This is a genomic window from Burkholderia sp. MR1-5-21 (assembly GCF_053427715.1).
In genome coordinates, this window is the sequence record NZ_JBSAXD010000015.1 from 57,549 (window position 1) to 172,891 (window position 115,343).

The 115,343-nt window shown below is 64.1% G+C and carries 103 protein-coding genes (2 of these 103 cut by a window edge); 47 read left to right on the plus strand and 56 right to left on the minus strand.

Annotation, left to right across the window (positions count from 1 at the left end; all coding sequences use genetic code 11):
• Together ACV229_RS20935 and ACV229_RS20940 are read left to right on the plus strand one after the other, a co-directional pair.
• Window positions 1-1,722, plus strand: the 3' portion of a protein-coding gene (locus ACV229_RS20935) for an amidohydrolase (protein ID WP_448085009.1). The gene continues 132 nt to the left of window position 1, outside the view; only the last 1,722 of its 1,854 coding nucleotides appear in the window; the start codon falls outside the window, past its left edge; its stop codon occupies window positions 1,720-1,722.
• A 98-nt stretch (window positions 1,723-1,820) separates the two neighbouring features.
• Window positions 1,821-2,495: a phosphohydrolase gene (locus ACV229_RS20940; protein WP_448085010.1), complete on the plus strand. Its 675-nt coding sequence runs from the start codon at window positions 1,821-1,823 to the stop codon at window positions 2,493-2,495.
• A gap of 212 nt (window positions 2,496-2,707) precedes the next feature.
• Here ACV229_RS20940 and ACV229_RS20945 read toward each other — a convergent pair whose 3' ends face one another.
• The 7 genes from ACV229_RS20945 to tssC form a co-directional block, all read right to left on the minus strand.
• Window positions 2,708-3,820, minus strand: coding sequence for an alkene reductase (locus ACV229_RS20945; RefSeq protein WP_448085011.1), 1,113 nt, complete (start codon window positions 3,818-3,820; stop codon window positions 2,708-2,710).
• A 197-nt stretch (window positions 3,821-4,017) separates the two neighbouring features.
• Window positions 4,018-5,238 carry an MFS transporter gene (locus tag ACV229_RS20950; protein WP_448085012.1) on the minus strand — a complete coding sequence of 407 codons (1,221 nt, stop codon included), beginning with the start codon at window positions 5,236-5,238 and terminating at the stop codon, window positions 4,018-4,020.
• Window positions 5,239-6,023: 785 nt separating this feature from the next.
• On the minus strand, window positions 6,024-6,341 hold the full coding sequence (locus ACV229_RS20955) for a PAAR domain-containing protein (RefSeq protein ID WP_448085013.1): 318 nt from the start codon (window positions 6,339-6,341) through the stop codon (window positions 6,024-6,026).
• A gap of 12 nt (window positions 6,342-6,353) precedes the next feature.
• Window positions 6,354-6,785, minus strand: coding sequence for a type VI secretion system baseplate subunit TssE (gene tssE / locus ACV229_RS20960; RefSeq protein WP_448085014.1), 432 nt, complete (start codon window positions 6,783-6,785; stop codon window positions 6,354-6,356).
• 12 nt (window positions 6,786-6,797) lie between these two features.
• Entirely contained in the window at window positions 6,798-7,460 is a 663-nt protein-coding gene (locus tag ACV229_RS20965; RefSeq protein ID WP_448085015.1) for a DotU/TssL family secretion system protein, read from the minus strand.
• On the minus strand, window positions 7,457-8,803 hold the full coding sequence (tssK, locus tag ACV229_RS20970; protein WP_448085016.1) for a type VI secretion system baseplate subunit TssK: 1,347 nt from the start codon (window positions 8,801-8,803) through the stop codon (window positions 7,457-7,459). Before tssK ends, ACV229_RS20965 begins: the two co-directional genes overlap by 4 nt.
• 57 nt (window positions 8,804-8,860) lie before the next feature.
• Window positions 8,861-10,249, minus strand: a complete 1,389-nt coding sequence (gene tssC, locus ACV229_RS20975) for a type VI secretion system contractile sheath large subunit (RefSeq protein WP_448085017.1) — start codon at window positions 10,247-10,249, stop codon at window positions 8,861-8,863.
• Window positions 10,250-10,510: 261 nt separating this feature from the next.
• Here tssC and ACV229_RS20980 point away from each other — a divergent pair, with 261 nt between their 5' ends.
• From ACV229_RS20980 to ACV229_RS21000, 5 genes are all read left to right on the plus strand, one after another.
• Window positions 10,511-12,994 carry a type VI secretion system Vgr family protein gene (locus ACV229_RS20980; protein ID WP_448085018.1) on the plus strand — a complete coding sequence of 828 codons (2,484 nt, stop codon included), beginning with the start codon at window positions 10,511-10,513 and terminating at the stop codon, window positions 12,992-12,994.
• Window positions 12,987-13,544 carry a hypothetical protein gene (locus tag ACV229_RS20985; RefSeq protein ID WP_448085019.1) on the plus strand — a complete coding sequence of 186 codons (558 nt, stop codon included), beginning with the start codon at window positions 12,987-12,989 and terminating at the stop codon, window positions 13,542-13,544. The genes ACV229_RS20980 and ACV229_RS20985 overlap by 8 nt, the downstream gene beginning before the upstream one ends.
• A gap of 55 nt (window positions 13,545-13,599) precedes the next feature.
• Window positions 13,600-14,550, plus strand: coding sequence for a hypothetical protein (locus ACV229_RS20990; protein WP_448085020.1), 951 nt, complete (start codon window positions 13,600-13,602; stop codon window positions 14,548-14,550).
• A gap of 231 nt (window positions 14,551-14,781) precedes the next feature.
• Complete coding sequence (locus ACV229_RS20995) at window positions 14,782-15,492, plus strand: T6SS immunity protein Tli3 family protein (protein ID WP_448085021.1); 711 nt, start codon at window positions 14,782-14,784, stop codon at window positions 15,490-15,492.
• Window positions 15,493-15,516: 24 nt separating this feature from the next.
• On the plus strand, window positions 15,517-17,493 hold the full coding sequence (locus ACV229_RS21000; RefSeq protein WP_448085022.1) for a T6SS effector phospholipase Tle3 domain-containing protein: 1,977 nt from the start codon (window positions 15,517-15,519) through the stop codon (window positions 17,491-17,493).
• 78 nt (window positions 17,494-17,571) lie between these two features.
• Here ACV229_RS21000 and ACV229_RS21005 read toward each other — a convergent pair whose 3' ends face one another.
• Window positions 17,572-17,880: a hypothetical protein gene (locus ACV229_RS21005; RefSeq protein WP_448085023.1), complete on the minus strand. Its 309-nt coding sequence runs from the start codon at window positions 17,878-17,880 to the stop codon at window positions 17,572-17,574.
• Here ACV229_RS21005 and ACV229_RS21010 point away from each other — a divergent pair.
• The 9 genes from ACV229_RS21010 (at window position 17,862) to tssJ (ending at window position 31,207) form a co-directional block, all read left to right on the plus strand.
• Window positions 17,862-18,551 (plus strand): T6SS immunity protein Tli3 family protein, encoded by a 690-nt coding sequence (locus ACV229_RS21010; RefSeq protein ID WP_448085024.1) that lies wholly within the window; start codon window positions 17,862-17,864, stop codon window positions 18,549-18,551. The two genes, ACV229_RS21005 and ACV229_RS21010, sit on opposite strands and share 19 nt — an antisense overlap.
• A gap of 51 nt (window positions 18,552-18,602) precedes the next feature.
• Window positions 18,603-19,835: a T6SS effector phospholipase Tle3 domain-containing protein gene (locus ACV229_RS21015; protein ID WP_448085025.1), complete on the plus strand. Its 1,233-nt coding sequence runs from the start codon at window positions 18,603-18,605 to the stop codon at window positions 19,833-19,835.
• Between the two features lie 27 nt (window positions 19,836-19,862).
• Window positions 19,863-20,597 (plus strand): T6SS immunity protein Tli3 family protein, encoded by a 735-nt coding sequence (locus ACV229_RS21020; protein WP_448085026.1) that lies wholly within the window; start codon window positions 19,863-19,865, stop codon window positions 20,595-20,597.
• Between the two features lie 60 nt (window positions 20,598-20,657).
• Window positions 20,658-22,601 (plus strand): T6SS effector phospholipase Tle3 domain-containing protein, encoded by a 1,944-nt coding sequence (locus ACV229_RS21025; RefSeq protein WP_448085133.1) that lies wholly within the window; start codon window positions 20,658-20,660, stop codon window positions 22,599-22,601.
• 178 nt (window positions 22,602-22,779) lie between these two features.
• Complete coding sequence (locus tag ACV229_RS21030; RefSeq protein ID WP_448085027.1) at window positions 22,780-24,069, plus strand: hypothetical protein; 1,290 nt, start codon at window positions 22,780-22,782, stop codon at window positions 24,067-24,069.
• Window positions 24,070-27,606, plus strand: coding sequence for an ImcF-related family protein (locus tag ACV229_RS21035; protein ID WP_448085028.1), 3,537 nt, complete (start codon window positions 24,070-24,072; stop codon window positions 27,604-27,606).
• 16 nt (window positions 27,607-27,622) lie between these two features.
• Window positions 27,623-29,437, plus strand: a complete 1,815-nt coding sequence (gene tssF, locus ACV229_RS21040; protein WP_448085029.1) for a type VI secretion system baseplate subunit TssF — start codon at window positions 27,623-27,625, stop codon at window positions 29,435-29,437.
• Window positions 29,438-29,499: 62 nt separating this feature from the next.
• Entirely contained in the window at window positions 29,500-30,516 is a 1,017-nt protein-coding gene (tssG, locus tag ACV229_RS21045) for a type VI secretion system baseplate subunit TssG (RefSeq protein ID WP_448085134.1), read from the plus strand.
• A gap of 46 nt (window positions 30,517-30,562) precedes the next feature.
• Window positions 30,563-31,207, plus strand: coding sequence for a type VI secretion system lipoprotein TssJ (gene tssJ / locus ACV229_RS21050; RefSeq protein ID WP_448085030.1), 645 nt, complete (start codon window positions 30,563-30,565; stop codon window positions 31,205-31,207).
• Window positions 31,208-31,262: 55 nt separating this feature from the next.
• Here the strand turns inward: tssJ and ACV229_RS21055 are convergent, their stop codons facing one another.
• The 13 genes from ACV229_RS21055 to ACV229_RS21115 form a co-directional block, all read right to left on the minus strand.
• Entirely contained in the window at window positions 31,263-32,180 is a 918-nt protein-coding gene (locus tag ACV229_RS21055; protein ID WP_448085031.1) for a LysR family transcriptional regulator, read from the minus strand.
• Window positions 32,181-32,216: 36 nt separating this feature from the next.
• A complete protein-coding gene (locus ACV229_RS21060) occupies window positions 32,217-34,478 on the minus strand; it encodes a molybdopterin cofactor-binding domain-containing protein (RefSeq protein WP_448085032.1) in 2,262 nt (753 codons plus the stop codon).
• Complete coding sequence (locus ACV229_RS21065) at window positions 34,478-34,978, minus strand: (2Fe-2S)-binding protein (protein WP_448085033.1); 501 nt, start codon at window positions 34,976-34,978, stop codon at window positions 34,478-34,480. Before ACV229_RS21065 ends, ACV229_RS21060 begins: the two co-directional genes overlap by 1 nt.
• On the minus strand, window positions 34,975-36,255 hold the full coding sequence (locus ACV229_RS21070) for a c-type cytochrome (RefSeq protein WP_448085034.1): 1,281 nt from the start codon (window positions 36,253-36,255) through the stop codon (window positions 34,975-34,977). The genes ACV229_RS21065 and ACV229_RS21070 overlap by 4 nt, the downstream gene beginning before the upstream one ends.
• A gap of 389 nt (window positions 36,256-36,644) precedes the next feature.
• Entirely contained in the window at window positions 36,645-37,343 is a 699-nt protein-coding gene (locus tag ACV229_RS21075) for a hydrolase (RefSeq protein ID WP_448085035.1), read from the minus strand.
• 200 nt (window positions 37,344-37,543) lie between these two features.
• Window positions 37,544-38,668 (minus strand): FAD binding domain-containing protein, encoded by a 1,125-nt coding sequence (locus tag ACV229_RS21080; RefSeq protein ID WP_448085036.1) that lies wholly within the window; start codon window positions 38,666-38,668, stop codon window positions 37,544-37,546.
• 282 nt (window positions 38,669-38,950) lie between these two features.
• Entirely contained in the window at window positions 38,951-40,588 is a 1,638-nt protein-coding gene (locus tag ACV229_RS21085) for a cation acetate symporter (RefSeq protein ID WP_448085037.1), read from the minus strand.
• Window positions 40,585-40,944, minus strand: coding sequence for a DUF485 domain-containing protein (locus ACV229_RS21090; RefSeq protein WP_448085038.1), 360 nt, complete (start codon window positions 40,942-40,944; stop codon window positions 40,585-40,587). The genes ACV229_RS21085 and ACV229_RS21090 overlap by 4 nt, the downstream gene beginning before the upstream one ends.
• Window positions 40,945-41,029: 85 nt before the next feature.
• On the minus strand, window positions 41,030-42,256 hold the full coding sequence (locus ACV229_RS21095; protein ID WP_448085039.1) for an FAD binding domain-containing protein: 1,227 nt from the start codon (window positions 42,254-42,256) through the stop codon (window positions 41,030-41,032).
• Window position 42,257: 1 nt separating this feature from the next.
• Window positions 42,258-42,740 carry a VOC family protein gene (locus ACV229_RS21100; protein ID WP_448085040.1) on the minus strand — a complete coding sequence of 161 codons (483 nt, stop codon included), beginning with the start codon at window positions 42,738-42,740 and terminating at the stop codon, window positions 42,258-42,260.
• A 143-nt stretch (window positions 42,741-42,883) separates the two neighbouring features.
• On the minus strand, window positions 42,884-43,156 hold the full coding sequence (locus ACV229_RS21105) for a UBP-type zinc finger domain-containing protein (RefSeq protein ID WP_448085041.1): 273 nt from the start codon (window positions 43,154-43,156) through the stop codon (window positions 42,884-42,886).
• A 630-nt stretch (window positions 43,157-43,786) separates the two neighbouring features.
• Complete coding sequence (locus ACV229_RS21110; protein WP_448085042.1) at window positions 43,787-44,704, minus strand: LysR family transcriptional regulator; 918 nt, start codon at window positions 44,702-44,704, stop codon at window positions 43,787-43,789.
• A gap of 376 nt (window positions 44,705-45,080) precedes the next feature.
• Window positions 45,081-46,394 (minus strand): aspartate aminotransferase family protein, encoded by a 1,314-nt coding sequence (locus tag ACV229_RS21115; RefSeq protein WP_448085043.1) that lies wholly within the window; start codon window positions 46,392-46,394, stop codon window positions 45,081-45,083.
• 156 nt (window positions 46,395-46,550) lie between these two features.
• On the opposite strand from ACV229_RS21115, the gene ACV229_RS21120 reads away from it, so the two are divergent.
• Complete coding sequence (locus ACV229_RS21120) at window positions 46,551-47,453, plus strand: LysR family transcriptional regulator (protein WP_448085044.1); 903 nt, start codon at window positions 46,551-46,553, stop codon at window positions 47,451-47,453.
• On the opposite strand, the gene ACV229_RS21125 is transcribed toward ACV229_RS21120, so the two are convergent.
• The 9 genes from ACV229_RS21125 to ACV229_RS21165 form a co-directional block, all read right to left on the minus strand.
• On the minus strand, window positions 47,447-48,181 hold the full coding sequence (locus ACV229_RS21125) for an amino acid ABC transporter ATP-binding protein (protein WP_448085045.1): 735 nt from the start codon (window positions 48,179-48,181) through the stop codon (window positions 47,447-47,449). The genes ACV229_RS21120 and ACV229_RS21125 overlap by 7 nt on opposite strands.
• 20 nt (window positions 48,182-48,201) lie before the next feature.
• Window positions 48,202-48,879 (minus strand): amino acid ABC transporter permease, encoded by a 678-nt coding sequence (locus ACV229_RS21130; protein ID WP_448085046.1) that lies wholly within the window; start codon window positions 48,877-48,879, stop codon window positions 48,202-48,204.
• 21 nt (window positions 48,880-48,900) lie between these two features.
• Window positions 48,901-49,620 (minus strand): amino acid ABC transporter permease, encoded by a 720-nt coding sequence (locus ACV229_RS21135; protein WP_448085047.1) that lies wholly within the window; start codon window positions 49,618-49,620, stop codon window positions 48,901-48,903.
• Between the two features lie 88 nt (window positions 49,621-49,708).
• Window positions 49,709-50,599, minus strand: a complete 891-nt coding sequence (locus ACV229_RS21140; protein WP_448085048.1) for an amino acid ABC transporter substrate-binding protein — start codon at window positions 50,597-50,599, stop codon at window positions 49,709-49,711.
• Between the two features lie 15 nt (window positions 50,600-50,614).
• Complete coding sequence (locus tag ACV229_RS21145; protein WP_448085049.1) at window positions 50,615-51,268, minus strand: GntR family transcriptional regulator; 654 nt, start codon at window positions 51,266-51,268, stop codon at window positions 50,615-50,617.
• A 514-nt stretch (window positions 51,269-51,782) separates the two neighbouring features.
• Window positions 51,783-52,775, minus strand: a complete 993-nt coding sequence (locus tag ACV229_RS21150) for a LysR family transcriptional regulator (RefSeq protein ID WP_448085050.1) — start codon at window positions 52,773-52,775, stop codon at window positions 51,783-51,785.
• A 177-nt stretch (window positions 52,776-52,952) separates the two neighbouring features.
• Window positions 52,953-53,255, minus strand: coding sequence for a DUF4148 domain-containing protein (locus ACV229_RS21155; RefSeq protein WP_448085051.1), 303 nt, complete (start codon window positions 53,253-53,255; stop codon window positions 52,953-52,955).
• Window positions 53,256-53,493: 238 nt separating this feature from the next.
• Window positions 53,494-54,924 (minus strand): efflux transporter outer membrane subunit, encoded by a 1,431-nt coding sequence (locus tag ACV229_RS21160; protein WP_448085052.1) that lies wholly within the window; start codon window positions 54,922-54,924, stop codon window positions 53,494-53,496.
• Window positions 54,921-55,982, minus strand: a complete 1,062-nt coding sequence (locus ACV229_RS21165) for an HlyD family secretion protein (protein WP_448085053.1) — start codon at window positions 55,980-55,982, stop codon at window positions 54,921-54,923. The genes ACV229_RS21160 and ACV229_RS21165 overlap by 4 nt, the downstream gene beginning before the upstream one ends.
• Before the next feature lie 44 nt (window positions 55,983-56,026).
• Between ACV229_RS21165 and ACV229_RS21170 the strand changes: the two genes are divergently transcribed.
• Entirely contained in the window at window positions 56,027-57,607 is a 1,581-nt protein-coding gene (locus ACV229_RS21170; protein WP_448085054.1) for an MFS transporter, read from the plus strand.
• Window positions 57,608-57,849: 242 nt separating this feature from the next.
• Here ACV229_RS21170 and ACV229_RS21175 read toward each other — a convergent pair whose 3' ends face one another.
• A complete protein-coding gene (locus ACV229_RS21175; RefSeq protein ID WP_448085055.1) occupies window positions 57,850-58,671 on the minus strand; it encodes an alpha/beta fold hydrolase in 822 nt (273 codons plus the stop codon).
• Window positions 58,672-59,240: 569 nt separating this feature from the next.
• Between ACV229_RS21175 and ACV229_RS21180 the strand changes: the two genes are divergently transcribed.
• Window positions 59,241-59,663, plus strand: coding sequence for a DUF3331 domain-containing protein (locus ACV229_RS21180; protein ID WP_448085056.1), 423 nt, complete (start codon window positions 59,241-59,243; stop codon window positions 59,661-59,663).
• A 79-nt stretch (window positions 59,664-59,742) separates the two neighbouring features.
• Window positions 59,743-60,564 (plus strand): alpha/beta fold hydrolase, encoded by an 822-nt coding sequence (locus tag ACV229_RS21185; protein WP_448085057.1) that lies wholly within the window; start codon window positions 59,743-59,745, stop codon window positions 60,562-60,564.
• 88 nt (window positions 60,565-60,652) lie between these two features.
• Here ACV229_RS21185 and ACV229_RS21190 read toward each other — a convergent pair whose 3' ends face one another.
• Complete coding sequence (locus ACV229_RS21190; protein ID WP_448085058.1) at window positions 60,653-61,306, minus strand: hydrolase; 654 nt, start codon at window positions 61,304-61,306, stop codon at window positions 60,653-60,655.
• Between the two features lie 151 nt (window positions 61,307-61,457).
• Window positions 61,458-62,099, minus strand: a complete 642-nt coding sequence (locus ACV229_RS21195; protein WP_448085059.1) for an HD domain-containing protein — start codon at window positions 62,097-62,099, stop codon at window positions 61,458-61,460.
• A 462-nt stretch (window positions 62,100-62,561) separates the two neighbouring features.
• On the opposite strand from ACV229_RS21195, the gene ACV229_RS21200 reads away from it, so the two are divergent.
• The 4 genes from ACV229_RS21200 (at window position 62,562) to ACV229_RS21215 (ending at window position 67,034) form a co-directional block, all read left to right on the plus strand.
• Window positions 62,562-62,738 carry a hypothetical protein gene (locus ACV229_RS21200; RefSeq protein WP_448085060.1) on the plus strand — a complete coding sequence of 59 codons (177 nt, stop codon included), beginning with the start codon at window positions 62,562-62,564 and terminating at the stop codon, window positions 62,736-62,738.
• A 67-nt stretch (window positions 62,739-62,805) separates the two neighbouring features.
• Window positions 62,806-64,647 (plus strand): ATP-binding protein, encoded by a 1,842-nt coding sequence (locus tag ACV229_RS21205; protein ID WP_448085061.1) that lies wholly within the window; start codon window positions 62,806-62,808, stop codon window positions 64,645-64,647.
• Window positions 64,648-65,047: 400 nt separating this feature from the next.
• Complete coding sequence (locus tag ACV229_RS21210; protein WP_448085062.1) at window positions 65,048-66,511, plus strand: mechanosensitive ion channel domain-containing protein; 1,464 nt, start codon at window positions 65,048-65,050, stop codon at window positions 66,509-66,511.
• 199 nt (window positions 66,512-66,710) lie between these two features.
• On the plus strand, window positions 66,711-67,034 hold the full coding sequence (locus ACV229_RS21215; protein WP_448085063.1) for a hypothetical protein: 324 nt from the start codon (window positions 66,711-66,713) through the stop codon (window positions 67,032-67,034).
• A 404-nt stretch (window positions 67,035-67,438) separates the two neighbouring features.
• Here ACV229_RS21215 and ACV229_RS21220 read toward each other — a convergent pair whose 3' ends face one another.
• On the minus strand, window positions 67,439-67,993 hold the full coding sequence (locus ACV229_RS21220; RefSeq protein ID WP_448085064.1) for a GNAT family N-acetyltransferase: 555 nt from the start codon (window positions 67,991-67,993) through the stop codon (window positions 67,439-67,441).
• A 125-nt stretch (window positions 67,994-68,118) separates the two neighbouring features.
• Between ACV229_RS21220 and ACV229_RS21225 the strand changes: the two genes are divergently transcribed.
• From ACV229_RS21225 to ACV229_RS21235, 3 genes are all read left to right on the plus strand, one after another.
• On the plus strand, window positions 68,119-68,490 hold the full coding sequence (locus ACV229_RS21225) for a CidA/LrgA family protein (RefSeq protein WP_448077720.1): 372 nt from the start codon (window positions 68,119-68,121) through the stop codon (window positions 68,488-68,490).
• Window positions 68,487-69,221 carry an LrgB family protein gene (locus ACV229_RS21230; RefSeq protein ID WP_448085065.1) on the plus strand — a complete coding sequence of 245 codons (735 nt, stop codon included), beginning with the start codon at window positions 68,487-68,489 and terminating at the stop codon, window positions 69,219-69,221. The genes ACV229_RS21225 and ACV229_RS21230 overlap by 4 nt, the downstream gene beginning before the upstream one ends.
• Before the next feature lie 177 nt (window positions 69,222-69,398).
• Window positions 69,399-69,698: a hypothetical protein gene (locus ACV229_RS21235; RefSeq protein ID WP_448085066.1), complete on the plus strand. Its 300-nt coding sequence runs from the start codon at window positions 69,399-69,401 to the stop codon at window positions 69,696-69,698.
• 80 nt (window positions 69,699-69,778) lie between these two features.
• Here the strand turns inward: ACV229_RS21235 and wrbA are convergent, their stop codons facing one another.
• Together wrbA and ACV229_RS21245 are read right to left on the minus strand one after the other, a co-directional pair.
• Window positions 69,779-70,381 carry an NAD(P)H:quinone oxidoreductase gene (gene wrbA / locus ACV229_RS21240; protein WP_448085067.1) on the minus strand — a complete coding sequence of 201 codons (603 nt, stop codon included), beginning with the start codon at window positions 70,379-70,381 and terminating at the stop codon, window positions 69,779-69,781.
• 67 nt (window positions 70,382-70,448) lie between these two features.
• On the minus strand, window positions 70,449-71,174 hold the full coding sequence (locus ACV229_RS21245; RefSeq protein WP_448085068.1) for a pirin family protein: 726 nt from the start codon (window positions 71,172-71,174) through the stop codon (window positions 70,449-70,451).
• Window positions 71,175-71,303: 129 nt separating this feature from the next.
• Here ACV229_RS21245 and ACV229_RS21250 point away from each other — a divergent pair, with 129 nt between their 5' ends.
• On the plus strand, window positions 71,304-72,221 hold the full coding sequence (locus tag ACV229_RS21250) for a LysR substrate-binding domain-containing protein (protein ID WP_448085069.1): 918 nt from the start codon (window positions 71,304-71,306) through the stop codon (window positions 72,219-72,221).
• A 180-nt stretch (window positions 72,222-72,401) separates the two neighbouring features.
• Window positions 72,402-72,857: a cupin domain-containing protein gene (locus tag ACV229_RS21255; protein WP_448085070.1), complete on the plus strand. Its 456-nt coding sequence runs from the start codon at window positions 72,402-72,404 to the stop codon at window positions 72,855-72,857.
• A 163-nt stretch (window positions 72,858-73,020) separates the two neighbouring features.
• On the opposite strand, the gene ACV229_RS21260 is transcribed toward ACV229_RS21255, so the two are convergent.
• The 3 genes from ACV229_RS21260 to ACV229_RS21270 all read right to left on the minus strand — a co-directional run bounded on the left by ACV229_RS21260 (window position 73,021) and on the right by ACV229_RS21270 (window position 77,092).
• The gene (locus ACV229_RS21260) at window positions 73,021-74,154 is read right to left on the minus strand and encodes a porin (RefSeq protein WP_448085071.1); all 1,134 of its coding nucleotides are present in this window, start codon (window positions 74,152-74,154) and stop codon (window positions 73,021-73,023) included.
• Window positions 74,155-74,440: 286 nt separating this feature from the next.
• Window positions 74,441-75,781 (minus strand): MFS transporter, encoded by a 1,341-nt coding sequence (locus ACV229_RS21265; RefSeq protein ID WP_448085072.1) that lies wholly within the window; start codon window positions 75,779-75,781, stop codon window positions 74,441-74,443.
• Between the two features lie 408 nt (window positions 75,782-76,189).
• Complete coding sequence (locus ACV229_RS21270; RefSeq protein WP_448085073.1) at window positions 76,190-77,092, minus strand: LysR family transcriptional regulator; 903 nt, start codon at window positions 77,090-77,092, stop codon at window positions 76,190-76,192.
• Window positions 77,093-77,224: 132 nt separating this feature from the next.
• On the opposite strand from ACV229_RS21270, the gene ACV229_RS21275 reads away from it, so the two are divergent.
• The 4 genes from ACV229_RS21275 to ACV229_RS21290 are packed head-to-tail and all read left to right on the plus strand — an operon-like array spanning window position 77,225 to window position 80,304.
• Window positions 77,225-78,211, plus strand: coding sequence for a 2Fe-2S iron-sulfur cluster-binding protein (locus ACV229_RS21275; RefSeq protein WP_448085074.1), 987 nt, complete (start codon window positions 77,225-77,227; stop codon window positions 78,209-78,211).
• 41 nt (window positions 78,212-78,252) lie between these two features.
• Window positions 78,253-79,509, plus strand: coding sequence for an aromatic ring-hydroxylating dioxygenase subunit alpha (locus ACV229_RS21280; protein WP_448085075.1), 1,257 nt, complete (start codon window positions 78,253-78,255; stop codon window positions 79,507-79,509).
• A gap of 1 nt (window position 79,510) precedes the next feature.
• Window positions 79,511-79,984: an aromatic-ring-hydroxylating dioxygenase subunit beta gene (locus ACV229_RS21285; RefSeq protein ID WP_448085076.1), complete on the plus strand. Its 474-nt coding sequence runs from the start codon at window positions 79,511-79,513 to the stop codon at window positions 79,982-79,984.
• An 8-nt stretch (window positions 79,985-79,992) separates the two neighbouring features.
• Window positions 79,993-80,304, plus strand: a complete 312-nt coding sequence (locus ACV229_RS21290; protein ID WP_448085135.1) for a non-heme iron oxygenase ferredoxin subunit — start codon at window positions 79,993-79,995, stop codon at window positions 80,302-80,304.
• A gap of 68 nt (window positions 80,305-80,372) precedes the next feature.
• Here ACV229_RS21290 and ACV229_RS21295 read toward each other — a convergent pair whose 3' ends face one another.
• From ACV229_RS21295 to hutH, 3 genes are all read right to left on the minus strand, one after another.
• Entirely contained in the window at window positions 80,373-81,302 is a 930-nt protein-coding gene (locus ACV229_RS21295) for a LysR substrate-binding domain-containing protein (protein ID WP_448085077.1), read from the minus strand.
• Window positions 81,303-81,770: 468 nt separating this feature from the next.
• Entirely contained in the window at window positions 81,771-82,607 is an 837-nt protein-coding gene (locus ACV229_RS21300) for a transporter substrate-binding domain-containing protein (RefSeq protein ID WP_448085136.1), read from the minus strand.
• 148 nt (window positions 82,608-82,755) lie between these two features.
• Window positions 82,756-84,318, minus strand: coding sequence for a histidine ammonia-lyase (gene hutH, locus ACV229_RS21305; RefSeq protein ID WP_448085078.1), 1,563 nt, complete (start codon window positions 84,316-84,318; stop codon window positions 82,756-82,758).
• Between the two features lie 813 nt (window positions 84,319-85,131).
• On the opposite strand from hutH, the gene ACV229_RS21310 reads away from it, so the two are divergent.
• On the plus strand, window positions 85,132-85,545 hold the full coding sequence (locus tag ACV229_RS21310) for a DoxX family protein (RefSeq protein ID WP_448085079.1): 414 nt from the start codon (window positions 85,132-85,134) through the stop codon (window positions 85,543-85,545).
• A 101-nt stretch (window positions 85,546-85,646) separates the two neighbouring features.
• Here the strand turns inward: ACV229_RS21310 and ACV229_RS21315 are convergent, their stop codons facing one another.
• The 4 genes from ACV229_RS21315 to fusA form a co-directional block, all read right to left on the minus strand.
• A complete protein-coding gene (locus ACV229_RS21315; protein ID WP_448085137.1) occupies window positions 85,647-85,973 on the minus strand; it encodes an H-NS histone family protein in 327 nt (108 codons plus the stop codon).
• A gap of 200 nt (window positions 85,974-86,173) precedes the next feature.
• On the minus strand, window positions 86,174-87,043 hold the full coding sequence (locus ACV229_RS21320) for a mechanosensitive ion channel family protein (protein ID WP_448085080.1): 870 nt from the start codon (window positions 87,041-87,043) through the stop codon (window positions 86,174-86,176).
• Between the two features lie 150 nt (window positions 87,044-87,193).
• The gene (locus ACV229_RS21325; RefSeq protein WP_448085081.1) at window positions 87,194-87,664 is read right to left on the minus strand and encodes a YbhB/YbcL family Raf kinase inhibitor-like protein; all 471 of its coding nucleotides are present in this window, start codon (window positions 87,662-87,664) and stop codon (window positions 87,194-87,196) included.
• Between the two features lie 126 nt (window positions 87,665-87,790).
• On the minus strand, window positions 87,791-89,839 hold the full coding sequence (gene fusA, locus ACV229_RS21330) for an elongation factor G (protein WP_448085082.1): 2,049 nt from the start codon (window positions 89,837-89,839) through the stop codon (window positions 87,791-87,793).
• Window positions 89,840-89,942: 103 nt separating this feature from the next.
• Here fusA and ACV229_RS21335 point away from each other — a divergent pair, with 103 nt between their 5' ends.
• Together ACV229_RS21335 and ACV229_RS21340 are read left to right on the plus strand one after the other, a co-directional pair.
• Window positions 89,943-90,608 carry a lysozyme inhibitor LprI family protein gene (locus ACV229_RS21335; protein ID WP_448085083.1) on the plus strand — a complete coding sequence of 222 codons (666 nt, stop codon included), beginning with the start codon at window positions 89,943-89,945 and terminating at the stop codon, window positions 90,606-90,608.
• Window positions 90,609-91,057: 449 nt separating this feature from the next.
• Window positions 91,058-92,758: an AMP-binding protein gene (locus ACV229_RS21340; protein ID WP_448085084.1), complete on the plus strand. Its 1,701-nt coding sequence runs from the start codon at window positions 91,058-91,060 to the stop codon at window positions 92,756-92,758.
• 58 nt (window positions 92,759-92,816) lie between these two features.
• Here ACV229_RS21340 and ACV229_RS21345 read toward each other — a convergent pair whose 3' ends face one another.
• On the minus strand, window positions 92,817-93,236 hold the full coding sequence (locus ACV229_RS21345) for a DUF1810 domain-containing protein (RefSeq protein WP_448085085.1): 420 nt from the start codon (window positions 93,234-93,236) through the stop codon (window positions 92,817-92,819).
• A gap of 308 nt (window positions 93,237-93,544) precedes the next feature.
• On the opposite strand from ACV229_RS21345, the gene ACV229_RS21350 reads away from it, so the two are divergent.
• The 3 genes from ACV229_RS21350 (at window position 93,545) to ACV229_RS21360 (ending at window position 98,216) form a co-directional block, all read left to right on the plus strand.
• Window positions 93,545-96,301, plus strand: a complete 2,757-nt coding sequence (locus ACV229_RS21350; RefSeq protein WP_448085086.1) for a UPF0182 family membrane protein — start codon at window positions 93,545-93,547, stop codon at window positions 96,299-96,301.
• A complete protein-coding gene (locus ACV229_RS21355; RefSeq protein WP_448085087.1) occupies window positions 96,282-96,665 on the plus strand; it encodes a hypothetical protein in 384 nt (127 codons plus the stop codon). Before ACV229_RS21350 ends, ACV229_RS21355 begins: the two co-directional genes overlap by 20 nt.
• Window positions 96,666-96,827: 162 nt before the next feature.
• Window positions 96,828-98,216, plus strand: a complete 1,389-nt coding sequence (locus ACV229_RS21360) for an aspartate aminotransferase family protein (RefSeq protein WP_448085088.1) — start codon at window positions 96,828-96,830, stop codon at window positions 98,214-98,216.
• Between the two features lie 63 nt (window positions 98,217-98,279).
• On the opposite strand, the gene ACV229_RS21365 is transcribed toward ACV229_RS21360, so the two are convergent.
• Window positions 98,280-99,203: a LysR family transcriptional regulator gene (locus tag ACV229_RS21365; RefSeq protein WP_448085089.1), complete on the minus strand. Its 924-nt coding sequence runs from the start codon at window positions 99,201-99,203 to the stop codon at window positions 98,280-98,282.
• Between the two features lie 262 nt (window positions 99,204-99,465).
• Between ACV229_RS21365 and ACV229_RS21370 the strand changes: the two genes are divergently transcribed.
• The 5 genes from ACV229_RS21370 to ACV229_RS21390 all read left to right on the plus strand — a co-directional run bounded on the left by ACV229_RS21370 (window position 99,466) and on the right by ACV229_RS21390 (window position 105,176).
• Complete coding sequence (locus tag ACV229_RS21370; RefSeq protein ID WP_448085090.1) at window positions 99,466-100,137, plus strand: DUF1028 domain-containing protein; 672 nt, start codon at window positions 99,466-99,468, stop codon at window positions 100,135-100,137.
• A 69-nt stretch (window positions 100,138-100,206) separates the two neighbouring features.
• Window positions 100,207-101,712, plus strand: a complete 1,506-nt coding sequence (locus ACV229_RS21375) for an aldehyde dehydrogenase (protein WP_448085091.1) — start codon at window positions 100,207-100,209, stop codon at window positions 101,710-101,712.
• Window positions 101,713-101,857: 145 nt separating this feature from the next.
• Window positions 101,858-103,051 (plus strand): acetylornithine deacetylase, encoded by a 1,194-nt coding sequence (gene argE, locus ACV229_RS21380; protein ID WP_448085092.1) that lies wholly within the window; start codon window positions 101,858-101,860, stop codon window positions 103,049-103,051.
• A gap of 344 nt (window positions 103,052-103,395) precedes the next feature.
• Window positions 103,396-104,745 (plus strand): flavin-containing monooxygenase, encoded by a 1,350-nt coding sequence (locus tag ACV229_RS21385; protein WP_448085093.1) that lies wholly within the window; start codon window positions 103,396-103,398, stop codon window positions 104,743-104,745.
• A complete protein-coding gene (locus ACV229_RS21390; RefSeq protein WP_448085094.1) occupies window positions 104,745-105,176 on the plus strand; it encodes a RidA family protein in 432 nt (143 codons plus the stop codon). The genes ACV229_RS21385 and ACV229_RS21390 overlap by 1 nt, the downstream gene beginning before the upstream one ends.
• A gap of 193 nt (window positions 105,177-105,369) precedes the next feature.
• Here ACV229_RS21390 and ACV229_RS21395 read toward each other — a convergent pair whose 3' ends face one another.
• The 8 genes from ACV229_RS21395 to ACV229_RS21430 form a co-directional block, all read right to left on the minus strand.
• On the minus strand, window positions 105,370-106,293 hold the full coding sequence (locus tag ACV229_RS21395; RefSeq protein WP_448085138.1) for a LysR family transcriptional regulator: 924 nt from the start codon (window positions 106,291-106,293) through the stop codon (window positions 105,370-105,372).
• Window positions 106,294-106,443: 150 nt separating this feature from the next.
• Complete coding sequence (locus ACV229_RS21400; protein WP_448085095.1) at window positions 106,444-107,994, minus strand: DUF3138 family protein; 1,551 nt, start codon at window positions 107,992-107,994, stop codon at window positions 106,444-106,446.
• 37 nt (window positions 107,995-108,031) lie between these two features.
• On the minus strand, window positions 108,032-108,943 hold the full coding sequence (locus ACV229_RS21405; RefSeq protein ID WP_448085096.1) for an ABC transporter permease subunit: 912 nt from the start codon (window positions 108,941-108,943) through the stop codon (window positions 108,032-108,034).
• Window positions 108,940-109,944, minus strand: a complete 1,005-nt coding sequence (locus ACV229_RS21410; RefSeq protein ID WP_448085097.1) for an ABC transporter permease subunit — start codon at window positions 109,942-109,944, stop codon at window positions 108,940-108,942. The genes ACV229_RS21405 and ACV229_RS21410 overlap by 4 nt, the downstream gene beginning before the upstream one ends.
• Window positions 109,941-111,095 (minus strand): ABC transporter ATP-binding protein, encoded by a 1,155-nt coding sequence (locus tag ACV229_RS21415; RefSeq protein WP_448085098.1) that lies wholly within the window; start codon window positions 111,093-111,095, stop codon window positions 109,941-109,943. Before ACV229_RS21415 ends, ACV229_RS21410 begins: the two co-directional genes overlap by 4 nt.
• Window positions 111,096-111,302: 207 nt before the next feature.
• Window positions 111,303-112,382 carry a polyamine ABC transporter substrate-binding protein gene (locus ACV229_RS21420; RefSeq protein WP_448085139.1) on the minus strand — a complete coding sequence of 360 codons (1,080 nt, stop codon included), beginning with the start codon at window positions 112,380-112,382 and terminating at the stop codon, window positions 111,303-111,305.
• Window positions 112,383-112,803: 421 nt separating this feature from the next.
• Window positions 112,804-113,265: a CHRD domain-containing protein gene (locus ACV229_RS21425; RefSeq protein WP_448085099.1), complete on the minus strand. Its 462-nt coding sequence runs from the start codon at window positions 113,263-113,265 to the stop codon at window positions 112,804-112,806.
• A gap of 104 nt (window positions 113,266-113,369) precedes the next feature.
• Window positions 113,370-113,672 carry an acylphosphatase gene (locus ACV229_RS21430; RefSeq protein WP_448085100.1) on the minus strand — a complete coding sequence of 101 codons (303 nt, stop codon included), beginning with the start codon at window positions 113,670-113,672 and terminating at the stop codon, window positions 113,370-113,372.
• Window positions 113,673-113,797: 125 nt separating this feature from the next.
• Between ACV229_RS21430 and ACV229_RS21435 the strand changes: the two genes are divergently transcribed.
• The 3 genes from ACV229_RS21435 to glnA form a co-directional block, all read left to right on the plus strand.
• Complete coding sequence (locus ACV229_RS21435; RefSeq protein ID WP_448085101.1) at window positions 113,798-114,397, plus strand: short chain dehydrogenase; 600 nt, start codon at window positions 113,798-113,800, stop codon at window positions 114,395-114,397.
• 419 nt (window positions 114,398-114,816) lie between these two features.
• A complete protein-coding gene (locus ACV229_RS21440; protein ID WP_448077652.1) occupies window positions 114,817-115,020 on the plus strand; it encodes a hypothetical protein in 204 nt (67 codons plus the stop codon).
• 93 nt (window positions 115,021-115,113) lie between these two features.
• On the plus strand, window positions 115,114-115,343 hold the 5' end (the start) of the coding sequence (glnA, locus tag ACV229_RS21445; protein ID WP_448085102.1) for a type I glutamate--ammonia ligase. Its footprint extends 1,276 nt past the window's final position; 230 of the gene's 1,506 nt are visible here — the first part of the coding sequence; its start codon is at window positions 115,114-115,116; its stop codon lies beyond the right edge, outside the window.

Sequence of the window (115,343 nt, forward strand, 5' to 3'; positions counted from 1 at the left end):
AACGACCGCGAGGTCATGCGTCATGCGCGCGACGGCACGCCGCGCATCGACCTGCGCGGCCGCACGGTGATTCCGGGGCTGAACGATTCGCACCTGCATGTGATTCGCGGCGGGCTGAACTTCAACCTGGAGCTGCGCTGGGACGGCGTGCCGTCGCTCGCCGACGCGCTCGACATGCTGCGCCGCCAGGTCGCGCGCACGCCCGCGCCGCAATGGGTGCGCGTCGTCGGCGGCTGGAGCGAATTCCAGTTCGTCGAAAAACGCGGCCCCACGCTCGCCGAGCTCAACGACATCGCGCCCGGTACGCCGGTCTTCATCCTGCACCTGTACGACAGCGCGCTGCTCAACGCCGCCGCGCTGCGCGCGCTCGGCTACGACCGGGACACGCCGAACCCGCCCGGCGGCGAGATCCAGCGCGACCGGCACGGCAAGCCGACCGGGATGCTGATCGCGCGCCCGGACGCGGCGATCCTGAACGCAACGCTCGCGAAGGGGCCGAAGCTCGGCTACGACGACCAGATCAACTCGACCCGGCAATTCATGCGCGAGCTGAACCGTCTCGGCGTCACGAGCGCGATCGACGCGGGCGGCGACTATCACGCCTATCCGGACGATTACGCGGTGATCATGGATCTCGCGAAGCGCGGCGAGCTGACCGTGCGTATCGCTTACAACCTGTTCGCACAGAACGCGGAGCAGGAGATTGAAGACTTCGCGAAGTGGGTGACGTTGACGAAGCCCGGCGACGGCGACGCATTCCTGCGCGTGAACGGCGCGGGCGAGATGCTGGTGTTTTCCGCTGCGGACTTCGAGGACTTCCTGGAGCCGCGCCCCGACCTGCCCGCGTCGCTCGAGGAAGCGCTCACCGCGGTCGTGCGGCTGCTCGTGCAGCACCGCTGGCCGTTCCGGCTGCACGCGACCTACGACGAATCGATCGGCCGGTTCCTGAACGTGTTCGAGGCCGTCAACCGCGAGATTCCGTTCGACGGACTGCGCTGGTTCTTCGACCATTGCGAGACGATCTCCGACGCGAACATCGCGCGCATCGCCGCGCTCGGCGGCGGCGTCGCGGTGCAGCACCGGATGGCCTATCAGGGCGAGTATTTCGTTGCCCGCTACGGCGCGGAGGCCGCCACGCGCACGCCGCCGATCCGCGCGATGCTTGCGGCGGGGCTGCCGGTCGGCGCAGGCACCGACGCGACGCATGTCGCGAGCTACAACCCGTTCGTGTCGCTGTACTGGATGGTGTCCGGCCGCACGGTCGGCGGCACCGCGCTGTATCCGGAGCGCAACCGGCTCGACCGGATGGAGGCGCTGCGGCGCTACACGGTCGGCAGTGCGTGGTTCTCGAACGAGGACGACCGCAAGGGTGCGCTGGTGCCCGGCCAGTACGCAGATTTCGCGGCGCTGACGGACGACTACTTCACGGTCGACGAGCTGCAGATCAAGACCCTGTCGTCGGTGCTGACGGTGGTCAACGGCAAGGTCGTGCACGCGGACGACGAGTTCGCGCCGCTCGCGCCGCCGCCGCTGCCGGTCAGCCCCGCGTGGTCGCCGGTGGCCGAATTCGGCGGCTACAGCCGCTACCGGCCGATCGCGTCCGCAACGAAGCACGCCAACGTGGACGCTCAAGGCCACCTGCTCGCGTCGCGAGACTCCGCGCCCACGAGCGACGACAACAACTTCCGGGGTTCGCTCGACTGCAGCTGCTTTGCATGCTAGCGACCCGGACCGACGCACGCGGCCGCAGCAACGACGCGCGTGTCGGCTTTGCTTCAGACGATTTTTTGCCATGCCTCGCCGGCACGGAAGGAGACACGATGAACGATGCGCACCCGCGCACACCGGCAGACCAGGACGACGTGGCCGGCGTCCGCATTCCGCGCACACCTGTGGCGATCGCCGCCGTCGACGCGGCGTGCGCGTCGTTGCCGGGCATCGTCGTCGATCACGCGAGCAGGGTGTTCGTGCTCGCGTCGCTGGCCGCGCGGCGGGAAGGGTACACGTGCGATGCGGACGCGCTTTATGTCGCGGCGATGTACGCGAACATGGGACTGAGCGCCGCGTACTGCCGGTCGACCGAGCGCTACGAGCTCGACAGCGCGGATGCCGCGAGCGCGCTGCTGCTGCGTCATCGTGCGTCGCAGCGCATGCGGGACGACGTGTGGCGCGCGGTGGCGCTGCATACGACACCCGGCGTGTCGGCCCGCCTGTCGCCGCTCGCGCGCGTGCTGGCGGCTGCGGTGTCGACCGACCTGATGGCCACGGAGCTCGATGCGTACACGGCAGCCGAGCGCGACGCACTGCTTGCCGCCTATCCGCGCGGCCGCGGATTCCGGGAAGCGTTCCTCGAAGCGATCGCGCGGGGTGTCGCGCACCGTCCGGAGTCGACGTTCGGCACCTGGAGCGCGGACGTGCTCGCGCGGAGCGATCCGGATTTCCACCGGCCGAATTTCTGCGGACGGGTGCTGGGTGCGCGCTGGGAAGATGGTTAGGGCGTGCACGGACGTGTAGGGACACGTAGGGACGTATGGCAGGGCGCCGCGATTGCCGCGAACCCGGCCGTGTCGCGCGCGGGTCGTCCATGCGACGCGGCCGGCGCCACAGTGATCGGGTGCCGGCCGTACCGCCTGCCTGCGCTGCAACCGCGGCAACCACCACAGGCGACGAAATGCGACGAAATGCGTCGAAATCGCAGCCCGAGTGCTTACGCCGCCGCCCCCGCTTCGTCATGACGCGCGTAGTCGACGTAGCCTGCATGGTCGCCGCCATACCAGCCCACCGCCTGCGGCGCCGCGAGCGGCACATTCGCCGCGATACGCTCGACGAGATCCGGATTCGCGATGTACGCGCGTGCGAACGCGACGAGATCCGCGTCGCCTGCCGTGATCAGCGTGTTCGCGGCATCGGGCGAAATGCCGCCGTTGACGATCAGCGTGCCGCCGAACGACTTGCGCACGTTCTCGACGATGCGCGGCCGGTCGGGCTCGCCGCTCCAGCCGTTGGTATCCGCCGCGTGCACATACGCGACGCCGGCTTCGTCGAGCATGCGGCCGACATGCGCGTAGGTCGCGTCCGGATCCGCATCGCGCACGTTGTTGTATTTCGCGTACGGCGAGATGCGCACGCCGACCCGGCCCAACGGCATCACGCCGCCGACCGCATCGACGATCTCCTCGAGAAAGCGCACGCGGTTCGCGAGCGTGCCGCCGTAGCGGTCGTCGCGGCGGTTCAGCGTCGACGACAGGAACTGATGTGGCAGATAGCCGTTGGCCGCGTGGATCTCGACGCCGTCGAAGCCGGCCGCCTTCGCGTGAACGGCGCCGCGCCGGAATTCGTCGACGGCTTCGGCCACCTCGTCCGTCGTCATCGCGCGCGACGGCGTCGCATGGATCTTCGTGTAGTACCCGTTCTGCAACTGCGCCCAGACCTGCAGCTGTTCGAGGTCGTCGTTCACGCCGGACGGCGACAGCGGCGCCTGGCCGCCGAGCAGCGTCATCGAGCTGACCCGGCCGCCATGCCAGAGCTGCGCGAAGATCCGGCCGCCTTTCGCGTGCACCGCGTCGGTGATCTTCTTCCAGCCGGCGACCTGTTCGTCGGTGATCAGGCCCGGCGTGAGTTCGAACGACGCGGAGACCGGGCTCACGTTGGTCGCCTCGGTGACGATCAGGCCGGCCGACGCGCGCTGCGCGTAGTACTTCGCCATCAGTTCGGTCGGTTGGCCGCGGTGCGGCGCGCGCGAGCGGGTCATCGGTCCCATCACGACGCGGTTCGGCAATGCGAGACCGCGCAGGTCGTAGTCGCTGAGCAGGGTGGACATGGTGGTATTCCTTTCAAGTGAGGCAGGGCCGCGTCGCGGTTCTGTCCGGCAGCATGCGGGACGAGGCGGCAAGCCGTGCGGAAACATGGATCGAGTCAGGCGTGCCGGCAGCGTTTTCTTGCGCGCGGGAATCAGGCCGAACTCGCGGCCCGAACTCGCAGGCGCGAACCCGCGCGCGAACCGGTGCCGGCCCCGGTTCAAGCTTGTGCGTGACGCCGGGCGTGTGGGCGCCCGATCGCGAGGTAGTGCACGAGCGCGACGACCGGGAAGGCCGCGGCAACCACCGCGACGAGCGGCCAGCCGCCATGCTCGTACAGCGGGCTCGCGAGGGCCGAGCCGATCGCGCCGCCGACGAAGATGCTCGTCATGTAGAGCGCGTTCAGGCGATTGCGGCTTGCCGCGTGCAACGCATAGATCTCGCGCTGGCCGAGCACCATGTTCATCTGCACCGCGAAGTCGAGCACGATGCCGGTGACGACGAGGCCGTACAGGCCCGCGCCGTGAACCAGCCCCACTGCATACGCCAGCGCGCCCGCGACCAGCGCGATCAGCGTCGCGCGCACCGTGTGGCCGGCATCCGCGAGACGACCCGCGACCGGCGCCGACGTCGCGCCGATCGCGCCGACGAGGGCGAACAGCGCGATGGCCGACTGCGACAACCCGTAATGACGCATCAGTTCGACCGGCACCGCGGTCCAGAACAGGCTGAACGACGCGAACATCAGGCCCTGGTAGAACGCGCGATGACGCAGCACCGGCATCGTGCGCACGAGATGCAGCAGCGAACCGATCAGCTCGAAATAGGTCGCGCGGTGATCGGGCTGGCGCGGCGGAATCGTCAGCGCTAGCACGGCCGTGACGAGCGTCATCAGCACGGCGGCCGCCGCGAACACGAAGCGCCAGCCGAACGCGTCGGCGACCACGCTCGAGATCGGGCGGGCAAGCAGGACGCCGAGCAGCAGCCCGCTCATGATCGTGCCGACCACGCGGCCGCGCGAGTGATCCGGCGCGAGGTGCGCGGCGAGCGGGATCAGGATCTGCACGGCCACCGAGCTGAAGCCGATCAGCAGCGAAATCATCAGGAACAGGCCCGGCGTGTGCACGATCGCCGCGGCCGCGAGGCTCGCGATCGACAGCACGGCCGTCGTGATCATCAGCTTGCGGTTCTCGAGCAGGTCGCCGAGCGGCACGATGAAGAACAGGCCGATCGCATAGCCGATCTGCGTCAGCGACACGATGAGGCTCGCCATGTCGCTGGACATGTGCAGGCCGGGCGCGATCAGCTCGGTGATCGGCTGCGCGTAGTACAGGTTGGCGACGATCGCGCCGCAGCTGAACGCGAACAGCGCGATGAGCCCTTGCGTGAGCTTCGCGGTGTGCTCGCGGTGTGCCGCGTGCGAGGTTGAATGTGATGACATGGTCGACTCCTTGAATGAGGGGTTGCCCGGGGCGCCCGCCCGTCCGTCCGTTCCGGAGGGCGTGGCGATTGCGTGGCGTTGCGGCGCGAATCCAGTGCCTACCGCATTGCCGACAATCTTATTGATCGTGCGATAACATCGGAATGCGTTCGTTGCGCAATCGAGCATTGCGTTCCGCGCAAAGGGGTCGGATCGGCCGCTTGTCCGGCATTCATGCACCGCTCATGCAACCGTGCCGCCGAGGCGCGACCGCCAGTGGAAGCGGGGCCGAGCACGTTGAAGATCGCCTGCACGAACGGCGCGGCGGTCACGTCGCCCCGTCGCCCCGTCGCGACGGGAGGGGGCAGGCGCTAGCGCGCGCATTTCACGAGCTCGGCCGCCGCTTCGGCCGACAGCCGTCCCGATCCGGGCAGCGCGTGAGGCAGCGGGTTTGCGGCGCCGGCCGTTTCGACGCCACGGGCGACACGGCGCGATACGTTCCAGTCTGTCGGGCACCGACTGAAAAGTCCTAAAGGCCGCCTTAATTGAGTTGAGCTACGTTGCCGGCAGGTGGCGGCGCGCGTGCGCACGCGCATGGGCTGCGCGTGCGGCCAGCGCTTCGTCAGGAAGCGGGAAATGGCAGGACAGGCGAGTGCGGGTTATCTCGCCAAAATGCTTGCGCGCGGCCGGCGCGACGCGCGAGCGAAGCCAGACCGACAACTGCACATCACAATTTCGCCGTCGCGCACGTCTCGCGCATTGCCTCTCAGCTCCTCAACAGCTCATGGCATTGCGGCAGCGTTCGGCTATTCGCTGTAGTACGTCGTCGAACGTGCGATAACACGATTATTTCCATTGGGACATGCGCACATGACGATATCGCCGTCGAGTACACCGTGCGTACTGCCTACGCCCCACGTATTGGCCGTACCAACGATCGGCCCGTTCTGACCGCAACGGGCGCAGGATGCCGATCCCATGTGGTAAGCGTACGGTTGCCCATTGTCCAGATCAGAATCATCTCCGTCCAGCACTTGACCGCCAGTCGTCGTGAGATTTCCTTTCAGTGCCATTATCTTTGGCATGCCTGATCCTCCAGTTTCTCGGCAAAGCACCTGGTCCATTGGTGAGTTGGACTAGTATCGATCACGCGCAGCCTGCAGCATGCGCAGCCGAGTCTTCCCATCCGGCATGAAGTTTGTGCCGAAGCGCACCAAGCCTTCCCGGTGCAAATGACAGGCCATCGTGAAACTGATCAGCATGCCAGGCTCGGGCGGATGAATCTCGATTTCCACCTTCTTCAGCCGCGGCTCGTAGGTGAGCAAGGTCGCCTCGATCGCACGCTGCAGCTTGTGTGCCGAGGAAGGCAGATGCCGATAGATGTCCGACAGGTCGTCGATCCCATAGTCCGGAAGATGAGCAAGCGATCCACGCCGGCTGTTCAGGATGCGCTCGATGTTGTCGCGGACCGACAGGAAAACCTGTACCTCGGCTGCGTAATCGTCCACAGCCGAACCGTCCGCGAAGTGTCCAGTGATCCGCTCGAATAACCCGGGTCCGACCCACATCGTCCCTCTCCTTTATCGCGCGAGCTGGCCAATCGAGGCGATGAACCATCGATCGACCGCAAACCAGATGACGCCGAGTGCAATGCACGAGATCACCACCCACGTCAGCGGAGAAATGCGCAGCGGGCGGGCGCTGGCATGGCTCACCACGATCGGAGCGGGAACTGCATGGTTGCCTTCGGCCGCGCTCGTGCGTCCCAGGCGCTCGTCGATCGCGCGGACAAGCGCCGCGCGCGCCGTACCGCCGTTGACCGCAAACCGCCCGACGAACCCGAGCGACAGCACCGCCGCGAATATCGCGAGCAGCACGCGCGCCGGCTGAGGCTCACGCAAACGGCTCTCGATACGCCGCACCAGTTCCTCGCCGGCATCGTTGCTCGAGAAATGCTCCACCTGAAGCGGCTCGTGCTCCCAGTCATCGCGAGCTTTCCCCGTCAGGTGCCGCAATGCGGCCTCGTCGAGCAGCGCGCACTGTGCATAGAGCGCATCGTTGATCGCGTGATCCGGGAGGCCGCGCAAGCTCAACTCCGAGCGCAGTTGGGCGATTTGTGCGTTGCATTGATCGCGCAGCGCGTCGAACGACGGCTGTTCCCTGGTCAACGCGGTGACCGTGCGCGCCGTGTCGCGTAACGCGACAGGGAGCAGGGGAGAATCTGCGATGGTCACCGTACTCATGACGGCAGCACCGCATACAGTTCGAGCGACGCCTCAAGGATCGACACCGGCACATAGATCTGGCAGGCGTGCGCGTCGATCATCCGCTTGAACACGGCATCGTTGCTGTCCAGCGCGAAGTACTGGTTCTCGATCCGCATGGGAATCGCAGCCGGCAGCCGCGACATCGGCCGCAACGCGATGCCCGGCAGCGCGGAATTGACGATTTGCTCGACCTCGTCCGGTGCCCCCACCTTGCACAGACGCGGCAGATTCTCGATGAGGGCATGTGCCGGCATAGCCGCCTGCACTGACAGATAGTATTCCGCACCCTCGGTCAGTCGTTCGTCGTTGATCTGACCGCGCCACGTTGTAGCGCGCACGCGCTCCAGCGCAATCGGTACGACTCGGGACGGAATGACCGCATCGAGCAGCGTCCGAATCAAGGATTCGAGCTCGGCAAACATCGGTTCCGGTGAGCGGTGATCGTACAGCGGAATCGCCTGTAGCGACTCGTTGGTGGAGAACGTCAGCAGCGAGCCGGCCAGTCGGGCGAGCACTGCGTACAGTCGCTCAGGATGCTGATCCGGCGCCTGTACGAGGCGCGCGAGCTCGGGCCAGGTGCTATTGACGCTGTGCAGCAGCCAGAACAGCGCCACGTCGGACACGGCGAAGTCGGCAATCTGGTCCGAGCGCTCTTTGCGGCGCACCGCAAGACTGGCACTCTTGGCGGACAGAATCTCGGATAGTCGCTGCGCACGATGCATGAGGCGGTCGCTCGCGGACAGAAAGAGGCACGGCGGGACAAATGTCGTGTCGGGCTCGAAGCGACCTTGCGGGGTCCGCACGAGTCGCGCGACCGGACACGTCACGTAGTCGCCGCCCTGCTCGAAGTCGAACAGCAGCGCTACCACGTTACGTTCGACGCTGATTTCTTCCAGCCCATCGCCATTCAGATCGGCAACCTGCTTGTACTCGCGCGTCACGCGTCGAGGGCGGGCGGGCTTCTCGCCGGGTTCGGCGCAGTTGCCGCCCTGAGCATCCATCAGTGCCACGCCAGCCAGCACGGTCACGGTGTCCACCGTGGCAGGTACGTCGTCAAGACTGCGTGCCGCGGGAAGCCAGTCGGCGGTTTCGCTATCGATCAGCGTGCCGTCCGGCAGGCGCAGCGCGAGCGCCGTACATTGCAGGCGATTGACGCTCAGCGCCTGGTCGTCGAGCGCCACATGCACCGCACCCCAGGCGTCGGGGCTCGCGATGCGTGCAACCCGGTCGTGGACGTATTGTTCCCATATCGCCTGCTGCTGGAAGTGCTGCGGCGTCATGAAAATCCCCTTGGCCCACAGTGGTCTGGTTATCTTCATCTTATTGGTCGGTCTGGAATAAAAGTAGCTGTGCGAAATTACGCATCGGTTCGCATGTCACTGTTTCGCCTTCGGCATCTGCGAAACCAGGGAAAGGCCGATGTCGACGCCTTCGATCTGAAAGTGAGGCACGATAAACAGCTTGATGCGGAAGAAGCCCGGGTTGTCCTCGATATCCTCGACCGTTACCTTCGCCTCGCGAAGCGGGTGTGCAGCCTGAAGGTCGTCGCCCGGATCGGTCATTTCCGTGACGAGCGATTTGATCCAGGTATTCAGCTCAAGCTCGAGCAATCGTCTGTCCCGCGTCGTGCCGATGTTTTCGCGCTGGATCAGCTTCAGGTAGTGCGCGATGCGCGACAGCAGGAAAATGTACGGCAGACGCGCATTGATACGGCTATTGGCCGACGCATCGCGCGCATCGCAGGATCGCGGGCGCTGGGTTGAATGCGCCGAGAAAAAGCAGGTCTGGTCGTGATTGCTGGTGTACGAAAGCGGAATCAGGCCCATCTCGGCGAGTTCATTCTCGCGTGTATCAGAGATCAGTGCCTCTGTGGAAATCTTGCCGAGTTGTCCTGTACCGAGGTCATACTGATGTACGGGGATATCCTCGATCAGACCGCCCGCTTGTGGACCGCGAATCTGCACGCACCAGCCATTGCGCACAAAGCTGCGCACGATGTTGACCGCAAACGCGAATGCCGCGCTCGTCCACAGATACGCGCTTCGCCCGGACTCCCGCACATTCTCGGTGTAATTGAACGCACGCGCGGATACCGTATCGGGCCCGTAAGGCAATCGGGCGAGGAAACGCGGCATCGTCAGCGCGACATAGCGCGCATCCTCGGTTTCGCGGAAGCCTTTCCATTTCAGGTATTCGGCCCGATCGAACCAGATCGGCAGGTCGCGGATGCCTGCGACCGCCTCCATCGAAGGTTTGTCGAAGAAGGCCGGCGAGGCCGCACCGATGAACGGCATGTGAGCGGCCGCCGCGACTTTCGAGATATTGCGCAACAGAGCGATGTCCTGCGCACGATGATCGAATTCAAATGCCGAAATAATCGCGGCGACGGGCTGTCCGCCCGGCATGTCGTACTCGCCAACATAGGTCAACCGGAACAAGCCGCTCTGGATGATATCGGGCGCGTCTTCGAAGTCGTGATGGAGCGCTTCCTTCGAAACGTCCAGCACTTCAATTCTGACGTTTTGACGGAAATCGGTGCGATCGACCAGGAACTGCAGGCCGCGCCACGCCGATTCGAGCGCCTGAAATGCGGGGTGGTGCAGGATGGCATCGAGTTGTCGGCCGAGTTGCTCATCCAGGTCCGCCAGACACCAATCGAGCCAATCGGGATCCGCGCAGGTAATCGCATTCGAATTTGTTCGTGCAAGCGTGTCGGAAGCCGAGGCCGGTTTGGTGTACTGATCGCTTTGAAATCCTGAGCTCATCGGGTGTCGTATTGGGTATGGCCAGAAATCAGCGGAGAGCGACGTATAGCATGGGAATCATCTCAAAAACAGTGCATACGTGAACAACTGTTACGTTTCGACCAAATACAACAATCCGCTCGAATAATAGGAGCCCGAGCTTCCCGAGTCAGGGTGCGTGCGGCTATCGTTTGTCGCTCAATCCACGCATCGCACGCAAGCAACGATTCTGCCCATGACGGCAATGCGTAGCAGTGCTATCTGGACACGGGGTGAACAAAATTGGCCAGCCTGTTTGATGATGCGAAGCGGTTCGTGTCGAACCTGAGAGATGTATCGGGGTGTCAGACGTATTTCCTCGACGTGCCCGGCACCGACTCCGCGGCCGCGCTGTCGGTCGTGTCGGTTTTCGCGACCGAGCGGATGGGCGCGCCTACCGAGGTGCGCGTCGTGCTCACGCATCCGCTTCAGCTCGCACGCACCGAGTACCTGAATCGCGACGCGGCCTGCATGATCGTCCCCGACGACGGCGCGCCTCGCCGGTTCTCCGGCTTCATCGCCCGCTTCTCGACGCTGCAGACCACGCGTGACTTCACCAAGTACGAAATCGTCTTGAAGTCACGCTTCGCGCGTCTCGAGGCCGTCACCACTAGCCGCATCTACCAGCACCAGAGCACGCCGCAGATCATCGAGGCGGTGCTGCGCAGCCACGACCTCGAGGGCCACCAGTTCGCGTTTCGCCTGCGCCGCGAGTATCCGCAGCACCTGTTCCGTTTCCAGTACAAGACCGACGATCTGTCGTATGTGCAGATGCTGATGCAGAAGGCCGGCATCTACAGCTATATCGTCGAGACCGAGCATGGCGACCAGATCGTGTTCGCCGATGACGTCGATCACTACCTGTGGGATCCGCACCTGTCGATTCCTTATCGCGAGGTGGCCGGACTCGAGGCGGCCGGTGCCGAGGCGGTGACGGCGCTCAGGACGCACACGGTGACGGTGCCGCAGTCGTTCAGCGTGGCCGACTACAACCCCGAGCAGGCGTGGGAGCGCTTCAAGGATGAGGCCAACGTTGCGCCGCAGGATTCGACCACCTACGGCCAGCCGTATGTGTATGGCACGCATCACCTGGACCAGGCCGGCGCGAAATGGGAGGCGCAATTGCGCCACGAGGCGGCGATCGCGTGGCAGGTCGTGTACGAGGGCGAGAGCAATGTGGTGGCGCTGCAGGCCGGGCGCGTGCTGGACCTGGATACCACGCTGCCCGACGCCCCGGACGGGCAGGTGGTGATTGAGGTCACGCACACTGGCGCCCGTGACCAGGCCTACACGAACAGGTACAAAGCAATTCCGGCCAATCGGCGCTTCCGGCTCAAGCTCGAAGAGGAACGGTGGCCGAAGATCGCCGGCACGCTGAGCGCGCGGGTTGCGTCGCCGGACAAGTACAAGTACGCGTACCTGACGGCGGCCGGCTACTACACGGTGCGGTTCGACGTCGACTTTGCGGATTGGCCGTCGGGCGGGGAGAGCGTGCCGCTTCGGCTGGCCAAGCCGTTCGCGGGCAAGCTGCAGACGGGCTTTCATTTCCCGGCGCTGGACAATGACGAAGCGGTCGTTTCGTTCCGGGACGCGGACCCGGACAAGCCCGAGATCATCGGCTTCCATCACCACAGTCAAGCGCGCGACCTGGTGACGAACGACCGCCGCTGGCTGTCGCGCAACGTGATCCGCACGCAGTCGAACAACAAGCTGCGGATGGAGGACTGGGCCGGGCAGGAGGGCGTCAAGCTCAGCACCGAGCACTCGGGCAAGTCGCAGTTGAATCTCGGCTATCTGGTCGATCGGAAGCTGGAATATCGAGGCGAAGGCTTCGAACTCCGTAGTTCCGGTTATGGTGCGATCCGCGGCGGCAAGGGGTTGCTGATTTCCGCGGATGATCAGCCCAATGCGGAAGGCAAGCAACTCGATATGCAGGCGGCTTCGGCTCAGTTGAAAGAGGCGTTGCATTTGATGCAAGGCCTCGAGAAAGCTGCGCAAGCCGCCCAGGCGCAGGTCAACGCAGTCGACCAACAGCGACAGTTGCTTTCCCAAAAACTGGATCGTCTCCAGCGTGCCGTCCTGTTGGCAACCGCGCCCGCTGGTGTGGCTGTGACTAGCGGCGATCACCTGCAACTGTCAGCGAAGACGAATCTCACGGCAACCGCCCTCGACAGTGTCGATATCGGCGCTGGAAGGAATCTTTCGCTGTCGGCCGCTAACGCCGCATCGATTTTCGCGCAAAACGAAGGCGTCAAGGTTGTTGCCGCGAAAAGCGATATTCACGCCATCGCACATTCAGGGCAGGTGCTGATGACGGCCGCCAAGGACATGAAGCTGACCAGCGTCGATGGAGAACTTCATGCGTTCTCGCGCAACGCAGTCGTCATCTCGTCCGGTGGCGCCTATATCAAGCTCTCGGGCGGCAATATCGAACTGGGGTGCCCGGGGTCGATCATTTTCAAGCGTGCCGGTACGTTTGCGGAGGGGCCTGCAAGTTTGCACGAGGCCTATCCGCCGCTCAGCAACGCGGGACCGAACACGCGCAAGTTTGCGCTGCATTACGACGGTCATCCGGATGACCGGCTGTCCGGCTATCGGTATCGGCTCCATAAGGAGAACGGTAGCGTGATTGAAGGCGTAACCAATGACAAGGGCGAGACGAGCATGGCGCAAAGTGAAATCGCCGAGCTCGTCCGGATCGAAATTCTGGGGAGGGGCGATGCGTAAATGCTTCAACAAAATTTTGCGGTGCATCTTCGCATCAAGGAAGGCGTGGCAATGTCTCGCCGCGTTTGTTTTATGCGCGATGTTCGGCGCCACGTCTGCACAGAGCGAGACACCCGCGTTTCCCGACACGCTGAACCACACGGAATGGCGCTATGTTGGCGCGAGCTACGGCGGGGACGACGTCTATATCGACACGAAACGCTCCCGACGCGTCGATGACGACACCGGCGAGACGCTTGCGATCGTGCTGGTTAACCGGATGAATTGCGCCGATGGTCCCAAACCGGGGAGTCGCACAGCGGCGCGAACGCAATGCCTGAATGCGTTCGGCTACGCGTCCTACATTGTCGAGCACGTTTACTGGTGCGACGCCAAAGGCTCGCGCGCGCATGACGTGGGGACCTATTCGTCGATACTTTTCGACGACTATGACGGCAACGGGAAAATAATCCGCAAGGCGTCAGTTAAAGATCGGCCCGAGATGGACGTCATTGAACCGGACATGCCGTCGGTACGCGCGAGGGAATGGGTTTGCAAGAATCTCTCGTAGTGTTCGCGTGCAGCTCGGTTATTCATTCATGGCATCGACAGGGCGGGCGGCTCCGATGAATCGATATCTCGCGCGGGTTGTCTCGGCGCTTAGCCTCGTCTTGCTTACCGCGTGCTCATTGCTGATTCCGCCCGGCATTCCGTTGGGGAAGACCAATCCTGCTGCGATTGGCATCGTTAAGTTTTTGAACGGCGGGAGTCGTATGCGTGCTTTTGTATTAAATTCGGTGATCACTTTCTCTTTAGTAATTTCTGTCCTGCTTTTGAATGGCTGCTCCCCGGCGATGCTGATGGCCGGGGGATCATCCTCCCGCGCCACAAAGGAAGAAAAAATAGCCTGGAAAGCAGCAAGAGAACACAATGCTGCGCTGCTGCATCAGATGGTTGAGAGATACGACCCTCAAGCTTTGGCAGGCGATCCTTCCGCCCAGCTGAATATGGCGCGTGTTTGGCATCACCAATACAGACTCCATATCAGCGACAGTGCCTTCACGAAACCATCATTCAGGCCGAGTTTCGACGAAGAAGTACAGAAAAACGCGCAGCCGCTTCTGGACAAATCCAATGAATATTTGAACAAGGCCATTGCTGCTGGCTATCCGCCCGCCATGACTTACTCAGTTTGTCGCGGGGGTAAGCTGGAGAGCAACCGCGGGCGACCCAAGACTGCGGCTGATCTGGCGATGCTGAAACAGGCCGCTGCACTGGGTGAGCCACATGCCCAGTATTTGCTGGCGATGTACGAATATCGGAACGCGTCCAACGAGGATCGGACGATGCTGCCCCCCGCAATCACTCAACTGCTTCTTGATGCATCGGAGGGGGGAGATTTTAAGGCAACGAAACATCTCTACTTTAGGCTCGCGCGTAAGGGGGCTCGGGACGTCGCCGGAGTCGACCTACCAGAAGACATACAGCAGGAAATTATCAAAAGATATGAAAAAGGCTCTGCCGTGGAGCATCTTCAAACAAACGCAAATAATGTGTGCAAGGACGATTTTTATTAACTCCGTTCAAACAAGTTGGCACAACAACAGTCATCGCAGGGTGGCGGCCGAGGATTTTGGTATATGAACGACAGCTTCTGAGAAAACTCACTGGCCGCAACGGGTCGTATGGCGACGTCCGCAAGCAACTGCCTGTGGCTTGCCGATCGCGGCCCGGCGCCTCGTCTCAACCGCAAATCTTCGATTTGCCGGGTCGTGTTAGCGACTCTTGGCAACAGAACTGGAATTCAGATGAATCGATATTTCTTGCTTGCTGTTTCGGCATTAAGCCTTACGTTGCTCACCGCGTGCTCCTTGCTGATTCCGCCCGGCATTCCGTCGGGGATGACCAATCCTGCTGCCAGAGGAACGCCGATCTCCTCCTATCCGGAACGCTTGGTTTATCGAATCGATGATCATCGTTACATCACGATTCAAGGCAGCCGTAACTGTGCAGGGATGATCTGGTACTACGACACGCGTCTCGGTGTACGCACCGACGTTGCGGCAACAGGGTTGACCTTGGGCAGCGGTGCATTTCACGGGTACTACGCGGTCAATTCGGAATACGTGGTAATACCGGCGATCGCATTTTCTCAGATGAGTGGCCCGTTGCTCTACATCTATTACTCACGTGATGGTGGACGTACATTCAAGTCGTTCCTGTGGGGTGGGGATAGCGCAGACGACAATGTGGTCGTGTTGAATGGAGAAGATCTGTATGTTGGCCGAAGGTCAGGTGCACCTAAGGGAATGCGCGGGGCACTGTACTTGGCATACCGCTACGATCTAAGTCGTGATATATCAGTTGGCGATGACCGGCTTGTAGTCAACTCCGAAGAGGCGAGGATTGATCCGCGTCAAGTTCCCCTATCCATTAGATCTCCTTCTGGGGTAACTAGATGGACTTGCGATGCATTGGTGGATTCGCAATCGATTCGTAGTGGTGTGCCAAACAAATAACATTGTTGAGTTAATGAGATGAGCATGGACAATGCACAGCCAAAGTTTCTCGCTGAATCAATGTGTGTTCCCGGGGACAGCAACACCACGCATGTACCGATGCAACGGCCTATGCCTTGCGTCGTCATATTTGTTCACGGCGTCAATTCGGATGGGGAATGGTATTACTTTGCCGAGAAAGGTATTGTGGCGGGATTGAATGACCGCCTTGGTCGGGTCGACCTAGTGAGGAATGAATATACTGCAGATACGCGTACGCTTTTGAGTTTGCGTAATAGTCCTGTAATCCACTTCTACTGGGGCTACCGCGCTCCTGAATCCGAGACGAGCAAGGGCACGTTCCAATACAAGATTCCGCTGAAGACGCGCACGGGCTCTCCCGGTTCATATACCTATCCTCCGTATTCGTTCGAGCACCCTGAAACCAACGAAGAAGGCACCTACTACTGGGGCGGTGGACCGTTTCAGAACGGCACAACGGCATTGAACATGTCGTGGCACGAAGGGTTCGATCCCAAGGTCCTGGGCGTAGTCAATATCGGCAGCCCACATATCAACCCCGAGCGGGACCGTCCGCTGAACAAATCTCCGGAGCGGACGTATTACGTGAACGCGTCGAAGCGGCTCGCAGAGCTGATCGACTTGATCTACAAATGGTATCCGGACGACACCGTTGCCGTGGTAAGCCACAGCCAGGGCACCATGGTGGCGGCGCTGGCCATGCTTTACGTCAAGCGGGTGCCGGATACGCTGTTTCTGTGCAATTCGCCGTATTGCTTTGAGGACAAAGTCACCGACGGTGTGATGATGGGGAACGAGGCGCCGACGGCGCGTTCACGCGTCAGGACGTTTTTCAACGTTCTCGACCTTTTCAAGGCGTCGCAAAGCGATTCTGCGCGGAAGACGACTGAAAAGCAGCTCGAAGGGGTTGGCGGATGGCTGGATATCGAGACCCAGGAGCGGACCGATGGACAGGCCGTATCGACGGCCGGTGAAGCGGATGGCCCCGGAAACGAACCTATGTCCTCCACCGAATACGAGCCCGGAGCGCGTATGAAGTGGAGTCCGTCCGTCCCCACGGAGCAACCGGTGCCGGGCCAGGAAGACCACCGCAACCATGGGCGGCTATTTGTCTACTGCTCGCCGCATGATCGCGTCATGGGTTCCACGCCTCTGCAAAGTATCGGCTGGAAAGGTGTGGACTACTGGCTGCCCGATCCGAACACCCATCAAGGGAAGGTCGAGCCGTTCAAGAAATACGCAGGCGTTCTGTTCCAGCGTCAATTCATGCGCGCGTACCCGGTCGGAAGCACGCCCGATCAGGGAGACGGCCCCGGAACGCCGCGCCATCCGACCGATGGCAGACCGTTGTGGATACCTTCGTCGCCGAAAATCGCGGGGCTGGTTGACGAGATGGCATCGATCGGCAAGGACGACAAGATCTACGTCAACGGCCCCCGGGTGCCCAATCCGATGTCCGCTGATCTGATGTACGACTTCAACGAAGATCTCGACCCTGATCCAAACAAACGGGAAAAGCTGTCCGAGACCAAGGATTTTAAATATTACAAGGAGTTGCTGTACGAAAAGCGCAAGTGGGTGGACGACGAACCGAATCCATACGACAAGCGTCCGCGCAGGCGTCGCCAGACCGATGCCGAGATCAAGCACGAGCTGGATACGACGGACGCAATTCCGACCAATCACAGCACGATCTTTTCGCATCTTGAAGGCGAACTGGCTCGGCGGATTCTCGCTTACGACCTGCCCATCGGCCGAGCCGACAGCTTCAGCAACCGTGCATTCTGGAAACAGTTGATCAAGCAAGCGGACTGGCTGGAGCCGGGCAGCGATGCCGCATACGAGAAAGGCGGCAACTTCAAGGCCGATCCTCCTCCCGCGGGCGTCGATCCCGAGACGCGAAAAGTGGCCCAGGAAGATATCGAACGCGTGCGCAGACTGTACGGGTTGAGCCAACCGGGATCCGATCGTGCGGCCTGACCGGAATCCGGCGGTACGGCCCCGGACACTGTCGCTGATCGGCGGAATGGCAGCGAAAGGCCCACATGCGCGTCGCGACTATCCCACAACGGCTCCATTGCACGCGCGCATCTCCCATTGCTTCACGACAGCAAGCACGGAGACGTTCAGCGCCCTATCCAATTTATCCACGTTCACCATGGCTATCGAGATGTCGTCGTCGTCGCCGCCGCCGGCGGCTCCATTGCCACCCCCGCCTTCGCGTCTGCGCTGGGCGGTCGTGTTCCTTGTGTGCGCGTTGACCGGCATGGCGATCGGGTTGCTGATATGGCCACGGCATCTTCCGATGGCAACGCCTTTTTTTATTTGACAGCTGGAAAGGTAATTAGATGAATCGATACTTTTCACGTGTTGCTTCGGCGCTGAGCCTCGTGTTGCTCACCGCGTGCACCTCACTGATTCCGCCCGGCATTCCGTCGGGGATGACCAATCCCGCTGCCAGAGGAACGCCGATCTCCTCCTATCCGGAGCGCTTGGTTTATCGAATCGACGATCACCGTTACATCACGATTCAAGGCAACCGTAACTGTGTAGGGATGATCTGGTACTACGACACGCGTCTCGGTGTACGCACCGACATTGCGGCAACGGGGTTGACTTTGGGTACTGGTGCATTCGGCGGTTACTACGCGGTCAACTCGGAATATGTGGTGATACCAGCGATCGAATTTTCTCAGAGGATCGGTCCGTTGCTATACATCTATTATTCACATGATGGTGGGCGTACATTCAAGTCATTTTTATGGGGGGCGTACGTTTCTGGAAAATATAGCAGCATCGAGAACGTCGTAATTTTGGATGGTAAATCGCTTTACCTTACTCGGAGAGATCGCCGGCCGCCGAACGATATTTATACCGCGAGATTCTATGACATTAGCCAGGATGTTGCAGTGGACGATTCTCGGTATGCGTTACCACCTAATGGGCAGTTCATCGAATATCGACGGGTTCCGTTTGCGCTCAAGTCACCATCAAATTTGACCACGTGGACGTGTCCTACTGCTATAAACGGACAGTAGGTTTTTGACCTGCGTAGCAAAAATATGATGAATTGAATTTAAGGGTTGAAAATGGGTGATGTAAATCAGACATTTATTGCAGAGTCAATGTGCGTGCCGGGCGACGGCAATACAACCTTGGTGCCAATGCAACGACCTATGCCATGTGTAGTAATCTTTGTGCATGGAGTTAATTCCGAGGGCGAATGGTACGAACATGCTGAAAACGGCTTGATAGAAGGCCTGAACGATCGTCTCGGCAGGGTGGATTTCGAATCCAATACATATAGCGGTGATGGGCGGACGATTAAGTCTTTACGCAACAGCCCGGTAATCCACTTCTACTGGGGCTACCGCGCTCCTGAATCCGAGACGAGCAAGGGCACGTTTCGATACAAGATTCCGCTGATGAAGCGCACGGGCTCCCCCGGGTCCTATGCCTATCCTCCGTATTCGTTCAAGCACCCTGAAACCAACGAAGACGGCACCTACTACTGGGGCGGTGGACCGTTTCAGAACGGTACGACGGCATTGAACATGTCGTGGCACAAAGGGTTCGATCCCAAGGTCCTGGGCGTAGTCGATCTCGGCAGTCCTCATATCAACCCCGAGCGGGACCGTCCGCTGAACGAGGCCCCGAAGCGGACGTATTACGTGAACGCGTCGAAGCGGCTCGCAAAGCTGATCGACTTGATCTACGAATGGTATCCGGACGATACCGTTGCCGTGGTAAGCCACAGCCAGGGCACCATGGTGGCGGCGCTGGCCATGCTTTACGTCAAGCGGGTGCCGGATACGCTGTTTCTGTGCAATTCGCCGTATTGCTTTGAGGACAAAGTCACCGACGGTGTGATGATGGGGAACGACGCGCCGACGGCGCGTTCACGCGTCAGGACGTTTTTCAACGTTCTCGACCTTTTCAAGGCGTCGCAAAGCGATTCCGCGCGGAAGACGACCGAAAAGCAGCTCGAAGGGGTTGGCGGATGGCTGGATATCGAGACCCAGGAGCGGACCGATGGACAGGCCGTATCGACGGCCGGTGAAGCGGATGGCCCCGGGAACGATCCAGTGTCCTCCACTGAATATGAACCCGGAGCGCGTATGAAGTGGAGTCCGTCGGTCTCCACGGAGCAACCGGTGCCGGGCCAGGAAGACCACCGCAACCACGGGCGTCTGTTTGTCTACTGTTCGCCGCATGATCGCGTCATGGGTTCCACGCCTCTGCAAAGTATCGGCTGGAAAGGTGTGGACTACTTGCTACTCGATCCGAACACCCGCAAGGAAGGTCGTGTCGCTTTTTCGTGAACACTCGCCAACAGGACAGGCATTCAAATGAATCGATATTTCTTGCGGGCTATATCGGCGCTGAGCCTCGTGTTGCTCACCGCGTGCTCCTTGCTGATTCCGCCCGGCATTCCGTCGGGGATGACGAATCCCGCTGCCAGAGGAACGCCGATCTCCTCTTATCCGGAACGCTTGGTTTATCGAATCGATGATCATCGTTACATCACGATTCAAGGCAGCCGTAACTGTGCAGGGATGATCTGGTACTACGACACGCGTCTCGGTGTACGCACCGACGTTGCGGCATCCGGGTTGACATTGGGTAATGGCGCGTACAGTGGATACTACGCAATTGATTCGGACTATGTCGTAATACCTGTAATTGAGTTTTCGCAAATTAGAGGGTCGCTTCTCTACATCTATTATTCAAATGATGAGGGGCAAACTTTCAAATCGTTCTTGCTCGGAGGCTATTCAATGTCGAATGATGGGGTGCTGGTTAAAGGGAGTATGTTGTATTCAATGGATATTCGCCGAAAATTAACGGATTTTAATCCGCTCTTGGGTTATGTTGATCCCAAAAAGCTTCCGCCTGTTACGTATGAAGACATGGATATGAGTCAGGTTAACGTCTTCAATATGGCCGAGGAAATTAAGACTGAACCGTATCGTTGGGGGGCGCGAGGAAAGTCGATTGCGTCAAATGATGTTCCACGTGGGATACGGTCGCCGTCCGGGAAAAGCAGGTGGATATGTGGAGAGATTGTCAACGAAAACAAATAAAATGGTCATTTTATGTCTTATTCAGATAGGATGGATACGCCTAATTTTGTTGGCGAATCGATGTGTGTGCCTGGTTCCGAGAATACGACGCTAGTTCCGGTTGCGCGGCCAATGCCATGCGTTGTGATATTCGTGCATGGTGTCAATTCCGAGGGGGAGTGGTACGAGGCAACAGAGTCAGGCATTATCGACGGTCTCAACGAGCGGTTGGGACGCAACGATCTGGTCGCTAACAAGATAGTGAAAAATGATAAGCGGGTATTGGAGAAGCTCAATAATAGCCCTGTAATTCGCTTCTACTGGGGCTACCGCGCTCCTGAATCCGAGACGAGCAAGGGCACGTTTCGATACAAGATTCCGCTGATGAAGCGCGAAGGCTCCCCCGGGTCGTATACCTATTCGCCGTATTCATTCAAGAGCCCCGGGAAGTGCGTGAAGGGCACCTACTACTGGGGCGGTGGACCGTTTCAGAACGGCACAACGGCATTGAACATGTCGTGGCACAAAGGGTTCGATCCAACGGTCCTGGGCGTAGTCGATCTCGGCAGTCCTCATATCAACCCCGAGCGGGACCGTCCGCTGAACGAGGCCCCGAAGCGGACGTATTACGTGAACGCGTCGAAGCGGCTCGCAGAGCTGATCGACTTGATCTACAAATGGTATCCGGACGACACCGTTGCCGTGGTAAGCCACAGCCAGGGCACCATGGTGGCCGCGCTGGCGATGCTTTACGTCGAGCGGGTGCCGGATACGCTGTTTCTGTGCAATTCGCCGTATTGCTTTGAGGACAAAGTCACCGACGGTGTGACGATGGGGAACGACGCGCCGACCGCGCGTTCGCGCGTCAAGACGTTTTTCAACATTCTCGACCGTTTCAAGGCGTCGCAAAGCGACGCCGCGCGGAAGACGACCGAAAAGCAGCTCGAAGGGGTTGGCGGGTGGCTGGATATCGAGACCCAGCAGCGGACCGATGGACAGGCCGTATCGACGGCCGGTGAAGCGGATGGCCCCGGGAACGATCCGGTGTCCTCCACCGAATATGAACCCGAAGCGCGTATGAAGTGGAGTCCGTCCGTCTCCACGGAGCAACCGGTGCCGGGCCAGGAAGACCACCGCAACCACGGGCGCCTGTTTGTCTACTGTTCGCCGCATGATCGTGTCATGGGTTCCACACCTCTGCAAAGTATCGGCTGGAAAGGTGTGGACTACTGGCTGCCCGATCCGAACACCCCGCAAGGGAAGGTCGAGCCGTTCAAGAAATACGCAGGCGTTCTGTTCCAGCGTCAATTCATGCGCGCGTACCCGGTCGGAAGCACGCCCGATCAGGGAGACGGCCCCGGAACGCCGCGCCATCCGACCGATGGCAGACCGTTGTGGATACCTCCGTCGCCGAAAATCGCGGGACTGGTTGGCGAGATGGCATCGATCGGCAAGGACGACAAGATCTACGTCAACGGCCCCCGGGTGCCCAATCCGATGTCCGCCGATCTGATGTACGACTTCAACGAAGATCTCGACCCCGATCCAAATAGACGGAAAAAACTGTCCAAGACAGAGGATTTTGAATACTACGAGGAGTTGCTGTACGAGAAGCGAAAGTGGGTGGACGACGAACCGAATCCATACGACAAGCGTCCGCGCAGGCGTCGCCAGACCGATGCCGAGATCGAGCACGAACTGGATACGACGGACGCAATTCCGACCAATCACAGCACGATCTTTTCGCATCTTGAAGGCGAACTGGCTCGGCGAATTCTCGCTTACGACCTGCCCATCGGCCGGGCCGACAGCTTCAGCAACCGTGCATTCTGGAAACAGTTGATCAAGCAAGCGGACTGGCTGGAGCCGGGCAGCGATGCCGCATACGAGAAGGGCGGTGACTTCGAGGACGATTCTCGTCCCGCGGGCGTCGATCCCGAAACGCGAAAAGCGGCCCAGGAAGATATCGAACGCGTGCGCAGACTGTACGGGCTGAGCCGGCCGGGATCCGATCGTGTGGCTTGACAGGAATCCGGCGGTACGAACCCGGACACTACCTCCGATTGGCGGATTAGCAGCGAAAAGCCCGCATGCGCGCCGCGACTATCCCACAACCGCGCCATTGCACGCGCGCCTCTCCCGTTGCTTCACGACAGCAAGCACGGAAACGTTCAGCGCCCTATCCAATTTTTCCACGTTCACCATGGCTATCGAGATGTCATCGTTGCCGCCGCCGGCGGCTCCATTGCCACCCCCGCCTTCGCGTCTGCGCTGGGCGGTGGTGTTCCTTGCGTGCGCGTTGACCGGCATGGCGATCGGGTTGCTGATATGGCCACGGCATCTTCCGACGGCAACGCCCTTGTTCTGGATCGCGGTGGTGGGCGTGCCGCTTGTCGCCGCATCGACGGTCATAGTGATCCGTTTCTGCGCCTACGCCGGCCTGGAGCGCGCGGCGAAGTCCTGGGATGCCAGACGCGACGCCCACGTTGCCGGTGTCTTTCGCGTGGAGAGCCGTCCGATCGTGCTTCTGGCCGGCGCGCACTGTTTTTCACATGACGAAGCCGAGAACAAGGCGTCGGCCATCGCAAGCGGCGATCTGCTGCTGAAGTCGCAATCGACGCCGGACAAGACCACAGCGATCGAAGCGCGGTGGTTCAATGCATTGCCCTACACGGTGGGTGAAACGCCCGCGGACTACGACACGAGTCGCCAGCTTGCCGTGCTGGACGACCTGATTGCCAAACTGCTCGAGCCGGTCGTGGGGCCGATCGGGACGCTTCCTCCGGCCTTGCCGCTTGTTGTGAGAATGCACGTCGCCGCCCCGGCGCTCACCGAGAGCGTCGAAGAGCGCTTTCGGCTGGCATGGCGCGAACGAGACCTGCGCGACGTCTCTGTCACCAACGAGCCCAAGGCCCCCGGTCTCATGTCGCTCGACGCGTGGCTCGACGCACCGCCAGGCGACGCTCGCGATCATGCGACGCTGCTCGTCGTGATCGAATTGCACAGCCTGATGGCAGGGCGACCGACGAAGGGCAGCGCAGAGGCGGGTGTCGCGCTGCTCATGGCGCCGGAAGACGTTGCCCAACGCAGTCGGCTCGCGCCGGTGGCGCAGATTCATCGGCCACGACAAGGAACTGTCGCGACGCTGCGCGACACGTTGGGATTTGCGGTGCAATGGGGAGAAACGGATGCAGGCGCAATCCACCATCTGTGGCATTCGGGTTTCGACCGCGTTGGCCAACAGGCGTTGCTGGGTGCGACGCGTGCCGGCGGCATCACGCTGATGGCGGACCAGCGAATATCCGGGGAGCACGATCTTGACCGGACCGTCGGCGACAGCGGCATCGCGGCCGACTGGCTCGCACTCGCATGCGCGTGCGACTTCGCGCAGTCATTCGGCGGACCGCAACTGGTCGCAAGGCAAAGCGGTCGCGAGTCGATCCTGAGCGTGGTTCGGACGACAGATCGTCCTTCTTCTGCTGCGAGCTTGTAAATGGATCGCAAATTCTGGTTCGACGTACTGCTGATCGGGTTGATTGCCCTGCTTGCCGGCCTGGTCATCTGGATTGGCGGGGAGTGGGGTGCTTTCGCGTCTCCCGAGGTTCAGGGGTTCGCATGGCGCGTACTGGCCGCAGCCTCCGGGATTGCGCTGTTCGTGGCGATCTGGAAGGCGGTTACACGCTTCCGGGTTGCGGAGCGTCGCTTGTCGCAATGGCTGAACGACAATCGTGGCGGCACTGGCACGGGAACAGATCGACGCGATCGAGCCAGCGTCCTGGACGGACTCTCATCGACGCTTCGCGCCACGCACGGCCTTCGCTGGCGCTATCGCCGACCGTGGCTGTTGCTGGCGGGCGATGACGCGGCCATTGGCCGGCTGCTGCCCGAACTCGCCGAGCGCGGCTGGCTCCTCACCGACGACGCGGTATTGCTGTGGGGACGCGCGGGGCCGGACGGTCGGCCCGACGAAGCGTGGTTGAAGCAGATCTGCCGCTTTCGCCGCGCGCGCCCGGTGGATGCGATCGTGCTGACGCTCGACGGCATGGCGCCGTTACAGGATGCAGTCCGCGGCACGCGTTCCTGGGGCGTTCACCTCGCGTGCATCGCGCGTTTGCTGCATTGGTCTGCACCGGTCTTCGTTCTCGATCTCGCCGGCGCGGATGCCGCTCGCCACGCCGACACGCCGGTCACCGGTTGCGAATTCTCTCGATCCACCGACGCGCCCGCCATCGAAGCTGCGCTGCTCGAGCTTCGTCACCGTTTGGCGGACGTGAGCATCACGCAACTCGCGCGCAACGGCGACGACCGCTACGCATCGGACCTGTCGACCCGGCTCGATACCCGCAGCGGGCCGCTGGCGCGCTGGATCGCGAATCTGTCCGACTGGCAACGGCGCCCGTTGCCGATTGCCGGCGTGTTCTTCGCGCCATGGCCTGCTGCCGGAACAGTCGCCACCGGACCCGACAGTCTTCACTACCCGTTATGGCGATATCTGACCGACGCCGCGAAGCGCACGCCGGGCCGCCGCATGGCGGCGCATCCGATCACGGTGCTGTGCGTGATCGCACTGGCGGCCGTCGGGTTGTGGGGTGGCGGCATGCTGGTCTCGGGCCTGACGAATGCGCGTGGCCTGGCGCTCACGCATGACGTGCTGCGCGCATTCAATGGCGCGAATGATCCGGCGACCCGTCTGCGAGCACTGCTCGCGCTCCAGCAACGCATCGAATTTTATGAAGCGCGCGTCCAGCATCCGACGCTCTTTTCTCGCTTTGGCCTGAATCACGATCAAGACGTGCTCACCGCACTGTGGGCGCCTTACGCACGCGAAGCGCGCCCTCAACTCGTCGCGCCCGTGCAGCAGGACATCGAGGCTCAACTGGTCGATCTGACCCAGATGCCGACGACGCAGGTCGATGATCAGGTGAGCCGTTTCGCGCGCGACGGTCATGCCGCACTCAAAACGTACCTCATGATGGCCGAGCCGACACGTGCCGATGCCGCGTTCCTGACACCGCAGCTCGTCCGATACTGGAGCGGTGGTGCAGGTCTGTCGCCAGGCGAAAAACTCGACCTGTCTCAGCGGCTGCTGACGTTCTACGCGCAGCGCCTGAGCGCGCACCCCGATTGGCGCATCGCATCGCGTGACGAGCTTGTCGGCGGCGCTCGCCAGACGCTGCTCGCCGTGATCGGCGTCAAGAACTCGGACGACACGATTTACCAAGGAATCCTCGATTCGGTCGGACGCAAATATCCCGATCAGACGCTCGCTTCGTTGACCGCTGGAACCGACACCCGAGGGTTGTTGCGGACCTCAGCGAGCGTTCCCGGTGTATTTACGCGTCAGGCTTGGGACGGCACGATCGAGGCGTCGATCGACGAAGCGGCCAAACGCAACGGCGTGACCGCTGACTGGGTGCTCGGAACGGGCGGCGCCAATCGCAGCGCGTCGGCAACGACGCCCGACGCGTTGCGAGCCGCGCTGCGCGCGCGGTACTTCGCGGATTACGCGGAATATTGGCAGACCTTCATGAACGGCATCGCGTGCGAGCCAGCGCCAACGCTACCGGCGGCCATCGCTCAGTTGAAGCTGATCGCCGATTCACGTCAGTCGCCCGTGATCGCACTGATGAAATCGCTCGAATACCAAGGCGGCGCCGGCGCGGTGCGGACCTCGCTATCCGACACGCTGGTGACCAAAGCGCAGAGTCTCCTCGCCAGCAAGGACGCCGCACCGCAAGCTGCAAGCCCCGATCCGGCCGGGCCGTTGGGCGCATCGTTCGGACCCGTGCTGCGCCTGGTTGCATCCGGCAATGCTGCCACCGCCAACGTCACCAGTGACCTTAGCCTGCAGCGCTTCACCGAGCGCATCACGACGCTGCGCTTGAAGCTGCAGCAGATTGCCGACAGTCCGGACGTCGACAGCGAAGCCCGGCAGCTCGCACAGTCGCTGTTTCAGGGCAGGAGTTCGGAACTGGCCGATACGCTCGCCTATGCCCAGCTCGTCGCGGCCAGCCTTGGCGAGCAGTGGACCGGGATGGGGCAGGCGCTGTTCGTGCGGCCCATTGCGCAGGCCACGCAGGCCGTTCTCGAGCCCGCCCAGGCAAGCCTCAACGACGCGTGGCGCCAGACGATCGTCGCGACCTGGAATCAGTCATTTGCCGGCCGCTATCCGTTCGCGAACACGGCCAACGACGCGTCGCTGCCTGAACTGGCGCGCTTCCTGCGCCCGCAGGGCGGGCTCGTCGGTTCATTCCTGGCGACGCAACTGGCGGGCGTGCTGACGCTGCAGGGCGATCAATGGGTGCCGGCGTCGAGCGGCTCCGGCGCAAGCAGTGCGGTACGCACGATCGATCCAGCCTTCCTCGACGCCATCAACACGTTGCAGCGGATCGCCGCTTACCTGCTCGCGCAGGGCGAGCCTCAATATGCGTTCGATCTCAAACCTGTGCCCACTCCGGGCATAACCGATACGCTCCTGACCATCGACGGGCAGAAGCTGCACTATTACAACCAACAGGAAGTGTGGCAGACGCTCAAGTGGCCGTCGAACGACGCACAGACGGCCGGAACGCGACTCGAATGGCAAACCGAGCAGGCCGGCACGAACCTGAACCTCGAATTCGGCGGTCGCTGGGCGCTCGTGCGCCTGCTGGAGCGTGCACACGTGACGCCCGTGGATACTTCCACCTACCAGCTGACCTGGCAAGCCTTGCCACTTGCTCTGCAAGCAAAGCGATCGGTCGCCAAGCCGGACGATCCGGATGCGTTGACCGCGCAGGCGCCGCTCATGCCCGCACCGTCGTCGCTTACGTATCCACTCACCTACCTGATGCGCACCGACGTCGGCAAGGGGCCGCTCGATCTGCTGGCGCTCCGTGGTTTCGTTCTGCCATCGCGCATTTTTGTGACCCGCGCCGCTGCACCACGCATTGGCGGCACGGCGTCCGTTCCGCCGCCGTTGCCGCGGGGCGCACTCGCTGCAGTTCGCGACGCGTCCGTGCCGATCCCGGGCGGGTCACTGCCGGAATGACTCAACAGGACAAAAGATGACGAACGCCATCAAGGACAACGAGATCCTGCGCTATTACGAGGCAGAAATGCGCTATTTGCGCGAAGCCGGCCGGGAATTCGCTGACGCGTTCCCCGATCGGGCACGCGAGCTGGGCCTGGATCGCGGTGGCGAGCGCGACCCGCATGTGGAGCGACTGCTCGAGGGCTTCGCGTTCCTGATGGGGCGACTGCGCCACAAACTCGACGACGAACTGCCCGAACTGACCGAAGGGCTCGTCAGCATGCTCTGGCCGCACTACCTGCGCATGATTCCGTCGCTGTCGATCCTCGAACTCACGCCGGACATGGGCGCGTTGCAGAAGCCCGAGACGCTCGCGGCCGGGCTCGAGGTTACATCCGGACCGATCGCGACGGGCACTGGCGAAGGGGCGACCACAAACGTCGAATGCGTCTACCGCACGACACAGTCGATCGACCTGTATCCGCTGACGCTCACCGAAGCAGGGGCATGGGCACGCGAAGACGGTCGTTCCGTGATCCGGTTTCGTCTGGCTATCCAACAGCAGGCCCAGCGCGAACGATTGCATATGCCGCGCCTGCGGCTGTATCTCGACGCGGATCGTCCCATTGCCCTTGCGCTGCACGCGGCGCTCACGGGGAAACCACTCGCGATGCACGTGCGCGTCCCGGGGTTCCCGGAGGATCGTCCCGGCGCGCCTCAGGCTATGCCGGGGCTGCGGATGGAAGCGGCCGGCTTCGCGGGCGACGAGCGCCTGTGGCCGAAAGCCGACAACACGTTCGGCGGATATCAGTTGCTGCTGGAGTATTTCACGTTCCCCGAGAAGTTCATGTTCGTCGACCTGCTCGGGCTCGACATTCAGGCGCTTCCCGCGTCCGTCCCCTACGTCGACGTCGACATCGTGCTGGCAAAGCCGTGGCAGGACGACATGCGCTTCAATGCGGAGAATGTGCGGCTCTACTGCACACCGATCATCAACCTGTTTCCTGTCCAGGCCGATCCGGTCAAGGTCACGCAGTTCGAGACCGAATACCGGGTACGGGCGCGCGAGCAGCACGGGCCACTGGTCGACATCTACTCGGTCGACGCGGTGCACGGCATCGAGCGCGGCCGGCGCTTCGAATATGTGCCGTTCGCGGCGTTTCGCCATCGCGGCGGCATGATGCGCCATGCGATGCCGGAGCGCTATTTTCATGCGCATGTGCGGCGGGCACCGTCAGGACGCTTCGATACCTGGGTGGTACTCGGCGGCCATGCTTGGGAAACTGAACACGCGCTACCGCAGGAGACGCTGTCGCTGTCAGTCACGGGCACCAACGGCATGCTGCCGCGCAAGGCGTTGCGGGACGCCAGCATCACGCGCATGCGGACAGGTTTTACGAACATCGCGTCGGTGCGCAATCTGACTGCCCCGACATTACCGGTGTATCCGCCGACCGGGGACCGTTTCCAGTGGCGCGTGCTGTCTCATCTGGCGCCCAACTACCTGTCGCTGCTCGACGCGGAGATTCTGCGCGGTTCCCTCGCCCTGTACGACTGGACCGACGGAGAGTTGAATCGTCGCCGCATCGAGGCGATCACCGACGTGCGGCATCGGCAGTTGCAGAAGCTCGTGAAGGGTGGATTGATGCGCGGTGTCGAGATTGCGGTGACGATCGACAGCACGCACTTTGCGGGCGACGGCGACCTCGAACTGTTCGGTGCCATGCTCAATCGGTTCCTGGGTCTGTATGCGACGGTCAACCTGTACACGAAGCTCGTCATCGTGTCGCAGCCGACCGGCCAGCGCCTCGAATGGTCTGATACGAAGGGTGAAGGAGCACCGTTTTGAACGCCCCCGCGTATCAGTCCGAGCGCAGCCTGACTACCTTGCCACCGACCCTGGCGGACCGGATGCTGTTGCCGGCGTTGCTGGGTCAGGCACACAGGATGAATTTCTATCGCTTCTGCGCGCTGATCGAAATGGCTGCACCCGATGCCGCGCCGCTGGGGACGACCGATTCACCTGTAACGGATCCGATTCGCTTCCGGTCCCGTGCTCAGCTGGGATTTCCGGCGCGCGAGATCGATGCGGTCGAATACGACGTCGACGACCCTGACGCACCGCCGGCCGTTCGCACGACGTTCCTCGGCCTGTACGGCGTCGACGCGCGCATGCCAACGTATTTCGTGGACGAGGTCGCGCAGAACCGCGACGGCGCCGAGCCGCTGTCCGCGTTCCTGGACTTGTTCCACCATCGCATCGCAATGCAGTTCTACCGCATCTGGCGCAAATACCGGTATCCGGCCGGCTTCCAGCCAGATGGCTTCGATACGGTCTCGCGCGGCGTGCTCAGTTTTGTCGGCCTCGGGTTCCGATCGCCGGACACGCGTGCACCGGACCGGGGGCTTCCGCCGGGTGTCGGTACGCGCACGTTGTTGTCGATGCTCGGACTGGCCACTCAGAAGACGCGCACCGCGGAAGGGCTCGCCGGCGTGCTGAAACACGCGATACCGGACGCCGCCATCACGGTTGAGGAGTTCTATCCGGTGTGGCGTGCCGTCAACGATTTCGAACCGGCGGCGCTGGGCGAGCAGTGCTTGCTTGGACGCGGGTTTTACGATAGGGCGAACACGGTGCGCGTCGTCATCACGCCGCACACGCGTGCGACGGTCGCGGCGCTTGTGCCGGGGCAAGCTGCGTACCGCCAGATCACCGCGCTACTGCGCTTCTACCTGGGATACGAAAGCGAAGCGCTGCTGGAGATGCAGGTGCACCCGGACTTGATGCCCGAGCCGTTGTTGGCGCCTGGTCAGGCGAAGTTGGGTCTGACCACACAACTTGGCACACCGCCCAGCGTGCAGCACGGACGCCCACGCGTGACATCGGTGCAACTGGGGCGCTGGAGCGGGGCGACAAAAGCCGCATGAGCCCAACACACCATTTGGCAGGACAACGCGATGCAGGACACGGAATATGGACAAGCAGCAGATGAACCTTCTCATGACACCGGCAAGGCGAAGCGTGGTCGGGGCAGCGGCCGCCTTGGTCATCCTTGCAACCGCCGGTTGCGGCATCGCGCAAGCCGTGAAGGACAGCACGGTGGACGCGGCGAAATGGGTCTTCACGACGCAGGTGAAGACGATGAATGTGGACCTCGTCGCACGGTCGGCAATAAACGCAAGCGCCGCTGGGCGGCCGTTGTCGACGGTCGTGAGGCTCTACCAGCTGAAGGACGCGAAGACCTTCGATCAGCTCGACTACACCCAATTGCAGACGAATGACCTCGATGCACTCAAGGCGGATCTGCTCGCCACCAGGGATGTGGTGCTTCGCCCCGGCGCGAGCGCCAGCGTGACTGAGCCGATGAGTCCGGACGCGACGGTGGTCGGAGTCGCGGCGTTCTTCCGTGAGCCTGGGGGCGGTGCGGTCTGGAAGCTGGTCGTGCCGAAAAAACAATGGAAGAAGACCGATCCGGTGAAGATCGAAGTGCGTGACAACGTGCTTATCCTGGTCGATGCCAAGGATCAGCCCGTCACGCGGTCCGCGCCTCGGCAGATTGCGCCGGCCACACCAGCGTCCGAGCCGAAAGCGTCCACGCAACGGGGCACACAGGAATAGGGTCGTTTGGGAACGAGGGGGAGCTGGTACTTGCTGAGGAAGCGTCCGCCGCCGCTCAGCCCCGCTTGCCCTGCAGCGTCGGGATCTGCTCGTACAGCGCGGCGAGCCAGTCGACGAACAGCTTCAGCTTCGCCGGGATGTGACGGTTCGGCGGATACAGCACGGAGATCGGCCGCGGCGGCACGTTGAAGTCGGACAGCACCTCGCGCAGCTCGCCGGACTTCAGGAACGGCTCGACCAGGTACAGCGACGTCTTGATCAATCCGATGCCCGCGACGCCGCACGCGATGTAGGTATCGGCATCGTTGACCGCGACCTTGCCGCACATCTGCACGACGCGCGTCTCGCCGTCGACGACGAAATCCCAGATCCGCGGCCGGCCCGTATCGGCCGACACGTGACTGACCGCAAAGTGCTGCGGCAGGTCGTCGACGGTCTCCGGCTCGCCGTATTGCGCGATGTACGACGGCGCCGCGCAGGTGCAGGTCGTCAGGCTGCCGATCCGCTTCGCGATCATCCCGGAGTCGTCGAGCGCGCCGACCCGCACGACGCAGTCGACACCCTCGCCGACGAGGTCGATCTGACGGTCGGTCACGCCGAGTTCCACCGTGATGTCCGGATGGGCGGCCAGGAAGCCGGACAGCGCGGGCACCACGATCTGCTTGGCCATCGCCGGCGGCAGGTTCACCTTCAGGCAGCCGCGCGGCGCGTTGCGCGCGTGCGATACCGACGCCTCCATGTCGTCGATCTCGCGCAACACCGCGACGCAGCGCTCGTAGTACGCGCGCCCGTCCTCGGTCAGCGACAGCCGGCGGGTCGTGCGGTTCAGCAGCCGGGCGCCGAGATGCTGTTCGAGCGTGCGCAGCAGCGCGGACACGCGCGGCGTCGTCAGGCCCGTCGTGTCGGATGCGCGTGTGAGACTGCCCGTTTCGACGATACGGGCAAAGACGCGCATCGATTGAAGTATGTCCATCAGTTCGAATTCCTTCCCGGTGGTTTGCCGGCGCCGCTAAGCGTCGATGCGTTTCCTGAGCCCTTCGCCGCCGAACGGCATTTCCCGCATGCGCTGCCCCGTCGCATCGAAGATCGCGTTCGCGAGCGCGCCGGCGGTCGGCCCCATCGACGCCTCGGCCGCGCCGAGGAACGGCGCGCCGGGACGGTTGATCAGGTGAACCCTGAGGCTGCGCGGCGCCGCCGAGAAACGCAGGATCGGATAGCTGCTCCAGTCGAAGCTGCGAATGCGCTGCGTATCGTATTTCAGTTCCTCGTACAGCGTCCAGCTTGCCGCCTGGATGATGCCGCCTTCGATCTGGTTGCGGATGCCGTCCGGCGACACGACCTGCCCGGCGTCGACCGCCACGTCCGCGTGCAGGAGTGTCACCTGGCCGGTTTCGGGGACGACCGAAATCTCGATCGCGATCGCGACATACGCCATCAGGTTCTTGTACTTGCCGAACGCGAAGCCGACGCCGTGATTGCGCGCCCGCGGCGGCCGCGGCCAGCCGAAGCGCGACGCCGCCATCTGGATCACGTGCCGCGCACGCGTGTCCTGCATGTGGCGCAGCCGGAACTCGACCGGATCGACGCCGGCCGCGTGCGCCAGCTCGTCCATCAGGCTCTCGATCGCCCACACGTTCGTATGCGCGCCGAGCGAGCGCATCGCCGACGTCTGCAGCGGCATCGTCGGCGAGAAGTTGTTGACGATGTGCATCTTCGGGAACGCGTACAGCGGAATCGCGTTGCGGTCGCCGCCGCCCTCGGGCTGCAGCATCGGCGTCGACGGCGCGGACACGAACGGCGGCTCGAGCATCCGCGCGGGCAGCAGCCGGCCGGCGTTGACGATCCGCTCATTGTGCGAGCTGCTCCACAGCGCATAATGCCAGTCGACGATGTGGCCGCTCGCGTCGATCGACGCGCTGATCTCGGTGACCATCGCGGGCGTGAAGTGATCCCACGTGTGTTCCTGCTCGCGCATCCACTGGACCCGGATCGGCTGGCCGGGCATCGCGGCCGCGATCAGCGCCGCATGCGCGGCCGCGTCGTCCGCGCCGTTGTGGCCGTAGCAGCCGGAGCCCTCGGTGTGAATGCAGCGGATGCTCGGTTTCGGCATCGACAGCATCTCCGCGAGCGCGTCGCGCAGCGGATAGACGCCCTGCGAGTGGGTCCACACGGTCAGCACGCCGTTCTCGAGCTGCGCGACCGAGCACGACGGCCCGATCGAGCCGTGCAGCAGGTAGTTCTTCCGGAAGGTCGCGGTCAGCGTCTTCGCGGCCGGTGCAGTCTCCGCATGCGTGTTGGCGATTTCGATCGGTTGGGTCGCGATGCGCTTCAGGTCCTCGTGAACCTTGTCGCGATCGGGCAGCGGCCGGCCGGGCGACCATTTGCAACTTGCCGCGAGCGCACGCTGCGCGACGACCGCCTGCCATTCGCCGCGCGCGACGACCGCGAGCATGCTGCCGTTGCGTACGATCCGCACGACGCCGGGCATCTTCTGGATTGCGGCCTCGTCGAACGACAGCAGCTTCGCATCGTAGACGGGCGGCATCACGACGCGCGCATGCAGCATGCCGGGCAGCTGCATGTCCTGCACGTAGCTGACGCCGCCCGTGACCTTGTTCGGAATGTCGACGCGGGGCAGCGACGTGCCGATCACGGTGAACGTGGCCGGATCCTTCAGCGGCGACGTCGGCTCGGCCTTGCGATGCAGGTCGACGATCCGCACCGCGTCGCCATAGCTCATCGTGCGGCCGTCCTTCGTCTTGATCACCGCGTCGCCGACCGTCAGCGTGCGCGGGTCCACGCCGAAGTGCTTCGCCGCGCCGTCGACCAGCAAGCCGCGCACCTGCGCGGCCGCGTTCAGCAGCGCGCTGCCGCTGTCGGCCATCGTGTGGCTGCCCGCGGTCAGGCCTTCGTCGGGCGATGCGCCGGTGTCGGCCGTCAGGAACGTGATCAGCGACGGCTTCATGTCCAGCTGTTCGGCCGCCACCTGCAGCAGCGCGGTGCGCACGCCGGTGCCGAGCTCGACCTTGCCCGTGAACACGGTGACCTTGCCTTCGGGCGTGATCCTGATCCACGCGTCCAGCAGCGGATTGGTCTTCAGGCTGCCGGCCAGCGTGACGTTCGCCTTCGTCACGCGGACGGCGGCGCCTTCGTCGGCGATCACTTCCTGTGCGACGGCGCGGGCGGCCGGCGCGAGACTGAACGCGACGAACAGCGCGCCCGAGATCATGAAATGCCGGCGGCCTTCATCGATGTCGTCTTCGTGAGTCATCAGAGCGCCTTGCTGATGGTGACGGGTTCGGGTGCGGCGTCCGGCTCCTGCAGGCCGGCGACCTGCCGCACGGCCGCGAGGATCCGCATGTGGGTGCCGCAACGGCAAAGGTTCGGCTCCATGTGCGCACGCAGCTCGGCCTCGGTCGGTTTCGGTTTGTGCTCGAGCAGCGCCTGCGCGCGCATGATCATGCCCGCGATGCAGTAGCCGCACTGCGCGGCCTGGTGGTCGATGAACGCGCGCTGCAGCGGCCCCGGATGCTCGGCCGTACCGAGACTCTCGATGGTCCGCACGCGGCGCTGCCCGATCGCGGAGACCGGGATCAGGCACGAGAACATCGGCTTGTCGTCGACGATCACCGTGCACGCGCCGCATTGTCCGAGGCCGCAGCCGAACTTCGCGCCGTGCAGGTGCAGGTCGTTGCGCAGCACGTACAGCAACGGGGTGGACGGGTCGATGTCGAGCGTGTGCTGGACACCGTTCACGGTGAGGGTCATCATCGCGCGCTGTCCTCCTTTCTGAGCTGCGCGGCCATTGTCTCGATGCCGGACCATGCCGGCCGGCTGGAATACGCGCCGCGGATGTACGCGGCGAGGTCCGCGATCTGCCGGTCGTCGTACGGGTCGATGAACGACGGCATGTAGTTCAGCGTGTCCTCGCCATGCCAGCCGATCCCGTTGAACATCATCTGGATCGCGTTGCGCGGCGTGTCCGCGTTGACGGCCGTGCTGAACGCGAGCGTCGGCCGCTCGCCGATCGACTGCATCGGCGATGCCGGCCCGTGGCATTGCGCGCACGATGCGTGGAACAGCACCGCGCCGCGCTGCTCGGCCGGCGTCGTCGCTTTGTCGCTGACGGCGGTGAGCATGAGCTGGGCGGCGCCCGGTTTCTGGATCGACAGGATGTACGTCGCGATCGCCTCGACGTCCTCGACCGGGACCGTCGCGAGGTCGCGCGTGACCGGCAGCATCGGCCCGGCGGCCGCGCCGTGTTCGCTCGCGCGGCCGGTGCGCAGGTACGTGACGAGCTGCGCCTGCGTCCACGGATGCACCGCGTTGCCGAGTGCATTGAGCGGCGGCGCGTCCCAGCCGTCGACGATCCCGCCGTCGAACGCCTTGCCGGCCTGCTCGCCGCCGATCGCGTTCAGCGGCGAATGGCAGGACGCGCAGTGCCCGAGACCGTCGACCAGCAGCTTGCCGCGATTCCATTGGGCGGACTGCGCCGGATCGGGCTGGTACTCGCCCTTGCGCAGGAACATGATGTTCCAGAACGCGACCGGCGGCCGGAAGTTGAGCGGGAAGATCAGGTCGTTCGCGGGCGTCGACGCGTGGACGGGCTCGCGGGTCATCAGGTACGCATAGGCGGCCGCGATGTCCTGGTCGGAGATCCGCGTGAAGTGGATGTACGGGAACGCCGGATAGAGCTGATGGCCGTCGCGCGCGATCCCGCTGCGCAGCGCGCGCGCGAATGCGTCCTGCGACCAGCGGCCGATCCCGGTGTCGGGGTCCGGCGTGATGTTGGTCGCGTAGATCGTGCCGAACGGCGTCGCGAGTGGCAGGCCGCCCGCGAACGGCTTGCCGTCCTTCGCGGTGTGGCAGACGATGCAGTCGCCGAGCGCGACGATGCGCGCGCCGGCGCGAACGAGCTGCGGATCGAACGAGTTAGGCGCGGGCGGTTCGATCGGGGCGATCGACGGCTCGACCATGATGCCGATCGCGATCGCCACGCCGACGATCGCGATCCCGGCGGCGCCGAACCAGAGTCGTTTGTGTTTCATGCGTGCTCCACTCCAGGCGGATCGATGCGCGCGACGCGTCGGGCGATGCGCACGGCGGATCATGCGCGCAGTCTATGGCGCGTCCGGCGGCCAAGTCCTGAAGCGACGCTGAAACGTTCTTAACCCGTTTGTGTGCGTGCGCGCGTGGGCGTTTGAAGGCCGCGCGGATCCTTTCAATCTGCTGTCGATGTGATGGGTATTCCTGAGCTTTCCGTCCTTGGCGCGCCGCGCTTGCGGCGGCAGGAAACGGCGGCGGGAAGCAAACGATCGCGGTGCGCGTGACCTGCGGCCACGCGTTGCCTGCCGCGAATTTCAGGACGTTTAAGCCCGCGCTCAGGCGGCGCGGAAGCGGGCGCCCGACATCCGGCGCCCGCTCCGCCGCGCGACGGTTACTTCTTCGAGATCGGCGCCGGCACCGGCGCGAGCATCTCGTGCTTCTGCTTCGCGCGCTGAGGTGCCTTGTGGACCATCGTATAGGCGTAGTCGACCCCCATACCGTACGCGCCGGAGTGTTCGCGGACGATATCCATCACGGCGTCGTAGGTCTCGCGCCGCGCCCAGTCGCGCTGCCATTCGAGCAGCACCTGCTGCCAGGTCACGGGAACGATGCCCGCCTGGATCATCCGCTGCATCGCAAAGTCGTGCGCTTCCTTCGACGTGCCGCCTGACGCGTCCGCGACCATGTAGATCTCGTATTCGCCTTCGTCCATCGCGCACAATGCGAACGTGTTGTTGCAGACCTCCGTCCACAGGCCGGACACGACCACTTTCTTGCGGCCGTTCTTCGCCAGCGCGTCGCGTACCTTCTGGTCGTCCCACGAGTTCATCGACGACCGCTCGAGCACGGGGTGATTCGGAAACACGTCGAGGAGCTCCGGAAACGCGTAGCCGGAGAAGCTCTCCGTTTCGACCGTGGTGAGGGTGGTGGGGATGTTGAATACCTTGGCCGCCTTCGCGAGCCCGACGACGTTGTTCTTCAGTGTCTGGCGGTCGATCGATTGCACGCCCATCGCCATTTGCGGCTGCTGATCGATGAAAATGATCTGACTGTTGTGGGGCGTCAGAACCTCGAGCTTCGGATTACCCATGACTGGATCTCACTATTCGACGAGAAAGCTGAATCGGAAGCTGCCGGCGCCCGGATCGGGGCGCCGTGCAGTGCTCGGCGGAAAGGACGCTCATCACACGCGCGTCCACCGTCACGACGAGTCTAGGCGATTCGGTTAGGTCTGCAGAAGTGAATTGTTCTGAATTCAGGTATGCGGCACGGCGTGCGTTCGCGTCCGCGTCACAGAGGATTGCCGAGCCCGAACGCCGCGGCCAGCTGCGGACCTTTCTCGAGCAGCGACGTCACGTCCGTGCGGCGTTCCGCCGACCATCGTGCAAGCCGCTCGACGACGTCGGTTGCGTCCACGGGCAGCGATTCCGCGAGCGACACGGCGTCGCGTGCAGCCTTCGACGTGCCGGATGCCGTATGCGGCCGCACGGTGCAGGCGGCGTCGCCGACCAGCGCCACACGGCCGTCGACGAAGTCGGGGCTCAGCGCGTCGAAGATCGCCTGGATGAACGGCGCGCGCGTCGCGACGACGAGCTGGGAGAACACGGCCGGCAGCCGTTCGCGGGCGAGCTGCATCAGCGTCTCGACGGAGTCGTCCGACAGCTGGCCGGGGTGAATCGACGCGTGATGGACTTGCCCGGCGCGATCCGTCAGGTGGCGACGCAACTCATCGGGGTCTGTTTCGTTGCGATACCAGATCCAGTTGAAGCGCCGCGCGCGCGGTTCGAGCGACCCGTCGAGCGCGGGAATCAGGAAGGCCATGAACAGTTCGCCCGGCGCCTTGTGCAGCGTCATGTTCTCGACCAGCGACGCGATCGCCGCGGTGTCGAAATCGGCTTCGTCGACGATGCCGCGCCACGCGATATAGCCGGCGAACGACGGTGCATAGCCGGGAAAGAGTCGCGCGCGCAGGCTCGAGCCCGTGCCGTCCGCGGCAATCAGCACGTCGGCGCGAACCCGGTGATCGTCGAGTTGCACGTCGACGCCGCCGGCATCCTGTTCGAAACCCGTTACCGCGTGCCCGTAGTGGATCCGCCCGGGCGGCAGCGTGCCGCACAGCGAGCGGTAGACCGCATCCCACGACGAGAACGGCAGCATCTCCGGTTCGTCGCGCGTGACGGCTCCGTCGCGGTCGATCCAGCGCCGCCGATGCGTCGGCACGCTGATCATGTCGCGGCAGTGATGCCCGTGCTGTTCGAGAAACGCCATCATGCGCCGCAGCACGGCGACACCGCCGCCCCGTCCGCGCAGCGGGGTCGGCGAGCGCTCGTAGATCGCCACGTCGTGCCCGATGCAATCGAGCGTCAGTGCGGCCGCGAGCCCTGCGATCGAGCCGCCGGCAATGACAATCTTCATCGTCGCTACTCCAGTGCGCGGCAGGTGCAATGCCGCGTGGATCGAACACCGGTCTCGCCGGCGGCCGCGCGTCCGCGGCCGCTTCACCGGAATCGGAATCGGCGAGCGGACGGCCGTTGCCCATGTGTACCGCATTGCCGCGCACGGCGGCACGGCCGAATCGCCGATCGAATCATGCCACTTTCGATCCGGCGCTGCTCGCACGGTGCATGCGGCGACGCGCAACAGGTGTAATGCATGATGGTGTCTGCGGTTTCTTGCAGAATGCGGGGGCCGCGCGGATCAGCCGCGTTGTTGCGTGATGCCCATCTCGCACTCGACGAGCTGCGAGTCGAACAGCGCGCGCTCGCGCGTCGCGCGGGCCGAGCTGTCGGTGACGGAAAAGACGACGATCCCGACGAACGCGACCGCCATCGAGAAGAGCGCCGGATACTCGTACGGATAGAGCGCGTGCGGATGGCCGAGCACCTGCACCCAGACGGTCGGGCTCAACACGGTCAGCGTCACGGCCGTGACGAGCCCGAGCATGCCGCCGACGACCGCGCCGCGCGTCGTCATCCCGCGCCAGTAGACCGACAGCAGCAGCACCGGGAAGTTGGAGCTGGCCGCGATCGAGAACGTGAGGCTGACGATGAACGCGATGTTCTGCTTCTCGAACGCGATGCCGAGCAGCACCGCCAGCACGCCCAGCACGAGCGTGGTTGCGCGCGCGACGCGCATTTCCTCGCGATCGGACGCGTTGCCGCCGCGCACGACGTTCGCATACAGATCGTGCGAGATCGCCGACGAGCCGGCCAGCGTCAGGCCGGCCACCACCGCGAGTATGGTCGAGAACGCGACCGCGCAGATAAAGCCGAGGAACACATTGCCGCCGACCGCGTGCGCGAGGTGGATCGCGACCATGTTCACGCCGCCGATCACGGCGCCGGACGCATTGTGGTACTGCGGATCCGACGCGACCAGCGCGATGCTCCCGAAGCCGATGACGATGATCAGCACGTAGCCGATGCCGACGATCCCCGTCGCATAGAGGATGCTCTTGCGCGCGGCCTTCACGTCGCCGACCGTGAAGAATCGCATCAGGATGTGCGGCAGGCCGGCCGTGCCGAAGATCAGTGCGAGGCCGAGCGAGACGGCCGACACCGGATCGGACACGAGCCCGCCCGGGCTCATGATCGCGGCGTGCTTCGGATGCACGAGAATCGCCTGTGCGAACAGCGCGTTCAGGCTGAAGCCGAAACGGCTCAGCACCATCAGCGCCATGAATGCCGCGCCCGCGAGCAGCAGCACGGCCTTGATGATCTGGATCCAGGTGGTCGCGAGCATGCCGCCGAAGAATACGTAGACGACCATCAGCACGCCGACGACCAGCACCGCGACGGTGTAGTTCAGGCCGAACAGCAGTTCGACCAGCTTGCCCGCGCCGACCATCTGCGACACGAGGTACAGCAGCACGATGACGATCGAGCTCGACGCCGCGAACGCGCGGATCGGCTTCTGCTGAAGACGGTACGACACCACGTCGGCCAGCGTGTACTTGCCGAGGTTGCGCAGCGGCTCCGCGATCAGGAACAGGATGATCGGCCAGCTCGCGAGAAAGCCGATCGAATAGATCAGGCCGTCGTAGCCGCTCGTGAACACGAGCGCCGAGATGCCGAGCAGCGACGCGGCCGACATGTAGTCGCCCGCGATCGCCCAGCCGTTCTGGAACGCGGTGATCTTGCCGCCGGCCGCATAGTGGTCGGCCACGCTGTGATTCTTGCGTGCCGCCCAGCGCGTGATGACGAGCGTCGACGCGACGAACAGCAGGAACATGCCGATCGCGACCGGATTGTGGCCGTGTGCGACCGACGCGGGTTCGGCCGCGAACGCGGGCCATGAGCCGAGTGCGGCGAGCGACGCGATGAGCAGGCGTTTCATTTTGCGTCTCCCCGGCGGATGGACGCGACGAGCGCGTCGTGGACGGAATTGGCCCGGAACACGTACACGGCGACGAGCGCGAACGTCACGACGAACATGCCGAAGCCGACGGGGATGCCCCACGTGGCCGGCTGGCCCTGCACGATCGGCTGCCCGAGCAGCCCGGGCGAGAACGCGAGCGTGAGGATGAACGTGAAATAGATCGCCAGCATCGCGATCGTCAGCGTCCACGCGAACGTCCGGCGTCTTCTGACCAGATCGCGAAAGCGCGGGTTGCTCAGCAGCGGATGCGTCGCGGGGGCGAACGCATCCATGTCGAGGGCGGCGCCTGCGGCAGCCGGGATGGGGTGGTCCACGATGTCTCCTTCGTGTCGAATGCGTTGCAGCGGGTGGGCGGCGGAAGCGGCAGGAACAGCGGACTGCCCACGCCCCCGCCCGTGATCAGAAACGCGGCGGAACGGCGGTTTCCCGCATGACGGCTTCCGGCGTCCGGTAGCGTTCCGCCATCTCACGTTCGGTTTCGTTCTGGAGCTGGGCCTGCATGTACGCGCCGAGATGGCGCGCATGCTGCACGATCGCGATGCCGAACTGCGTGCGCACGTCGCTGTATTCCGCCAGCGCATCGAGCGTGTCGGCGCGCGTGGCGAGCGCGGCGACGAGCGCCATCGCGTCGCCGGCGGCCTTGGTGACACCCATCCCGCAATGCGGCCGCGCGACGAAGGCGGCGTCGCCAAGCAGCGCGATCCGGCCGAATGCCATCTGCGGCACTTCGAGATCGAAGATCGGCTGGAACAGCGGCTGGGTGGCACGCGATACGACTTCTGCGAACTGCGGCGCGAGCAGCGTGTGCGCGGCCTCCTCGACATCGGCAAGCACTTCGCGGCGGATCAGCGTCGGCGGAATGCCGCCGGACCACAGCTTGCCGGTCTCGTCGGTCAGCAGGTTCGGCAGGTCCTTGTCTTCGCTGGTCGCCCGGTACCAGACGAAGTTGTAGCGCCGCTCGCCGGGCTTCGTGCTGTTGCCCTGGCCGGCGACCGGATAGCCGAGGATCTGTTCGCGCGGCGGCAGGCCGAACGCGAAATTCTCGAACAGCGTCGCGTGGGTGGCATCCGACAGGCTCAGTTCGTCGACGAGGCCGCGCCACGCGACGTACCCGGCGTACCGAAGCCGGGCATCCGGCAGGAAGCGTTCGCGCACGGCGGAGCGGAAGCCGTCCGCCGCGACGACGAGGTCCGCATGCACGACCGAGCCGTCGGACAGCGTGACGGTGGCGCGGTCCGGCCCGTCGGCGACGTCGGTGACGATGGCGCCCGCGTGGTAGTGCTGGTCCGGCAACGCCGCGCGCAGCACGTGATACATCTTGCTCCACGCGGTGAGCGTCTGGGGCAGCCGGCGCTCGGACACGATCGACCCGTCCTGCGCGAGCGTGATGCGCGATTCCACCTTCACGCCGATCGATTCGTCGAGGCGAACGCCCGCGGCGAGCATCACCTCGAACAGCTCGGGATGGGTGACGATGCCCGCGCCGCGCCCGGACAGTTCTTCCGGCACGCGCTCGAACACGTCGACGTCCCAGCCGTTGCGCAGCAGGAGATTCGCGGTGAAGAGTCCGCCGAGCGAGCCGCCGATGATGGCCGCCTTCCGGTTCGTCATGGTGCTGTTGTGCATGTCAGTCTCCGTGAGTTCCAGTGTGCTGCGCCGCCGGTTCCGGGATGCTCAGGTGAGCGACTTCGGCAGCGGGGTAGTTGAGTTCGATCGTGACGCCCGACGGATCCTCGATGAAGACCTGATGCAGGCCGAGGCTCGGCACTGTCCGGTCGCGCCACGCGATTTGCTCGGCGCGAAGCGTGTCCCACATCGCTTCGACGCCCGTGGCCAGAAACGCGATGTGGTCGACGGTGCCGGTGCCGGTCGCCGACACGTCCTTGTCGCCGAGATAGGCGACCAGGCCGTCCGGGCTGCCCGGATCGACGCCGATGATGTGCACCGTCCCGTAGTCGCCTTCGTCGCCGCCCTTGTAGAGCCAGGCGCCGGGAAAGTCGAACGGCGGGCGGTAGCCGCGCTTGAAGCCGAGCACGCGTTCGTAGAACCGGCACGATTTCTCGAGATCGAGCGTGCGGATCGAGTAGTGCGCAAGTTTGGTGACAGGCATGGAGGACCTCGCTATTTATCGATAGATAACTTATCGTTCGATAAACTATAGTCGAAAAAATCGGCGTGACAAAGGCGGGAAGCAGCGGTGTTAACCCTTGGTCGGGGAAGGGGTTCGAAATGAGGGGGCGCGGATCGACTCGCTTACGGGTCGATCTCGCCGGCGATGGTTTCGTCCGCGTAGCACCATACCCAGCGCTCGCCCGGTTCGATCGAGCGGACGAGGTGATGGCCGGTCTCCTGGTAATGCCTGCTCGCATGACGGTTCGGAGACGAATCGCAGCAGCCGACTTGCCCGCACGTCAGGCACATGCGCAGATGGACCCAGCGTCCACCGGCCTTCACGCAGGCTTCGCAGTAGTCCTTGTCGGTGTGCAGGATGTGCGCGTCACCGAGATGGGTGCAGGTCGTGGCCATCGTCAACTCCGTGGAAGCGTCCGTGCATTGCGTGCGGGACTGCATTCCATTTTGGACGGTTGATTCGGGGCCGAGGCTTAATTGTTATTAATTCAGCGTCGTTGACGCCTGAGGTGCGGGCGGCCCGGATTAAGCCGCCCAAGTGACTCAAATGTTCGCGATCGAATCAGGGACGCACATTGCTGGTCGTTCTCCCGTCGGCGGGTAAATGCGCCACGTTCCGTCTTGGTGACGAAAGAAAAACATCTCGGCGTGCCCACCCATTCGGAATGTCTCGATGCATACATAGCATTCTTGAACGGATCGCCTGTTTCTGAACTTCGTGACCCGAACCGGTTTCTCCGGGTCAGGTACCAGCCAGTACGCGACCATCGAGCGTAGCGACTTGTCTCCGCCAGCCATCGACCTCTCCATCCAATTGCTTGACGCCATTGCCTTATCGCCGAGAGATGTGGAGCACATTCATTCTCCAGGAGCCAGACGCCTTAGGTACGTCCGACCAGGTGGTGCAATGAACGGCTTTTAGTTGCGAACCTGTCACTCGAAACACTAGCGTGTCTGTTCCGTCGATTCATGACGTGGTGCTGTTCATACTCTCGCCGCCAACATCCCTTCTGGTTGCCCACCACGTCAACGGCGCCAAGGTGGAGGGTGAAGGGCACGTTTTGCCGCATCAAGAAACAGTCGCTGGCGAATCGAGACGTCGCGGCTACCGGGTACGAAAGCCATCACGGGTGCCGGCGCAAGTCGCCAATCAGGTAGCAGGCGTATCAGCTTTCCAGCCGAAATAAGCGGGGCGGCGTCCCACTCTGAGCGTTCCATGATGCCGATGCCGTTGGTGGCCCAGTCGCTTATCACGGTGACGTCGTTTGACGAGAGTAAGCCTGCAACTGGAACCGTGACTGTTCTGGACGGCCTGTCGTCATCGGCGCGCGCTTCCGTAAATCGCCAGCGCGGCATGTCGTCGTCACTTTCGCGCAGGCGAAGGCATTGATATTGCCGCAGCTCTGACGGATGTGAGAGATTGATCCGACGGGCAGAGCTCGGGCTTGCACACAGCAGTCTCTCGTTCGGCGCGAGGTAATGTCCTACCCAAGCCGACGCCTCGGTGCTGCCGATGTTGATCACGACGTCTGCACTTGAAGCTGCGGCAACCGGGCTGTCCGATAGATAAAGTGCGACTTGCAGCTTCGGATGATTCCGATGGATATCGCGGATGATCGGCGCGACATAGGTTCTTCCGAAGCCAAACGGTGCGACGATGCGCAAGCTCCCGCTGATAGCGCCCTGGTCGTTCGAGATTCGAGACGGAATGGCTTCGATCCGCTCCAGTAGCTCCTCGGCTTCCTGCAGGAGACACTGCCCCTCGTCTGTCAGTGTCATATTGCGTGTGTCCCGTACTGCCAATCGAACGCCCAATCGTTCCTCGAGGCGCTGCAGGCGCACAGTGACAGCGGGAGGCGTCAGATACAGGAGACGGGCTGCAGCAGAGAGCGAGCGCGAGGCGCCGAGCGCCCGAATCATGCGCATATCGTCAAGGTCGACCATTAAAATTTCCTGAATGGACGATTGAAAAGGAATCGAGCACTAACGGCAGCCTGCCTACTACGCTGGACACAAGCTAGAGGATTTCTCGTCGGGAATTCCGGGTGGGCGCCAGAGGGGGTAACCGCTTGAATGGGAGATGTCCACCGGATCCCGACCAGCCCCTTGCGTACGCCATGCTGCCGAAATTCTCAATCGTGAATCTCATACGCGACACGAAGCCGCTCGCCGACAACCTCGCGAGCCTCAACCAGACGGCCATCCTCTCGGGACAATGGTGAGCGCTATCGCCAGCAAAAAACTGCATTGACCAGAAGCAAGGAAGAGCGCGGGCGCGACGGTCAATCGCGCCCGCGCCACTCAAGCGAAATCGGTTTCTTTACGCCGACGCCAGCTTGTCGAGGCTTTCCCGCAAAGCCTGATCGAGGATCGCGATGCCGCGATCGATTTCGTCTCGCGATACCGTCAGCGGCGGAGCAATGCGCCAGACCGAACCACGCTCCGGACGCCGGCGGATGTTCATGCTCAAGCCGAGTTCAAAGCATCTTTGCGTCGTCAGGCCGCCGAGCTTGTGATGCGGCTGGCGACTTTCGCGATCGGTAACAAGTTCGACGCCGAGCAGCATGCCTTCGCCGCGGACATCGCCGATGACGTCGTACTTCTCCTGCAACGCGAGGAACTGCTCCCGCATGTAGGCGCCCATCGTTCTTGCACGCGCGATCAGGTCCTCCTTCACGATCGTATCGAGGACAGCCAGTCCGACTCGCGCAGGCAGCGGATCGGAGACATGGCTGGTGTAGAACGTGAAGCCCTTTTCGTGAATGTCCTGTTCGATCGCCTCAGTCGTGATCGTGGCTGCAAGCGGCAGGCCGCCGCCCATCGTCTTGGAGACCGTCATGATGTCGGGCACCACGTCGAAGAAATCGGATGCGGTCCGATGACCGATACGACCGAAAGCAGTCTGGGCCTCGTCGAAAATGAGCAGCATTCCACGGTCGTCCGCTGCCTTGCGAAGGGCCTGCATGTACGACTTGGGCGGCACGAGCACGCCACCGGCGCTGATCACCGGCTCGATGATGATGGCAGCGCGTCGCCCGGACGACGCCATGTCGAACATCTTCAACCCAAGCTCGAGGCACGCGAGTGCCGACTCTTCGCCGGACATGCCCTTGATGTACGGACGGTACATGTTCGGCTCGGGCATCACATAAACGCCGGGCTGCGGCACCCCGTAGCCTTTGCGATCGCTGGCGAACGACACGCCGCTGGCAGCGCCGGTCACGCCATGCCACGATCCGCCCACGGCCAGTACTTCGTGACCTCCGGTGTACATCTTCGCCATGCGCAGCGCGATTTCGTTGCTCTCAGAGCCAGTGTTGACCAGAATGGACTTCTTCAGGGGCGCATTCATCCAGTCACGAGCGAGCTTGCTGCACAGCTCGGCGACCACTTCCGGAATCATCCCGCTGAACATGTGAAACGCTTCCTTGCCGGCGCGATTTACCGCCTCGACGATGGCCGGATGGTTGTGGCCGATCGTGGCGCACATCTGACCCGACGTGAAATCGAGAATCTCTCGTCCCGTATCGTCGACGACGGTCGCCCCGCTGGCCGAACGAAAGAGGTTCGGGAAGGTGTCGCCGCCATAGCGCACCATGAATTCCTTTGCTGCTGCACGAAGATCGAGGTTCATAATTTGAGATCCTATTGACTGGCTGGGGTGAGTAAAATTTAAAGTGGTGCGTGCAAACGCGTCCAATGTTGAATTTGCATCCGGTCGTCATGCGTGGAACGCATCGCGAGTTGCGCAGCACGCATCGGCAGCAGAATTTCTCTCCCGAGGTTTCAGATGGACACAAGATGGCTCCAGGACTTCCTTACGCTGGCGGAAGTGCGCAATTTCACGAAGGCAGCGGAAATGCGAAACGTGTCTCAAGCGGCATTCAGCAGACGCATCCAGGCAATCGAACAGTGGCTTGGTGTCAAGCTGATCGACCGCAACGCATTTCCGACTGCTTTGACGGAGGCCGGCGAGAAATTTCGCGAGACGGCAGCAGAAATCGTTAGCAAGCTCTCGTCGACTCGTGTGGAGTTGCGTGCAGTGCCGGCGCGAAACCACGTGCGCATCGCTCTTCCGTACGCACTCGCGACAACCCGTCTCCCCGACTGGTGGAAGAGCTGGTCGAGCGGCCACGAGATGAGCTGCAGCCTTGAACTCGGGAACGTTCACGACACCGTGTCCTCCCTGACGTCGGGCATGGCGGACCTGTTGATCTGTTTCCAGCAGGAAGAGCACCCCATCCGGATCGACGACGACCGCTTCGAGAAACTTGATCTCGGCGTGGAGGTCGTGAAGCCCTATGCCGCTCGCCACGAAGTCGAAAGCGGCCGCATTGCAATGCCGGGCAGCGAGGATCAGCCGATTCCGCTGCTGATGTATTCGCCGACCGTCTACTTCGCACGGGTCGTGGAAAGTGCGATGAAGAAGGCGCCGAAAATTGTCGGCTATCCCGTGTTCGAGGCGGAGATGTCCGACGTGCTTGGCGATCTCGCGTCCAGCGGACTGGGGGTGGTCTGGTTGGCTGACAGTTCATTTCATGCAGGCCGCGACTGGAATCTCGTGCCGCTGGGCGACGGAAAGTGGGACGTTCATGTATCCATTTGCGCGTACAGGGCCCGCGGCCCACAGCGCCCCGGCGTCGAGGAACTGTGGAGCGCGATAAGCTCCAGCGTCGAGCAAAGCCCTCAGTGATGGAGTATTCGGGAGAGGAACTTCCTGGCTCGCTCGTGCAATTCGCCCTGTGACTCGAAGAAGCGGTCCGTTGGTGCGTCCTCGAGAATTTGGCCTTGATCCATGAAGATCACGCGGTTCGCGACCCGTCTGGCAAAGCCCATTTCGTGCGTGACGACCAGCATCGTCATTCCGTCCTGCGCCAACTCGGTCATGACATCGAGAACCTCGTTCACCATTTCGGGATCGAGCGCTGACGTGGGCTCGTCGAAGAGCATGACTTGCGGGTCCATTGCGAGCGCGCGCGCAATCGCCACGCGCTGCTGTTGGCCCCCTGACAATTGCCCCGGATATTTGGATTCGTGCGCCCTCAGCCCGACCCGGTCCAGCAATGCCTGGCTGCGGTCGGTCGCTTCATCCCTGCTTCGCCGCAGCACGCGCATCTGCGCGAAGTTGATGTTTTGCAGGATTGTGAAATGAGGAAACAGTTCGAAGTTCTGGAAAACCATGCCGACTCTTGCCCGATAGTCCTTGGCAATCCGGCCACCGGGACGCAGCGCCTGGTCGCCGACCAGAATTTCGCCGCTCTGAAAAGTTTCGAGGCCGTTGATCGTCTTGATAAACGTCGACTTGCCGGAGCCGGACGGGCCGCACACGACGGCTACGTCACGCTTGTCGACGATTGCCGAACAACTGTTGAGCACTTGAAACTTTCCGTACCACTTTGAAACGTTGTTGATCTGAATCACGGTCCACTCCACTGCCGGTTTTAGACAAATTTCGGCTTTTCCAGTCTGCGCACGAAACCCGAAACAAGAAGGCTGACCGCAAGATAGACGGCCGCCACAAAGAGATACGGTTCGACGAGGCTGGCATCCCGCTCACCGATACGCGACGCGGCGCCGACCAGATCCGTTGCGGAAATGACATACACGAGTGAAGTGTCCTGAAACAGCACGATGATCTGGGTCAGGAAAATGGGGATCATGTTCTTCATGGCCTGCGGAAGAACGATAAACGTCAGGACAGACGAGCGTGACAGCCCGAGGGCTGCGCCGGCGGCCCATTGGCCAGACCGGATGGACCGAATCCCCGAGCGGATGATCTCGCAGAAGTACGCAGCCTCGAAGAGAATGAAAGTCAGGATCGCGGTCTGCTTCGCGTCGACCTTGATGGGTTGATCGCTTCCGATCACCCACTGCAGGATGAGCGGCAGGAGGAAGAAGATCCAGAAGAGGACGAGAATCAGCGGGATGGACCTCATGAGGGTGACGTACCAGCCAGCGAGACGGCTGACGACCGTGACCGGAGAAATGCGAGCCACTGCGAGAAGGAGCCCGAGAGTCATTCCGCCAGCAATTGCAAAGGTGGTTAACTCGAGCGTGTAGGTGAAACCGCTGGCGAGGTAGCCGAGATTGTTGGTAACGATTGAAAAGTCCAGCTTCACGTTATTTCCCCAAAGACCGATTCAAGCCGGCACCGCGTCTCGCCGTTCGAGGAAACCCATCATTCGATAGGCTGCCAACGCGACGAGAACATAGATGAGCGTGGCGACGGAAAACGCTTCGAAATACGCAAACGTCGTTTCCCCGATCTCCCTGGCCCGGAACGTCAGCTCGGCAAAACCGATGGTCATCGCGACCGACGAGTTCTTGATCAGGTTCATGCTTTCACTGGTAAGCGGCGGCAAGACGACGCGCAGCGCCTGCGGCAGCAAGATGAATCGATAGGTGTCGAGAGATCGGATGCCCAATGCAGTCGCCGCCGAGCGTTGCCCTCGGGAGAGCGATTGGATACCGGCGCGTATCTGTTCGCTTACGCGAGCCGACGTGAAAAGCCCAAGGCAGACAGCGGCAAGCACGAATTGCACGGTTGCCGCGTCGGTCTGGACTGCCCACCGCTTCAACGGATCGATCAATTCGGGCAACACGAAATACCAGAGAAACATCTGTACCAGTAGCGGGATGCCTCTGAAAAACTGCACATACCATCCAGCCAGCGTACGTACTGCGGCCGCGTCGACGGTGCGTGCGATGCCGATCGCGATGCCCAGCGACATGGCGATCGCCCAACTCGCGACGGAAATCGATACTGTGCCGGCAACGCCATGAAGAAACAGAAGCCAGTAGGGCTGTTGCGAGTCTGGCGAAATCTGGGCGAATACCGCCCAGTTCCATTGGTAGTTCATCGGGTACTCCATTGTCATGTGTCGCCGTCTGCGACCTGCCACGCAGGTTCCGGCAATACGGGGCCGTGCAGAGCACGGCCATTACCGGTCAGACGCCGTTGCTGTTGGGCGACGCCATCAGCTTCTGCAAGGGCTCCGATAGCGGCACCCCGAGCGTTATGCCCTTGGGAGGAACCGGTGCGTTGAACCAACGGGCATAGATTTGCCGAAATTCACCGGATTTGAAGAGTTGCAGCAACGCGTCGTTTGCAACCTGCTTGAATGCTTCGTCGCCCTTTCTGATCATCAACGCGTAAGGTTCTGTCGAGAGCATCGGCCCTACGACTGCCAAAGCGGACGGGTCGCGTGCCCCCGCACGAAGGCTGTAGAGAAGGATGTCATCCGTTGCAAATCCGGACACGCGGCCTGTCTGCAAGAGCAGCAAACTCTCCGCATGGTCCTTGCCGTACACCAGATTGAGCCCGAGCTTCCTGCTCACGTTGACTTCCTGAACTGCCTTGATGTTGTTGGTACCAGCCGTCACGGCGATGGCCTTGCCTTTGAGGTCGTCAATCGATTTGACGCCGGAAGCGGTCTTCACCATCACCCGCGTTCCGGTCACGAACGTCGTATCGAGAAAATCGACCGTCTTTTGTCGCTCCACGGTGTTCGTGGTCGACCCGCATTCCACGTCGATCGCACCATTGACGAGCAGAGGGATCCGGTTCGATGCGGTGATCGCCTGGTATTTGACCTTGATGCCTGGAAGCTTGAGCCGCTGCTTCACGGCATCCGCAATCTTGTTGCACAAGTCGATCGAAAACCCCACGGGCTTCTCGCTGGCATCCATGTAGGAAAACGGTATGGCCGTTTCCCGATAGCCGAACACGATCTCGTCGTTCTGCCGAATCTTGTCGAGAGTACCGCCTGTCTGTGCGAAGCAAGTACCTGACATTATTAGTAGTGCGAATGATACATGGCGCGTAAAACGGAATCGCATGATGCTCTCCAGTCGTTAAGGATTGATCAGTCGAAGTATCTTTTCAAAGGCGTCGAGGCCATGCATCAGGTGAGTCCGCACCGCGGATGCAACACCTTCCGCGTCGCGATTCCTGAAGCGCTCCATGATCTCTCGATGCTCGACAATCGACGCTGCTACACGGTCGGGGTCGGACCAGAGCATGTATCGCGGAAATTGCTCCCACATCTGCTCGATAAGGTTGAGCAGGACGGGATTGCGGGCGGCTTCGTACAGTGTCCGGTGGAAACGACCATCTGCGAGCCGCAATTCGCGCATGTCGCCTTGCTCGAATGCGCTCTCCATTTGTCGCGTATACCTGTCCAGATCGACGATGTTCTCATCGGTCGCGTTCTGGGTGGCAAGCGCCGCCGCTTCCGATTCAAGCACTGCACGAACCGAATAGGTGTCCCTCACCCGCTGACGGTCGAGCTCCGCCACGCGCATGCCAAGATGTGTGTCATGCACGAGGAGCCCCCTTGATGCCAACTCGAGGACCGCTTCCCTGACGGGCGTTGCGCCAAGATCGAGATCGCTCATGAGCTGCATCTGGCGCAGGGACTGGCCGGGGCGATATTGCCCCTCCAGGATGGCATCCTTCAGGCGGGCAATCGCCTGCTGCCGCTTGGTCAACACGATCTGTTCGGACATTCCGTCTCACCTCCGTTGTGCGTATCTTTATAAACCATTTTATAAAATGCAACCAAAAAAAGGGGAGACGCTCACGGTACGGTCGGTTTTGAGGGTAAACGATGATGAATTCCGGCTCCGGGCGAGCCATTACCAGGCGTCGGCATCCGACCTAAAGGGGAAGATCCGGGAGGCGGATCCCCTTCGTCACCTCTGATGGTTGCGTCGCAATGCATAAACCGATGGCGCCGTGTCGCGCAAGAAGGCGGCGACTGCGCGAACATGCGGTTCAAGCTGCGACTCGCCAGTAGCACGCGAACCAGTGGATCGCTCGATGCCCACTGGCAATCTGTAAATCTTGCGCTAGAGCAACTGTCTATTTGTACAGTTCCCATGATCGCTTCTCATGAATTGCACCGCCGTCCATCTCAAGTGGATACGTTCCTCTGATGAGCGGGCGCGTTCCATTGATGCTTTACTGGACTCAACTATGCATCCCGGTCCGGGGGAATGATGTCTCGACCGGCGTCGTGACTCATGCGGCAACGCCTGCATCGATGACCGACGTGCGCCGATGCGCGATGCGCGAGACCGCCGGGGTATCCGCGAGTAGCGCTTGCGCACAGCCCGTCCCGGTGTCACCGCGGAACGCGTCGACGAGATGCTCAGTGAGCATCCTGATGCGCGCCGGCAGGTTCCGACGCGACTGATAGAGCAGCGACGCCTCCACGTCCGCAATCCGCCAGTCGGGCAGCACGCGTACGAGTTCGCCGCCACGCTCGCGCGACTGCGCGAGGTGTTCCGGCAGCACCGCGATGCCGGTGCCGCATGTCGCGGCGAGGATCAGCGTATCGACGCAGTTCGAGCGGATCGCGCCGGCCAGCCGGATTTCGGCGGTCGCGCCGGTATGCCGGTTTCGCAACAGCCATGGTGATACGCCGGTACCCGATCGGCCATGACGCAGCTCGATCCGTTCGAGCGCGTGCGGACTGTCGGGCGTCCCGCACGCGGCGAGATACCACGGGCTCGCGTAAATGCCCATCGGAATGCGTCCGAGCGGCCGCTCGATGCAGGACAGGCTCGATGTCCGTTGCGTGACGATCGACAGATCGGTCGCGCCGCTGATCGCCGCGCTCGGATGATCGGCCCATGCGACGTGAATGCCGACGAGCGGATATTGCCGATTGAACTCGGCCAATACCGGAATCAGCCGTTCGGCGCCAAACAGGTTCGACGCTTCGATCGAGATGTCGCCGCGGATTTCGCCGGCATTCGAACGACAGCAAACCGTGAAGCGCTCGTATTGCTGCAGCAGCGCCTTGGCCTCTTCGAGCACGTCATGGCCGACCTGCGTGAGCGTGACCCGGCGCGTCGTGCGATGAAGGAGGAGCACGCCGAGCGACGCCTCGAGGCTCTGGATCGCGCGGCTGATGCTCGGCACGCCGAGCCGATGGATTTCGGCGGCCCGCGTGAAGCTGCCGTGTTCGGCAATCGTCTTCAGTATTTCGAGTGTCTTCAGGCGATCCATGGCGGGCCTCGGCTAGGCGGATTGGCGTTGAATCCAATCTATGTGACGCAATAGGCCGGGGCAACATAATAATCTTTAGATAACCTGAAGGATCGCGAGAAAGGACGCGCGAGCCAGCCGAATGAACTGCCGGCTCCGTCTTCATCTGTATTCAGGATCGTTCAGCGTCGCCGCAAATCATTGACCGGAAGCCGGAAGATCTTGCGTATACGTTGTCGTGACGGCCGTCCGTCCCGCTTGCACGACCGGCGCAGCATTGCTGCCGATACCGCTCGGATCCTGCGCGCTGACGCGCGCTTCGGCGGCGTCGAGTTCTGCCGGGTACGGCTCCGCGGCGGACGGGTGATAGCCGGCCTGTTCGAGCCGGTACAGTTCAGCGCGCACCTGCGCACGTGTCACCGGAGCGTCGGTCTGCGCGAACGACGCAACGGATACGGACAGCGCCGCAGCCGCGGCAACGAGATGGATCAGCGACTTCATGACGGCCTCCTGCGAAGCGGGTTTCTGGATCGGCGCGGCATCGCACCCGATGAAACGCATCTTAGGCAGGTTCGCACGCAAGAAAAATCACGATCGGGCGCACAGATAATTGTCGTGACGAGAACAATCGAGACGTCGGCGGTCCCGTCGGCGGACCGGCCGATCCGCCCCGGGCGATGGCATTCAGCGGGGTGTCTGCCCCGTCGCAAGGCTATCCCTTAAAAGTCCTGAATGCGCGTTAATCGACGCGCTCCGTGCGCGCCTTGTCGCGCGCCGACGCCGGTGGCGTCCATCCGCCGCCCAACGCACGCACGAGGCTCAACGTCGCGACCGCATAGGCCTGACGGCTGTGAATCAGCTGGCGCTGCGCATTGAGCGCATCCCGGTCGGAGTCGATCACTTCGAGATAGCTGACATAGCCGTGCCCGTAACGGCTCAGCGACAGACGCGCCGCGGCGTCCGTCGCGCGCGCCGCGCTGTCGAAGCGCGCGATCCGTTCCTTCTGGGCCGCGATGTCGTTGAGCGCGTCCTGTACGTCGCGCAGCGCGCCGATCGCGGTTGCGCGGTAGTTCGCGTCCGCGACGGCCACGCCGGCCCGCGCGGCGGCCACGGCCGCGTCGCGTTTGCCGCCGTCGAAGATCGTTTCCGCGACGCTCAGGCCGAGGCTCCACAGCGAGCTGTTGCGGTCGAGAAAGGTGCGAAGGTCGCGGCTCGCGAAGCCGCCCTGCGCGGTCAGCGTCAGGGTCGGCAGCCAGGCGGTGCGCGCGACGCCGAGCTCGAGCGAGGCCGCGTCGACGCGGCGCGCGGCCGCGAACACGTCCGGCCGCCGCGCGAGCAGCGCGGACGGCAACCCCGGCGGCACATCCGGCACGCGGAGATCGGCCGTCGTCGGGCCGATCTCGATCGCGGTCGGCGACACGCCGGTCAGCACCGCGATCGCATCGACGAGATTCTCGCGGAGCCGCCGGCTGTCCGCGAAGTCGGCACGCGCGGTGTCGAGATCGGCAGCCGGGCGAAGCGCATCGAGGTCGCTTGCGGTGCCGGCCCGCACGCGTGCGGCGATCACGTCGAGCGCCGCGCGTCGCAGGTCGATCGCGCGGGCGAGCGCGGCGAGATCCTGCTCGACGTAGTGCAGCGTCAGGTAGTCGCTCGCCACCTCCGTCGCGACCCGCAGGCGCACCGCATCGCGATCCGCGATCGCCTGCAGCACGTTCTGCCGCCCGACGTCCGCGTCGCCGCGCAGACGGCCCCACAGGTCGACTTCGTAGCTCGCGGTGACCGGCAGCGTCCAGTTATGCATCATGCGTTTCGGCAACGCGTTGTCGACGGTGCCGGACACGCGCGAACGGCTGAACGTGGAATCGACACCGACCGACGGCAGCAGCGCGGCTTCGCGCACGCCGAGCAGCGCCTGCGCCTGGTCGACGCGCGCCGCGGCGGCGCGGATGTCGTCGTTGTGGGCCAGCGCCGCATCGACGAGCGTCGCGAGCTGGGGATCGTCGAACAGCGCGGGCCATTCGGCGAGCGCGCGGGCCTGGCCGGACGGCGTGTCGGCGTGGCGGAACGCATCGTGCCCGATCGCCACCGGCGCAGCCGGTTGCGGGACGATCGTGCACGCGGCCAGCGCCGCCAGCGCGGTGGTGGCGATGACAACCGGCGCGCGCTTCATGACCGGTCGCGCTGCAGCGTGACGACGACCGACAGCCCGGGCCGGATGCGCGGTTCGGCGGCACCCCGGCCATCGAGCAGGATCTTGACCGGCACCCGCTGCGTGACCTTCGTGAAGTTGCCGGTGGCGTTGTCCGGCGGCAGCAGCGAGAACTGCGAGCCTGTCGCGGGCGACAGGCTGTCCACGTGTCCGGTGAAGGTTTCGCCCGCCAGCGCGTCGAACCGCAGCCGGACCGTGTCGCCTGCGCGGACATGCGCGAGCTGGGTCTCGCGGAAGTTCGCGACCACCCACGGATGCGGTTCGACGAGCGTGAGCAGCGCCTGGCCGGGGGCGACGTGTTCGCCCGTCTCGACGGTCTTCTTGCCGACGTAGCCGTCCGACGGCGCGACGACCGTCGTGTACGCGAGCTGGAGCAGCGCGTCGTGGAGTTCGGCGTCGTTCTGACGCGATACGGCGTCGGCGGTCTGCAATGCGGCCCTTGAGCCGCGCTGCTGCGCTTCGGCCGCGACGATCTTCGCGTGTGCGGATTTGCGCGCCGCGTCGGCCGCGTCGAATTCCTGCTTCGACAGCCCGCGCGGCGTCTCGCGCGTCAGCTCGCGCGCGCGCGCGTAGTCGAGATCCGCCTTGTCCGCGTCGGCGTGGGCCGTCACGAGCGCCGCATCGGCCTGCTCGACGAGCGCCTGCGTGCGGACCGTGTCCGACTGGGCCTGCGCGACGCGCGAACGCTGCAGCGCGACGCGCACGTCGAAATCGCGCGTATCGAGCAGCACGAGCGGATCGCCCGCATGCACGAACTGGTTGTCGTCCACCAGCACGCGCGCGACCGTGCCGCTGACGCGCGGCGAGATCACGTGCAGATGGCCGGTCACGTAGGCGTCGTCGGTGCTGAGGTCGCGCACCTCGTACTCGTAGGCCAGCACGGCCACGAGCAGGATCGCGAACAGCGCAATGAGCACGATCGGCAGGCGGCGCCCGCGAGCGGCGGGGGCCGGTGAGGGGGCCTGAGGCGTATCGGTCACGATCGTTTCACTCCATCGTACAGGCAGGATTCGGGACATCGCGCTATGCTTGCGCGACATTCATGCGCGGGAGTCGCTCGACGATGAACACGATGCTCGTCACCGGCGGCGCGGTACCGGGGTCCGCAGCACCACCGGACGTCGCGGTGCCGACGTTCCGCTCGATCGCCGCGATCGTGGCCGTGCTGCTCGGCGCGATGATCTCGACGCTCACGTCGCGGATCACGTCGCTCGGGCTTGCCGACGTGCGCGGCGCGCTCGGCGTCGGCTTCGACGAAGGCGCATGGATCAATACCGCGTTCACCGCGTCGCAGATGTTCATCGGTCCGCTCGCGATCGCGGCCGCGTTCGTATACGGCACGCGGCGCGTGCTGCTCGCGGGCGCCGTCGTGTTCCTGGCTGTCGAGAGCGTGCTGCCGCTGTGCCCGGGCTTCACGCCGTTCATCGTCTGCCAGGGCATCGCCGGGCTCGCGTCCGGCGTGTTCGTGCCGCTGACCGTCGGCTTCGTCGTCCGCACGCTGCCGCCGCGGCTCATCCCGTTCGGGATCGCCGCATACGCGATGAACCTCGAGATGTCGCTGAACCTGTCGGCGACGCTGGAAGGCTGGTACAGCGAACACCTGAGCTGGCGCTGGCTGTTCTGGCAAAACGCGCTGCTGACCGTTCCGTTCATCATCTGCCTGCTGCTGTCGTTGTCCAATGAGCCGATCAAGCGTCTCGCGTCCGGTATCGACTACCGCGGCATGCTGCTCGGCGCCGGCGGCTTCGCGTGCCTGTGCATCGCGCTCGACCAGGGCGAGCGGCTGTTCTGGTTCGAGTCGCCGCTGATTGTCGCACTGCTGGGCATCGGCATCCTGATGGTTGCCGCGTTCTTCATTCACGAGCTCGGCTCGACACGGGCGGGCCTCGACCTCGGCTATCTCGTCCGGCCGAACATCGCGCTGCTGATGCTGCTCGTCGGCCTCGTGCGCTTCACCGTGCTCAACACGAGCTTCATTCCGTCCTTCTTCCTCGCGAACGTCTACGGGCTGCGGCCGCTGCAGATCGGCGACACGCTGCGCTGGATCGCAGTACCGCAGTTCCTTTTCGCGCCCTGTGTCGCGTTGCTGCTGCAGCGCGTCGATCCGCGGCGGCTGATCGTGACGGGCTTCGTGATGGTCGCGATCGCATTCGCGCTCGGCTCGCAGCTGACGTCCGCGTGGGCCGAACCCGACTTCATCCCGTCGCAACTGCTGCAGGCGCTCGGGCAGACGATGGCGCTCACGTCGGTCATCTTCTTCTTCGGCAAGCACGTGACGGCCGAGCACGCGCTGACGTTCGGCGCCGTCGTGCAGACGACGCGCCTGCTCAGCGGACAGCTCGGCACGACGTCGATCGCGGTCGTCCAGCGCATCATGGAAGCCACCCACTCGAATCGTGTCGGCCTGCATGTCACGTTGTCCGATCCCGCGACGCTCGAGCGGCTGCGCGCCGGCGCGGCGTCGCTGGTCGCGCACGGTGCGACCTTCGCGACCGGCGACCACGCGACGGTCGCGCTGCTCGACCGCGCGGTCCGCGTGCAGGCGACGACGCTGGCGCTCGCCGACAACTTCCGCGTCGCGATGGTGTGCGCGCTCGCTGGCGCGCTGATCGGGATGGTGCTCAGGCCGGCCCGCGCACCGTGACCGCTGTCGCCACGCGAGCCGGCGAATCGTCACGACGATGTTAGCGATCCGCGTCCGAAAAGGAATCGCGGCGGCCTGAATTGTTCTGAAACGTGCCAAGGCACGCGCGCGCGATCGATGGCGGCGCGTGCGTGACAGGTCGCTGAAAGGCTGCCGAATCCGCATCGTCACCAAAACGCGAACGATCGCGGAGGAGGGGCGGGCGTGGTCCGGCATCGACGCCGGACCACGATGACGCGAAGTTACGCCTTCAGGAACGCGAGCAGCTCCGCGTTGATCTGGTCCGCGTTGACGACGCACATCCCGTGCGAGCCGCCCGGGATCACCTTGAGCTGCGCATTCTTCACGATCTTCGCCGACAGCCGACCGGAATCGTCGATCGGCACGATCTGGTCGTCGTCGCCGTGCAGCACGAGCGTCGGCACGTCGATCTTCTTCAGGTCCTCGGTGTAGTCGACTTCCGAGAATTCCCTGACGCACAGGTACTGGCCGTACACACCGCCCATCATGCCCTGCGCCCAGAATGCGTCGATCGTGCCTTGCGACACCTTCGCGTTCGGGCGGTTGAAGCCGAAGAACGGCGTCGCGAGATCCTTGTAGAACTGCGAACGGTTCTCGGCGACGTTCTTGCGGATCCCGTCGAACACCTCCATCGGCAGGCCGCCCGGATTGTTGGCCGACTTCACCATCTGCGGCGGCACCGCGCCGATCAGCACCGCCTTCGCGACCCGCTTCGTGCCATGCCGGCCGATGTAGTGCGCGACTTCGCCGCCGCCCGTCGAATGGCCGACGAGCGTCGCCTCGCGCAGGTCGAGCGCGTCCATCAGCGCGGCCAGGTCGTCCGCGTAGGTATCCATGTCGTTGCCGTGCGACGGCTGGCCCGAGCGGCCGTGGCCGCGGCGGTCGTGCGCGATCACGCGATAGCCGTGCTGCACGAGGAACAGCATCTGGGCGTCCCACGCGTCGGCGCACAGCGGCCAGCCATGGGAGAAGACGACCGGGCGGCCCGAGCCCCAGTCCTTGTAGTAGATCTGCGTACCGTCTTTCGTCGTGATCGTGTTCATCGCATGAGCTCCGTGATGGGCAGTTGTGGTACCGGCATGTTTCGGCGCGCCGGCCGCTGCGGCTGCAGCGGGCAGCGTGGCGGCTGCAACGGCGGTGGCGCCGGCGAGCAGCATGTCGCGGCGCCGGGTCGAGGGAACGGCGTCGGTGTGCGTAGGACGCATGGGGCTCCTTGAGCGTGCGGCTGGATGACGCCGCGTCGAAAGGTTTGGTATGTCTGGCCGGCGCGAGGCAGCGTTGCCCGGCGTCCGGCAGGCGTGCGACGCCGCGCGTCGATTACGAGCGCGGCAGCAGCAAACGCAGGTCGGAGCCTATATCCGGGCGAGGCCGGATGTACTGAAATTCCGCTTAAATATCTTGAATGCCGGGGGCCCGCATGCGTACCCCGATCCTCAAGAAGATTTAAGCGCGGAAAAAGGACACTTCAGCGCGCGCGCACTATCGTGATGTCGAGGTCGCCCCGGCACGAATCGGTGCCGGTTCCTGTCGCGGGGCGACGAACGCAGCGAGGCGAGCGCGGACGCAGATGCAGACGCCCCGAAACTTGCGCCATTTGTCAGGACACGCCGTCATGAACGCCTTCAATCGTTGGGAGCGCATGGTCACCGACCTCTGCCCGCCGCCGGATGCGGGGCGCCGGATGCTGCCGCACGGCCGCGACGCGAGCAGCTCCCGCGCCAGCCGCGCCGCCGCTCCGGTGCCGTCGAGCGGCCGTTCGCACAGTCGAACCTCGATCGTCGCCGTCGAGCGGCAAACCGATTCGTCGGTACTCGTGTCGTGGAGCGACCCGACACGCTGCCGCTACGACGAGCAACGCTGGATCAGCGCGAAGTCCCGCCTGCGCGGCTGCTGCGCGCTGAGCGGACAGGTGATTCATACCGGCGACGCGATCTACAAGCCGCAATGGCGCGGCGGGAAGCGCCCGGCGAACTGCACGGAGATGATCCTCGCGACCGAACTGGACCGGCTCGTCGTCCGCATGACTCCACCCTGAACCCGTTGCGCCGGTCACGGCGAAATTCGCCGGGCACGGCACGTAACCGCACGCTTCTTCAGCCGCAAGGAAAACCATCATGAGCACGTTCACGACCCGCGACGGCGTTTCGATCCACTACAAGGATTGGGGCGCCGGGCGGCCCATCATCTTCATTCACGGCTGGCCGCTGAACGCCGACATGTGGGACGTGCAGATGCACCATCTGGCGTCGCACGGCTTTCGCTGCATCGCATACGACCGGCGCGGTTTCGGCCGCTCGGCCCAGCCGTGGAACGGCTACGACTACGACACGCTCGCCGATGACCTCGCGACGCTGATCGACACGCTCGACCTCGACGACGTGACGCTCGTCGGCTTCTCGATGGGCGGCGGCGAGGTCGCGCGCTACATCGGCCGCCACGGCACGCGGCGCATCGCGAAGGCCGTGCTGATGGGGGCCGTCACGCCGCTGGTCGCGCGGCGCGACGATCATCCGGAAGGCGTCGACGTCGCCGTGTTCGACGGCATCCGCGCGGGCATCCTGGCCGATCGCGCGGCGTTCTTCGAGAATTTCTGGCCGCTGTTCACGGGCTCGAACCGGGGCGGCTCGACGGTCTCGCGCGCCGCGCTCGACTGGACCACGTTTATGGCGTTGCAGGCAGGGCTGAAGGGGACGCTCGACTGCGTGCGCGCGTTCTCCGAGACGGATTTCCGCGCGGATCTCGGCAAGTTCGACGTGCCGACGCTCGTGATACACGGCGACGACGACCAGACGGTGCCGCTCGCGCTGACGGGCACCGCCACCGCGAAACGCGTGCCGCACGCGACGCTCAGCGTCTACGAAGGCGGGCCGCACGCGCTGTATCTGACGCATGCGGCCCGGCTGAACGACGAACTTCTCGCGTTCGTGCGGGCCTGAGCGGGCGGCCGCGCGATCGTAACGTTCGTGCGTTTCATACGGCGACGCGTCGTGACCGGCGCGCCACCGCAGGACTGGACAGTGCAGGTCAGTGACCTTCGCTCGCGCCGAACATCGTCTTCGCGTAGATGATGCCGAGGCCGTATGCGCCGCCATGCTGGGCAGCCGTCGTCGTGGTCTGCACGTAGGTATCCGTGCGCGCCCAGTCGCGCTGCAGTTCGAGCAGGTACTGCAGCGACGTCATCGGACGTGCGCCGGCCTGGATCATGCGCTGCATCGCGCGCTCGTGCGCTTCATCGGACACGTCGCCGCACGCGTCGGCGATCACGTAGACATCGAAGCCCTGGTCGAGCGCGGACAGCGCCGGGCCGACGATGCAGACCGATGTCCACAGGCCGGCCAGCACGATGCGGTCCTTGCCGATCGCGTTCACGCGCTCGGCGATGCGCGGATCTTCCCAGGTGTTCATCGACGTGCGGTCGATCAGCTTCTCTTCCGGGAAGACCGACGTGATTTCTTCGAACATCGGACCCGAGAAGCTCTTCTCGGCGACGGTCGTGAGGATCGTCGGCACCTTGAATTCCTTCGCGGCCTTGGTGACGAGCGCGGCGTTGTTGCGCAGCGAGACGGCGTCGATGGACTTGGTCGCAAACGACATCTGCGACTGGAAGTCGATCATGATCAGCGTGTGATTGGTCGGGTCGAGCAGGGCCTTGCCGGGTTGGGCTTTAGCGATGGGCATCGTGAATCTCCGTTGCTGGTTGGGTGAAAAAGTGAAGTTCCCGGAACCGGCGCGCAGGCCGTCGCTTGCCCGGGACCGGGTGTTTATAGGAATCGAAGCGCGGAATCGAAGCGCAGGATCGAAGCGGCGGGTCGAAGCAGGATCGCGCGGCTCATTCCTTCCAGTTCGAGCCGAGCACCAGGCCGCAGAAATTCGTGCGGCGGTAATTCGGATCGCAGCGCTCGAGCACGTCAGCGCAGACGCTGCCGAACGCGGTCGCCGGACGGTTCGCCATCCCGTCGGCGAACGCCTCGAGGATCAACTCCTTGAAGCCGGCGCCTCGCGGCCATGCCTGCAGCACCGCGTCGCGCTCGGCCCGGCTCACTTCGTCGAAATGCAGCGCGAGCAGGTCGGTTTCGACGCCGGCGCCCAGCAGCGCCGTCAGCGGCGTCATGTACGCGTGGATGCCGAACGTCGTGTGCAGCGCGATCGCGCGCCATGCGTCGGCGGCGGCTTCGGCCGGCACGCCGTGGCCGTCGAGGAACGCATGCACGGCATTCGCGCCGTCCACCTCGAAGCGCTTGCGCGAATGCCGGTAGCGTTCGGTCAGGCCCATGTCGTGAAACAGCGCGGCGACAAACAGCAGTTCCGGGTCGACCGCGAGCCCGCGGCGCCGGCCGATGATCGACGCGAACAGGAACACGCGCATCGCGTGCCGGAACAGGATCTCGGGCTCGCTGGCGAGCACCGTCGCGGCGGCTGCCTGCGCGATCGGGCTGTCGGGAATCCGGATGCCGGCAATGCGTTCGCCCATGGTCGCCTTCCTCACGCCGCGCAGACGATGGCCATGGAGGCGCACGCGGCGTCCTGCGCCGCGATTGTCGGGCGGCGGAGGCGCGCGTCGGTGGTCGAGGCGTCGTTCGTCTGGGCAGTCATGGGCGATTCTCGCGAAAGCGAGCCGGCGGTCCGGCGTGAACGGAGGGCGCAAAGGGCGCGAAAGGCGCGGAAAGCATCAAGGCGCCGTCAGTGGGATGCATCGTCGCGCAGCGGTCCGCTGAATGTCCTGAGACGAATCTGAAACGTTCTGAAAGTGGATCAGCGGACGTTTCGATCCCGCCGATCGGCCAAACGGAATCGGCCGGACCACCCGATTCCCGGTCGCGATGGCAGGAATTCGAATGCCGCGAATACCGGTTGGCCGATCCATTCCTAAGAATTAAACAGGTGATGAAATAAATGCCGATAGCCGATTGGCTCTCGGCACAAAATCCGCTTTATGGATGAACAATTGTTTTGTGTTTTACACCGCGAAACAACCGGCCCCAATCCGTTGCTGCGTGGCGCGCATGCCTTGAATCCGGATGGCGCTGCATCGATTAATATTGCATTACTTCAAAAAATTCGGTCATTCAGTTCGGATTATTCAAATCATCGAATGGCGCAAATGACGTAGCATGAGGACCCCAATCGGCGTCATGTCATTCCGGACGCCGTTGACCGCCTTCTGTAATACACCTCACATGATCCGGATTGGAACGCTTCACGTTTTCCTCGACAAACGTGAAATTCGCTCGAACGGCAAGCCGGTGCGCATCGGCAGCCGCGCATTCGAGATTCTCGAGCTGCTGATCCGGGCCGGCGGCGCGCTGGTGTCGAAAGACGAAATCATGCAGCGCGTCTGGCCGCAGACCGTCGTCGAGGAAAACAATCTGCAGGTGCACATCGCCGCGCTGCGCAAGGCGCTCGCCGACGACCGGGACCTGATCGTGACCGTGCCGGGCCGTGGCTACCGGCTGGTCGGCGGTCACGACGACGATGCGCCGCCGTTGCCCGCCGAGACGTCCGTGATGCCCGCCCCCGCATGCCTGCAGGACGAGCATCCGGTGGCCTGGCGATTCTCCGCCGCGTCGAACGCGCTCGTGGGCCGCGAGCACACGGTTGCCGACGTCCTTGCCGCGCTCGACGGCGCGCGCGTCGTGACGCTTGTCGGCGCGGGCGGCATCGGCAAGACCCGCGTTGCGATCGAAGCGGCGATGCAAGCGGCGGCACGCTTCCCGGACGGCATCGCGTTCGTGTCGCTGGCCGCGGTCGCGTGCCCGCGGTTCGTGCCCGACGCGCTGGCAACCGCGTTCGGCATCGCGCAGGCGGCCGGCGCGCCGACACTCGAAGCGGTCATCGCGGGCGTCGTGGGCCGCCGGATGCTGCTCGTGCTCGACAACTGCGAACACCTGATCGATGCTGCCGCGCAGGTTGCCGGCGCGCTCACCGATGCGCACGCGGGCCTGTGCGTGCTGGCGACCAGCCGCGAGGCGCTGCGCATCCACGGCGAGCGGCTGCGTCCGATCCCGCCGCTCGACGTGCCGGGCGAGGACGACGGCTGCGGCGAGATCATGGACTCGAGCGCGGTGCAGCTGTTCGTCGCCCGCGCCCGTGCCGCGGATCCGCGCTTTCCGCTGGATGCGCGCACGCTGACGCTGACGGCGTCGGTCTGCCGGCACCTCGACGGGCTGCCGCTCGCGATCGAGCTCGCCGCGGCCCGTGCCGCGGTGCTCGGCGTCGAAGTGCTCGCCGCGCATCTCGACGATCATTTCCGCTTGCTGACAGGCGGCTTTCGCACCGCGTTGCCGCGCCACCAGACGCTGCAGGCGATGTACGACTGGAGCTATCGGCTGCTTTGCGACGCGGAGCGCCTGCTGCTGCGCTCGCTCGGCGTGTTCCGGGACGGTTTCTCGCTCGACGCGGTCCGCGACGTCGTCGAAGGGAAGGGGCTGTCCGGCACGGATCTGCTCGATGCAATCGGCGGCCTCGTGTCGAAATCGCTCGTGATCCTCGAGAACGTGCACGGGGCGCCGCGCTACCGGCTGCTCGCGACCACGCGCGCGTACGCGCTGCAGCAGCTCGAGAACAATGGCGAATGCACGGCCGCGGCACTTGCCCATGCGAACTACTTCCACGCATTGTTCGGGAAGGCGCCGACAGGCGGTGACGACGCCCGGCGTGCCACGCGGCTCGAGGTGGTGCGGCGCGAGCTCGGCAACCTGCGTGCGGCGCTCGACTGGGCGTTCTCGTCGGGCGGCGACCGGCGGGTGGGCATCGCGCTCGCCGCCGTCGCGGTGCCGTGCCTGTTCGACCTGTCGCTCGTCGACGAATGCCGCGAGCGCGCGCGCACCGCGCTCGACGCATTGCAGAAACCGGAGAACGCGCCCGTGTCCGCGGACACGCGGGTTCGGCTGCTCGCCGCATACGCGGCTGCGCTCGCCCACTCGGCGGGCCCGATGCAGGCGATGCACGACGCATGGGCGGAAGTGCATGCGCTCGGCTTCGAAGCCGGGGAAGGCGAGTTCCCGCCGCGCGGGCAATAGTGCGTTGCGGAACGCAGGCTGGCGAGCCGTCGCATGCGACGGCTCGCAGCGCATGCGTCACATGAGCCACGCCCCGTCGCCGCGCCGTTTGCCGGGCCGCCGCTCGCCACCGCGAAAGCCACGGCGGAATTCAGAACATTTCAGACTGAAGACAGGACATTGGCCGACCGCGTGCGTACAGTCGGTTCATGAACCATCGCATGAGACCCGGCCGATCGCGAGCGCCGGCGCTGGCCGCCATCCGCTGTTGGCCGTCGTCTGCAAGAACCGGGAGGCGAGACGCCATGCGGCAACGTCTGCCGTGCAATCGCGGTAGCGCGGCGCGCGATCCGCACGGGCCGCTGCACTCGAATCCGGGCGCCGCTACCGATCGCAACCCGTGCCCGAATCCCGATCCGACATGCTGAATCTCTCCCACGCGGTCGTCTATGGTGCGCCCATCGTCATCGCCGACATCGCCGTGTGGCGCGTGCTCGGCCGTGGGCATTCCGTCGCGAGAAAAATCTGGCGATGCGCGGCTTTCGCAGCGCTGACCTATGTGCTGTTCGCGTACGACGTCAATCCGCTGTCGGTGCCCGCGGCATCCGGCTGGCTCGATCGCCTCGCGATCCAGGCGATCTGCGTCGCATGGTGGCTCCAGTGTGCGATCGTCTTCAGCCTGGTGCTCGATCACTTGCTGCTGCCGCGATCATGGCGCGCGCAGCGGCTCTTCCATGACATCGCGGCGGGTGTCGTGTTCGGCGCGGCCACGATCGCCGCACTCGGCTACGTGCTCGGCCTGCCGCTGAGCGGCCTCGTCGCGACGTCCGGCGCGATGGCGGTGATACTCGGTCTCGCGATCCAGAACACGCTGAACGACGTGTTTTCCGGTCTGGTGCTGAACACCACGCAGCCGTTCCGCCTGAACGATACGGTCACCATCGGCGAGCTCGAAGGCCGGATCGTCGAGAGCAACTGGCGCGCGACGAAACTGATCAACGGCCTCGGCAACCTGGTTGTCGTGCCGAACAGCGTCGCGGCCCGGGCGACGATCGTCAACCTGAGCGAACCCGCGAGCACGCACGGCGTGACGCTCACGCTCGAGATCGACCCCGAAGTGAGGCCGGCTGTCGTGCTCGAAGCGCTCGAGCGCGCCGCCGCGAGCTTGCAGGACGTGCTGGCCAGCCCCGCGCCGATCGCCACCGTCAAGGCGTTTCGGGCCAATTCCGTCGAATACGAGCTCGTCTGCTACGTCGATGCGCTGCAAAAGAAGGGATCCGTGCGCAACCGGCTTTACGACCTCGTGCACCGGCATCTGTCGGCCGCGGGCGTGCTGCTGCGGCCGCTGTCGTTTCCGCCTGCCGGCAGCTCGTCGATGTCGCATCGGCTGCGCCTGCTGCGCGCGGTCGAGCTGTTCAGGCATCTCGACGAAGCCGATCTGACCACGCTCGCCGACGCATTGACGCCGCGCCGGTTCCACAAGGGGGATGTCGTCTACGCGTCGGATTCCGATACCCGCATGCTGACGATACTCGAATCCGGCGTGGCCTCGGTGGTCGTGCCGGGCGCTTCCGGCAACGTCGAAGTCAGGCGCATGGCGCCCGGCGATGCGATCGGCCAGTCCGTCGTGCTGGCCGGCACGAAGCTGCACGCGACCGTCCACGCGGTGACGCCGGTGGTCGTCTACCAGCTGCGCAGCGACGACCTGTCGCCGCTCATCGGCAGGAAGCCCGAACTGGGCAGGCTGATGTGCCAGTCGCTCACCGAGCATATTGCGACGGAAGAGAAAGTGATGATGCCGCCCGCCGAACAGGAAAGCCCGTCGTTCAGTCTCCTCGGATGGCTCGAAAAGGAGATGAAGCGCCTTCATCACGCGATCGGCTGATGTCGCGACAGATTCCGCCGCGAGCATCGCTGTTGCGCGTGCGTGACCTGCCTGGCATGCGTTGCATGCCGTTGCGCCGGCCGACGATGTCAGGACGATTCAGGCCGGATTCAGGACATTTGCGCGGCCGCCGCCTAATTTGTCCGGACGTGCGCACTCGCGTTCGTTCAACGATTCATATCGACAAGGAGAACCGGCCATGATCCGGATTCGCGCAGTTTCGGCAGTGGTGGCAGTGGCGACATCGATCGGTCTCATGCTGGCGGCCGCGCCAGCCGCGTTCGCGCAGGACGCGACCGATGCGGCATCCGCAACCGCGGGTGCGGCGACGGCCAAGCAGATCAAGAAGGCGCAGCGCAAGGCCGCACACAAGGCCGCGCGCGCCAAGCGCAACGAAGAGCTGCGCACGCTCGAGAAGAATGGCTACAAGCCGACTGCCGACGAGAACAACTATCCGGACGACGTTCAGAAGGCCGAGCGCAAGGCGGCGGCAGCACAAGGCGCCGCGCCCGCGGCGCAGTGACGCGCTGACCGGGCAGCGTTGACGCATGACGCCGTCGGGCCGTTCGGCACGCCGGCGTGAATCGCATCGGCATCCGAATCATTTGAACGATTCGAATCATTCGGCGCGGCCGATGCGATTGTTGCCGGCGCAGGCATGATCCAACCGCCTGCACGGTGCTTCAATGTCATCCCGATCGACGAGACATTCGCAGTGCGAAGCGCAGCCAACGCGACGAATCCGGGATGGGCGCACGCAAAAAAGCCCCGGCCACGGAATACCATGGCCGGGATGAGAATGCATCCAAACTCAGGCACGAGGAGGGATGTGCGCCAAGTGTAGGGTGCTTTGATTGAGTCGGGAATAGAGTCAATCGAGAATATTTTTGCTCATTGAATGCCGGTAGGAGATTGTGGCGGGCGATGTCATCGCGAGACTCGGGCGTACATCAGCGTATCGGCATCATTGAACCGGACCGGCGTCGGGTCGGCGAAGCCTGCCTTTTCGGCAACCCGGATCGATGCGGTATTGTCCGGCGAGATCAGGCAGACGCTGCGCTCGAACCGGTGCTGCCCGTCGAGCCACGCCAGCGCGTGCGACAGCGCTTCGGTCGCGTAACCTTTTCCGTGTGCCCACGACGCCAGTGCCCATCCGGCTTCGGGCACGCCGCGGATCGACGGCTCCAGCGCCCGATGGAAATCGGCGAAGCCGAGATCGCCGACATAACGCCCCGAGGCCTTCTCGCGAATCGCCCAATACCCATAGCCGATCAGCGGCCACAGGCCGCGATACGCGAGCATGCGCATCCACGATTCCCGCAGCGTCGACGGCGTGCCGGTTCCGATATGCGCGACGACCGCGGGGTCGGCCCACATCGCGGCGAGCGCGTCGAAGTCGGCGGGCGCATGGCCTTCCAGCACGAGGCGCGGCGTGTCGAGAACGGGGGCGGTGCAGACGTGAGGCGGGAGATTCGGCGTCATCGGGTCGTCCAGGGTGGCGGGAGGCTGCGTGCAAGTGGCGCTACGATACAGCAAAGGACCGGGAACGATTTCAGGGAAAGGACCCTCCGCGCTGCGGTGCGGCCACATTCGAGGAGAAGCGCGTCATGCTGCAGGCATTTGCGGTGCTGCTGACCTTCCAGTGTCTCGGGGAGGGCGTGTCGTACCTGTTCGGGCTGCCGGTGCCGGGTCCCGTGATCGGCATGCTGCTGCTGTTCGGGTTCGTGATGCTGCGGCCGCAGGTCGCCGATGCGATCGAGCCGACCGCGCTCGAACTGCTGCGCCACCTGTCGCTGCTGTTCGTGCCGGCAGGCGTCGGCATCATGGTGTCGGCGGAGAAGGTCCGCGGCGATGCGCTCGCGGTCGTCGTTGCACTGGCCGTCAGCACGACGCTTGCGATCGCCGTCACTGCGCTCGTCACACGTGCGCTGCTCAGGCGCCAGCGCCGCGCGCAAGCGCCCGGGGAGGGCACGCGATGACGGCTTTCCCGAAGCTCGGCGCGATCTGGGTCTACCTGGCCGCGAGCCCGCTGCTGGGGCTGACCATCACGCTGCTCGCGTACCTGTTCGCACAGGCCGTGTACGCGAAGGCGCGCTTCAATCCGCTCGCGAACCCCGTGCTGATCTCGGTCGCGGTGATCGTCACGCTGCTGACGATCACGCGCACGCCGTATGCGACCTACTTCGAGGGTGCGCAATTCGTCCATTTCCTGCTCGGGCCGGCGACGGTCGCGCTCGCGCTGCCGCTGTACCGCCAGTGGTCCAAGCTGCGGCGCACCGCGCTGCCGCTGCTCGTCGGCCTGCTCGCGGGGTCGCTGACGGCGATCGTGTCCGCGGTCGGCGTCGCCGCGCTGTTTGGTGCGTCGCATCAGACGGTCGCGTCGCTTGCGCCGAAATCCGCGACGACGCCGATCGCGATGGCGGTTGCCGCGGAGATCGGCGGGATTCCGTCGCTGACGGCCGTGCTCGTGATCTCGACGGGGATTTTCGGCGCGGTGTTCGCGCGCGGGATCCTCAACGCGCTGCGCGTCACCGAGCCCGAAGTGCGCGGCTTCGCGCTCGGCGTCGCGTCGCACGGTATCGGTACCGCGCGCGCGTTCCAGGTCAGCGAGGAGATGGGCGCGTTCGCCGGGCTCGGGATGGGGCTGAACGGCGTGCTGACCGCATTCGTCGTACCGATTCTGCTGCCGATCGCGTCGCGCTGGCTGTGACGGGCGCGTTCGCGTTGGCGACCTATCGCGGCAGTTATCCGGAAGATCAGACATCGCGTCAGGACATTTGGATTGTGTTCGGCTAACGTTGCGTGGACGCCGTCGACGCACGCTGACACCGGCAGCCTGCCCGCCGGCGCACGATTCGCAATCAACAATCGACAAGGAGATCCTGCAATGAAGAAGCTTCGTATGGTGACGTTGGCAGTGGCAACGTCGGTCGGTCTGGCGCTCGCGCCGGCCGCGTTCGCGCAGGATACGGCGTCGGGCGCGGCACCCGGCGCGACGTCGGCTTCGACGACCGCACCGACGCAGAAGCAGCTCGACAAGGCACAGCGCAAGGCCGCCCGCAAGGCAAAGCGCGCCAAGCACGCCGAGGACCTGCGCAAGATCGAGCACAGCGGCTATTCGCTGACGGGCGACAAGTCCGCCACGGGCAAGACACCTCCCGCCGCGGCATCGGCGCCCGGCCAGTAACCGTCAACAACGGCCAATAACGCCAATAACGGCCGTGCCCTCGCGCGGCGGTGCGATCGGCGCCGCCGCGCTTCACTCGCTTACGACGCGAGCTTCTTCGCGAGTTCCGCGACGTGCTTGCCCTGATAGCGCGCGATGTCGAGCTCGTTCGCGCTCGGCTGGCGGCTGCCGTCCGTGCCGGCGAGGGTCGTCGCGCCATACGGCGTGCCGCCGGTGATTTCGTTCATGTTGACGAGGCCGGCGCATGCATACGGTACGCCGACGATCACCATCCCTTGATGGAGCAGCGTCGTATGGAACGACGTGATCGTCGTTTCCTGCCCGCCGTGCTGCGTGCCGGTCGACGCGAACACGCTGCCGATCTTGCCGACGAGCGCGCCTTTCATCCACAGCCCGCCCGTCTGGTCGAGGAACGTGCGCATCTGGCCGGCCATGTTGCCGAAGCGGGTCGGCGTGCCGAAGATGATCGCGTCGTAGTCGGCCAGTTCGTCAGGCGTGGCGACCGGTGCTGCCTGGTCCAGCTTGATGCCGATCGACTTCGCGGCGTCGTCGGGGATCGTTTCGGGCACGCGCTTGAGCGTCACTTCGACGCCCGTAACCGATTGCGCGCCTTCGACGACATGTTTGGCCATCGTCTCGATGTGCCCGTACGACGAGTAGTAAAGAACCAGAACCTTGGCCATGATGCGATTTCTCCGTTGAAAAAGGGCCCCGCATCGCTGCGGGGCCCGGTCATTTCCGAGTCGGGCGTCATGCCCACTCGGCCGTCACTTCGATCGGACGCAGGTCGAACACCAGTACTTCGGCATCCTTGCCGTCCGTGAGCGTCAGTGCGTGCTCGCCGCGCACGCGCGCGCCGTCGCCCTCACCGAACGTCGTGCCGTTCACCGTCACGCTGCCGCGTGCGACATGCACGTACGCATAGCGGTCCGGCGCCAGTTCGAGCGTCGCGCTCTCGTTGCCGTCGAACAGGCCCGCGTAGATCCGCGTGTCCTGACGGATCTTCAGCGAGCCGTCGGCGCCGTCCGGCGACACGACGAGCATCAGCTTGCCGCGCTTGTCCGCCGCCGGGATGTTGGTCTGCTGATAGCGCGGCTCGGCACCTTTCTCCGACGGCCCGACCCAGATCTGCAGGAAATGCACGGATGCGTCATGCGAGTGGTTGAACTCGCTGTGCCGCACGCCGGTGCCTGCGCTCATCAGCTGCACGTCGCCCGGCACGATCACCGACCCCGTGCCCATCGAGTCCTTGTGTTCGAGTGCGCCTTCGAGCACGTACGACAGGATTTCCATGTCGCGGTGCGGATGCGTGCCGAAGCCGCGGCCCGGCATCACGCGGTCGTCGTTGATCACGAGCAGGTCCGAGAAGCCGACCTGCTTCGGGTCGTAGTAGTTCGCGAACGAGAACGTATGACGGGAGCTGAGCCAGCCGTGCTCGGCACGGCCGCGTTGGTTTGCTGCACGGATCTCAATCATTTTGGTATGTCCTTGAAGTGGCCGAACCGCGGAAGTGGGCTCGGCCGATCGTTGAGATGAAGCTTAGGTCAATCGATTTGACAAATAAACCGTTCAGGGGATAATCACTGTCACATTCAGGTGGACAATATGGAACTTGGCGATCTCAGGATCTTTGTCGCGACGGTCGATGCGGGCAGCTTTACGGCGGCCGCCGACCAGCTGATGCTGTCGAAGCAGTTCGTCAGCCGGCGGACGATGGCGCTCGAGGCGGCGCTGGGCGTGCGCCTGCTGCTGCGCAACACCCGCAACCTGGCCGTGACCGAATCGGGGCACGAGTTCTACGCACGTGCGCAGCGGATCCTCGCCGAGGTGGCCGACGCCGAGCAGGCGATGTCGGTGCGCAGTACCGAGCTGCACGGGTCGCTGAAGATCAGCGCGCCGCTGTCTTTCGGGATCACGCATCTGTCGCCGCTGATCGCCGAGTTTCTCGCCGCGCATCCGGCCGTGCGCCTCAATCTCGACCTGACGGACCGGCGCGTCGACCTGATCGGCGAAGGCTTCGACTTCGCGCTGCGGATCGGCCCGCTCGAGGATTCGACGCTGGTCGCCCGCCCGCTCGGGGAATGGCGGATGGTCGCGTGCTGCAGTCCCGCCTATTTGCGCGCGCACGGCGCGCCGGCGTCGCCGGCGGACCTCGTCGGACACACGTGCCTGCTGTACGGCCACGAGCGGCGGGTGGGCTGGGAGTTCCGGATCGGCGGCGCATCGCGAACCTTCGACGTGCAGGGGCCGCTCGTCGCGAACAACGGCGAGGTCGTGCGCGACGCGGCGATCGCCGGGCTCGGCATTGCGCGGTTGCCGCACTTCATCGTCGGCGACGCACTCGGCAGCGGCGCACTCGTGCCGGTGCTCGACGCGTATGAGCCAGCGCCGCTGAAGTTGAATGCGGTGTTTCCGCAGCATCGGGAAGGGTTCGTGACGCTGCGCACGTTCATCGGGTTCGTGGCGGAGCGGCTGGGGCAGGGGGTGTCGTCCGGGCGGAGTGGGACGAATGCGCGGGCCTAGCCGATTGTCGTCACCGCGACGCGTGCGTGCGGCGAATGGCCGGATATTCGCCGCAAAATATGCGGTGAATATCCGGCGACGCGGCCAATGAGTGGCGTAATCTCCGCATCATGAGCGGAGACTGGACATTCATCCGGGAAGCCGGGGGTCGCCACGCGTGGCGTTTCGATCCTGCGGCGTTTGCCGCGCCGCTCGTCAGCGCGTTCGAAGCGCGGACGGCTGCGGATTCTCGATGCGCACGGCGCGCCCCGTCCGCGCCCGATTGCCCCGATTCAACAAGGAGTGTTTCGCATGATCGTCAATACCGACAACGCTGAGCATTACACGTGGAGGGAGGTCTGCGACGGATGGATCCTGTCGAAGTCGCCCGATCTGCTGGTCATCGAAGAGCGGATGCCGGCGGGCACGAACGAGCGCCGGCATTTTCATTCGAAAGCGAAGCAGTTTTTCTACGTGCTGTCCGGGAATCTCACGATGGAGATCGAAGGAGAGATCCACGTCGTTCCGCCGATGAGCGGAATCGAGATTGCGCCGGGCAAGCGGCATCAGGCGCGCAACGATTCCGGCGCGGACGTGCGCTTCCTGGTCATGTCGACGCCTTCGACGCGGGGAGACCGCACCGATATCGACGGTTGAAGTCGAACGGGCGGTGAACTTTGGCGGATCGCGTTTGCGTTGAATTTCCCGCTACGCGATCAGCGTGAAGGCCGGCGTCGGATCCGCGCAGGTGCCGGCGCGCAGGCTCGGATATCGCGCCTGTCTGCGCCCGCCGATCCGCAGGCTCCGACACCGGCCGGCTTCAGAACAGATGCCGGATGCCGGCCATCACGCCGAGCTGTCCGACACCGGCGGCGGGCGTCGTGCCGCCACCGCCGGAGCTCAGGCTGTAACGGGCTTTCGCGCTGTTCCACAAGTACGAGCCCTGCAGGTAGACAGCGGTCGCCTTCGACAGGAAGTACGTGCCGCGCAACGTGGTCATGGTCGCGCGCGTGTCCTGCTCGCCGTCGATAATCCGGAACACTTCGCCGTCGAGCAGCGCGGCAGGGGTGACCTGGTACGACGCACCGGCGAAGAACAGGTCCGACCGCACATCGGGCACCGCCGGTGACACGGTCTCGACATGGCGTCCCACCCATCCGGCGCCCAGTTTCACCGGCCCGAGCTGCCCGTAGCCGCTCACCTGCATGCGGATATCCTTGTCGCCGGCGTCGGTCAGCGCAAATGGCGCGATGCCGTTGAAGAAGTTGGCTGCGGCCCCGGCGCCGCCGCGTTGTTCGTCGTAGGCCGCGGACACGCCGAACGATTGCGCGTCGTACTTGACCATTGCGCTCCACTGGCGGCACTGCGTGAAATGTCCGGCGACCTGACCGGCGCACGTTCCTTGTCCGGGCGAGTTGCCGGTTCCGACGGAATCCCGGCCGAACGAATAGGTCGCGCCGAGCGTCAGCCCGCGAAAGGTGCCCTTGTAGGCGATCGTGTTGTCGCTGCGCGCGTTCGGAATGTACGCATCGAGCGACGCGCTGCCGTAGATGTCGGGGCCGAGGATGTCGGAATCCGCGAGGCCCCAGAACGTCATCGAATACTGCCGCCCGAACGACACGGTGCCCCACGGGCCTTGCAGGCCGACCCACGCCTGGCGGCCGAACAGGCGGCCGCCTTGCCCGAGATCGCCGCCCCTCGGATTGAAACCGCTTTCGAGCTGGAAGACGGTCTTCAATCCGCCGCCGAGATCCTCCGTTCCCCGCAGTCCCCAGCGCGACGGCAACTCGCCGGTGATGCCCGGCATGCGTATCACCTTGTCGCCTGCCGCATTCGCATGCGATACATATTCGACGCCGGTGTCGATCACGCCGTACAGCGTGACGCTGCTTTGCGCGAACGCCGGCACGGTCAGCATGCCGAGTCCGCCGATCATCCATTTCGAGAACTTCATTTGTCTCCGCTCCGTTAAACGGTTGAATGTTGTTGTGTGCGTCGGGCCGGCGTCGTGTTCGATTCGTGAGGAATGCATATAAATTGGGCTGCCTATGTATTCCGGGAATTCCTGAATCGGCGCTTGCCCGGGATGGCTGTCAGCCGCGTTGCCTGAATGGGCGCGTTGATACGTCGGTGGCGCAGGCGCGGGCCGCCACCGACGGTTTGCCGATGGCGACGCTCAGTCGACTGCGTGGATCGACATCAGTCGACCCATACGCGCGCCTCCGGCCGATGCCCCTGGATCACGCAACCGCCTGCCGGGCGTCGATCGCGCGTGCCTGCCGTCCGCACGCAAGGATCGACAGCGACGCGACGGCGGCGGGCACCGCAACGATCGCGAACAGCACCGGAAAGCGGATGTCGGCCGCGAGCAGCGCGCCCCCGACGAGCGCGCCGACCACGGACCCGAGGCGGCCGATGCCGAGCGCCCAGCTGATCCCGGTCACGCGGCTCGCGGTCGGATAGTAGCGGGCCGCATACGCGTTGGCGCCGATCTGCGAGCCGCTGATGCAGAAGCCGACGCCGGTGACCGCGGCGGCCAGAAGCGTGCCGGTTGCGATGCCGGTCGCAACGAGAAAGACCGCGCCGCACGCATAGGCAACGGCAAGCACGACAGTCGGCCTGGCCTTGTCCATCAGGCGGCCGATGACCAGTGCGCCGATCGTTCCGCCGACCTGATACATCACGGCCACCTTGGATGCGATCGCGAGCGGCATCCCGGAGCGATGAATCAGCGTCGGGAGCCAGTTGGTCAGCAGGTACACGACGAGCAGGCTCGAGAAGAACACGACCCAAAGCAGCAGCGTGCCCGAGCGGTATTCGCGCGCGAACAGCTGGCGAACGGGCGAGCCGGCTTGCGCGGCCTCGTGCAGGACGAAGCGGGTGCCGTCGGGCACGGTGAGCGGCGCGATCTTGCGCAGCAGGCGCGCGATCCTGTCATGCTGCGCGCCGTTTCCGAGCACGAGGTAACGGACCGACTCGGGCAGCGCGGCGAGCATGACGGGGACCAGCATCAGCGGCAGCACGCCGCCGACGAGCAGCACGCTGCGCCAGCCGTAAGTCGGGATCAGCTCCGCCGCCACAATGCCGCCGAGACCCGAGCCCAGCGTGAACCCGCAGAACATCACGGTCGTCAGGAACGACTTCTTGCGCTCCGGGCAGTATTCGGAGGTCAGCGCAATGGCGTTCGGCATCGCGCCGCCGAGGCCCAGGCCGGTGACGAAGCGCAGCGCGATCAGCAGCTCGATGTCGGGCGCATAGGCGGTCAGCAGGCTGGCGACGCCGAAGAACGCGACCGTCGCGATCAGCGTCTTGCGGCGGCCGATGCGGTCCGCGAGCGGCCCGAAGCACAGCGCGCCGGCCATCAGCCCGACCAGCCCCGAACCGAAGAGTGTGCCCAGCACGGCCGGCGAAAGATGCCACTCGCGGCTGAGCGCGGGTGCGATGAAGCCGACGCAGGCCGTATCGAAACCGTCGACCGCGACGATCGCGAAGCAGAGCAGCAGGATGCGCCACTGAAACAGGGATACGCGCTGGCTGTCGAGCCAGCTGCGGATGTCGAGCGTGCGTTGGGGGGATTGCATGTGTCGTCTCCAGACCGTGTCGGCTTTTTGTAGTGTCCGCAAGGTAGCGGCTTTCGCGACGCGGCGTCCATGCAGGCGCATGAATTTGCATTATTCACGGCGGTGATTTCGCTGTCGCGGTACGGCAGCCGCGTGCGTCCGGCGACGACGGGCGGGGCTGATCCGTGTGCGGCGGGTTCCGCGTGGACGCAAGCGATCTGTCATGTGGGGAACGGCCGCGCCGTGCGGCGGGCATCGATGCGCGACGCGACCAGTGCGGACGGCGCGCGTGGCGACTGTCGCGGCGAGTCTCGAGCGGGGCGTCGTGCGCCGCCGCGCCAAATCTCTCGTCTAACGTATGCGTGTCGGCTCGGCGCGCTTTCCTGGCGAGTAGGCGTGACACCGATCAGGAAGGACTGCCAAGCACGGCTAGATCGCAAACTCGTCGAACACGAGCTGGCGAAGCCATTGGTTGCCGGGTTCGCGGTGATTGCGCGCGTGCCACAGCACGTTGATCGTGATGTCGGGGATCTTGATCGGGCAGGGCGCGCTGACGAGGTCGAACGGCGCGAGCGTCCGGGTCGCGTACGCCTCGGGCACGACGGCAATCAGGTCGGTCGTGTGCAGGATGTGGCCGACGGCGACGAAATGCGGCACGCGAAGGTGAACGGTGCGCTGAACGCCTGCCCGTTGAATCGCGGTATCGACCATCCCGTGCCCCGTTTCCTCCGCGACGATCGACACATGTTCCGAATCCAGGAACGCCTTCATCGTCATGCCCGTCCTGGCAAGCGGATGTCCCTTGCGGAACAGGCACACATATTTCTGCCGGAACAGGCGCCGCTGGAAGAACCCCGTCTTGAGATCGGGCAGAAACCCGATCGCGAGATCCACGTTGCCGCGCTCCATCTCGTCCCGGAGCGTGTCCGCCTGATTACGGACGGTGCTGATCGACACGCCGGGCGCAAGCTTCGCCAGCCGCTTCATCAGACCCGGCAGAAAGTAGATCTCGCCGATGTCGGTCATCGCGACGGTGAACGCGCGCGAACTCGCCGCCGGGTCGAAGTGCGACGTGACGTTCAGCGTGTTGTGGATCGTTCCCAGCGCGTAGGCGATCGGCTCCGCGAGCGTCTCGGCGAACGGCGTCGGCACCATGCCCTTCGAGGTCCGGAGAAACAGCTCGTCGCCGAGCACCTTCCTGAGCCGGTTCAGCGCATTGCTGATCGCGGGCTGCGAAATGCCGAGCGTGGTCGCGACGGCCGACACGCGCCGCTGCCGAAGCAGCTCGTTGAACACGACGAGCAGGTTGAGATCGATGTCCTGGAGTTCCACGCGTTGTCTCCTCCGGTGTGCGACGCATTATCACTGGCAGTGATGTTGCATATCAAGGTATTTCTATTTATCAATGATCGTGGCGGCGGCATCATGCGGACACAAGTTGAACAGTCCGGAGACGCTGGCCCCATGGAAGTTTCAATTCTGCCGCATCAGCGAACGCTCGACGTGCGATCGGGCGACAACCTGCTCGACGCGCTGCGCCGCCACCAGATTCCCGTTTCGTACAGCTGCATGGCCGGACGCTGCGGCACGTGCCGGTGCCGGATCGTGTCGGGCAACGTACTCGTGACCGGCGCGGCCGACACGAACCAGCCGGCGACCCACGGGCAATCGGTGCTCGCGTGCCAGGCGACGCTGGTCGAGGACTGCGTGATCGAAATTCCCGAGGTCGACGAGATCGTCGTCCATCCGTCGAAGATCATCAAGACGACGGTGGCGGGCATCGAGGATCTGACGCACGACATCAAGCGCGTGCGCCTCGCACTGTCCAAGCCGTTCGAATTCTCGCCGGGGCAGTACGCGACGCTCCAGTTCACGCCGCAGCACATTCGGCCGTATTCGATGGCGGTGACAGCCAATGGCGACGAGGCGGAATTCCATATACGCGTCGTGCCCGGCGGGCGCGTGACCAGCTACGTTGCGTCGGAGCTGAAGCCGGGCGATGCCGTGCGCATGAGCGGGCCGCTCGGCACCGCGTATCTGCGCCGTAAAACGCCCGACCCGGTCATCTGCATCGCCGGCGGGACGGGACTCGCGCCGATCCTGTCGATTCTGCGCGGGATGGCGGAACACGGGATGGCCAATCCCGTGCACGTGTATTTCGGCGTGCGCTCGCCGCAGGACATCTACGGCGTCGCGTGGCTCGACGAACTGAAGGAGCGGCTGCCGAACCTGACCGCGCATGTCGTCGTGACTTCGTCGAACGCACCCGGGTCCTGGCGCACGGGCGTCGTGACGGACGCCGTCAATCACGATCGGGACAGCCTGAAGGGCTGGCGCGCGTACGTCGCCGGGGCGCCAGTCATGGTCGATGCCGCGTCGATCCTGCTTCGCCAGAAAGGCATCCGGCCCGAACACGTGTACGCGGACGCATTTCATGCAAGCGGCGTGTGACATCCGCCGTTTGCGACGCTTTCCCCATCAGGAGACAAACCATGAGTGAGGCCCCCATTGCCTTCGTGCGGCCGAGCTGGAAGGACGACGGATCGAGCCGTGTGCCGTTCTGGGCATACACGGACGACGCGACCTATCGCCGCGAGCTCGAACGCTTCTTTTACTCGGGACACTGGTGCTACGTCGGCCTCGAGGCCGAGCTTCCGAATCCGGGCGACTTCAAGCGCACCGTCGTCGGCGAGCGTTCGGTGATCGTCACGCGCACGCAGGACGGCGACATTGCCGTGGTCGAGAACGTCTGCGCGCATCGAGGCGTGCGTTTCTGCCGCGAGAAGTTCGGCAACCGCAAGGACTTCACGTGCCCGTACCACCAATGGAACTACGACCTGAAGGGCAACCTCGTCGGCGTGCCGTTCCGTCGTGGCGTGAAGGCCGACGGCAAGATCAACGGCGGCATGCCGGGGGATTTCGATCCGAAGGCGCACGGCCTGACGAAGCTTAACGTCGCGCGCCGTAACGGCGTGATCTTCGCGTCGTTCGATCACGATCTGCCGTCGCTCGAAGCGTTCCTCGGGCCGACGATTCTCGACTATTTCGACCGCGTGTTCGACGGCCGGAAACTGAAGATCCTCGGCTATAACCGGCAGCGCATTCCCGGCAACTGGAAGCTGATGCAGGAGAACATCAAGGATCCGTACCACCCGGGGCTGCTCCATACGTGGTTCGTCACGTTCGGCCTCTGGCGTGCGGACAACAAGTCCGAGCTGAAGATGGACGCGCAATTCCGCCATGCCGCGATGATCTCGACGCGTGGCGCGGGCGGCAAGGGCGACGTCACGAGCGGCGTGTCGAGCTTCAAGGATCAGATGACCCTCAACGACGGCCGCTTCCTGGACGTCGTGCACGAACCGTGGTGGGGCGCGCCGACGGCCGTCATGATGACGCTGTTCCCGAGCGTGATCATCCAGCAGCAGGTCAACTCCGTTTCGACACGCCACATTCAGCCGAACGGGCACGGTTCGTTCGATTTCGTGTGGACGCATTTCGGCTTCGAAGAGGATGACGAAGCAATGACGCGCCGGCGTCTGCGTCAGGCGAATCTGTTCGGGCCCGCGGGATTCGTTTCCGCGGATGACGGAGAGGTCATCGAATTTTCGCAGGAGGGTTTCGAACAGAAGCCGTTCCACCGGACCATCGTGGAACTCGGCGGGCGCGACGTCGCGGACGCCGACCACATGGTCACCGAAACACTGATTCGCGGCATGTACGACTACTGGCGCCGCGTGATGGAGGCTTGAGATGACGGATTTCGAAACCTGGCAACAGATGCTCGCGCTTTATGCGGACTACGCGTCGGTCGTCGACAACAACGAGTGGGACAAGTGGCCGGCGTTCTTCACCGACGACTGCATTTACAGGATCCAGCCCCGCGAGAACTTCGACCGCGGTTTTCCGCTCGCGACGCTCGCGTTCGAAAGCAGGGGCATGCTGAAGGACCGCGTGTACGGGATGACCGAAACGATCTTCCACGACCCGTACTACCAGCGTCATGTGGTGGGCGCGCCGCGCATCCTGCGCGACGACGGCGAGCGGATCGACGCGGAAGCCAACTATGCGGTGTTCAGGACGAAGCCGGACGAACTGACGACCGTCTTCAACGTCGGGCGTTACGTCGATACGATTCGCCGGACGCCGAACGGGCTCAGGTTCGAATCGCGAATCTGCGTGTTCGACAGCGAAATGATCGCGAACTCGATCATCTATCCGATCTGAGGTGAATGATGGACAAGCAATGGACCCAGGTGATCGCGCTCGCGGCCGTGCCGACGGACGACGTGACGGCGGTGAACGCGGCAGGCCGTGAACTGGCGATCTACGGCGTCGATGGCGACGTGTTCGCGACCGACAACATCTGCACGCACGGTCATGCGCGACTGTGTGACGGCTTCCTCGATGGCCATGAAATCGAATGTCCTCTGCATCAGGGGAAATTCGATGTGCGATCCGGCAAGGCGATGTGCGAGCCGCTGACAACCGACATTCGTACGTATCCGGTGAAGATCGAGGACGGTTACGTGTTCGTCGAGCTTTGAGCAGGCGAGTCGATGCTCCGGGCGAGCGCGGTACGGGAAACCCAGGCAGATCACACCGTCAGCCTTCGTCAATCGCCGAACATGTCCGTAATATCGCGCCCCGTCTGCTCGGCTTCCTCGATCAGCCATTCGAGAAATTGCCGGGTTGCGGGGGAGTCCGACACGGCTTGCTTCCAGCAGATGAAGTATGGGAACGGCATCGGCAGGGCGATCTTGAACGGCGCGACAAGATCGTGTCGCTTGATGGCATCAACGGCAAAGAAGCCCTGTCCCAACGAAATGCCTCGCCCGCGAATTGCCGCATCGATTGCCATGCCGGACACGGAGTAAGTCAGTGGCGCCAGCACTTCAGGCAACGGCACCCCAACCGCATGGAACCAGTTTCCCCATGTTGGCGGTGACATGTTTGCCCATCCCCACTCGACGTGAATGAGCGGGTAGCGCAGGATGTCCGCCGGTTGCGAGATCGGCCCTTCCGACTGCAGCAGCGAGGGCGCACATACCGGTGCGACTCTGTCCGTAAAGACGACGTGATAGGGCGCTCCGTCATTCGGGAGTGCGCCATAAGTCAACCGGACGTCGGCACTTCTCGCGCCGATATTGGTTTCGTGGTCGACAACCTCGACATGAACCTGAACGTGGGGGCAAATGGTGTGCCACTTGTCCAGTCTCGAGGCAAGCCAATGGGTCGCAACCGACGGAAACGTCATCAGGGTGAGTCGGCGGCCAGTCTGCGCCTTGAGCGCCGCCTGCGCGCTGTGGAAGCACTCGAATCCCCGCGAAATGTGCGAGTGGTACAGCTCGCAGAGGGGTGTCGGTCGCAGTCCGGTGTTCACCCGCTCGAAAAGCGTGATCCCGAGAAAATCTTCAAGGACGCGAATCTGCTGACTGATTGCCCCGGGCGTAACGTGAAGCGCCTCTGCCGCGGCCACAACACCACCGTAACGAATGACGGCATCGAATATCTGCAATGCACGAAGAGGAGGAAGGCGGTTCATGTCGTTGACTTGGGCAAAGCCGTCCGGAATGCCGGGCGTGAGGGCATTGTCGCCCCTTTGTACTGCAACAAATAAGAGAACAATCGTGATCCACGCAACTTTCAGTGTCGATCCGGATGCCCGGCGATGGCCAGGATCTTCGTGCCGGGGCGGAGGACATGGAGCAGCGGATGCATCGGCATCTGCGCCTTGCTCCAGAAGGCGACGTCTCACGACATCTGAGTCTGCCGTCGCGAAGCCAGTCTATCAAAGACTGACGTGTGAACGGTCGCTCGCAGACAGTGGCGAATACCGTGTCCGAATCCTGGTACAGGGGAAAGCGCGAGACGCCGCACGGCATCTGACCACTGATCGAGCGACCGGGACGTATGACAGAAGAAAATGCGCAGTTCTTCATCAAAACCACGCATTCCGCGTTTCATTCGAGGCTTCGCGTAGCGTGCGATGGCATCATGCGATACCGCAGGCTTACGGTTTCACGTCAGTCTTGAACCACTTTTCTGATAGCCGCTTCACGGTACCGTCGGCAAGTGCCGCCGTGATGGCCGCATCGAATTTCGCCTTCAGTTCGGTATCCTGCTTGCGAAACCCGAGACCTTCTCCCGGCCCCCAAATCGCGCCACCGATCGCCGGTCCGGCGATCCGGATTCGGGCGGTATCCTTGTTGTCGGCGATTCCCGCGTAGTAGGTGACGTCGTCGAATGCCATGTCGATGCGCCCGTTGACCAGATCGAGGTCACGCTCGGCCGAGGTCTTGTAAAGGCGCACGGAAGCGATGTCCTTGAAATTGTCGTTGATGAACTTCGTGTAAACCGTGCCGGATTGAATGCCGATCGACTTCCCTTTCAGCTGATCGCGCAGTGGCGCGATCATGGGGCTGTCGGTCCTGGCGTCGCCAGTCAGCTTGAGGAGAGCGGGTTTTCCGGCCGCGTTCGTCAATCCGTGTCCATCCAGCGTTGCGAACGCAGCCGGTGTAGCAGCGTAGGGCCTGGAGAAAGCGATGACTTTTTCGCGGTCAGGCGTGATGGCGAGTGCGTCCATCAGGACGTCGAATTTGCCGGCCTGCAGGCCGGAAATCATGCCGTCGAAGTCCTGCGCGACCATATCGCATTGAAGGCTGGCGCGCTTGCACAGATTGTCGAGCAATTCCGGCTCGAACCCCGAGAGCTTCCCGCTCGGCAATGTCAGGTTCCACGGGGCATAGCTTCCTTCCAGTGCGACCTTGACGGACTTCCAGTCCTTGGCTTGTGCCCCGTTTCCCGTCAGTGCCAGCGCGCCGAGAATGGCGACAAAGGAGACCTTCAAAGCTTTTGAGGAAACCGCTTTCACATCACACCTCCATATTGTTGAAGCAATCGCCGTTGAGTCGGGATGAGTTGAATCGTCGTGCTGCTACCGAAAATGGCCGCCGGCTCGGATCGCTGCATTGCGCGCGTTGCCGGCGGCAGCGGTGTCAGCCGTGCAGTGCGCCGGCGATGTTCTCGACGATGCCCAGCAAGTCGCCCTGTTCGACGAGCTTGTGCACTTCCATCATGTCCGGGTAGAAGAACCGGTCGCCTTCTGCGGTCGCGGCCACCTGTCGAATGCGCGCATAGACCGCCGCCGTCGCCGGTGACGCGTCGGCGGGATCGAAGAAGTCGAGCGCCTGGGCAGCGGTGAGCAGCTCGATCGCCAGCACGTGCTGCAATTTCCGGGAGGTGGCGTAGGCTTTCCGTGCCGCGTGATACGCGAAGCTCACCGGGTCTTCCTGATTGCCGCACGTCGGGACGCTGTCGACGCTGGCCGGTTGAGCGAGGTTGCGCATTTCGCCGAGCAATCCGGCCGCCGTGTACTGAATGATCATGTAACCGCTGTTCAACCCCGGATCCTTTGCAAGGAATGCCGGCAGTTCACTGAGGTACGGATTGACGAGCCGATCGGTCCGGCGCTCCGAGATCTTTGCGAGCGTGGTCATCGCGATGCAGAGGAGATCGCAGGCGATGCCGACAAACGTACCGTCGAAGTTGGCACCGGAAATCGCGGTGCCGTCGTCTCCTTCGGGGTAGATGACGGGATTGTCGCCGCTCGATCCCACTTCATCGAGAATCGCTTCATATGCGTCCTTGATCGCCCGCTTGGACGCCCCGTGTACCTGGGCAATGCCGCGAAGGCTGTAGGTGTCCTGCAGCCTGTAATCGGCAAAGCGATCGCATAGCGCACTGCCGGCCAGCAGCCGCCGGATGTTGTCGGCGGTGTTGCGCTGATCGACGTGCTTCTTGACGGAGTGATACCGGGCGTCCAGCGAGCGCGTCGTTGCCTTGAGCGGCTGCAGCGACATCGCTGCCGCAATGTCGGCAACCTTCGAAAGCTCGGTGGCGTTGTAAAGCGCAAGCATGCCGATCGCGGTGACCGACGTGGTGCCGTTGGTGAGTGCAAGCCCCTCCTTGCATCGCAGCGAATATGGCTTCAGCCCGGCTCGCTGCAGTGCTTCGGCACCACTCATGCGTTCACCGCGGTAGTAGGCTTCCCCTTCACCGATCAGCACGAGCGCCATATGCGCCTCGGGTGCGAGATAGCCGACCGATCCGTCGCCCGGCGCAAACGGCGTGATGTCATTGTTCAATAGTCCGGCGATTTGCTGCAGCAATTCGAGACTCACGCCGGAATAGCCTTTGCCGAGACTGATCAACATCATGAGGAGGGTGGCGCGGACCATTTCGCGAGGCAGCGGCTCGCCGACCGAGACGGCGTGCGAGCGCACGATATTTCGCTGGAGTTGCTCCGCATCGTCCGGACTGATGACGCGTGTCGAATTCGCGCCAAAGCCGGACGTCACGCCATAGACAAGCCGATTCTGGCTGAGAAACAGATCGACCAGACGGCGTGAATTCAGCACGCGGTCCCGATATTCAGGCGAAAACGAAATCTCTGCGCCGTGTCTGGCTACCGCGACGAATTGCTCGGTCGAAATATCGGATTTTCCGAGTTGAACTTCGCGAATCTTGTTGGGCCGGGATGGGTTGTGCGCCAAAGACATTCTGAATTTCCTCCGTCGAATGCATTAAACGAGGTGGGCGGCAAAATCGCCTTCAAAGCGGGGTGCTTTCTGGAGATCGTGCTGCCAAGGGTAGAGACGGATGTCTTGCGGTGCAAACGATTTAATTTGAGGTTCGGGTTTAGATATTCTAAAGTGCGATTGTCGTGGGGTATTTGATTGGTATGAATAAATCGCTATTTTCGCAGGCGTCGATAAAATAACGTGTTCGAATTTAGAGGGTGAATTGCCGGTATTTTGATTTTCGATCTGTTGAAGACTCTCTCTTTTGGTTGCGTTCTTGTATAGGAAAAAAGGAATGAGATGATTTGCTTGGCCAAAGGCCCGGCGTCGTCAACGAAGGAAAAAGTATCGCAAGCGGCAAGCACATCGAGTTGGCAGCGGGGAATGATCGGCGTGCTTGCCGCGCCCGGTTTGCAGGGGGCAGGCCAATACGATCTTGAGAGCGCAGAACCAGAACGTGGGCCAGGCGTACGGGCGTCTGGATTGACCAAGTTGACGGCAGGTCAAAGTCCGAGACCTCGCAATTCATTACAATTGTCCACCAAAACGTGACAGCGAATCCGTTTCGGACGGATTGATGATTACTGTTGAGACAGTAGACTGCACCCGTGCTTCGCCAGATCCGATCCGGCACCCGCGCCACGGTGGCGCAACCGGATCGAATCGTCGGCGGCGGGCCGTTCAGGCCTGACTTCCGATCGCGCGAAGGGTAGTCCGCGGTGCGCGCGTTCCGTCGAATCGGGCGACGTTCACTGCCGGACGCGTGTATCCGACCAATCAAAGGGGATTGCAATGCGTTACTTTTCGCTGGAATCGAAGAAGGATGAGGTGCTGCTCGCGGCTCGCGTGCTGTTGATGGTGCTGTTCGTGCTGTTCGGCTGGCAAAAGCTGGTCGGCTTCTCGGGCACCGTGGCCTATATGGCGGCGACCGGTTCGTCGTCGCCCGAACTGCAGGCGGGGGTCGCCGTCGCAGTCGAACTGGCGGGCGGTCTGCTGATCGCGATCGGCTTCTACACCCGGCCGCTCGCGCTGGCGTTCGCGCTGTACTCGCTTGCCACCGCGATCATCGGACACCGCTACTGGGCGCTGCACGGGATGGATCAGTTCATGGCGATGATCAACTTCTACAAGAACGTCAGCATCATGGGCGGCCTTCTGCTGCTCGCGCTGACCGGCCCCGGCAAGTACTCGGTCGACGGCAAGTAAGGTCTGGCGCGTCGCGCGATGCGCGATGCATTCGAGCCCGGTACGCGGTCGCGTGCCGGGCTTTTTGTTGTCGTTCAGGCGCGTTTGAATGCGCTCATTCTTCAGTCGGACGTCTCGGGCCAAAACAGTTGCGGCGTCCGGTCGACGAGGTATGCGTCGAGATTCCGGCCTTCGAGCCATTTGGGCCGCCGGCCGTGCCCGGACCACGAGAGTCCCGTCGAAGGGTCGTAATACTTCGCGGGTGCACGCCGTTTGCGCGGCGTCACGTAGCCGAGCGCCAGCAGGACCTCCTGCTGCGAGATATCGTACAACTCGACCTGTTTCTTGAAATCCGCCAGAACGGCTTGTTTCTCGGCTTTCTTGGCTGCGGCCAGAAGCTGTTCGGTTTCGCGCAACTGGGCCTGGAGTTCTTGAAGCGTTGTGCTCACCATTGATTCGTCGGTTTAAGAGTGATTGACAAAGAAGACGGACAATTTCCGTCTCGGCAAGTTCTGGAGGTCTAACCGCCGATGACGGCGGGCAGCGGTCCCGCCTGCCGGGTTGGACTGAGATTATGCCTTGGTTGGCGGGCGGCGCAATCGGCAATTCGGCCGAGTGGGCGGCGTGTCCGGTGTCTTCGCGACGCGCGTCAGGACACGCGCGTGCGGCCGTCGGCACGATCGCGCTCGTCGCCGCGCACGATATGCAGTTCGCGGGTGCGGATCGGCAGCGAGCACTCGGCGTCGGCGAGCGTCTTGCGCACCTGTCGCGCAAGACGCCAGCGCATCGCCCAGAACGTGTCGGTGCGCGTCCAAACCCGCATGTTCACGATCGCGGTGCTGTCGTCGAATCGCATCACCATCACGTCGGGCGCCGGATCCTGCAACGCATCGGGATCGCCGGCGGCGAGTGCGCGCAGCACGTCAAGCGCGCGATCGATGTCGTCGCGCACCGATACTTCAATTTCGAGATCCAGCCGGCGCGTCGGATTGCGCGTGTAGTTGCGGATCGCGCTGCCCCAGAGCGAGCTGTTCGGCACGTATTCGCAGATGCCGTCCGGCTTGGTCAGGCGCGTCATGAACAGCCCGACCTCGTCGACGGTGCCGGCCACGCTGGCGCCGCCGTCGATGTAGTCGCCGACCTTGAACGGCCGCAGCAGGAGCAGCATGATGCCGGCCGCGATGTTCTGCATCGTCCCCTGCAACGCGAGGCCGATCGCGAGGCCGGCCGCGCCGAGCACGGCGACGATGCTGGCGGTCTCGATGCCGAGCTGCGACAGCGTGCCGACGATCGCGACGATGCGGATGCCCCAGACGGCGACGTCGCAGAGAATCGGCCGCAGCGTCTCGTCGACGCGTCCCTTGTTGGCGAGCACGCGGCTCAGCCAGTTGCCGACCCGTTTCGACAGCCACCAGCCGGCCGTCAACAGCAGCAGGCCGGAACACAGCCTGATCGAGAAGGTCGACAGCGCGCTCCAGAGAAACGTCCAGCGGTCGGGATGGAGATGATCGAGAAACATGTGGAGTGCGATTGTTCGGGACGAAGAGGCGGCCATGATAACGCGCCGGCCCGGCGCGAGATGCGCGAGCGGCGGCGCGCAGGGCCGCGCCGCCCGCCGCGGCGGACCGCATTCGACGCCCATCGCAAAGCGCGTACCGACGCCGGCGCGTCAGCTCCTGAAGGTGCCGACCAGCTCGGTCTGCCCGACCACGTGGCCTTTCATCGCGCTCTCCAGTGCCGCCTTGGTCGGCTGATGAAGATCGGGCAGCACCGTGTCGAGCGCGTACAGCTTGTGAAAGTAGCGGTGACGGCCGATCGGCGGGCAGGGGCCGCCATACCGGGCATGCTGGAAATCGTTGGTGCCCTGGAGCGTGCCGGCCGGCAGCGCGTTCGCGTTGACGGCTTCCGGCAAGCCGGCCGCGGTCGGCGGGATGTTGTAGACGACCCAGTGGACCCAGGTCATCCGCGGCGCGGCGGGGTCGGGTGCATCGGGATCGTCGACGATCAGCGCGAGGCTTTTCGCATTCGCGGGCACGCCGGACCATGCGAGCGGCGGCGACACGTCCGCGCCCTTGCACGTGTAGCGCTCGGGTATCTGGCCTCCGTCGTGGAAGGCTTGCGAAGTCAGGGTCAGGGACATGGCGCGCTCCTCGGCGCCGCTCTGCGCCGCCAATCCGGTCGCGCAGGTCAGCAAGATCAGGATGGATGTTGCGCGGCGGCGCATGGGATGGGCTCCGTCGGACTCACTGTAGCGCTCACTCCGCGCTCATTCCGCGTTTTCGCTCCGGCTCTTGTGCTGCGCGGCCAGCTTTTCCTGCTGTGCCGGCGGAACCGGATCGTAATGGCTCAACTGGATGCTGTAGTTGCCGTGTCCGCCGGCAATCGCGTTCAGGCGCGACTGGTAGTCGTTGAGTTCGGCGAGCGGCACCTTGCCCGTGATGACGATCGTATTGCCCGTTATCGTGCGCGTGCCGTGCACCTGTCCGCGGCGTGCGGACAGGTCGCCGATCAGGTCACCCATCGTCGCTTCCGGCGCCGTCACCTCGATGTCGACGATGGGTTCGAGCACGATCGGCCGCGCTTTCAGCACCGCATCGATGAACGCCTTGCGTGCGGCCGTGACGAACGCCACTTCCTTCGAGTCGACCGGATGGCTCTTGCCGTCGTACACGGTGACGCGCACGTCCTGCATCGGGAAGCCGGCCAGCGGCCCGCTGTCGATCACCTGCAGGATGCCTTTCTCCACCGCGGGAATGAACTGCGTCGGAATGGCGCCGCCCTTGACCGCATCGATGAACTCGAACCCCGCGCCGCGCGGCAGCGGCTCCACGCGCAGCATGACCTCGCCGAACTGGCCGGCGCCGCCCGTCTGCTTCTTGTGGCGATGGTGGCCTTCGGCCTTGCCGCCGATGGTTTCCCGCCATGCGATCGTCGGCGGCCGCGTCACCACGTCCAGCTTGTACTGGTCGGTGAGCCGTTCCAGCATGTAGCGCAGGTGCAGTTCGCCGAGGCCGCGCACGACCGTTTCGTTGGTGCCGGCCGGATGCCCGATCGTCAGGCACGGGTCTTCGGCCGCGAGCCGCGACAGGACTTCCCACAGACGCTGCTCGTTGCCGCGGCGGGCCGGTTCGATCGCGAGTCCATAGATCGGCGTGGGGAATTCGAGCGGGGTCAGGTGGATGTTGCCGTCTTCCGGCGCGTCGTGCAGCACGGCATCGAAGTCGATGTCGTCGGCCTTGGACACCGCGCAGATATCGCCCGGGCCGGCCCGCTGGACTTCCATGTGCTCCTTGCCCTGCAGCATCAGCAGATGCGTGACCTTGAACGGCTGGCGTCCGTCTCCGATGTAGAGCTGGCTGTCGCGCTTCACGGTGCCCTGATGAATGCGGAACACGGCCAGCTTGCCGAGGTACGGGTCCATCACGATCTTGAACACGTGCGCGAGTACGTGCCGGTCGGCGACGGGCTCGGCCTTCACGGTTTCCACCCGTCCGTCCACTTCGCGGTAGAAGAGCGGCGGATTGCCTTCGGTGACGTTCGGCAGCAGCCGCACGAAGATGTCGAGCAACTGCGCGATGCCGGCGCCGGTGGCCGCGGACGTGAAGCAGACCGGCACCAGATGACCTTCGCGCAACGCGCGCTCGAAAGGCTCGTGCAGCTGTTCCGGACGGATCGCTTCGCCCTGTTCGAGATACAGCTCCATCAGCGCGGGATCCAGTTCGATCACCTGATCGATGAGCGCGTTGTGCGCGGCTTCCACGGAATGAAAGTCGGCATCGCCGGCAGGGTTGAAAAAGCAGTCGACCACTTCGCGGCCGCCCTGCGCGGGCAGGTTGATGGGCAGGCAGGTGTTGCCGAACAGTTCCTGGATCTGCGCGAGCAGCGCCGGCAGGTCGACTTTTTCCGCGTCGATGCCGTTCACGATGATCATCCGGCACAGATTGCGCTGCTGCGCATACGCCATCATCCGGCGGGTCTTCATCTCGATGCCGGTGCGCGCGTTGATCACGACGGCAACCGTTTCGACCGCGGGCAGCGAGCCGAGCGACAGGCCGGTGAAGTCGGGATAACCCGGCGTATCGAGCAGGTAGATGCGGGTGTCCTGGTAGTGGAGGTGGGCGACGGCGGAACTGAGCGAGTGGTGATATTTGCGCTCGAGCGCGTCGAAATCGCACAGGGCCGTGCCGCGATTGACGCTGCCGGGCGTGTGAATCGCGCCGCCCTGGTACAGCAGCGCTTCGGCAAGCGATGTCTTGCCGCATCCGGCGTGCCCGACCAGCGCGATCGTGCGGATGGCTTCGGGACTGTAATCCATGGCCGCCATCGTCCTGTAGAGGTTGTTCGGGAATTATTGGCGAAAAACGGACAGTCTGCCAGACGCGCAAGCGACGGCGGGGGCAGCGCGGTGCGCAAAAGGTGTGAGCGAAGGGCGTGCGCGATTGCGTTTATATCGGCGATGGCGACACGCAGCGGTGTTGTTGCGGCGCAATATCGCGATGGTGACGAACAAGCCTGCACGCACGTTGCGCCGGGGTGGGCCGTTCGTCGAATGTGGCCATCGGCGTGCCCGCATGACCGACGATCCTACGAAATTCCGCCGGCACGGGGTGTTTGAATGCGGGCAACATGCGTTGTTGGACATGCATCGCGATCAACCGGAGAGAGGGGGCACGATGACACGAACCGCAGGCTTTCTGATCCTGATGGTCCTGGCCGTGCCCGTCGCGTCGGCGCAGCAGAACGCCGATCCGATCGAGACGCAGGCCGACGCATGTCTTGCGACACCGGCCGGGCAGACGACGTCGGGCATGACCGACTGCACGCACCAGGCCTATGTCGCGTACGACAAGCGCATGAACGAGGTCTATCAGCGGGTGATGCGCAACGCCGATCCGAAATCGCGCGAGCTGATCCGCAATGCGCAGCGACAGTGGCTCGCGTACCGCGACGCGCAGCGCAAGGCCGATGACGGCCCGTGGCGGGCCGACCGGGGATCGATGGCGAGCCCTGATATCGAGGCGCTCAACGTGGACGCGATCCGTGCGCGGATCAATGAACTGAATTACTACGCGCCCGGTCCGTAACCCGCGGTCGGCTCGCTGCCGCTGTTTCAATCCCGATACCTGACGCGTCCCCGGCGCTCGGAAGCCGGCGTGCGATCCGCGATTCGCGCGACGTCGCGCACGTGCCGGACGCAGCAAGAGACAGGCGGCGTTACATCGGCTGTACATTTCTTGCAGTTTTTTCGCGTGAAAATGTAAGGCATTCGTACGGCTCGTTGCCGGACGGACGCTCGGCGGAATTGGTATGCGACTTGCATCGATACTGACGCCGCGTGTCGCGTCGCACGCTCTGCGCAACGCCGATCCTGATTGCCTCCGACTCTTCGGCCAGAGCCCCCGCTCAATCGCGGCATGAAATCCCGACCGGCTGGTCTGGACCATATTGGCCACGCGCGGATGGCGGCATGTCGTGCACATGCCGCTTTCCAGTCGATCCCGACGATCGGCGCGAATCATGAAGCCCGCGAGCGATGTTTTCAACGACCATTCCGGATAGCGCGATCCTGCTGGACCGCTTCCTCAAGTGGGAAGCCGAGCGACGTGACGACGTGTATCTGACGCAGCCGTACCCGGATGGCTCCGTCGTCGACTATACGTGGGGAACGGTTGGCGATCAGGCGCGACGCGTGGCGGCATACCTCGCTTCGCTCGATCTTCCGGCAGGCAGCCGCATCGCGTTGCTCGGCAAGAACAGCGCGCACTGGATCATCGCCGATCTCGCGATCATGCTCGCCGGCATGGTCAGCGTGCCGCTGTATCCGACATTCAGTGCGGAATCCGTGCGCTACGTGCTGGCCCACAGCGACGCGAAACTGCTGATTCTCGGCAAGCTCGACGGCGTCAGCGACAACTGGCCGAGCATCCATGCGCAACTCCCGCCCGACCTGCCGATGCTCGGCTTGCCGCTTTCGCCGTGCGGCACGTTTCCGCAATGGGACGAGATCGCGGCGAAGCATGCGCCGCTCGTCGGCGTGCGGCGGCCGCCACGCGACGAACTGTGTACGATCGTCTATACGTCGGGCTCGACCGGCGAGCCGAAAGGCGTGATGCACTCGCACGCGAGCATGGCCATGCTGTTCCTGACGATCCTGCATGTCGAAGGGTTCAACATCACGTCCGACGAGCGAGGATTTTCCTATCTGCCGCTGGCGCACATTGCCGAGCGCGCCGTCGTCGAGGCTGCTTCGCTCGCGTTCGGGTTTCGCGTGTTCTTTGCGAATTCGCTGGCGACGTTCACCGACGACCTGAAGCGCGCGAGGCCGACGATCTTCCTGTCGGTGCCCCGGCTGTGGAACAAGTTCCACCTTCGCGTCTGCGAGAAGATCCCCGCGCCAATGCAGGCGCGCCTGTTTGCGCTGCCCTGGGTCGGCGCGCGGATCAAGCACAGGATCGTGCGCGAACTCGGGCTCGATCAGGCGCGCATCGTGGTGACCGGAACCGCGCCGATGCCCGAGCATCTGATGCGGTGGTATCGCAGCCTTGGCCTGGAACTGCTCGACGGCTACGGCATGAGCGAATGCGGGCTGCTCCACGTGAACCGTCCGGGGCATGTGCGCGCCGGTACGGTCGGACAACCGTATGCGGGCGTCGAGGCGCGCATTGCGGAGAATGGCGAGCTTGAAATCAGAAGCGCGGGGCAGATGCTCGGGTACTACCGGCAGCCCGCGCTGACTGCGGCGCAGACCACGCCGGACGGTTTCTTTCGCACTGGCGACGTCGGCAGGATCGACGCCGATGGCTTCCTCACGATCACCGGGCGGGTCAAGGACATCTTCAAGACTGCAAAGGGAAAATATGTCGTCCCGCAGCCGATCGAGCAGAAACTGCTCGGTCTGTCCGGCGTCGAAGGCGCGTGCGTGGCGGGCGCGGGGTGCGCGATGCCGTTCGCGCTGCTGCAGCTGTCGCCCGAGACATGCGCGGCAATCGCGGCAGGTACGCTCGATCGCGCGGTGCTGACCGACGAGATCGATGCGCTGCGCAAACGCATCAATGACGTCGTCGAACATCATGAGCGGCTGCAATACGTCGTCGTGGTCAAGGAGGTATGGACCGTCGAGAACGCGATGCTCACGCCGACGCTGAAAATCCGGCGAAGCGCAATCGAGGCGCACTACATGCCGCGCGCCGAGCAGTGGGAAACGCTGGGGCAGGCGGTGGTCTGGGAAACCTGACGCGCCGGGCCGGTCGTACCGGGCTCACGTGCCGGACACTGACGGACGCGAACGATCGCTAGATCCGCGCGAGCGTGTTGTGATCGGCTTCGCCGCCGAAGTATTTCTCGAGCGCTTCGACGAACACCGCGTTGTCGCGGGTCGCGTGTGCGAACAGCGTGACCGACGACCGGAACTTCAGGTTGTCCGGATAGCCGAAGATCGCCTGGATCGGCCGGCCGTCGACGTGATTGACGAGCCGCGTGCATTCGCGCAGCCGTTCGCCCAGCACCGGATGCTGAAGATACGCTTCGGCTTCGTCCAGCGACGAGATCGCGTATCGCTGCGCCATCGCGCTGTCGCCCAGCCCTTCGATCTGCGGAAAAACGAACCACATCCAGTGACTGCGCTTGTGCCCGCTCGCCAGTTCGTCGCAGACCTGCGCATACACCGGATCCTGCGCGTCGACAAAGCGCTGAAGATCATAGGGATCGTCCATGTCGCCCTCCGTCCGTTTCGCTTCGGCAAGCCGCATCCGCGTTCATTGTGATCCGTGTCCGGAGGGGGTGCAAACGTATGCCGGCGCCGTGAATGCACCCTGTTTCGTGCGCCGTTGCGACGCTCGGCCGGCGCACATCCGTCACGCGAAACCCGCATCGTCGGCGCATGTCCGGATACGGCCTGATGGCCGCCCGCCGGCGACTGGCGTAGCATGAAGATTCCTGCCAGTCGCGATCCTGGCGGATGAACAGTGCACAACGTCCGGTCGCGGCCGGCCGCGCGTGACGCGGCGGCAAAGGAGCCTCGATGCGCTCGCAACCGACTCCCGCGTCGCGCCTGAGACGCTATGCGATCGCGGCCGCGATCGTCGTCGCCAGCCTGATCGCCGTCGGGCGTGTCACCGGCATCCTGGTCGACTGGCTCTGGTTCTCGTCGGTCGGCTACGCGGGTGTTTTCTGGACGATCCTGATCACGAGGGGGTTGCTGTTCGTCGTCGCGTTCGCCGTGTCGGCGGCGACGATCGGCGCATCGGGCCTGCTCGCCCATCGTCATGCGACGCGCGTCGACCTGTGGCAAGTGGAAGACACGCCGCCGACGCGCGCGGAGGAGGTGATCCGGGCGCTGGCGGTGCAGTTCGCGGCACGCATTCCGTGGCGCCTCGTCGTCACCGTGGCCGCTTGCCTCCTCGCGCTTCCGATCGCCGGCAACGCGATGACGCACTGGGACATCGCGCTTCGCTTCCTGCATCAGGTGCCGTTCGGCGAGCGCGATCCGATCTTCGGCAAGGACATCGGCTTCTATCTGTTCTCGCTGCCCGTCCTGATCGCGGTCAGGAACTGGCTGCTGCAACTGCTGATCGGCTGCGCGGTCATCGCGGCCGGCGTCTACTGGGTGCGCGGCGACATCGTGCGCCGGCGGCGGCCGCAGCGGTTCTCGTCCGCGGCGGCCACGCACGGCGTCGTCCTGCTCGCGATCTTCTTCGTGCTGAAGGCGTGGTCGTGGTGGCTCAGCCGCTATCTGCTGCTCTACGACAACAACGGCGTCGTGGTCGGCGCCGGCTATACCGATGTCCACGTCGTGCTGCCGGTGCGATGGCTGCTGATCGGCCTTGCGATCGCGGCGGCCGTCGCGCTGGCGGTCAACGCGCGCCGGCCCGGCTACCGTCTGCCGGCCGCGGCCGCGCTGCTGGTGTTCGGCAGTTCGTTCGCGCTCGGCTTCGTCTATCCGGCGCTGTTCCAGCGCTTCTACGTGAAGCCGAGCGAGCTGCAGCTCGAGACGCCGTTCATCGAGCACAACATCGCGCTGACGCGGCAGGCCTACGGACTCGCGCAGATCGCGGTCAAGCCGTTTCCGGCCGAGCAGGGCCTGGATCTCGCGTCGCTGCAGGCGAATCGCGCGACCATCGACAACATCCGGCTGTGGGATGTGCAGCCGCTGCTGGATACCTACGCACAGTTGCAGGAGATCCGTACTTACTACAAGTTCTTCTCCGTCGATATCGACCGCTACCCGCTCGCGTCCGGCTACCGGCAGGTGATGCTGTCGGCGCGCGAACTGGAACCGTCGATGCTCGCGGGCAACGCGCGGACCTGGGTGAACCTGCACCTGCTGTTCACGCACGGCAACGGCGCGGTGATGTCGCCGGTCACCGAGAAATCCACGGAAGGCCTGCCGTCGCTCTACCTGCGGGACATTCCGCCCGTCGCCGACGGCGGGCCGCAGATCAGCGAACCGCGCCTCTATTTCGGCGAAGGCGAGCAGGGCTATGTGATCGTGAAGGGCAGCGTGCCCGAATTCGACTACCCGAAAGGGGACGGCAACGTCTACACGCGTTACAGCGGGCGCGATGGCGTCGCGATCGGCGGCGTCGCGCGGCGCAGCCTGTTCGCGTGGCAGTTCGACGATCCGAACATCCTGCTGACCCACTACATCACGAACGACAGCCGGATCCTGTTCCATCGGAACGTGCGCGACCGGATACGGATGATCGCGCCGTTCCTGTCGCTCGATCGCGATCCGTATCTCGTCGCGAGCAACGGGCACCTGTTCTGGATGCAGGATGCCTATACCACCAGCCGCTGGTTTCCTTACGCGCCGCCGGGCGTCGACGACGGCGGCAATTACATCCGCAATGCGGTCAAGGTGGTGGTCGACGCGTACGACGGCACGGTCGGCTTCTATGTCAGCGATCCGTCCGATCCGATCGTTCGGACCTACGCGCGCATCTTCCCCGGCATGTTCAGGCCGCTCGCGGCGATGCCGCCGGACCTTCTGCAGCACATCCGCTACCCGGAGGACCTGTTCCTGATCCAGGCTAACCTGTACCGGGCGTACCACATGGATGCGCCGGAAGTGTTCTACAACCGCGAGGATCTGTGGCAGTTCCCGCGCGAGCTGAGCGATATCGACGGCGGCGATGCGGCCGGCACGAAGATGGCGCCGTACTACACGATGATGCGCCTGCCCGGCGACGCGCACGCGGAGTTCGTGCTGATGCTGCCGATGGTGCCGAGCCAGCGCGAGAACATGATCGCGTGGCTGGCGGCGCGTTGCGATCCGCCCGAGTACGGCAAGCTGCTCGTCTACACGTTCCCGAAGGAGAAGCTCGTCTACGGCCCGTTCCAGATCGAGGCGCGCATCCAGCAGAGCACCGAGATCTCGCAGCAGATCTCGCTATGGAACCAGATGGGTTCGCGTGTGATACGCGGCCACCTCGTCGTCGTGCCGATCGAGAACTCGATCCTGTACGTGTCCCCGCTCTATCTGCGCGCGGCGTCCGGGCAGCTGCCGGAATTGAAACGCGTGATCGCCGCGTATGGCGACCGCGTCGTCATGGAGGACACGCTCGGCGACGCGCTCGCGGCGCTGTTCAAGGCGACGCTGCCGGCGGCAGCGCCCGCGCCCGGAGCGGCGGATGCGCGTGGCCGTGAAGCCCTTGCGCATTACGACCGTGCGATCGAGCGGCTGAAAGCGGGCGACTGGGCCGGCTTCGGCTCGGAGCTCGATGCGCTGCGGCCGCTGCTCGAATCGATGGGGGGCGGCCGTGCCGGAACGCGAAAGTGAGCGGCGCGCGTCGCATGCGCCGTCACCGAGCCGTCCGCACCACCCGGTACTGGTCCGGGATCTGCCGACGCAGATGTTTCACTGGCTGCTGGGGCTGCTGGGGCTGCTGGGGCTGCTGGTGCTGCTGGTCGCGGCCGCCTATGTGACGGTGCGGCTCGACTGGCTCGACCTGCATGTGCGCGTCGGCGAGACGCTGCCGCTGGACATTGCAGAGCAACACCATGTTCGCAACGAGCGGGTTGAACTGATGTCGTGGCTTTCCCGCATGTCATTCTCCTATGCATTACTTTTCTTGCATAGGATCATCCTATACAGAACCAAGCAATTCTATTCTTTCGCGCGGTTTATTGGTGTTGAACAGTGACTGGGTGATTGTGCTGGCCGCCGTCGCGAAACGTTCGCCGACGGGTCCGTTTGACGCAGGCGCTTGCGTGGCGCCAGGTCGGACCATCGGGACCTCGCTCGCGTCCCGATACTCGCGACGGTGCCAACGCCGACGATTTTTCACTCAAGGAGCTCTTACACCATGAATGCCCCCGAATTCCGGCATCGCGCGACGGCCGACTACCAGCGCAGCGATGCTGCGCATCACCTGCACGCGTTCGTCGACCAGAAGGCGTTGAACGAAGCCGGCCCGCGCGTGATGGTGCGCGGCGAGGGCGTCTATCTGTGGGACAACGACGGCAACCGCTACATCGACGGCATGGCCGGCCTCTGGTGCACGAACGTCGGCTATGGTCGCGACGAGCTGATCGACGCGGCCACGCGCCAGATGAAGCAGCTTTCGTACTACAACATGTTCTTCCATACGACGCATCCGGCCGTGATCGAGCTGTCCGAGCGCCTGTTCTCGCTGCTGGGCGACCGCTTCGGCCACGTCGTCTACACGAACTCCGGCTCGGAATCGAACGAGGTGCTGATCCGTACCGTGCGCCGCTTCTGGGACGTGATGGGCAAGCCGGAGAAGAAGGTGCTCATCGGCCGCGTGAACGGCTATCACGGCTCGACGGTGGGTAGCGCGTCGCTCGGCGGGATGGCGTTCATGCACGAGATGGGCGACCTGCCGATTCCGAACATCACGCACGTCGACGAACCATACTGGTACGCGAACGGCGGCGATCTCACGCCGGAAGAATTCGGTCGCCAGGCGGCGCTGTCGCTCGAGCGCAAGATCCTGGCGCTCGGGGCCGAGCGCGTCGCGGCGTTCGTCGCGGAGCCGTTCCAGGGCGCGGGTGGCATGATCTTCCCGCCCGACGGCTACTGGCAGGAAATCGAGCGGATCTGCCGCCAGTACGACGTGCTGCTCTGCGCTGACGAAGTGATCGGCGGCTTCGGCCGCACCGGCGAATGGTTCGCGCACCGCCACTTCGGCTTCGAGCCGGATCTGATCTGCATCGCGAAGGGGCTCACGTCCGGTTACGTGCCGATGGGTGGCCTGATCATGAGCCGCCGGATCGGTGACGCACTGGTCGAGAAGGGCGGCGTTTATGCGCACGGCCTGACTTACTCCGGTCACCCGGTGGCGGCCGCGGTGGCGCTCGCGAATCTCGACGTGCTGGAGCGCGAGCAACTCGTCACGCGCACGAGGACGGACACGGGGCCGTATCTGCAGAACGCGCTGCGCGATGCATTCGGCGATCATCCGCTGGTCGGTGAGATCCAGGGCGTGGGCGCGGTCGGCGCGATCCAGTTTGCGAAGGACAAGGCGACGCGCGAGCGCTTCGCGAACGAAGCGGAGCTGACGTGGCACAGCCGCACGGTCGGCTTCGAGCTGGGCGCGATCGTGCGCTCGACGAATGGCCGCCTGATCGTCGCGCCACCGCTCGTGATCGATCGGCCGCAGATCGACGAGCTGGTCGGCAAGATGCGCGATGCCGTCGACGCGACCTGGCGGAAGATCCAGGGCGCGAGCTGACGCGTGACGCGTCGCACGGGAAAGTGCTGCGGCGCGGCTCGCTGCTCCCGTTCGCCGCGTCGGCTATTTCGACAGCGCTCGCGCGATCTCGTCGCAGCAGAACGCGGAGAAATCGCGAATGAGCTGACGTGGATGCGAGCGCTTCGAATGCGCGACGCCGAGCACCGCAGGCTTGACCTGTTCCTTGATCGGCAGCGTGACGAACCGGCCGCCGTCGACGGTGCGCGTATTGTTCAGCGGAAAATTGTGGATGCTGTAGCCGAGGCCGTGCGCGACCATCCCGCGCACGACCTCGGGTTGCGACGACCGGAATGCCGGAATCGGCCGGTTGCCGATCTGATCGAACAGCGACGAGAAATATTCCTTGCTGTGTGCGAGGTCGAGCAGCACATAGGGCTCGTCGACCAGGTCCTTGAGGCTGACCGTGTCGCCGCCCGCGAGCCGGTGCTTGGCCGGCAGCAGCACGTGCGGCGGAAATTCGATGATCGGCGTGAAGTCGATCTCGTCGGTGATGTCGATGTCGTAGGTCAGCGCGATGTCGAGCGTGCCGTCGCGCAGGCCGACGAACAGCATTTCCTGGTCGCCTTCGTGCGTGCTGAACTCGACGCCATGGCGATCGCGCAGGAAGCGGCTGATCAGCCAGGGCATGATGGGCGGCGCGACCGACGTGAGGCAGCCGAGCGAGATCGTGCCCGCTATGCCCGTGTCCGAATGGCGTGCGGCGATCTGCAGTTCCTCTGCGCTCTTCAACAGGTCGCGCGCGCGTCCGAGCAGGTCGCGGCCTGCCTGCGTCAGCGACAGCCCGTGTGCGTGATGCCGGATGAACAGTTGCAGCCCGAACGCGGTTTCGAGCTCCGACAACGCGGACGAAATGGACGGCTGCGACACGTGCAGCCGCTTGGCCGCCGCGGTGAAAGACAGTGCTTCTGCCGTGGCGACGAAATACTTCAGTTGCCGCAACGAATAATAAAGGGGGGCGAGTTCCATGTCCGGTGCGTCCAGCGATCGGCGTGCGAAGGATCGGCGGCTGTCGTGGGCTGCATAGGTTAATCCTTTTTTAGGAATAGAAAAACAATATTTTCAGAATGACCTGCGCACGGATAAATTGATGCGAACCGGGTCCTGCGCGCCGGGGCAAACGGTGTTCGCGTACGCATGGACCTCACGCAAGCCATTCAACAGACAGGACATTCAACGTGACCGGAGCGAGCATGGGACAACACGCGCCGCAGCAGGCAGGAGGCCAGGCATGACGTTTTCGATTGCCGGGCGTTGCGCGCGCACGGGTGCGGTGGGCGGCATCGTCGCCAGTTCGAGCATCGCGGTAACGAGCCGGTGCCTTTGGGCGAGCCGCGACGGTGTCGTGCTGAGCCAGAACGTGACCGACCCGCGCCTCGGGCAGATCGGCCTCGCCGAACTGGCGCAGGGCTATGGCGCGCCGGCCGTGCTCGAACGGCTCGCGACGGCGCGTGCCTATCCGGAATGGCGGCAACTCGCGGTGCTCGACGCCACGGGCTTCTCCGCATGGCGCACCGGCGAACGCGCGCTCGGGCTGCACGCGGGGACGAGCGGCAAGGACTGTGTCGCGGTCGGCAACCTGCTCGCGAACTGCGGCGTGCCGGCGGCGATGGTCGACGCATTCGAATCGCTTGCGTCGCACGCGCTGCCCGAGCGCCTGTTGCGCGCACTCGAAGCGGGGCTCGCAGCGGGCGGCGAGATGGGCCCCGTGCATTCGGCGGGCCTGTGTGTATTCGATGGCGCGAGCTGGCCGGTCGCGGCGCTGCGCGTCGACTGGAGCGATGCGCCGATCGCCGGGCTGCGCGCGATATGGGAGCGCTATGCGCCGCAGATGAACGACTACGTGCTGCGGGCGGTCGATCCGACCCGCGCGCCGTCTTACGGCGTGCCGGGCGACGAATAGACGGTCCTGCATGCGCTGCACACACCGCTGCAATGACGCACACCTGAACATGGAGAGCAGGAGACAGACATGAACGCAATCGCCGACATCGCGCCGGATTTCAGTGAATGGCAACGCCTCGCCGCGCGCATCGAACCGCGCGCGCAAGCCTTCATCGACGGACGTTTCGTCGATGCGCGCAGCGGCAAGACCTTCGACGCGATCAATCCCGCAACCGAAACCGTGCTTGCGAGCGTCGCGTCGTGCGACGCCGACGACATCGATCTCGCGGTGCGCGCGGCCCGCGCGTCGTTCGAAGCGGGGCACTGGTCGCGCCGGCCGGCCGGTGAGCGCAAGAAGGTCTTGCGCCGGCTCGGCGAGCTGATCGCCGAACATCGCGCGGAGTTCGCACTCCTCGATTCGCTGAACATGGGCAAGCGCGTCGCGGACGCGTGGCAATTCGACGTGCCGGCATCGGCGGAACTGTTCGCGTGGTACGGCGAGGCAATCGACAAGGTGAACGGCGAAGTCGCGCCGACCGACGCCGGCAACCTCGCGATCGTGTCGCGCGAACCGCTCGGCGTGGTCGGCGCAGTCGTGCCGTGGAATTTTCCGCTCGACATGGTCGCGTGGAAAGTCGCGCCGGCGCTCGCCGCAGGCAACAGCGTCGTGCTGAAGCCGGCGGAGCAGTCGCCGCTGTCCGCGCTGCGGCTCGCGGAACTCGCACGCGAAGCCGGGTTGCCGGACGGCGTGCTGAACGTGGTGCCGGGTCTCGGCGAGACGGCGGGCGCGGCGCTCGGGCTGCATCCCGATGTCGACGTGCTCGCATTTACCGGGTCGACCGCGATCGGCAAGCGCTTCCTCGAGTATGCGGCGCGTTCGAACATGAAGCAGGTGTGGCTCGAATGCGGCGGCAAGAGCCCGAACCTCGTATTCGACAATGCGGACGATCTTGACGTCGCCGCACAAAAGGCCTGCTTCGGCATCTTCTTCAACCAGGGCGAAGTCTGCTCCGCGAACTCGCGGTTGCTCGTGCAACGGTCGATTCACGATGCGTTCGTCGAGAAGCTGGTCACGTACGCGCGCGCCTACATGCCGGGCAATCCGCTCGATCCGGCAAGCGGCATGGGCGCGATCGTCGATGGCGCGCAGTTCGACCGCATCAATGCAAGCATTGCCGACGGGCGCAAGGTCGCATCGCTCGCATGTGGCGGCGCGCCGGTTCGCGTGAACGGCAAGGGCTACTTCATCGAACCGACCATTTTCACCGGCGTCTCGCACGATTCCGCGCTGTCGCGCGACGAGATCTTCGGGCCCGTGCTGTCGGTGATCGCGTTCGACAGCGAAGCGGAAGCGATCCGGCTCGCGAACGATTCGATCTACGGGCTCGCGGCGTCGGTATGGAGCGGGAGCCTGTCGCGCGCGCACCGTGTGGCGGCGAGCCTCCGCGCGGGGACCGTATCCGTGAACACCGTCGACGCGCTCAGCATGCAGACGCCGTTCGGCGGCTTCCGGCAGTCGGGATTCGGGCGGGACCTATCGCTGCATGCGCTCGACAAGTTCACGGGGCTCAAGACGACGTGGATCAAGTATTGATCCGGTGCTGATCGCGAAAGCGGCGTGCGGTCGGCACGCCACGCCGTCGCACGCGTTGCACCTTCGACGTGTGCCGGCGCGCTTCACCGTTCCGGCGGCCGCGTGACCCGCGTTGCAGCCATTGCAGAAGAACACGAAAAACACGATGAAACACCCACGACTCGAAGCCACGCTGTCGCTGCTGAAGACGCTCGTCGAATTCGATACGCGCAGCGCGCGCTCGAATCTCGACCTGATCGCGTTCGTGCACGACTACCTGACGGGTTTCGGCATCGACGCGACGCTGATCTACAGCGATGCGCGGGACAAGGCGAACCTGTACGCGACGATCGGCCCGCGTGACCGGGCAGGGCTGTGCCTGTCGGGCCATACCGACGTCGTGCCGGCGGACGGCCAGCCGTGGACGGTGCCGCCGTTTGCGCTCACGCGCGTCGGCGATCGCGCGCTGGGCCGCGGCACCGCCGACATGAAGGGCTATCTCGCAGCGGTGCTCGCCAGCGTGCCGCATTTTGTCGAGCACTGTCGCGAACTGCCAATTCATCTCGCGTTCAGCTACGACGAGGAAGTGGGCTGCCGCGGCGTTCGCGGCCTGCTCGACGAGCTGAAGCGCGCGCCGTTCAAGCCGCTCGCATGCATCATCGGCGAGCCGACCGACATGCAGGTCGCGATCGCGCACAAGGGCAAGCGGGCGTATCGCTGCTGCTTCAAGGGGCTCGCGGCGCATTCGGCGCTGACGCATCTCGGCGTGAATGCCGTGGAGTTCGCGGCGGAGCTGGCCGTGCACCTGCGTCGCACGAGTCGCGATCTGCAGCGATATGGGCTGCAAGACACGCGGTTCGAGCCGCCGTTCTCGACGGTACACACCGGCAAGCTCAACGGCGGCATCGCGTTGAACGTCGTCCCGGATCGCGCGGAGCTCGAGTTCGAGGTCCGCAATCTGCCGGGCGAGCGGGCGGAGCGCATCGTCAGTGCCGTGAAGCAGTACGCGGAGCGCGAGCTCGAGCCCGAGATGCGCGAGGTGTCGGACAGGAGCGGAATCGAATGGCAGAAGCTCGTCGACTATCCGGCGCTCGCGGCGGACCCGTCGTCCGACTGGTTGCGCGACATGGCGTGCGAATTGACGGGCGATCCGACGTTGCGAACGCTGTCGTTCGGTACCGAAGGCGGGCTGTTTCAGCAGATCGGCATTCCGACGATCGTTTGCGGGCCGGGCTCGATGGCGCAGGGTCACAAGGCCGATGAATATGTCGAACTCGATCAGCTCGATCGATGTCTGCAGTTTCTCGAAAAAGTCGCCACGCATTTCCCCGGGCACGTGAAGCCTATTGCCGCCGTCTGACGACCGGCGCCACGCGGAAAATACTCAGGATGCCATATCGGTGACATGAAGGAAGGGCGCATGAAGCACACGCGCGGGAGGGGCTTCGCCGCGGCGTAACGCGGCGCGGCCGCAGGCCTCGCGCTGCCGGAGCAGGAGCTTTTTCCTGGCCTGCAACGACAAAAATCATCGTTTCGCAAACCGCCGGCGCTGAACAGAATAGAACCTGACCCAACCCACAGAGTCGCAAGCGTGGCAGATCGGTGATCGGACAGGCGACTGTCCGGCGATGCACGACGGACGAGCGATCCGCATCGACGACGAGGCCATGACCGACCCGAACCGTCCTGGAGGAGGAATGAGTCGTGACAGTTGAAAAAATCTCGATTGATACGCTTGTCGTCGGCGCCGGTCAGGCCGGCGTCGCGATGAGCGAACACCTCGGCAAACTCGGGGTGCCGCACCTTGTCCTGGAGCGCGATCGCATTGCCGAGCGGTGGCGCACCGGACGGTGGGACTCGCTGGTCGCCAACGGTCCCGCCTGGCACGATCGCTTCCCCGGTCTCGAGTTCGACGATCTCGACCCCGACGCTTTCGCATCCAAGGATCGTGTGGCGGACTATTTCGAAGCGTACGCGACAAAGTTCAACGCGCCGATCCGCACGGGCGTGGAAGTGACGAAGGTCGTGCGCAATGCCGACCGGCCGGGCTTCACGATCGAAACGTCCGACGGCGTGATCGAGGCCAATCGCGTCGTGGTCGCAACCGGACCTTTCCAGCGGCCGGTGATCCCGCCGATTGCACCCGAAGTCGACAGCATTACGCAGATCCATTCCGCCGACTATCGCAATCCCCGGCAACTGCCCGACGGCGCTGTCCTGGTGGTCGGCGCCGGGTCATCGGGCGTGCAGATCGCGGATGAGCTGCAGCGTGCCGGCAAGCAGGTCTATCTGTCGGTCGGCGCGCATGATCGTCCGCCGCGCGCCTATCGCAACCGCGACTTCTGCTGGTGGCTGGGCGTGTTGGGCGAATGGGACGCCGAAGTCACGCGGCCGGGCAGGGAGCACGTCACCATTGCGGTGAGCGGTGCACGCGGCGGCCATACCGTCGACTTCCGGCGTCTTGCGTATCAGGGGGTCACGCTCGTCGGCCTGACGAAATCGTTCGATGGCGGCGTCGTGACGTTCGAAAAGGATCTGGCGGAGAACATCGCCCGCGGCGACGAGAACTACCTGTCGCTGCTGGATGCGGCGGACGCCTATGTCGCCCGCAATGGCCTCGATCTTCCAGCGGAACCCGATGCCCGCATCATGCTTCCGGATCCGGATTGCGTGACCGATCCGGTTCTCGCGCTCGATCTCGTCGCGGCCGGCGTCACGTCGATCGTCTGGGCGACCGGCTATGCGGTCGACTATGGCTGGCTGCACGTCGACGCCTTCCACGCAAGCGGCAAGCCGAAGCATCAGCGCGGCATTTCGAGCGAGCCCGGCATTTATTTCCTCGGGCTGCCGTGGCTGTCGCGCCGCGGCTCCGCCTTCATCTGGGGCGTCTGGCACGATGCCCGGCACATTGCCGACCATATCGCCACGCAGCGCAAATACCTGTCCTATCGCGACGCGTCGCATCGTGACGTGCAAGCTCATCGAGCGGAAGCATCCGATTGCGCGTGCGCGGAACGGAATGTTCAGAAAATCAACGAAGTGGGAGTAATCTGATGCCGACTCATACCCGCATCCGCATGTTCAATACAAAGGATACCTATCCGAATCAGTCGCTGGACAACGACCTCTGCCAGGCCGTGCGTGCCGGCAACACGGTCTATGTGCGCGGCCAGGTCGGTACCGATTTCGAAGGCCGGCTGGTCGGTCTTGGCGACCCGCGCGCGCAGGCCGAGCAGGCGATGAAGAACGTCAAGCAACTGCTGGAAGAGGCGGGCAGCGATCTGACTCACATCGTCAAGACCACCACGTATCTGATCGATCCGCGCTATCGCGAGCCGGTGTACCAGGAGGTCGGCAAGTGGCTGAAGGGCGTGTTCCAGATTTCCACCGGCCTCGTCGTGAGTGCGCTGGGCCAGCCGCAATGGCTGATGGAAATCGACGTGATCGCGGTCGTCCCGGACGGCTGGCAGCCGAGTCAGGGCTGACAAGCGGGACTGAGAAGCGGGACATGACCTTCTCCGTCATCCGGCGCTGCCCCTGAAACCGGACAGCGCGGGATTGCCGGCAGCGCCCCCGGTGTCGCGGCCGGCGCCCGATTGCCGTCGGTTGGTGCGGGCAGCGAAGTGGCGGCGACACGGCGCGTCGCCATGCCTGCCGTCGGCCTGCCACTCCGCGCATCTACGCCGGCGACGCCTGATGCATGTCGGCAAACCGCTCGCGGCAAAATTCCAGGAAGAGCTGGGCGGGCTTCGTCAACTGCCCGCGCCTGAGTCGGGCACTCGCAAGCCCTGAGCTCGCAACGGGCTCCGCGATATCGACTGCCACCACCTTCCTTCCGTCGTACGCGCATTCGGAATGCGGGCGCGTCACCAGCAGCGAAAAACCGAATCCCTGGCCGACCATCCCGCGCACCATCTCGATCGACGGTGAACCGAATACGATGTTCGGCGTCAGGCCCAGGTCGTGGAACAGGCTGACGAAGTAGGTTCGGCTCGGCTGCAGGTCCAGCAGGATCATCGGCTCCGGACAGAGGTCGCGCAGCGAGACCTGCGCCTGCCCGGCGAAGCGATGGTTTCCCGGCAGCAGCACATAAGGCTTCTGCGGCGGCATCAACGGTTCAGTTTCGATGGTGCCGTCCAGGTCGTGATCGTAGAGGAACGCAAGATCGAACGTGCCGGCGGTCAGGCCTTGCACCAGCTCCTGCTGGTCGCCGTCGCGGATGCGGATGTTCACGCCCGGATAGCGCTCGCGAAAGCCGGCAACCAGTTGCGGCAGGTAGAGCGGGGCGACCGTTTCGAAGCAGCCGATATCGACCTGCCCGGCGACGATGTCGTTGTCGGCCAGAGCGTTCTGCTCGAACTCGTGCGCCATGCGCAGCAGTTCCTGTGCCTTTCGGTAGAAACGCATGCCGCCGGGAGTCAACGACACGCCCTGTGCGTGATGGCGGATGAAGAGCTTCACGTTGAAGCTCTCCTCGAGGCCCTTGATCGCGCTGGACACGGAAGGTTGTGCGATGTACAGCTGGCGTGACGCTTCTGCCACGCTGCCGGCCTCGACCGTCGTCACGAAGTACTTGAGCTGTCGCAAGGTATAGAACGCCATGGGGACCTCTGCTGCGGGGATCGGGACATCGGCGTCCGATGCGGAAATGGCGCAGGCGCTTCGCGACGATCTGCGGCGCCAACTGGCCGACAGCACGCAAAGCGCCTGCGCCGGGCCGGCGCCTCGCGCGAGGCGCCGGCCGAACGAGCATCAGAACGAGTAAATGAACTGCGTGGCGAGCAGGTCGTTGTTCTTGGCGTAAGAGCCGTCGTTGCGCAGGAACACCTTGTTGTTCGCCCAGTCGTGCCGGTATTCGACCTTCACGGTGATCTGCTGCGTCGGGTAGAACAGCAGGTCGAGTGCGACGTCCTGACGGTTCGCGCCCTTGCATTCGAAGCCCATGCCGCCGCCGGCCTTCGACGTCGCGAGGCAGTCCGAGTCGACGCCGAAGCCGTTGTTCGGATCCATGCCGTTGCCGTTCAGCACGATACCGCCACCGCCGCCGCCGTTCTTGCTGTCGACGAGCAGGTCGTAGCGCAGCGTCGCGCCCATCCGGCCGACCACCGGCATGGTGAACTTGCGGTGCGCGAGCAGCGACAGCCCGTACCACTGCGCGTTGCCGCCGTTGAACGCCGCGTTTTGCTGCTGGCCGTAGTCGAGTTCAGCGTTGTACTGCACGTCCGCGAGCGTGTAGGTCGCGTCGAGCTCGCCGAAGAAGAACGTGCCGCCCGAGCGCGGCGCATTGCCGCCGACGCCGTAATGCACGACGCCGTTCGAGTCGATCGCGCTGGGCAGCGTCTGCCGGCCGATGTTGAATGAGCCACCGAGATCCAGCGCACTCGACCACGTGTAGTCCGCGCGCGCGGTGAAGGTCGGGATGCGGTTGCTGATCGTGATCGGATCGCCGAGCGCATTCGTGCCCGTCTGCGTGACCGCGCCGTACGTGCGGTACTGCTCGTTGCCGAGAAAGAACTTCCACGCCCAGTTGCCCTTCGTGTAGTTCGCGCCGATGCCGACGTAGCTGCCCGGATCGGAGAAGTCGTACAGCAGGTTGTGCGTGAGCGTGAGCATCTGGTTCGACTGCTGTACCTCGTAGCCGCCGAAGCTCGGGATCAGGCCCGCGACGAGTGTCGTCGTCGCGGTGAGCGGCACGTTGACGACGGCCGTGTTCAGGATGTTGTCAGTGAGCGAGCCATGCTTGTTCTGCAGCAGCGTGATGCCGTTTCCACGGTTCGGCATCAGCGTGATCTCGGCCGACGGCGCCATCGGGCCGACGCCGAAGGTCTTCTTGATGTCGAGGTACAGGTCGCCGAACGTGCTGTTGAAGTAGTTGTATGCGCTCTCGTGGTTCGCGAACAGGAACGACGACGTGCCCGCCGCGCGGTTATAGATGTAGGTCGGATCGATGTAGCCGGTGACGGACAGCCCCGCGATCGGCCCGGTGTTCGCGGCGTCGCTCAGCGAGTCGACCTTGAGCTGCTGGTTCGCGATCTGCTGCTTCATCGCCGATACGTCGTCGTTGGTGAGCTGAGCCGGCGCCTTGCCGTAGTCCGGCGAAGACTCGTCCACCGGCGCCGCGGCGGCAGGCGTGGCTTCGGCCGCCTTCGGCTTCGCGGCGAGCTGCGCGCGCATCGCGTTCATCTCCTTCTGCAGTGCGTGAAGTTCGGCTTGCAGCGTCTTGATCTGGTCACTCGTCGATTCGGCTGCGGCAAAACCGGGCAGGCTTCCGGCGACCATCAGACAGATGAGTTTCTTTCTCATTCAAATTCTCCTTCCATGCCGTATAGAGGGGGGCTTCCTATGCGCGTGCGGTATCGAGCGCGTGACGTGTAGCGTCCGGCTGCGGTGCCGGCGGACACGCTTGCGGGCTGTCGGCTACCGCGAACGCCGCTTTCAGGTCGCGTGCGCGTTTGCGCTCGCGGATCAGCATCCAGCGGTTCACGGCGATCACGCCGATCGTCACGGCGGTGATGAAGAGGGTCGCGAGTGCGTTCATCTCCGGATTCAGGCCGAGGCGCACACGCGAGAACACGACCAGCGGCAGCGTGGTCGAGCCGGGACCCGACAGGAATGCGGACAGCACGAGGTCGTCGATCGACAGCGTGAACGACAGCAGCCAGCCCGACAGCAGCGCCTGCGAAATCAGCGGCAGCGTGATCAGGAAGAACACCTTGAACGGCGTTGCACCGAGGTCGAGCGCAGCTTCCTCGAGCGACTTGTTCATCTCTTTCACGCGTGACTGCACGATGATCGCGACGTAGGACACGCACAGCATCACGTGGCCGATCCACATCGTGATCACGCCGCGGCCCTTCGGCCAGCCGAGCAGTTGTTCCATCGCAACGAACAGCAGCAGCAGCGAGATGCCCTGGATCACCTCCGGAATCACCAGCGGCGCGTTGATCATGCCGGCGAAGAACGTGAAACCCTTGAAGCGGCCGAAGCGCGCAAGCACGTAACCGGCCCACGTGCCGATCACGACCGACGCGAACGCGGTCATCAGGCCGATCTTCAGCGACAGCCATGCAGCCGTCAGCAGTTCGTCGTCTTGCCACAGCGCCGCATACCACTTCAGCGAGAAGCCCGACCATACGGTCACGAGCTTTGATTCGTTGAACGAGTAGACGACGAGGCTGATGATCGGGATGTACAGGAACAGGAAACCAAGCGTCAGCACGCCGGTGGAAAGGGGTTTGTTCGGCTTGATCATTTCGAGCCCTCCAGCTCCTTGACCTGGTAATACTGGAAGACCGCCATCGGCACGAGCAGCAGCAGCACCATCGCGACGGTCACCGCGGAGGCCATCGGCCAGTCCATGTCGTTGAAGAACTCGCTCCACATCACGCGGCCGATCATCAACGTGTCGGCACCGCCGAGCAGTTCGGGGATCACGTACTCGCCCACCGCCGGGATGAACACCAGCAGGCTGCCCGCGATGATTCCGTTCTTCGACAGCGGCAGCGTGACCTTCGTGAACGCGACCCACGGCTTCGCGCCGAGGTCGTACGCGGCTTCGAGAAGCGTCAGGTCCATCTTCACGAGGTGCGCGTACAGCGGCATCACCATGAACGGCAGGTACGAATAGACCATGCCGATGTAAACGCCGATATCGGTGTGATAGAGGCGGAACGGCGTGTGGATCAGGCCGAGCGCCATCAGCGTGTGATTGAGCAGGCCGTCGTCCTTCAGGATGCCGATCCATGCGTACACGCGGATCAGGAACGAGGTCCAGAACGGCAGCATCACGCCCATCATCAGCATGTTGCGCGTGGCGGGTTCCGAGCGCGCGATGTAGTACGCGACGGGATAGCCGATCAGCAGGCAGCAGACCGTCGACACGGCGGCCATCTTCAGCGAGCTGAGATAGGTCGCCACGTACAGGCTGTCCTGCAGCAGGAACGCGTAGTGGCCGAACTGCAGCGCGAAGTGCACGACGCCGTCGCTGATGCTCGCCAGCGTCGTGTACGGCGGGATGCCCATCATCTGGTCGGCGAAGCTGATCTTCAGCACCAGCACGAAGGGCACCGCGAAGAAGATCGTGAGCCACAGGAACGGCACGCCGATCACGACGCTGCGGCCGGACGGCAGGAAACGCAGGAAACGCAGGAAACGTGATAGCGCGGCGAAGCGGCTGGCGCGCGGCCGGGACGGCACGGCGGCCACGGCGCCGGACGGGACCTGCGCGGCGGAGGAGGGGGTGGAAGTTTTCATTGCGTCAGCACCACGCCGCTCGCCGGCGACCAGGAGACGAACACGTCGTCGTTGCAGGAAGGCGCACCGTCGCGCATCAATTGGGTGCTCGAGAGATTCGACACGACCGTCTTGCCGCTCGGCAGGCGTACGTGGTACAGCGAATAGCTGCCCATGTATGCGACGTCCGACACGACGCCGCGCGCCCAGTTGTGCTGCGAGCTCGGCTTGGTCACCGACACGTGGATGCGTTCCGGGCGCACCGAGATGCCGACCGGCATGCCGAGCGGGCCCGTGACGCCGTGGCTTACATACATCCGCGCTTCGAGGTCGTCGCTCTCGACGAAGATGTGGTCGGGCTCGTCCTCGACGACGCGGCCTTCGAACAGGTTGGTCGAGCCGATGAACTCGGCCGTGAACCGGCTGTTCGGAAAATCGTAGACTTCGTTCGGCGAGCCGATCTGCACGATGTGGCCTTCGCTCATCACCGCGAGGCGGCTCGCCATCGTCATCGCCTCTTCCTGGTCGTGCGTGACCATCACGCAGGTGACGTCGACCTTCTCGATGATGTTCACCAGTTCGAGCTGCGTTTTCTGGCGGATCTTCTTGTCGAGCGCGGACATCGGCTCGTCGAGCAGCAGCAGCTTCGGGCGCTTGACGAGCGAGCGTGCGAGCGCAACACGCTGCTGCTGGCCGCCCGACAGCTGATGCGGCTTGCGCTTCGCGTACTTGCTCATCTGCACGAGTGCGAGCGCATCGGCGACGCGCTCCTTGATCTCGTTCTTCGGCGTGCCTTCCTGCTTCAGGCCGAATGCGACGTTCGACTCGACCGACATGTGCGGGAACAGCGCGTACGACTGGAACATCATGTTCACCGGGCGGCGGTACGGCGGCAGCGATGCAAGGTCTTCGCCGTCGACGTAGATCTTGCCGGAGGTCGCCGTTTCCAGCCCGGCGAGCATGCGCAGCAGCGTCGACTTGCCGCAACCCGAGCTGCCGAGCAGCGCGAACAGCTCGTTCTTCGCGATCGTCAGGTTCACGTTGTCGACGGCGGTGCTGTCGCCGAATTTCTTCACGACGTTTTCGATGCGGACGAATTCGTCCGGTTTCGCTTTCGTCGTAACCGGGTTGCGGGCCACGGGCGTGGCGCCGTTGGAGTGCGTCGGGTTCATGATGTGGTGGTTCCTTGCGGATCGCAGGCATGAGCGTTCCCGCTCGAGGCGCGCGGGGCGACTCGAGGGACACGCTGTAATCGGGAGACACGGGGGCTGCGCGGCGTGACGGTCTTCAGCGCAGACGGCTTGCCATGCGGCTGGCTTCACGCGGGCAGGGGGCGAGCGCCCCCTGCGCCGCAACGTTCGGTGCGTCGCTGCCGGCGCTCAGTGGCCGGTCTTCAGTTGTGCCCACAGGCGGTTTTCGAGCCGCAGGATGTCCGCCGGCAGCGGCTTCATCAGCGTCATCTTGTTCAGCACGTCCTCGGGCGGATAGACGCCCTTGTCCTGCAGCACCGCGGGCGTGACGAACTGGCGCGCGGGGGCGTTCGCGGTGGGGTAGAACACCTCGTTGGTGATCCCCGCATTGACCTTCGGATCCTCGATGTAGTTGATCCAGGCCAGCGCGGCTTCGGGATGCGGCGCATCCTTCGGCACCACCATCACATCGAACCAGACGAGGCCGCCTTCCTTCGCGTTGCTGAACCCGATATCGAACGAGCGCTTCGCTTCCGATGAGCGGCGGTGAGCAATGCCCACGTCGCCGGACCAGCCGAGCGTCACGCAGATGTCGTTGTTCGCGAGGTCGTTGATGTAGCCCGACGAGTTGAACTGCGTGATGTACGGGCGAACCTTTTTCAGTATGTCGAACGCGGACTGGTAGTCGGCCGGGTTCGTGCTGTTCGGGTTCTTGCCCATGTATTGCAGCGTTGCGGCGAACACGTCGACGGGCTGGTCGAGGAACGACACGCCACAGCTTTTCAGTTTCGACAGGTTTGCCGGGTCGAACACGAGCGACCAGCTATCGACCGGCGCGTTCGCGCCGAGCGCCTTCTGCACGGCCTGCACGTTGTAGCCGATGCCGTCGGTGCCGTACGCATAGGGCGCGCCGTACTGGTTGCCAGGATCGGCCTGCGAGATGATCTTCATCAGCACCGGATCGAGGTTCTTCAGGTTCGGCAGCTTCGACTTGTCGAGCTTCTGGTAGACGCCCGCCTGGATCTGCTTGGCCATGTAGTTCGACGTCGGCACCACGACGTCATATCCGGAGCTGCCCGCGAGCAGCTTGGCCTGCAGCGTGTCATCGCTGTCGTAATTGTCGTACTTGACGTGGATGCCCGTCGTCTTCTCGAAGCCGGGAATCGTGTCCTTGCCGATATAGTCAGACCAGTTGTACACGTTCACCACGGCATCGCCCGCGACGGCGGGCTCGGCGGGCAGCGTGACGAGCGCCGCGACGGCAAGCATCGCGACGCTCGCGGCGAGTTTCGGAAGACGATCCGAGTGTTTTGGAATGCTCATTAAATGTCTCCTGTGGGCGGCTGATCCGGACCATGTCGAACGTTGTCCGTTCCGGATGCAAACGGTGATGCCGGGCGATGCGTGCGCGCTTGCGCGGGGCCGATATCGAACGACGATGCAAGCCTAGCACCGGGCATTCATTGGCTAAAAATAGTTTTCCTGGTCATTGCATAGCTTTGTTCTATACGGCAGTCGGCGTCAGGCCGCTGCCATGCGATGTAGTTGCATTGAAAGGAAGGGAAAACGACAGTGCGCGAATCGCGCATCAGGTGAACTGAAGCCGCATGCCGAGCATGCGCGATGGAAGGTTGGCCGGGATACGCGACCGTGCTCTGCAGCGCATGATCACGAGTCCCGGCCGATCCTGTCAGTTGCCCTTCGGCGGCACGACCTGGCCGCGGATCTCGCCGTCCGGGTGGTCCTTCGTATGCACGTTGATGTACATGTCGCCGTCCATGAACATCTGCGCGTCGGACGGGGACAGCGTCGCCTGACCGCTGAGCGGGCTCGCGGTCGACATCGCGCCTTTCTGCGACACCCAGACCAAGGGCGACGCATTCTTGCCGGCCGGCGCCGGACCGTGGAAGTGCGCCATCGTGGCGGGGCCCGACAGGCCGTTGAACGTGACCGTCCACTTGACGACGCGGGTATCCGGATCGTAGGTCAGATCGGCCGTGCCGGTGCCATGGGTCTGGACGGGCGGAACTTCCTGCGCGCCGGCAAGCGGCACGGAAAACGACACCGGTGCCGCTTGCGCGAGCGTCATCGATCCCGCACATACGAGCGCGGCGACTACCGCGGAAGCCTGCCGCAACGTTGAAGTGACCATCAGTGATCTCCTATCCGGTGTTGCCCGGCCGATTCGCGTCCACCTGCAGCTGTTCGACCGGGCGCCTACCAACCGCGGCGCAACACGCCCGATACCGGCCGCCGCTACAACGTTGGCAGCCGCTCGAACGCGTCGAAGCGCGTGAATGGCGGCGGCACGTCCGTCGCCTCGAGTTTCTCGACGAGCGCGGCGGACATGCCATCGCGCATCCATTCGCACATGTCGGCGAGCTGCGCCGGGGCGCCCTGAAGCATTGCCTCGACGGAGCCGTCCATGCGGTTGCGCACCCAGCCCGTCACGTTCAGCACGCGCGCGTGGTGCACGCAGGCCTCGCGGTACCCGACGCCCTGAACCCGTCCGTGCACCCGAACCAGCCGAGTTTCGAGCCCGCCGCCGTTTCCGTTCATTCGACGTCCCCTGATGCACCCGTTCGGCATCCTCATGCCGCGCATTCCGCGTCCGAATCGCGTTGCGTCCGCACCGGCGCGGCGACAGAATGGATGTTCGTCCACCTGTGAGTATAGGAGGATGTATGCGCATCCTGGTCGTCGGAGCGACAGGGCTCCTCGGAAAGGAAATCGTCGACTTGCTGTCGGCGGAACACGACGTGATCGGCGCGAGCCGCAAAGGGTCGGCCATCACGGTGGATATCTCGGACAAGGCGTCGATCGCCACGATGTACCAGCACGCCGAGCCGCTCGACGCGGTGGTCTGCGTGGCCGGTACGGCCCGGTTCGCGCCGCTCGACACGCTCGCCGACGGCGACTTCGCGTTCAGCCTCGCGAACAAGCTGATGGGGCAGGTGAACCTCGTGCGCTGCGGCGTCGCGAGCATCAGGCAGGGCGGGTCGATCACGTTGACGAGCGGGCTGCTCGCCCAGCACCCGATGCCGGGCAGCGCGGCGGTGAGCATCGTCAATGCCGGCGTGGAGGCGTTCGCCCGTGCGGCGGCGCTCGAACTGAAAGGCCGGCTGCGCGTGAATGTCGTCAGTCCCGGGTGGGTCGCCGAAACGCTTCAGGCAATGGGGCGCGATCCGAGCAGCGGCGTGCATGCAGCGGTCGTCGCGCAGGCGTTTCGCAAGTGCGTGGTGGAAGACTTTACCGGGCAGGTCGTGTCCGCGACGCACGGATGACGCGAGCCTTGGCGACGGCATGCCGCCTTGAATCGCCCGTCGCGAATCTCCCGCCGTGATGCGACCGCGATCGAATCGCGGACGCACCGGCTGGCCGGGTGCGCTTGCGCTCGGGCCCGGCAGTCCGATTGCTCGGCGCCCTTCGCTCGCGCGATTTCCCGATCCGATCCCGGCCCGCTGCCGGCGCGTCGCCCGCGCAGCGTAAGCGGACTTGACGCGATGAGCGCGGATCCATTGCCTAAACTCTATGTGCATGCAAACCGGTCCCGGCGCGCCGCGCTGCGTTGTCGCCCGCTGTCACCCGATAACGCACGCGCATGCATCCGCCACGCTTCAATCGTAAGCGGAATGGCGGCGGCAGCCCGATGCTCCGGTCCATCTGACTGATCGAGTCGTTCACTCTTTCTCGGGAGATCACCATGAATGCGGAAACTACCGGCAACGTGCGCGCCTTCGTGCAGACCGCGGAGCAAGCGGGCGCGTTTGTCTGGGTCATCTCGGTCGTTGATTTCGACGCGCAAATGCTCAAGCGTGCATTCGTATCGGAAGAAACGTTCGGCACCGCGGCGGCGGCAAGGGATGCCGGCGAGGCGCGCCTGACCGGCATGAGGCAGGATCACTGACGGATCGCGCGGTGCGCACGGACGGATGAGGCTTTCGCGCACCCGCACACCACGGTTGGACCATCGGCAAAGGGCCAGAAGAGGAGAACGACCATGCCCAATGCACCAGCGACACCGGGGATGCCTCCCGGCGTATCGGTCGATGCGGGCAGCTATCGCGTCGTCCGCCCCGCAAGCGTGAGCGACGTCATCGATCTGCTGCAGGCCAACAATATCCAGATCGTCGACCTGAAGTTCACCGACCTGCCCGGGCTCTGGCAGCACTTCTCGATCACGCTTCCCGAAGTTCACGAAGGCCTGTTCGACGCCGGCATCGGTTTCGA

Bases quoted from the DNA above. Each gene is read 5' to 3' on its own strand.
- argE (WP_448085092.1), top strand. From the start codon at position 101,858: ATGAAACACCCACGACTCGAAGCCACGCTGTCGCTGCTGAAGACGCTC.
- fusA (WP_448085082.1), bottom strand. From the start codon at position 89,839: ATGGATTACAGTCCCGAAGCCATCCGCACGATCGCGCTGGTCGGGCAC.
- ACV229_RS21365 (WP_448085089.1), bottom strand. From the start codon at position 99,203: ATGGAACTCGCCCCCCTTTATTATTCGTTGCGGCAACTGAAGTATTTC.
- ACV229_RS21420 (WP_448085139.1), bottom strand. From the start codon at position 112,382: ATGCTTGCCGTCGCGGCGCTCGTCACGCTGCCCGCCGAGCCCGCCGTC.
- ACV229_RS21110 (WP_448085042.1), bottom strand. From the start codon at position 44,704: ATGGTCGACCTTGACGATATGCGCATGATTCGGGCGCTCGGCGCCTCG.
- ACV229_RS21440 (WP_448077652.1), top strand. From the start codon at position 114,817: ATGAATGCGGAAACTACCGGCAACGTGCGCGCCTTCGTGCAGACCGCG.
- ACV229_RS21165 (WP_448085053.1), bottom strand. From the start codon at position 55,982: ATGTCCCGAATCCTGCCTGTACGATGGAGTGAAACGATCGTGACCGAT.
- ACV229_RS21095 (WP_448085039.1), bottom strand. From the start codon at position 42,256: ATGCACAACAGCACCATGACGAACCGGAAGGCGGCCATCATCGGCGGC.
- tssF (WP_448085029.1), top strand. From the start codon at position 27,623: ATGACGAACGCCATCAAGGACAACGAGATCCTGCGCTATTACGAGGCA.
- tssJ (WP_448085030.1), top strand. From the start codon at position 30,563: ATGGACAAGCAGCAGATGAACCTTCTCATGACACCGGCAAGGCGAAGC.
- ACV229_RS21230 (WP_448085065.1), top strand. From the start codon at position 68,487: ATGACGGCTTTCCCGAAGCTCGGCGCGATCTGGGTCTACCTGGCCGCG.
- ACV229_RS21425 (WP_448085099.1), bottom strand. From the start codon at position 113,265: ATGGTCACTTCAACGTTGCGGCAGGCTTCCGCGGTAGTCGCCGCGCTC.
- ACV229_RS21035 (WP_448085028.1), top strand. From the start codon at position 24,070: ATGGATCGCAAATTCTGGTTCGACGTACTGCTGATCGGGTTGATTGCC.
- ACV229_RS21390 (WP_448085094.1), top strand. From the start codon at position 104,745: ATGCCGACTCATACCCGCATCCGCATGTTCAATACAAAGGATACCTAT.
- ACV229_RS21210 (WP_448085062.1), top strand. From the start codon at position 65,048: ATGCTGAATCTCTCCCACGCGGTCGTCTATGGTGCGCCCATCGTCATC.
- ACV229_RS21115 (WP_448085043.1), bottom strand. From the start codon at position 46,394: ATGAACCTCGATCTTCGTGCAGCAGCAAAGGAATTCATGGTGCGCTAT.
- ACV229_RS21075 (WP_448085035.1), bottom strand. From the start codon at position 37,343: ATGGGTAATCCGAAGCTCGAGGTTCTGACGCCCCACAACAGTCAGATC.
- ACV229_RS21190 (WP_448085058.1), bottom strand. From the start codon at position 61,306: ATGCCCATCGCTAAAGCCCAACCCGGCAAGGCCCTGCTCGACCCGACC.
- ACV229_RS21405 (WP_448085096.1), bottom strand. From the start codon at position 108,943: ATGATCAAGCCGAACAAACCCCTTTCCACCGGCGTGCTGACGCTTGGT.
- ACV229_RS21170 (WP_448085054.1), top strand. From the start codon at position 56,027: ATGAACACGATGCTCGTCACCGGCGGCGCGGTACCGGGGTCCGCAGCA.
- ACV229_RS21350 (WP_448085086.1), top strand. From the start codon at position 93,545: ATGCGCTCGCAACCGACTCCCGCGTCGCGCCTGAGACGCTATGCGATC.
- ACV229_RS21020 (WP_448085026.1), top strand. From the start codon at position 19,863: ATGAATCGATATTTCTTGCGGGCTATATCGGCGCTGAGCCTCGTGTTG.
- ACV229_RS21120 (WP_448085044.1), top strand. From the start codon at position 46,551: ATGGACACAAGATGGCTCCAGGACTTCCTTACGCTGGCGGAAGTGCGC.
- ACV229_RS21295 (WP_448085077.1), bottom strand. From the start codon at position 81,302: ATGAACCGCCTTCCTCCTCTTCGTGCATTGCAGATATTCGATGCCGTC.
- ACV229_RS21260 (WP_448085071.1), bottom strand. From the start codon at position 74,154: ATGAAGTTCTCGAAATGGATGATCGGCGGACTCGGCATGCTGACCGTG.
- ACV229_RS21325 (WP_448085081.1), bottom strand. From the start codon at position 87,664: ATGTCCCTGACCCTGACTTCGCAAGCCTTCCACGACGGAGGCCAGATA.
- ACV229_RS21080 (WP_448085036.1), bottom strand. From the start codon at position 38,668: ATGAAGATTGTCATTGCCGGCGGCTCGATCGCAGGGCTCGCGGCCGCA.
- ACV229_RS21185 (WP_448085057.1), top strand. From the start codon at position 59,743: ATGAGCACGTTCACGACCCGCGACGGCGTTTCGATCCACTACAAGGAT.
- ACV229_RS21220 (WP_448085064.1), bottom strand. From the start codon at position 67,993: ATGACGCCGAATCTCCCGCCTCACGTCTGCACCGCCCCCGTTCTCGAC.
- ACV229_RS21160 (WP_448085052.1), bottom strand. From the start codon at position 54,924: ATGAAGCGCGCGCCGGTTGTCATCGCCACCACCGCGCTGGCGGCGCTG.
- ACV229_RS21010 (WP_448085024.1), top strand. From the start codon at position 17,862: ATGAATCGATACTTTTCACGTGTTGCTTCGGCGCTGAGCCTCGTGTTG.
- ACV229_RS21280 (WP_448085075.1), top strand. From the start codon at position 78,253: ATGAGTGAGGCCCCCATTGCCTTCGTGCGGCCGAGCTGGAAGGACGAC.
- ACV229_RS21395 (WP_448085138.1), bottom strand. From the start codon at position 106,293: ATGGCGTTCTATACCTTGCGACAGCTCAAGTACTTCGTGACGACGGTC.
- tssE (WP_448085014.1), bottom strand. From the start codon at position 6,785: ATGTGGGTCGGACCCGGGTTATTCGAGCGGATCACTGGACACTTCGCG.
- ACV229_RS21085 (WP_448085037.1), bottom strand. From the start codon at position 40,588: ATGAAACGCCTGCTCATCGCGTCGCTCGCCGCACTCGGCTCATGGCCC.
- ACV229_RS21290 (WP_448085135.1), top strand. From the start codon at position 79,993: ATGGACAAGCAATGGACCCAGGTGATCGCGCTCGCGGCCGTGCCGACG.
- ACV229_RS21430 (WP_448085100.1), bottom strand. From the start codon at position 113,672: ATGAACGGAAACGGCGGCGGGCTCGAAACTCGGCTGGTTCGGGTGCAC.
- ACV229_RS21065 (WP_448085033.1), bottom strand. From the start codon at position 34,978: ATGATGACCCTCACCGTGAACGGTGTCCAGCACACGCTCGACATCGAC.
- ACV229_RS21275 (WP_448085074.1), top strand. From the start codon at position 77,225: ATGGAAGTTTCAATTCTGCCGCATCAGCGAACGCTCGACGTGCGATCG.
- ACV229_RS21225 (WP_448077720.1), top strand. From the start codon at position 68,119: ATGCTGCAGGCATTTGCGGTGCTGCTGACCTTCCAGTGTCTCGGGGAG.
- ACV229_RS21140 (WP_448085048.1), bottom strand. From the start codon at position 50,599: ATGCGATTCCGTTTTACGCGCCATGTATCATTCGCACTACTAATAATG.
- tssG (WP_448085134.1), top strand. From the start codon at position 29,500: ATGCTGTTGCCGGCGTTGCTGGGTCAGGCACACAGGATGAATTTCTAT.
- ACV229_RS21000 (WP_448085022.1), top strand. From the start codon at position 15,517: ATGGACAATGCACAGCCAAAGTTTCTCGCTGAATCAATGTGTGTTCCC.
- ACV229_RS21435 (WP_448085101.1), top strand. From the start codon at position 113,798: ATGCGCATCCTGGTCGTCGGAGCGACAGGGCTCCTCGGAAAGGAAATC.
- ACV229_RS21175 (WP_448085055.1), bottom strand. From the start codon at position 58,671: ATGAACACGATCACGACGAAAGACGGTACGCAGATCTACTACAAGGAC.
- ACV229_RS21180 (WP_448085056.1), top strand. From the start codon at position 59,241: ATGAACGCCTTCAATCGTTGGGAGCGCATGGTCACCGACCTCTGCCCG.
- ACV229_RS21055 (WP_448085031.1), bottom strand. From the start codon at position 32,180: ATGGACATACTTCAATCGATGCGCGTCTTTGCCCGTATCGTCGAAACG.
- ACV229_RS21145 (WP_448085049.1), bottom strand. From the start codon at position 51,268: ATGTCCGAACAGATCGTGTTGACCAAGCGGCAGCAGGCGATTGCCCGC.
- ACV229_RS21265 (WP_448085072.1), bottom strand. From the start codon at position 75,781: ATGCAATCCCCCCAACGCACGCTCGACATCCGCAGCTGGCTCGACAGC.
- ACV229_RS21245 (WP_448085068.1), bottom strand. From the start codon at position 71,174: ATGATTGAGATCCGTGCAGCAAACCAACGCGGCCGTGCCGAGCACGGC.
- ACV229_RS21135 (WP_448085047.1), bottom strand. From the start codon at position 49,620: ATGAACTACCAATGGAACTGGGCGGTATTCGCCCAGATTTCGCCAGAC.
- ACV229_RS21400 (WP_448085095.1), bottom strand. From the start codon at position 107,994: ATGAGAAAGAAACTCATCTGTCTGATGGTCGCCGGAAGCCTGCCCGGT.
- wrbA (WP_448085067.1), bottom strand. From the start codon at position 70,381: ATGGCCAAGGTTCTGGTTCTTTACTACTCGTCGTACGGGCACATCGAG.
- ACV229_RS21415 (WP_448085098.1), bottom strand. From the start codon at position 111,095: ATGAACCCGACGCACTCCAACGGCGCCACGCCCGTGGCCCGCAACCCG.
- ACV229_RS21105 (WP_448085041.1), bottom strand. From the start codon at position 43,156: ATGGCCACGACCTGCACCCATCTCGGTGACGCGCACATCCTGCACACC.
- ACV229_RS21285 (WP_448085076.1), top strand. From the start codon at position 79,511: ATGACGGATTTCGAAACCTGGCAACAGATGCTCGCGCTTTATGCGGAC.
- ACV229_RS21025 (WP_448085133.1), top strand. From the start codon at position 20,658: ATGTGTGTGCCTGGTTCCGAGAATACGACGCTAGTTCCGGTTGCGCGG.
- ACV229_RS21370 (WP_448085090.1), top strand. From the start codon at position 99,466: ATGACGTTTTCGATTGCCGGGCGTTGCGCGCGCACGGGTGCGGTGGGC.
- ACV229_RS21195 (WP_448085059.1), bottom strand. From the start codon at position 62,099: ATGGGCGAACGCATTGCCGGCATCCGGATTCCCGACAGCCCGATCGCG.
- ACV229_RS21360 (WP_448085088.1), top strand. From the start codon at position 96,828: ATGAATGCCCCCGAATTCCGGCATCGCGCGACGGCCGACTACCAGCGC.
- ACV229_RS21310 (WP_448085079.1), top strand. From the start codon at position 85,132: ATGCGTTACTTTTCGCTGGAATCGAAGAAGGATGAGGTGCTGCTCGCG.
- ACV229_RS20985 (WP_448085019.1), top strand. From the start codon at position 12,987: ATGCGTAAATGCTTCAACAAAATTTTGCGGTGCATCTTCGCATCAAGG.
- ACV229_RS21375 (WP_448085091.1), top strand. From the start codon at position 100,207: ATGAACGCAATCGCCGACATCGCGCCGGATTTCAGTGAATGGCAACGC.
- ACV229_RS21205 (WP_448085061.1), top strand. From the start codon at position 62,806: ATGATCCGGATTGGAACGCTTCACGTTTTCCTCGACAAACGTGAAATT.
- ACV229_RS20990 (WP_448085020.1), top strand. From the start codon at position 13,600: ATGAATCGATATCTCGCGCGGGTTGTCTCGGCGCTTAGCCTCGTCTTG.
- ACV229_RS21340 (WP_448085084.1), top strand. From the start codon at position 91,058: ATGTTTTCAACGACCATTCCGGATAGCGCGATCCTGCTGGACCGCTTC.
- ACV229_RS21320 (WP_448085080.1), bottom strand. From the start codon at position 87,043: ATGTTTCTCGATCATCTCCATCCCGACCGCTGGACGTTTCTCTGGAGC.
- ACV229_RS21015 (WP_448085025.1), top strand. From the start codon at position 18,603: ATGGGTGATGTAAATCAGACATTTATTGCAGAGTCAATGTGCGTGCCG.
- ACV229_RS20955 (WP_448085013.1), bottom strand. From the start codon at position 6,341: ATGGACCAGGTGCTTTGCCGAGAAACTGGAGGATCAGGCATGCCAAAG.
- ACV229_RS21100 (WP_448085040.1), bottom strand. From the start codon at position 42,740: ATGCCTGTCACCAAACTTGCGCACTACTCGATCCGCACGCTCGATCTC.
- hutH (WP_448085078.1), bottom strand. From the start codon at position 84,318: ATGTCTTTGGCGCACAACCCATCCCGGCCCAACAAGATTCGCGAAGTT.
- ACV229_RS21155 (WP_448085051.1), bottom strand. From the start codon at position 53,255: ATGAAGTCGCTGATCCATCTCGTTGCCGCGGCTGCGGCGCTGTCCGTA.
- ACV229_RS21215 (WP_448085063.1), top strand. From the start codon at position 66,711: ATGATCCGGATTCGCGCAGTTTCGGCAGTGGTGGCAGTGGCGACATCG.
- ACV229_RS20945 (WP_448085011.1), bottom strand. From the start codon at position 3,820: ATGTCCACCCTGCTCAGCGACTACGACCTGCGCGGTCTCGCATTGCCG.
- ACV229_RS21030 (WP_448085027.1), top strand. From the start codon at position 22,780: ATGGCTATCGAGATGTCATCGTTGCCGCCGCCGGCGGCTCCATTGCCA.
- ACV229_RS21200 (WP_448085060.1), top strand. From the start codon at position 62,562: ATGGATGAACAATTGTTTTGTGTTTTACACCGCGAAACAACCGGCCCC.
- ACV229_RS20995 (WP_448085021.1), top strand. From the start codon at position 14,782: ATGAATCGATATTTCTTGCTTGCTGTTTCGGCATTAAGCCTTACGTTG.
- ACV229_RS21060 (WP_448085032.1), bottom strand. From the start codon at position 34,478: ATGACTCACGAAGACGACATCGATGAAGGCCGCCGGCATTTCATGATC.
- ACV229_RS21345 (WP_448085085.1), bottom strand. From the start codon at position 93,236: ATGGACGATCCCTATGATCTTCAGCGCTTTGTCGACGCGCAGGATCCG.
- ACV229_RS21150 (WP_448085050.1), bottom strand. From the start codon at position 52,775: ATGGATCGCCTGAAGACACTCGAAATACTGAAGACGATTGCCGAACAC.
- ACV229_RS20965 (WP_448085015.1), bottom strand. From the start codon at position 7,460: ATGAGTACGGTGACCATCGCAGATTCTCCCCTGCTCCCTGTCGCGTTA.
- ACV229_RS21235 (WP_448085066.1), top strand. From the start codon at position 69,399: ATGAAGAAGCTTCGTATGGTGACGTTGGCAGTGGCAACGTCGGTCGGT.
- ACV229_RS21410 (WP_448085097.1), bottom strand. From the start codon at position 109,944: ATGAAAACTTCCACCCCCTCCTCCGCCGCGCAGGTCCCGTCCGGCGCC.
- ACV229_RS21250 (WP_448085069.1), top strand. From the start codon at position 71,304: ATGGAACTTGGCGATCTCAGGATCTTTGTCGCGACGGTCGATGCGGGC.
- tssK (WP_448085016.1), bottom strand. From the start codon at position 8,803: ATGAAGATAACCAGACCACTGTGGGCCAAGGGGATTTTCATGACGCCG.
- ACV229_RS20950 (WP_448085012.1), bottom strand. From the start codon at position 5,238: ATGTCATCACATTCAACCTCGCACGCGGCACACCGCGAGCACACCGCG.
- ACV229_RS20940 (WP_448085010.1), top strand. From the start codon at position 1,821: ATGAACGATGCGCACCCGCGCACACCGGCAGACCAGGACGACGTGGCC.
- ACV229_RS21070 (WP_448085034.1), bottom strand. From the start codon at position 36,255: ATGAAACACAAACGACTCTGGTTCGGCGCCGCCGGGATCGCGATCGTC.
- tssC (WP_448085017.1), bottom strand. From the start codon at position 10,249: ATGAGCTCAGGATTTCAAAGCGATCAGTACACCAAACCGGCCTCGGCT.